Raw genomic sequence first — 115,343 nt, 5'->3', positions numbered from 1 at the left:
AACGACACCAATAACAATCCCAAATAATAGGTTAATAATAACAATAATTATACCAGCGATCGCATCCCCTTTTACGAATTTGGTAGCCCCATCCATAGCCCCGTAAAAGTCTGCTTCTCCACTAACTTTTTCACGTCTTTCTCTTGCCTCTTTTTCAGAAATCATCCCAGCATTTAAATCCGCATCGATACTCATTTGTTTACCAGGCATAGCGTCCAATGTAAAACGAGCGGCAACTTCCGATACACGTTCTGCCCCTTTAGTAATTACAATGAAATTGATAATAACTAAAATAGCAAATACTACTAAACCAACTAACAGATTCCCACCTGTTACAAACGTACCGAAAGTTTCTACTACTGTCCCCGCGTCCCCTTCTGCTAAAATTGCTCTAGTAGTCGAGACGTTCAAGGCAAGTCTAAACAAAGTGACAAGTAATACGACTGTGGGAAAAACGGAAAACTGTAAAGCCTCCTGCATATTCATAGCCGTCATTAATATCAATAAAGCTATGGTAATATTAACTATTATCAGAAAACTTAACAACCAATGAGGAAGAGGTATTACTAGCATAGCCACAATGGAAATGACAGCTGCTAAAACGGATATATCGCGGATTTGCATATACTTCCACCTCAATCTTTGCCTTTAAATTTTTTGTTTAATTCGATATACATAAGCTAGCACTTCAGCGATCGCCTTGAAAAATTCATCGGGAATTCGTTGACCAATTTCTACTTGGTCAAACATCGCTCTGGCAAGTGGCCTATTTTCTACCATTACTACATCGTTTTCTTTTGCAATCAGCTTGATCTTTTGAGCAACAAGATCTGCTCCTTTAGCTACAACTATAGGGGCATCCATCAATTCATCATCGTACTTTAGTGCAATGGCAAAATGCGTTGGGTTTGTTATAACCACATCCGCTGTAGGGACTTCTTGCATCATACGTCGCATTGCCATTTCCCTTTGCCTTTGTCTTATACGGGATTTAATGATCGGATCTCCCTCTGAGTTTTTATGTTCATCTTTAATGTCCTGCTTCGACATTTTTAAGTTTTTTTCATAGTCAAATCGTTGATAAAAGAAATCTAATATCGATATAAATAACAACACTACAGATGCCGATATCCCCATCATCCCCGTCAACCATCCAACGGTCGATAATGTATCCCAAGCTGTTTTAAAGGACAAGGACAAGACTTGTTCTAAATTCATCCATAAAATAAGTGTTGTTACCGAACCGATAAACGAAATTTTCAATATCGATTTCAATAGCTCGATAATTGCTTTAAGTGAAAAAATACGTTTTAACCCTTTAATCGGATCAATCTTTTTAAGATCAAACTTGAGTGGTTCCGTTGTAAAAAGCAATCCAAATTGAAAAAAGTTGGCAGCGATTGCAGCCACTACAGCTACTAGCATAATCGGCAGTAAGATGACTGCCATTTCCATCAATAAATCTTTATAAATTTCAATAGATGTCTCAATGGTCAATGTTTCCACTAACATATATTTGGTGAACGTCACATCAAAAAAAGAAAAAATTTCAGATCGTAAAAATCCAGAAAAGAAAAATAAAAATAAAAAAACGGAAAGTAACACGATGGCACTTGTAACATCTTGGCTTTTTAATACTTGTCCTTTTTTACGTGAATCTTGCCTCTTTTTAGGGGTCGCTTTTTCTGTTTTTTCTCCAGCAAAAAACTGTAAATCTAATTGGAGTCTGAACATATTAGCCACCTCCTAAAATAATCATTAAATCGCGCATACTGACGATCATAATTTCAAACATTTTCTGTACAACTGCCATTAAAACACCGATCATAATGAGCAACACTAAGAAACTAACACCTATTTTAATAGGAAACCCTATGACAAAAATATTTAACTGAGGAACGGTTCTTGCCGTAATACCTAAAGCAATATCTACTAAAAAAAGGGTTGCAACAATTGGTATTGACATTTGAAAGGCTACAGCAAAAATACCCGCAAACGTTCTCATGATAAACTCTACATAATTTTCTTGTCCAAATGCTGGCCACGTAAGCTCCATCGGGATAAATTGATAGCTATAAAAAACACCATCTAACAACAAATGATGACCATTTAGAGCAAGCAACAAAAGGAGTGCTAATGTATTCAAAAATTGACCGACTAAAGGGCTTTGCGCGCCAGTTTGTGGATCAATAACATTTGCAATAGCAAACCCCATTTGAAAGTCTATAAACCCTCCAGCGATTTGTACAGCGGACATAATGATATAAGCAAGTAATCCAATAAACAAGCCAACCATTACTTCTTTGATAATTAATAAAAGATAATCCCCATTCACTTCAAAAGGTTCTACATCCATCGTGTAATACATCATCCATGATAGGACGACCGCAAGAGCAATCCTGTGAGATGCAGGTATCGTACGATGCGAAAAAAGAGGCAAAATGACGAAAAAAGCAGAAACCCTTGCAATGATTAATAATAATACTGTTAAACTAGGTATAATTTCTTCCATGTTCTCAACCAATGTATCGTATTAAATTTTCAAATATATCTGCAGCATAAGATGTCACCTGCGATAACATCCAAGGCCCGAAAAAAACGATGGCAACTAAAACAGCTACAATTTTCGGAACAAATGCAAGTGTTTGTTCTTGAATTTGTGTAGTTGCCTGAAAAATACTTACCGCAAGACCAGTTATTAGAGCGACCAAAAGAAGAGGACCTGATGCCAGAAGAATGACCCAAATTGCTCTTTCTGCAATTGAAATTACCATTTCATTATTCATAACAATCAGCTCCTAAAAACTTTGTAATATGGATTTCATGACTAAATACCAACCATCCACTAATACAAACAATAATATTTTAAACGGCAATGAGATCATAACAGGTGGTAACATCATCATACCCATCGACATTAATACACTGGCAACGATCATATCGATTACTAAGAAAGGAATAAATATCATAAACCCTATTTGAAAGGCTGTTTTAATCTCACTTAGGGCAAATGCAGGAACCATAACCGTTAGCGGGATATCCTCAATTGTTTCTGGTCGTTCTGCCTCTGTATAACGTAAAAATAATTCTAAATCTTTTTGCCTCGTATGCTTGCTCATAAACGCTTTAAATGGACCACTTGCATTTTCATACGCCTGCTCTAACGTTATCTCTTCATTGAAAAGAGGAGTTAAAGCCTCTTCATTTACTTGCTGGAATGTAGGCGCCATGATGAAAAATGTTAAAAATAACGCCAGACCAACAATCACCTGGTTCGGAGGCATTTGCTGTGTGGCAAGTGCCGTCCGGACAAAGGATAGAATAATAACGATTCGAGCAAAGCTTGTCATTAATATTAAAATGCTTGGTGCCAAAGATAAAACCGTCAGCAATAGCATTAACTTGATTGAAGTAGAGACATTTGACGGATCACTGTCCGAAAAGAACTGGACAAAATCATTCATTTTTTTCGCTCTCCTTTGTCTTCCAATCCTTTAATACATCACTACGGTCTTTTTTTATTTCTCGCAACTTTTTTTGAAACGTTTCGTTAAATGATGGATTTTTTTGCTCATTATTTTTTGACTTAGTAGATACATTTTCTTTCATACGATGAACTAGCTCGGATATGTATGGAACTGTTTTCCCGATATCTTGTTTTTCTTCATATATTTTCGTTAGCTTCTCTATTTCTTCTGGATCCTCTATTTCTTTTAATAAAGTAATATCTTCTCCAATACCAACTAAAAATAGAGAATTGCCAACTTGTAATAACTGAACAGATTTACCTTGACTGACGACAACTCCACCTAGATTTTGTATTAGCTGATTATGTTGAAACGTTTTATTTCTACTGTTTACAAACTTTAATAGGCCAAACAGCAATAACACGACGAACAATAAAGCGAAAATCATTTTTACATAATCCCAAGCAGTTACTGAAACGGGATTATTAGAAATATCTTCCGTTTGTTCTTCTTCCCCGATGGGAGCAAGTTGTTCATCTGTTCTATCCGTCTTTGGTTTATAATGTTCTTCAATACTTTCATTAGGATCTGTAGCCGCAAATACGTTGTGATCAACTAGCAAAAATAAAGTAGTGATGATACAAAATACGAGGGTGAATTTCCTCATCATTGTATTACCCGATTGCTTTGGAAATTGCTTCAATTACTCTGTCTGCTTGGAAAGGTTTTACGATAAAATCTTTTGCACCAGCTTGAATAGCATCAATAACCATTGCTTGTTGTCCCATAGCAGAACACATAATAATAACTGCATTTGGATCTTTTGCTTTAATTTCTTTTAATGCAGCAATTCCATCCATTTCAGGCATTGTAATATCCATCGTTACTAAATCTGGTTTAAGTTCAGCGTATTTCTCAATAGCTTGTACCCCGTCTCCAGCTTCTCCAACTACTTCAAACCCGTTTTTAGATAAAATATCTTTGATCATCATGCGCATAAATGCAGCATCGTCTACTACTAAAATTCTTTTTGACATAGTATGTCTCCCCCATTACTTATTGTAAATTGTTAATACGATCTGCTTGGCTTAGAATATCGGTAATTCGAACACCGAAGTTTTCATCAATTACTACGACTTCCCCTTTAGCAATATGTCTATTATTTACTAAAATATCAACTGGTTCTCCAGCCAATTTGTCTAGTTCAATAATAGAGCCACTTGTCAGTTCCAGTATATCCTTCACTGTTCTTTTAGTACGACCTAATTCTACTGTTACTTGTAGCGGTATATCAAGTAGTAAATTTAAATTTCTCGATTCATTTTGTGTCAGACTTGGTGCTTCAAAACTAGTAAATTGTGCTTGCTGCACTTCCACTTGTGGCTGCGCTTGACGTGGTTGAGTAAATTGCATTGGCGCTTGCTCTTGTACTTGCTGGCGAGTTTGCCCTGTTTGCGCCACCGGATTTTGTGTTTGTACTGGAGTAGTTTCTACTCTTTCTTCCATGATCGTTGCAGCGGCTTCTTGCTCTTCTTCTTCTCCCATTAATGATTGTACTATGTTCAATCCGAATTCAAGCGGAAGTAATTGCATAATATTCGAATCGATTAAGTCGCCAATTTTTAAACGAAACGATACTTTTATCAACATCTCATCGTCTGGAATGGCATCCGTTCCTTCATCAGCTAATAAGTTCATCAGGTCAATAGAAGGTGGTGAAATATCCACTTTTTTATTAAACACAGTCGACATAGATGTCGCTGCGGAGCCCATCATTTGATTCATCGCTTCTTGCACTGCACTTAACTGAATTTCACTCAGTTCTGGTTTTGGGTCAATTCCGTCTCCACCAAGCATTAAATCTGCAATTATTGTAGCATCTGATTGTTTGATGACAAGAAGATTCATCCCAGTGAGCCCAGCTGTATAATGAACTTGAACTGCTACGTATGGTTGTGGAAATTCCTCTTTAAGTCTCGAACGATTAATCATGCTAATATTTGGTGTCGTTATCTCTACTTTTTGACCTAAAAGAGCAGACAATGCAGTAGCAGAACTACCAAAAGATATATTTCCGATTTCTCCTAAAGTGTCTTGAGCAAAATCATCCAAATAATCTCCTATTTGAATATCATTCGTTGCTTGTTTACTTTTTTTCTCTTCTTCCAATGTTGTTCCCCTTAGGAGGGCCTCAATTTCTTCTTGGGAGAGCATATCATCACTCATCATCTTCCTCTCCTCCTTTCAATGTTTCCATGACTTGTACAGCCATCCGATTTTTAAGTTTACCCGGTTGTGCTTTAAACTTCGGCATATCCCCAACTTTTACTGTTAAAGGATCATCTATTTTTGCATTTAACTGAATTACATCTCCTAATTGTAAGTACAACAAGTCTTCAATAGAAATATTAGTGGACCCTATTTCTGCTACTATTGGTATTTCTGCTGATTTAACACGTTTTTCGAGTACTTTTAACTGCTCAGGAGATACTTCTTTTTTATTTGTTTGCATCCAATAACGCACCGATAAATTAGGTACGATTGGTTCTAAAACAACATGTGGTATACAAATATTGATCATTCCACTTGTTTCTCCAATAATCGTATTAAAGGATATAACGACTACTGTTTCGTTCGGTGAAATCATCTGTAAAAATTGTGGGTTGACTTCTAGCTCTGTAAGAATTGGATCAATATCTGCAATATTAGCCCAAGCTTCTCTTAAATTATCAAACGAACGCTCAAATAGATTCGTCATTATTTTCGTTTCAATCTCTGTTAAATTATATGTCTTTGTATGAGTTTCCCCTCGACCACCCATTAAAAGATCCAGCATCGTGTAAGCGATATTTGGATTAATCTCCATTAGAATATTTCCTTCTAATGGGGGAACTTCAAACACATTGATCAACGTCATATGTGGTACCGAACGAATAAATTCTTCAAACGGAATTTGATCCACGGATACGACAGAAATTTGTACGTACGATCTTAATTGGGCAGAAAAAAATGTTGTTAATAAACGAGCAAAATTTTCATGAATTCGTGTTAAACTACGAATTTGATCTTTTGAGAAACGAAGTGCTCGCTTAAAGTCATATACTCTAACTTTTTTAGCTTCCTGCTCACTTTTCATCTCATCTGCTGTCATTTCGCCTGTTGAAAGAGCACTTAACAACGCATCTATTTCTGATTGAGATAATATATCTCCTGCCAATCTGCCCACCTCCATTCAAAAAAATAGTACATTACTGAATTATATAAGAAGTTATATAAACTTGCTGCACTTCCCCTTCATCCATTAACTCATTAATTTTCGTTTTCAAGGATGATTGAAAATTTGCTTTTCCTGTCTTTCCTTCTAAATCTTCTGGCGTCATTTCAGAAAGCTCTGTAATAACAATATTTTTCACTTGGAAATCCCTTTTCGTTAACTCTTCAGCAGCTTTTGGATTATCCGTTTGCACTTTTAACGAAATACGAATGAATTTATTCGCTGCAAGATTCGTCGTGATTTCCGGTATATCGACCGAGGATTCAACTATTTCATCGATAGTCGGTCCTGTTTCTTCTTCACCTTTATTAAGTTGAAAAATAATGAGCACTGCAATGACACCCACTAAAGTGATGGAAACTAAAATGATCAGCATAATCGTTAGCAGTTTATTTTTATTCTTCATGATCTTCACCTCTTATATGGGGGTTCGCTAATATATGTATATCCTTGTAAAACTGAGAAATTTGAGCGTGTACTTCTTCTCTGGATTCCAACGCAACATATTTATGACCATTTGTAAGTGTAATCGTTGTATCCGGAAAAGCTTCCACTGTCTCTATGTATAGAGCATTCAACGAAAACTCTTTGCCATTTAATCGTGTTAAGTTAATCATATATAAAGGGCCGGGCCATTCAAGGAACGGCCCACCCCTCCCTTACAAATATACTAGTTTAATAGATTAACGTTTTAAGTTGATAAGCTCTTCTAAAATGGAATCAGAAGTTGTAATAATACGAGTGTTCGCTTGGAACCCACGTTGTGCTACGATCATGTCTGTGAATTCTTCGGATAAGTCAACGTTGGACATTTCTAGGAAACCTGAGTTGATAGATCCACGACCTTCCTCTAAAGGATTACCTGCTAATGGAGCACCAGAAGCTGGAGATTCTTTAAAATAGTTTGAACCTGCTTTTGTTAATCCGCCGCTATTTGGGAATTTTGCCATTTGAATTACACCCGCAGTTTGTAGAGCTCCCGCATTATCAACATAAGTAACTGTACCATCTTGTCCAATTGACATACTTTGTGAGTCTACTGGAATATTTAAAGGTGTAGTATCACCTACTAAATACATACCATCTCCATTTACTAAATCACCGTTGCTGTCTAGATAGAAGTTCCCGGCTCTAGTATAAGAGATATCAGTAGAACCATTTTCGCTCACCTGAAAATATCCTTCTCCCGAAATACCTAAATCCAATGTATTACCAGTAGTCTGTAAAGAACCCCCAGAGTGAATAGTATCAATGCTTGCCAATTGAGATCCTAATCCAACTTGTTTAGCATTAACTCCTCCGCGTGTAGCTGTCGCAGCTGTTGCTCCTGCAGTAGTTTGTGAAATCAAATCTTTAAAAACTGTACGTCCCTTTTTAAATCCATAAGTATTAACATTTGCAATATTGTTACCAATCACGTCTAGTTTTGTTTGAAAGTTTTTTAAACCTGAAATTCCTGAGTACATTGAGCGAATCATTTAATTTTTCTCCCTTCGATTTGTGTGCTAGCTTCAATCAGTCCGCTGCACATAGCATCCTTTTCAAGGTCCTGCTATTTATTAGTTGAGCACGATCGTGCCATCGATATTTGTAAATAATTGATTGTTTGCTTCCGTGCGATCCATAGCAGTAATCACTGTTGCATTTTTTGCACTGACGATTAAAGCTGCTTGATCCGTCAAGACTAGAGAGTCTTTTACACCTTTTGAACGTGCTTCTGCTACTTTGTCATTTATCATTTGCCATTGTGCTTCTGAGATGTGAATATTTCTATCAATCAATCGTTGATTTGCATGTTTGCTAACTTTCAGCTCTGTTTTTACGGTAGCCTCATGTAAATGCTGTAAGAACGATTGTTTTGGCGTTGTGACTTGTTTGGATGTATAAGCTTGACGGATTGTTGGTTGCAGCGGAACTCGATTCATCTTCATGTTGTCCATTGCAAGTCCCCGTTCTATTAACTAATCGAATTTATTTGATCAGCTGTAATTGTCGTGTTATCACTTAAGTTATAAACGATTGATCCGTCTTTTTTTGTTACAGAAACAACCTGTCCGGTTCCTGTTGTTTCACCGTTCATATAGCCTACTGTTTTACCTATCATCATACTTGCTTCTACTAAGCTATTTGCACCTGCTCCGTTTGCTACAATTTCAGAAATATTTCCTGGTGAAATCACTTTACCGTCCGCGAGTGTAAATTCTACATTACCATTAACAAATTTAATCGCTTTTATTTGACCGGTACCTTCATTTGCAATAGGCTTGCCCGCTTCATCTAGCTTGTCTGTTAACTCATGCCATTTCACTTCTTTTCCTACGAAGCTACTATACTCGATCATTTGGCTTTGCTCTTGTACTTGTGCAAAGTTCTCAAATGCTTTCGTTAAGTTAGACATTTGTTCTAAAGAAGAGAATTGCGCCATTTGAGCGATGAACTCGGTGTCTTTCATTGGGTTTGTTGGATCTTGGTTTTGTAGTTGCGCCATTAATATTTTTAAAAACGCATCTTTTCCAAGTGCACTGTTCCCCGTTTGCTTTTCTACCTTTTTTTGATTTGCCAAGTACATATTACTTGTAATTGGGTTCATGTCAGCCACTTGCTATACCTCCATTTCCTTTAAAAACTCTTCAAATGAAGATTGGTCTTCTGGTTTCTCATTGGATTCCTCTTGCTGCTGTTGTTGCTGTTGTTTAAATGACTCTTGGAAAGATTGGTTTCTTTCTTGTCTATTTGTATCTTGTAGAGCTTGCGTTATTTCTAGCTTGTCGATTTGAATATTTTGATTAACTAAGCTTTGCTTTAAATGATTGGAGTTTGAATCTAATAACTCTTTTCCAAGAGCGGTAGATGCCAACATTTTTGCAGTTAATATTCCATCCTTTTGGACTAATTCAATACGAATTGTGCCAAGCTGCTCTGGATACACTTTAATAACTAGTCTATTTGCTCCGCCGGTTTGTCCAAACTGTACACGATTCATGACCTTTTGAAGCTCTTTCAAAAATTCTTCTGATTGTGCAGGTTTTTCAGTCGGTAATGTGATCGATACTGTTTCTACTTTTGTTTGTACCATTGTAGAAGATTGCGATTGTATATTAGTCGTTTCTTCTTTCATTTCAACAATCGTTTCATTTGGAACCTGGTTTGTAACTTGTCGAACGATTACTTGTTGGGTAACTTGCTTTAATCCTTGCATCATATCCGGCTTTTGATTTCCAGTTACAGTAATTTCCGTCGTACTTTCTTTGACATTTTCAAGCAATTGTTTTAGATCAAATAATGTGGATTCTTGTTTTAAATTAAGATCCGATTTATTGCCAATTAGCTGTGCTATTTTTAGTAATTGTACAGCTTGCTTTGCTTCTGCTGGTGATGCTGATCCTTGACCATTAAGCGATAAGGTAATCGCATCAGTTAGCTTACTTGCCTGTTGTTGTATGCCTGCTAGAATGTCCCATACATTGGATTCTGTCATTTCTTCTACCGGATCAATATCTTCTCCTAGTAGCTTGGAAAGCAACTCTTTTAACTGTTTCGGATTTACCTCTAATTCCTTCGATCCGAGTAACGTTTGTAATTCTTCTAGCGATGCTGTATTAAGAATGGATAATATGTCTTGAGTTACATCCTGTTCAGGTATTTTAAGCATTGTATCAACTGTTGGTTGAAGTTGTTGATTGGATAATATTTGTCCAAAAACATTGCCAAAAATTTGATTGCTTTGAGGAGATAACTGTTGCCCCTTAGCTGGTAGTGCTATATTATTTCCCATATTGACAATTGTTGCGAGATTCACGAACTATCTCACCTCCCTTCAATTAGAGCTGTTATTACTCTGCCATTAGCTCTGTATATTTTGCCGCGTCTTCAGGCGTCATTTTTTCATAAATTTTTGCTACTGTATCTGGTTTTAAACTAGTTAGTATGCGCAGCGCTTCTGCATCACTCATTTTCGTTATGACGGGAGCAGCCGCTTTAGCAGACATTTTTTCAAACGTCGAAACTATTTCGCTATATGCTTGTTTCGTGCTTGTTTGTTCTCTTTTAAGTGTTTCTATTTCATCGAGTAGTCGTTCCTGTTCTACTAGCAGCGCTTCATTTGATTTTGCAGAGTCTTCTATCTGCTGTTGCAGTTGACCTATTTCTGCCTCTTTTTGTTGAATTTCTGCTTGTAAAGAAACAACTCGTTGTTCAAGATTATCCGTCTTTAAGTCTTCTGTTACTACTTCAGTTTGTCCAACACCGGTTAACTCTTTTGCTTTCTCAAAAACATTTACATTCAATATTTGAGCAATGATTAGTAGGAGAGCTAAAGCAAATAACAAAGGAATGATAAACCAATAAAAAAACATTTTCATTTTGCTTATACCTTTTGCATTATTTTCTTCTTGTAGAATGCTTTTCTTCGATTTGTTCCGGTTAGCCATGCTTTTACTCACCTAATCTCTTTGTTTTGAAACTTTAAAGAAGAAATCTCATCTAACTGTATCGTTTCTAGTCGTTGTTGTTCTTGCCTGAATTGTTCAAAGTCTTTTTCTTTCATCTTTTCGAACTTTCGTACTTCTAACGATTTTTCCACTAGCTTCTCTTCGAACCAGTTCATCTTCGTACGTGCTTGTATGACTTCTTTTTGAACTACATCAATTCTTTTTTGAAGTCCATCTATATATTTGGAATAATGATGGACTTGATCGACAGACAACCCTGATGATAAACGGTCATTCTGCGCATCCACTGTATCTTCTTGCTTTTTCAATAGCTCATATAATTCCGTCGCTACTTTTTCAAAGGAATGGACAGATTCTTTATACGCGATTTCCGTTTCTGACTTTTCCTGTTCTCGAATGTTTAATACTTTTGCAAATTTATATTGATAGGCAACCATTTTACGAACCACCACCTGCTAGTTTCACTAATTCATCTACACTCGACTGTAAGGATACTTTATCTAAATAGCCTTGTTTTAAAAATGCTGTGATTAAAGGCTCATACTGTATTGCTTCATCAATTTCTCTGGATGTTCCTCGTTTATAAGCACCTATATTGATCAAATCCTCTGATTTGTTATACGTAAAATATAAATCTCGTAAACGTTCCGCTGCTTTTTTATGTTTTTCATCCGATATATGATTCATCAGCCGGCTAATACTTTTCAGTACATTGATCGCTGGATACTGCCCTTTGTTAGCAAGTGAACGATCGAGTACGATATGCCCATCTAAAATACCTCGGACAGTGTCTGCAATCGGTTCGTTCATGTCGTCACCGTCTACAAGCACGGTATAAAACGCAGTAATTGTTCCATTTTCATTGGTACCCGTCCGCTCTAATAGCTTCGGTAAGATAGAGAACACAGAAGGAGTATACCCTCTTGTAGCAGGAGGCTCCCCAACTGCAAGTCCAATTTCACGTTGAGCCATCGCAACACGGGTCACAGAGTCCATCATCAGCATAACGTTGAGCCCTTTATCTCGAAAATATTCGGCGATTGCTGTAGCGGTAAACGCACCTTTAATACGCATTAATGCTGGAGAATCTGATGTAGCGGCCACAACAATTGATCTTGCTAAGCCTTCTTGCCCTAAATCTCGCTCGATAAACTCACGTACTTCTCTTCCACGTTCTCCAATAAGGGCAATAACGTTTAAGTCAGCATTTGTATTTCTTGCTATCATTCCAAGCAATGTACTTTTACCAACACCAGACCCTGCGAAGATCCCAACCCTTTGACCTTTTCCGATCGTTAACATTCCATCAATCGCTTTTACGCCAACTTCAATACGTTCGTCAATCGGTGGACGGGTAAGAGGATTTGGTGGATCTTGTTCTGTGCCAACAGTCATCAAGCCTTTTGGCAACATAGTTCCATCTATCGGATTCCCCATCGAATCGAGCACTTTCCCTATTAAATCAGGACCAACCTTTATCTCTAAGGGGCTACCCGTACCTTCGACTAAACATCCCGTTGATATTTCTCGAATATTGGTATACGGCATTAAAATAACGATTTCTTCTTTAAACCCGACTACTTCAGCAAAAATGACAGAATGACCGTTTTTAGAAGAGTTGATATGAATTTTACAGACATCGCCGATTGAGCTTTCAGGACCTTGAGATTCAATCATTAATCCAACAACTCTATTTACACGGCCATATTTTTTAAATGTAGGCACATTGGAAATTTGTTGAACTAAATCGACTGCTTTCATCACATTCACTCCATGCTTTCTAGTATGCCAACTAGTTTTTGTCTTAACTCTTGTAGCTGCTCATCAATGCTGACTACGATTCTTCCATGATTTGTTTCGATAAAACAATCCGTGGCATCCATTTCTTCATCTACAAAAATCATAAAAGGCACATCTATCGGAAACAATGAGGCAAGTTCATCTCGATTGCTTGAAACTAAGGAAAAATAAGTTGGAGAGACATACAGCTTAATCTCTTTCATTTCTCTCGCTTCTTTTAATCCTCTTTTCACGATGGACAAAAAAACTTCGTCGTTTTCTTCTAATTTGGTTCCTATTATTCGTTCAGCTGTTCGAAGGCCAAGTTCTAATATAACTTGTTCTTGCTGCTGTAAATATTTCGCCGCGTTTTCTTGCGCTATTTGTATAGCTTCATTCGCCATTTGTATGGCGTTTTGCATATCAGAAAATGCCTTTTCACGACCTTCCTCCACTCCTTGAGTAAAGGCTTCATCATATGCTTGTTGTTGAAAAGCCAGTTTCTGTTCATCCCAAGCTTGTCGCTCGTATTCAATCGACTGGTTGAATGCTTCTCTTTCTTCTGCTAAAGCAGCTTTCTTTTGCGATATTTCCTGCTCTACTTCCTGCATCAATTTTTCTCTTTCTTTTAATAAAATATCCAAAGAAAGTGGTCGCTCGCTATCCAATTCTTCTTTTACATGAAGGTTTCTTATTCCAATAGGCTTTAATTTTTCACTATTTTCATTTACCTGTACGCCACGGAAAATCCTAGACAATAATGTCATCTCCTCCACCACGTGCAATGATGATTTCGCCTGCATCTTCTAATCTTCGAATAACTGTAACGATACGAGATTGTGCTTCTTCGACATCACGTAAACGAACCGGCCCCATAAATTCCATTTCTTCTTTAAAAGTTTCTGCCATACGCGTAGACATATTTCGGAAAATCACATCTTTTACTTCTTCGCTCGATACTTTCATCGATAGAAGTAAGTCTTCGTTTTCACAATCACGAATAACGCGCTGAATCGAACGATTGTCCAATGTAACAATATCTTCGAATACAAACATCCGTTTTTTGATCTCTTCTGCAAGTTCTGGATCTTGAATTTCTAAAGCATCCAGAATCGTTTTTTCTGTTGTTCGATCTACGCCGTTCAACACCTCGACTACTGCATCTACTCCACCAGTTTCGGTATAGTCTTGCGTAACTGTAGAAGAAAGTTTCCGTTCTAACACGGATTCAATTTCACTTATTACTTCTGGTGACGTAGAATCCATTGTCGCAATACGTTTTGCAATATCTGCCTGCATTTCTTGTGGCAATGAAGAAAGAATAATACCCGCTTGCTGTGCCTCTAAGTAAGATAAAATCAGTGCAATTGTTTGCGGATGCTCATTTTGGATAAAATTAAATAATTGCGTTGGCTCCGCTCTTCTTGCAAAGTCAAAAGGTCGCACCTGAAGGGAAGAAGTTAATCGATTAATGATCGCTTGCGCATGTTCTGCACCCAGTGCTTTTTCAAGCACCGTCTTCGCATAGCCGATACCGCCTTGTGAGATATAATCTTGCGCGAGAGCAATATTATGAAATTCTTCAATAATATCTTCTTTTATTTCAGGTTCTACTTTTTTCACACCTGAAATTTCTAATGTCAAGCGCTCAATTTCCTCTTCATTCAAATGTTTATAAATAGAAGCCGAAACTTCTGGCCCTAGAGAGATTAATAAGAGCGCTGCTTTTTGCTTACCACTAAGTTCTTTTTCTTTTTTATTCATAGCGGTCCTCCTAATCAATTACCCCACAGCGTAATTGCGTCCAGGTTTTGAATTGCGCGAGCAATTAACTCCTTACAAAATCTGTGACATCCGCCGGAGGCTTTAACTTTATTCAGCAGAATAAAGTTAATCTTCGGCTATCCAAGTACGTAACAATTTCGCGAAATCTTCTGGCTTGTCTTTCGCCATTTTTTCTAGTTGTTTTCGTCTTAAGCTAGCTTCCGTTTCTTTTTCATCATTAATATCATCAATTCTCAATTCTTCTCTTTGCTCTTCAAGTATCACTTGTTCTTCCTCTTCTTTTCTTCTAGAACGAACGAGCAAGATTAAAAGGAGGATAATTGCTGCAAGTGAAATTCCACCTATAACGTACACCCACCAAGGAATTTTAGAGGTAGTTTCTGTAGTCGCTACAGATTTACCGTTAAATGGTTGAACAGATACTACAATTTTTTCTTCTAGCTGGGCTTCCGTTAATTCTCCTGCTTCTTCTTTATCAATCGAAGTTCGAATAATCGTTGCAAGAATTTGTTCAATATCTCCTTCGACACCAGTAGGCATAGAGGCAGCATCCTCAGGATTAGGCGGTTCCACCATTACTTGAATACCGATATCTCTAATTTTATAAGGACTTTCAACAATTTCTTTTCGAATTCTGTTTACTTCACTATTGATCATGTCTTCGGTTCTTTCGTAGTCACCATTAGCATTAGAGCCTTCTACATAGTTGGTGAAATTATCTGTAGCATCTTCTGCTTGTGGCGTCCCCCCTGCAACCGGGTTGTTTCCTGTGAATGTTTCCGAAATACGTTGCGCACTGATTTCAATACCCGCCATATTTTCTTCATCTACAGGCAGTACTAAATTTTCTTCTCTATTTTCCTGTTGGAAATCGATATCTGTTGTGACAGAAACGACTACTTTGTCTTGGCCCATTAAAGTGCCTAGCATCGTCTGTACTTGTCTTTGTAAGTCGCGCTCAACGGTCTTTTTAATCGTCATTTGATCCGTTACAGTTGTCCCACCTGCGCCACTACCAGCTTGTTTCATATCAAAATACTCTAAATACTGATTTCTGATCGTAATATCTTCTGTAGATAAATTCGGAACGGATTTGGAAACTAAGTTATATAAAGACGTGATTTGTGATTCTGTAAATTGATATCCAGGTTCCGTATTTAATATGATTGCAGCACTTGCAGCTTCATTGCTTTGTGTTAAAAACACACTTTCTTCTGGTAATGTAATCATTACTTGGGCATCTTTGATTCCTTTTACACCTTTTATCAGATTAGCTAGTTCCGTTTGCATAGACGCTAATTTTAGTACATTAAATTCATTGTCTGTCATACCAAAACCAGCATTTTGAGAAAAGAAACTATAGTCAATCATTCCTGATTGAGGAAAACCTTCTGCTGCTAGTTGAACTAATAATCCATCTACTTGTTCAGCAGGAACGGAAATCGAAGTTCCACCCGCTGCAATCTGATTTGGCACTCCTTGTGCATCCAATGTTTCTTTTATGCGCCCTATCTCAGCAGGTGAAACATCGGAATAAAGTGGAACGAATTCTGTTCTTGTTAAAAAATAGGTAAGTATAGCAGCCATTAAAATAACCCCAATTACACTACCTATCATGATCCCCTTTTGTGTCTTCGTTCGACTTTTCCAAAAGAGGGTTATATCACTTGTCATTTTTTTTATACGCTCATTCATTTGTATCCTCCGGTTATGGTGAATATTTTGCTCGATATTTAGCGATAACCGAGAGTTTATACTGGCATTCGCATGATTTCTTGATACGCTTCAATCACTTTGTTTCGAATTTCTAAAGTTGCGTTCAATGTAATACTTGCTTTTTGTGAAGCAATCATTACATCATGCAATTCTATATTCTCTCCACGGATTAATTTTTCTGTTGCAACATCAGAAGCTTTTTGATTTGCATTTACAGAGTCAATTGCGCTTTTCAAAAAATCGCCAAATTTTTCTTGTGCTTCTGCGGAGCTTATCTTTGAAGTTGTAGAAACAGGATTTATTTGGGAAGGATTAAATAATGAAATAGATTCAATCGCCATATTCGTTTAGACCTTCTTTCTTTTTATTTTCCGATTTCTAATGCTTTCGACAACATTGCTTTATTCGCATTAAAAACAGTGACATTCGCTTCATATGAGCGGGTGGCTGATATTAAGTCAACCATTTCTTTTAAAGGGTCTACATTAGGCATTTCTACATACCCTTCCTCATTCGCGTCGATATGCGTCGGATCAAATACTAATTTGAATGGTGTTTCTGTATCTTCGTTGATTTTTGATACTTTTACCCCATGTCCAACACTATCTTTATTTGCCGTCCCCATCGCTACGTTTAAGAAATTCGAAAATTTCCCTTCTTGCGGTTGTAGTGTGACTGTCTTTCTTCTATATGCTTGCCACTCACCATCGACAAATTTCGCCCTTGTGGTGTCAACGTTTGCAATATTAGAAGAAATCACATCCATACGTAGGCGTTGAGCCGTTAGAGCGGAAGCAGTTGTATTCATCCCATGAAAAATCGACATTATCTGCTTCCTCCTTTAATAACTGTTTGGAGCGTGTTCATTTTCCCGCTCACACGATCTACAAGTGCATTATAGTAAAGCTGATTGGTCGCAAGGTTCGCTTGTTCTTTGTCCATGTCTACTCCATTTCCATTGTTGCTGTATCTAAAATTTTTATAGTCAAACACTCCAGAAGTACTAGCTTCCATGCTAAAATTCATATGCTTCTGTTCTGTTCGAGTGGCAGAAATAGTACTTTTTTTGGCTTCTGATAAAAATTCATTAAAGCTCACACTTTTCGCTTTGTAATTCGGTGTGTCAACATTTGCTATATTTTGCGCAATTGTTTTTTGTTTCGCAGCAGAGAAAGCTAATCCTCTTTCCAAATTTGATATTGTTCCGCCAAATATCCCCAACTATTTCACCTCATTTTGCTCTTGTATCTTTTTTATAATAAGAATCTATGAAAATCATAATAATCTAATTGTAATGAAAACGTTACATTGTGTCTATTCAATTTACGCCGTTTTAATAGGTCGTTTGTCCTTTTTTTCGCTAACTTTCGACTTTTTATTGTCGGTTCTTCACAATTGTTAATTTTTGCATAGATTACCTCCAAAAATCAATCAAAAAGTATCATTTTTCACAAAAACTTAACGTTTGATTTAATAGAATAGTCGAAATAATGTATCTTATTGTCTACCCTATTAGAGGATAAAAAAACTACCTATTAAAAAGATAGTTCTTAATACGGAGATGCCGATCGTAGGGAAGTCTCACTATAATGAGAAGAATCTCGCTAAACTTGTATCCAAATAATGGCTAAGAGCAATCAATCAATCATTGCGAGCAACCAATTTATTAGTGAGAGCAACCAATTTATTCCTGAAAGCAACTATTTCTAAAAATAGCAAGTTTACTTGGTTTGAGACACCGATAACTATCCTACAGAATGCTAAACTGTATAAGCTCATTTGTATTTTACGAAACTTATAAACCTCCACAAAAAAAGCCTCTCCTACCTATTAAGTAGAAGAGGCTGATTTGTCTTATTTATTATTTCATTTTTAATTGAGCTAATTCAGCAAGGAATTTGTCATTAAGAACTTTGATATAAGTTCCTTTCATTCCTAATGATCTAGATTCGATTACACCAGCACTTTCAAGTTTACGTAGTGCATTTACGATTACAGAACGAGTGATACCTACGCGGTCTGCAATTTTAGAAGCAACTAGTAATCCTTCGTTGCCATCTAGTTCTTCAAAAATATGCTCAATAGCTTCTAATTCGCTATAAGACAATGAATTAATCGCCATTTGAACGACTGCTTTACTACGTGCTTCTTCTTCGATTTCTTCCGATTTTTCACGTAGGATTTCCATACCAACAACAGTAGCGCCATATTCTCCAAGGATTAAATCATCATCATGGAATTCTTGTTTTAAACGACCTAAGATTAATGTCCCTAGACGCTCTCCTCCACCGATGATTGGAACGATTGTTGTTAACCCGTCTTTAAATAGGTCACGATTTTCCTCTGGGAATACAGAATGTTGACTGTATACATCTAAATTAGATGATGTTTCGTTAACAGAAAATAAGTTCTTTGTATAATCTTCAGGGAATTGACGTTCTTCCATCATTTTAATCATGCGCTCATTCTCAATTTGTTGATGTACTTCAAATCCAAGTAATTTACCTTTTCTGCTTACGATGAATGCGTTACATTCAATTACATCACTTAATGTTGCTGCCATTTCTTTAAAGTTAACTGGTTTCCCAGCAGATGCTTGTAGCATCGAGTTAATCTTTCTTGTTTTGTCTAATAAATTCATTTTTGTATCCTCCATTGTAGTTCCATTATTTATTTTAATATTCTAAAGTTTTTCAATTGTTCCGTTGAAAACACCCAGTATTCCATTCTACAGTATAAACTGCGATAAATCTTTATTTTTCACAATATTGTCAAGTTTTTGGTCGATATAAGCTGGTGTTATTTGAATATGGGCTGGTGAAATGTCAGAAGCTTCATAAGAAAGCTCCTCTAAAATTTTCTCCAAAATGGTATGAAGTCTTCTAGCTCCTATATTATCAGTTTCCTGATTTACTTCATAAGCGATTTCACCAATACGTTCGATCGATTCGTCTGAAAACGTAATTGTTACTCCTTCTGTTTGAAGTAATGCCTCGTACTGCTTCACTAAAGAATGTTGAGGCTCTTTTAAGATTCGTACGAAATCATCTTTTGTTAGCTTCTCTAGCTCTACACGAATCGGAAAACGACCTTGCAATTCCGGAATAAGATCCGATGGCTTCGACATATGGAAAGCACCTGCAGCGATGAACAAAATATAATCTGTTTTCACAGCTCCGTATTTAGTCGTCACAGTGGAACCTTCAACAATAGGTAAAATATCTCGTTGAACACCCTCTCTAGAAACATCCACGGAAGAGTTACTTCCATTTTTACTCGCAATCTTATCCATCTCGTCGATAAAGATTATCCCGGATTGTTCCGTTTTTTCAATTGCAATTTGAGAAATCTCGTCGTTATCAATTAGCTTACCCGCTTCTTCCTGAACTAAAACTTTCCTTGCATCTTTGACTTTCATTTTTCTTTTCTTCTTTTTCTTAGGCATTAAGCTCGAAAACGCATCTTGCATATTCATACCCATGCTTTCCATTCCGCCGCCCTGTAATGCGTCAAAAATAGAAGGAGCTGTTTCTGTTACCTCGACTGTTACAATTTCCTCTTCAAGTTTACCGTCTCTTAAATCTTCGGCAATTTGAGAGCGTTTTAAACGTATATCTGTATCTTCTACATCAGAATTTTCATCTTCTGCTTTTCCACCAAAAAGAGCTTCAAATGGATTTTGGTTCCCATTCTTTTTCTTTAAGGAAGGAACTAATAGTTTAACAATTGCATCATTTGCCAAGCGGACTGCTTGATCTTTTACTTCTTCCATCTTTTCTTCTTTTACAATTCGTATAGCTGCTTCAACTAAATCCCTGACCATCGATTCTACGTCTCTTCCGACATATCCGACTTCTGTAAATTTAGTTGCTTCCACTTTTACGAAAGGAGCTTTTGTCAGTTTGGCGATCCTTCTAGCAATTTCTGTTTTCCCTACACCTGTAGGTCCAATCATTAAGATGTTTTTAGGAATTACTTCATTTCTCATCTCTTCGCCAAGCAATTGTCTTCTATAACGATTTCTAAGTGCAACTGCCACCGCTTTTTTGGCAGTTTCTTGACCAACAATGTATCTATTTAAATGCTCTGTGATTTGTTTTGGGGTTAAGTTTGTTTCTTTCATTCACCTAATACCTCCACAATAATTTGATGATTCGTAAATACGCAAATGTCAGCTGCAGTGGTTAAAGAAGCAACTGCAATTTCTTTTGCAGTCATTTTATCCCCAGCGTACTGTTTTAATGCTCTACCGGCAGCAAGTGCATAATTTCCACCAGATCCAATTGCAAGAATACCATCATCTGGTTCTATAACTTCCCCAGTACCAGACACTAGCAATAGATTTTTACTATCCATCACTAATAGCATTGCCTCTAGTTGTCTTAGCATTTTGTCTCCTCGCCACTGCTTGGCAAGCTCAACAGCTGCTCGTTGAAGGTTCCCATTATACTCCATTAACTTTCCTTCAAACATTTCAAATAGTGTAAATGCATCCGCTACAGATCCAGCAAATCCAGCTACAACCTGACCGTTAAATAATCTTCTTACTTTTTTCGCTGTATGTTTCATTACTACTTGATTGCCTAATGTAACTTGCCCGTCTCCTGCCATTGCATGAGTACCGTTATGACTAACCGCAAAAATCGTTGTTGCATGAATACTAGACATTTATCATTACCTCCAATATATCAAATTCACCTTAATATTGTTGCATTTACGCTCGCGGGTGAGCATTCATATACGTTTTTCGTAAATGTTCTTTCGTTACGTGGGTGTATACTTGAGTAGAAGAAAGATGTGCGTGGCCTAATAACTCTTGAACACTTCTTAAATCGGCCCCATTGTTCAATAAATGAGTGGCAAATGTATGGCGCAGCATATGTGGATAAATCGTTGAATGCATGGATGCTTTCTCCATCATTCCATTTAAAATATACCTAACTCCCTCTGCTGTTAAGTGCTCTCCCCTGCTATTAACAAATAAAAAGGAATGAGACGTATGCTTCATCAGTTTGGGCCTACTATTTAACACATAGTCTTCTACAGCAGAAAGCGCAAAGTCTCCTACAGGCACATACCGTTCTTTTCTACCCTTTCCCATTATGCGGACGACCCCGTAACTACTATCTACATGACGTAATTCGATCGATATAAGTTCACTTACCCTTATTCCAGTCGCATATAACAGTTCAAGTATGGCAATATTGCGAACAGATAATGGATCATAAGCCTTGTTTGCTTCGAATAATTTCTCCATTTCTTCTTCGTAAAAGAAATGTGGCAGCTTTGTTTCTTTCTTCGGATGGTATAACGATTGGAAAGCATCATCTCGAATATTGTACTCTCTATGCAAAAATTTATAGAACGATCTTATTGCGGATATTTTCCGTGAAATGGTGGTTCTTGCCAGCTGCTCTTCATATAATTTCGTCACATACAATCTTGTATGAACATACTCCACAGCATTTAAATTTTTTACTCCTTCTATTTCAAGAAATTGGATGAATTGTTTTATATCATTTTCATATTCGCGGATGGTTAGATTGGAATAATTTTTCTCTAATTGGATGTACGCTATAAAAGTATGTAATTTATCAGGTTCAATCATACAAAACAACTCCATTACTTTTCCATAATAAAAGCCTCTAAAAGTATACAACTTTTAAGAGGCTTAAAGCAATTATATTGCAGTATTTTTCATAAAATTTTGAATTGTCGTAAGCGCTCTGTTCGCTAATTGTTCCGTTCTAGCTTTTTTATCTCTTACTTTTGGCTGTAATTCTGGGAACAAGCCAAAGTTTATATTCATAGGTTGGAAGTTTTTCGAGTCCGCCTCTGTAATATATCTAGCCATACTACCGAGCGCTGTTTCGCTTGGGAACACTACTAGTTCTTCCCCTTTTGCAAGTTTCGCAGCATTGATACCAGCGAGTAACCCGCTACCAGCTGACTCTACATATCCTTCTACACCTGTCATTTGACCGGCAAAGAAAATATTTTGATTTGCTTTTAACTGATATGTTGGTTGCAAAACAAATGGCGAATTGATGAACGTATTCCGGTGCATGACACCGTATCGAACGATTTCTACATTTTCAAGACCAGGTATTAACTTAAGTACTTCTTTTTGAGGTCCCCATTTTAAATGCGTTTGGAAGCCGACGATATTATAAAGCGTACCAGCAGCATCATCTTGTCTAAGCTGAACAACCGCATATGGTCGTTTGCCTGTTTTCGGATCTTCTAGACCTACTGGTTTCATCGGCCCGAATAATAATGTTTTACGACCACGCCCTGCCATTACCTCTACTGGCATACAGCCTTCAAAATAAATTTCTTTTTCGAATTCTTTTAAAGGAACTACTTCTGCTGCTACTAATGCATCATAAAAGCGATTGAACTCCTCTTCTGTCATCGGGCAGTTTAAATAGGCTGCCTCCCCTTTATCATAACGAGATTTCAAGTATACTTTGTCCATATCAATGCTGTCTTTTTCCACGATCGGAGCAGCAGCATCGTAGAAGTATAAATATTCTTGCCCTGTCATTTCTTTCACTTTTTCTGCAAGAGCAGGAGAAGTTAAAGGACCGGTTGCTATAACAGTAATACCTTCAGGAATTTCTGTTACTTCCTCATTGACTACCTCGATCAATGGATGATTGCGAATTGCGTCTGTTACTCTTCCAGCAAAATCATGGCGATCAACTGCAAGTGCACCACCAGCTGGTACGCTGCTATTATCAGCAGAATCAATAATAAGTGAATCTAACATACGCATTTCTTCTTTAATAACGCCTACAGCATTCGTTAAATTATTTGCTCTTAGAGAATTAGAGCATACTAGCTCCGCGAATTTATCCGTATGATGGGCTGGTGTTTGTTTAACAGGGCGCATTTCATAAAGACGTACTTTTACGCCTCTTTTTGCAATTTGCCAAGCTGCTTCACTTCCAGCAAGCCCTCCACCAATAACGTTTACAATTTCAGTCATGTCGTATCCTTCTTTCTTTTAACTCTGTGGATCTTCTTTATAATCACAAGAAACACATTGTATTTGTATACCTTTTTTCAATTTCTTCTCTACTAGCATAGCATTACATTTAGGACATGGTCGATTGATTGGCTTGTCCCAAGAAACAAACTCACATGTTGGATACTGGTTGCAGCCGTAGAATAATCGTTTTGTCTTACTTTTACGTTCAACGATTTGTCCTGTTTCACATGACGGACATGGCACTCCAATTTCCTTAATAATCGCTTTTGTATTTCTACAATCCGGGAAATTGCTACAAGCCATAAATTTTCCGTAACGTCCTAATTTGTATACCATTGGAGATCCACATTCTTCACAGTCTTCTCCAGTAGGTTCATCTTTAATGACGATCTTTTCCATTTCAGCATCTGCATGCTCTACATGCTTTGCAAAGTCCTTGTAAAAACCATCGATTACTTCTACCCATTTCACTTGCCCATCTTCTATACTATCTAAATCTTGTTCCATTTGAACGGTAAATTCGATATTTAAAATGTTTGGGAAGAATTCTAGTACAAGCTGATGCACAATTGTTCCAAGCTCGGTAGGCACGAAACGTTTTGTTTCTAATGCAACATATCCTCTTTTTTGAATCGTATCAAGTGTCGGTGCATAAGTGGATGGTCTACCTATACCTAGCTCTTCTAAAGTTTTTACGAGACGTGCTTCCGAATATCGTGGAGGTGGTTGAGTGAAATGCTGTATTGGTTCGATGGATAAGGCACTTACTTTATCCCCAACAGCTAGAACAGGTAAGAGTTTATCTTTGTCGTCTGTTTGATCATCTGAACCTTCTACATACACTTTCATAAAACCAGGGAACTTTATTTGAGAACCATTTGCACGGAATACGGCCTCTCCATTTTTCAAGTCTACTGCAACTGTATCTAAAATAGCAGGTGCCATTTGACTAGCGATGAATCGTTCCCAAATTAGTTTATACAAACGAAATAAGTCTCGAGATAAAATCGCTTTCAACTCATTTGGTGTTCTTAAAACACTTGTGGGACGCACTGCTTCATGGGCATCTTGTGCTTTTTTCGATTGTTTTTCTACTTTTTTCGGTGCTATGAACTCTGAACCATATTCTTTTGTAATGAATTCCTGTGCATCTGCTTTAGCAGTATCCGAAATTCGCGTAGAGTCTGTTCTCATGTAAGTAATTAAACCAACAGTACCCTCTTTTTTACCAAGGTCAATACCTTCGTATAATTGCTGCGCAAGCATCATCGTTTTTCTAGCTCTAAAGTTTAACTTACGAGCCGCTTCTTGTTGAAGTGATGAAGTTGTAAACGAAGGTGCAGGATTTCTTTTTCGTTCTTTTTTCACAACGTTTGTTACTGTGAATTTTTTGCCTTTCATGACACTTAGAACTTCTTTTACTTCTTGTTCATTTGCCAGCTTTACTTTTTCTTTTTCCGTACCATAGTAAAGGGCATCAAATGCTTTTTTATCCTTTTCAAATTGCCCTTCGATCGTCCAGTACTCTTCTGGGATAAAGTTATTTATTTCGTTTTCACGGTCAATGATCAATCGAAGTGCAACAGATTGAACTCGGCCTGCTGAAAGACCTTTTTTCACTTTCTTCCATAGTATAGGACTTATATTGTAACCTACCAGGCGATCTAAAATTCTTCTCGCTTGTTGCGCATCTACTAAATCCATATTAATCGGTCTAGGATGCTTAAAGGATTCTAGAATCGCATCTTTAGTAATTTCGTTAAAAACAACGCGACAGTCTGACTCTATATCAACATTTAAGGAGTTAGCTAAATGCCATGCAATCGCTTCTCCTTCTCTGTCGGGGTCAGCCGCGAGATATACTTTCTTCGCTTTTTTTGCCGCTTTTTTTAAATCTTGTAATACAGGACCTTTGCCTCGTATCGTAATATATTTTGGCTCATAGTCATTTTCCACGTCGACTCCCATTTGACTTCTAGGTAAATCGCGGACATGACCGACCGATGCTTTTACTTTATATTTTTTTCCAAGGTATCGCTCAATCGTTTTTGCTTTGGCTGGCGATTCTACTATAACTAAATAATCCGACATAAATTTGCCTCCTTATAGAAGGTAACTCGCTTTATTCTTCAAAACAAATACCTGTTGCAAAATGTATAACAGTTTCATAAATAATGCAAGACTTTTCATTTTTAAATTATTTTATTCGTTTGTTATTTGAGCAATTCTTCGAGTATTTGATGGCCATCCCAAACAGGCTTCGCCCCTTCTAGTATAAGGTGATGAGGGCCAGCGGAAAGGGGAGAAAAGATAGACCCTGGGATCGCAAATATTTCTTTTCCGTTTTCAAGTGCATGCTCCATTGTCGAAACTGTACCACTTTTTTCTTTTGCTTCTGTAATAACGACACCTTGTGACAATCCACTAATAATTCGATTTCTCATAGGGAAATTCCACTTTTTTGGCGTTATATACGGAGGATATTCCGTTACTAACAGCTGGTTTTTCGACATTTTATGCGCTAGATTTTCATTTTGTTTCGGATACACATGAAAAAAACCAGTGCCTAATACAGCAATTGTATTCCCACCATATTGCATTGTAATTTCATGTGCTAATGTATCTGCGCCTTTTGCTAGTCCACTAACGACGACAAAATTATTTTGTATTAATGGAGGTAGAATTTTTTCAATACTACTTTTAGAGTATTCGGATGCCTCTCTTGAACCGATAATTGCAAGTTTCTTATCATTTAAAAGTAAATTTATATCACCTTTTATATATAAAACAGCCGGTGGATCATACAAGTTTAATAGATTTGATGGATAATTGGGATTAGTGTAAATAATAGGGGATATAGAATGTTTTTTGTATATTTGCAGAAGTGGGATATCTACATATTTCAGGTACATTTCTCGCAATTTTATTGCTCGATTCTGCGAAATTTTACCTATACTTGCCAGTAAAGAAGGCTTCATAGTTTCTAATTGAGTGAGTTCAGGGTCATACTCAAGCAGAGGTTTTATCTTGTTTAAAGGAACTGGAAATACATAATGCAAAGCTAAAAATCGTTGTATGAATTGTTCATCTTTCATTGCTTCCCTCCTATAAAAAATAGTACGGCAACACCAAAAGATGTGCCGTACTACTATCTTAATGTGTTTTACAAGCGTCGTAAAGACCTGCTTCTTTAATAGCTTCTATTAAAGTATCACCAATAACTGATGGAGTTGCAGCAACTTTCATTCCTGCATCTTTCATCGCTTGGATTTTTCCTTCAGCCGTACCTTGACCACCAGAGATAATTGCTCCAGCATGTCCCATACGTTTTCCTTCAGGAGCAGTTTGACCACCAATAAATCCTACTACTGGTTTTTTCATGTTAGCTTTAATCCATGCTGCTGCTTCTTCCTCAGCAGTACCACCGATTTCACCAATCATTACAACTGCATATGTTTCTTCATCTTCATTGAACGCAGTTAATACGTCGATAAAGTTTGTTCCGTTAACAGGGTCTCCACCAATACCAACAGCTGTCGTTTGACCGATTCCAGCTTGAGTTAATTGATGAACCGCTTCATAAGTAAGGGTACCTGAACGTGATACAACGCCTACATGTCCTTTAGTATGAATATATCCTGGCATAATACCAATTTTACATTCATCAGCAGTAATAACACCTGGGCAGTTTGGTCCTACTAAACGAGTTTTCTTTCCTTCCATGTAACGTTTTACGTTAACCATGTCAAGTACCGGAATATGTTCAGTAATACAAATTGTCATGTCTAGTTCCGCATCAACCGCTTCCATAATAGCGTCAGCAGCAAATGGAGCTGGTACATAGATTACTGAAACGTTCGCACCAGTAGCTTTTACAGCATCTTCTACTGTATTGAAAACTGGAACGCCTTCTACTTCTGTACCACCTTTACCAGGTGTAACCCCAGCAACGATTTTCGTACCGTATTCAAGCATTTGTTTTGTATGGAAAAGAGCAGTTGAGCCCGTAATTCCTTGAACGATTACTTTCGTATCTTTATTAATATATACGCCCACAATATGTCCCTGCCTTTCTTATCCTACAAGATTAACGATTTTTTGAGCACCGTCTGCCATTGAGTCAGCAGCGATAATATTTAAGCCAGATTCATTTAATAATTTTTTACCTAAATCAACATTCGTACCTTCTAAACGTACTACTAACGGTACTGAAAGACCTACTTCTTTCGCAGCAATAATAACACCTTCTGCGATAACGTCACATTTCATAATACCACCGAAGATATTAACGAAAATACCTTTTACGTTTGCATCAGAAAGGATGATTTTAAATGCTTCCGTTACTTTTTCAGCTGTAGCACCGCCCCCAACGTCCAGGAAGTTTGCGGGTGAACCGCCGTAATAGCTAATTGTATCCATTGTAGCCATTGCAAGTCCTGCTCCGTTAACCATACAACCGATGTTTCCATCTAATGAAATATAGCTTAAGTCGTATTTAGAAGCTTCGATTTCTTTTGGATCTTCTTCATCAAAGTCGCGCATTTCTAAAATATCGCTGTGGCGATATAAAGCATTTGCGTCGAAGTTAAATTTTGCATCTAGCGCTAAAACGTTATCATCCGCAGTTACTACTAACGGATTGATCTCAACGATAGAAGCATCTTTTTCTTTATATACTTGGTATAGGCCAAGCATAAATTTAGCTGCTTTATTAACAAGTTTTGCTGGAATGTTCATATTAAAAGCCATGCGACGAGCTTGGAAGCCTGTCAAACCTACAACAGGGTCAATCTCTTCATAGAAAAGCTTTTCTGGTGTATTTGCAGCTACTTCCTCGATGTCCATACCGCCCTCTTCAGAGCCCATTAATGTTACACGAGAAGTTGCACGGTCTAGTACTAAACCTACATAATACTCCTTCTTAATATCGCTACCTTCTTCGATTAGTAAACGTTTAATTTCTTTACCTTCTGGACCTGTTTGGTGTGTTACTAACACTTTCCCTAAAAGTTCCTTCGCGTATTCACGTACTTCATCTAAACTTTTTGCGATTTTTACTCCGCCTGCTTTACCTCGTCCACCTGCGTGGATTTGAGCTTTAACAACAATAACGCTTGAGCCTAACTCTTTTGCCGCTTTTACTGCCTCTTCAGGTGAAAAAGCAACAATTCCGTTTGAAACTGCTACGCCATATTGTCTGAGGAGTTGTTTCCCTTGATATTCATGGATATTCATCTTGCATCCTCCAATCAAACTTGTGTCAAGTAATTTACTACCTTATTCATTGTATTAAAACCGACACAACTTGTCCACAAAAGTCTAGCATTTATAAAATTATCAAAAATTCAGATTTTTAGTCGAAAAATTAGAGTAGTAGATTATTGCTCCCTTTTTCCTGATCCACCTTATATATAAAAGCGAATACCTCTGCAACCGCTTGATATAACTCTTCCGGAATGGATTGATTGATATCCAGTTGACCAAGAAGTTCTACTAAACTAGCATCTTGCTGGATAGGGACATTATGCTCTTTTGCTTTCGCTAATATATTTTCCGCAATTTTACCTTTTCCTTTTGCCACTACTGTCGGAGCATCTACTACACTAGGTTTATAATTTAATGCAATTGCTTCTTTTCGGATTTGTTTATCTTCTGTCATATTCGTATATCAACTCCTTGCGATTGTTTCGAAGCCACTTTTGACTGGAGTTTTGATGCAAGTTGTTGTTCTTCGAAAGTTTTCATAAATACACCAGATAATGTGTATCCAACCGATGAGAGGCCATCTTTTAAAGCACTTTTAAATGCATTGGCAATCTGTTGCAGCTGGGCATCCTTGTTAAAAACATTAATCGTTACTATCCTATTTTGCACTTGCATATCTACTACCGTCTCATCCAATGTTTCCAATTTTAAATAAAACATAATCCTCGCAAAATCAGAATCTATTTTCCCGTCTTCTTTCATTCGACCATTCCACTCGAGTGTCGCATCCATTTTCTTCCCTAAAAATTCTAATGGCACTTGCATGAGCAGTTGATGCTGAGGGCCATTTTCTCCCGACAAAATTTGCAAACCGTTCATTCGTCCTAGTAACATCTCCGCGCTCTCTTTTAAGGACGCAGTGATTGTATGATTTTGCAGCAATTCGACTAATTGAGGTTTTAACTGATGCGCTATATTTCTTATTTCTTCGCTGTTAGTTCCTAGTTTTGCTTCATAGCTAAACCCAAGTGATTTTAACACTTGTTTCATCGCATGCTCAAAAGCTTTTCCATCCAATTGGTTTAATACGGCTTGTTCGAACTCCATCATCCATTGCGAACTAAAACTATTAGCGTTACTTTTAATCAGCGTATTTACTTGTTGTAAAATTTGACTAACAGTTTCCGTCGATTGTCCTTTTCCGAGCAGCGTAACTAAATGGTCTTTAGCAGTTAAACCATTTGTATCTTCTCGAAAAATCGCCTGCCCGCTTTGTTCCGCAAATACTTTGACAAGCGCATTTTGGATTGGTTGAGCCTCGCTATTTTCTTTCATCAGAGATAATACTTGTTCTTTTTGCCCCACTGTCAATAATGGCTGTGCAGTTATCCAATTACGGAGTTGCTCCATAACTACCCCTTTTTCAGTTGGAGTCGCCTCTACTAATTGCGTCATCCATTGACCCGCTGAATTTGGTAAAGAAGGCTGGCTAAGTAAAGGTGTTGGATTCGATAAAGAAGCAACTGCTGGTAAAACTCCCGCTTCTTTTAACGCTTGTAAAATCGGTAATCTCATCGAATTACTTGTTTGCTGATTTTGAAGTATCTCTAGTTGCTTTCCGATAATCGCACCTGCTACTGGCATGCGAAAAGGCTCTGCGATTTTCTGTAAGCTTTGCTGCATATCCGTTTTTACAACCTGTGAAATAGTCGTATCTTGTTGTAAAGCGAGTTTGAAGCTTTCGATGGAGGACTGCAACCCACTCGTGGATTTCCCACTTAAAACAGTCTCTAACATGCTTGGGGTGATAGGCAGCTTTAATTCTGTCATTTTTTGAATACCTTCTAGTGCTGCCTTAATCGACGTCCCTGGGGGCAGTTGCTTTAACAGCTGCTCCGCTTGTATTAATAATTCTTTGGAGATAGGTAACTGCTCTTTCAAGAAAAATTGAGTTACCGCTTGCATCTCATTCGTTTTCGTTAAATTCATTGCCTGCATTAACTGGGTTGCTTGTTGGGCTAAAGTATTGCCTCCAGTTAATGGACCCGTCACTACTTTTAGCTGTACTTCTGGAGATGCTTTCGACACTTGAAAAAAATGGGCATCTCCTGCTTTTAAAGGTGTTTCTAGCTTTGCAATGATTTTTTGATTGCCTATTTGTACCTCTGCCGTTTGATTGGGATATAGTTTTTTTATCACTCCGTGTACAACTTGCCCTTCTTTCATCGGCATTTGTTTACCTGCTGTAACGGCTTGAGTTGACTGTGCTCCAATAGTTGAAAAAGATGGAGATGTCATATATTCACCTCATTTTTAAAATGGACTTGATCGGTTCAAACGTTTTTCGATGATGCTCAGTGGGCCCGTATTGTTTAATCATCTCCACATGTTCTTTCGTTCCATATCCTGCATGTTTGTTAAATAAATAAAGCGGAAACTTTTCATGTAACTGATCCATATACTCGTCTCTGGCAGTCTTAGCAAGTATTGATGCCGCTGCAATCGCTAAACTTTGTGCATCTCCCTTAATAATGGAGTGTGTCTCTATATCAATTGGTAGCTTCATAGCGTCAACAAGCACTACAGAGGGACGTTTATGTAAATGGAGGACCGATTCCGTCATCGACTGTTTTGTTGCCTCGTAAATATTTAATTCATCAATTATTTCAACCGATTGAAAATGAATAAAATAACTAATCGCATTGTTTTTTATAATATTTGCTAGTTCATTGCGTTTTGCTCTGGAAAGTTGCTTGGAATCGTTTAAGCCGATCAATTCTTCAGCCTGTGTATTTAATATGACAGCCGCTGTTACTACAGGTCCCGCTAATGGTCCTCTTCCTGCTTCGTCTACTCCAGCTACTAAATCATGTTCGTTTGCGCAAAAATTACGATCAAATAATATCTTTTCTTCATGCGCTTGTTTTTCTAACAGTAACTTTTGTTGCTTTCTTTTCCAGCTACTAATTAATTTCTGTGCACCTACTCTAGTATCACTTTCTAGCTCCGTAAACCAAGTCTCTGAACCGGTTGCATGCTCTAATTTCTCTTTTATCTCTTTCAAACTTAACATTTTCACATCTACTTTCTCTTACTTACTATTATGTATCGGTTAATTTATCGTTTAATTAAAAAAGTGCTTACATATTTTCGTTTTTCTCACTAGTTGGTATATAACATTGCAAGCTACAGCGAAGACTGCTAGTTTCTCGCTTGACTCATGACTGATGCTCGACGCGCTAAGGCAAATGTACCCGCTTTATTTTTTGCCTAATAAAAATGCGCAACGTTATAATCGAAACGCGCAACATTGTATGGCATTCGCGCAACATTCTTAATCCAACGCGCAATGTTTATTAATATGCGTTGTTATTGTCTTTGTCTCATTCCAAGTAAACTTGTTATTTTAAGAAATTGGCTGCTTTCATCGTCAATTTGGTTGCTCTCGCGCTAATTTAGTTGCTTTCCGAATAGATTTGGTTGCTTTCATTAGCAATCTGTTGCCCTTTGCCATTTACTGGATTTAAACAGTAGAATCAAGAGGATGTTGGTCTCGAAGCCGTCACCACACCATGTGACGCTCTGCCCTAAAAACAAGAAAACCCTTTTTACCATATGGCAAGAAGGGTATTTTTCGCATTAATATTCTTCTACAAAATCGAAAGTCAATCGACCAAGATGGAGACTGCGAACGTCACGAACAATTAACTCTGCTACTTGATCGTAATCTATTTCTCCGCCACCTGCGTAACATCTCCGCAGCTTTCCTATATGGTCGAACGTTTCGACTAAATCTTCGCTAACCTCTGATAGTTGATATCGTTCTTCCATACGCTTCGGATAATGCTCCTGTAGGAAACGAAGTCCGTAAACAGCTAGGTCTTCCATGTTGATGACCGCATCTTTAATCGCACCTGTGAGCGCTAACTTATATCCAACTTGTTGATCCTCAAACTTGGGCCAAAGAATACCTGGTGTATCGAGTAATTCAATTTCTCTTTCCACTTTGATCCATTGTTGTTTTTTCGTTACGCCTGGCGTATTACCTGTTCTAGCAATATTTTTCTTAGCAAATCGGTTAATAAGTGTCGATTTCCCTACATTCGGAATTCCGACAATCATCGCTCTAATTGCACGAGGTTTAATGCCACGGTCTTTCATACGATCCCATTTCGGCTTTAAAAGCTCTTTAGCGGCTTTGAAAACTGTTTGGAGTCCTTTCCCCTCTAAAGAGTTTATCGCGACAGCAGGGTGCCCTTTTGACTCAAAATAAGCTATCCATTTTTTTGTTTGCGCTTCATCTGCCATGTCCATTTTGTTAAGGATAAGCAATCTCGTTTTTTGATGAACTACTTCATCAATCATCGGATTTCTTGAAGACAACGGTAAACGTGCATCTATTAATTCAAAAATGATATCCACTAGTTTTAAGTTTTCCGTTACTTCTCTTCTCGCTTTGGCCATATGACCAGGAAACCATTGAATCGTCATTTTTGTACCACCTTCTTTACTTCACAAAACCAATATCATCCATAGGCCAAAATACAAAATTTGTACTTCCGATTACCTCGTCTGTCTTAACGAGACCAATATGTCGGCTATCCTTACTATACAAACGATTATCTCCCATTACGAATATGTATCCTTCGGGGATTTTATTTTCTTGTGTAATATCTTCCAAAGTGAAGTCACCAGTTAACGTTCCTTCAGTAAGTTCGCTTTTATATTCCTCTAAATATGGTTCTGGTAATTCTTTTCCATTGATAAATAATTGATCATTTTTAAATTCTACATGATCACCTGGTAAACCAATAACTCGTTTAATATAATTCTTTTGTTCTGGTGCATGAAATACTACTATATCGTAACGATCTGGTCCGCCAACCATATATCCAATTTTGTTAACAACCATACGATCGCCATTTTTTAAAGTAGGCATCATCGATTCTCCATCTACCACAATTGGTGTAAATAAAAAGAAACGAATTATTGCTGCGAGTCCAAAAGCGATCAAAAGAGCTTTCGACCATTCCCATAATTCATTCTTTTCTTTTTTTACTTGTTCCATCAATTTGCCTCCTTTATTCACTCTCTATATTGTACAAGGAAAATTAGTTTCAAGCAAAAAGAATGACATCATTTCTTTTAAAAAGCAAAAATGTTGTAGCAAAAGTGGCATCACCTTCACTACAACATTTACTTTTACTATTAGCGACGTTCTTTAATACGAGCTGCTTTACCGCGTAGTTCACGTAAGTAGTACAATTTAGCACGACGAACTTTACCACGACGAACAACTTCTAAGTTTGCAATTTTTGGTGTGTGTACAGGGAATGTACGTTCAACACCAACGCCAGAAGAAATTTTACGAACTGTGAAAGTTTCGCTGATTCCGCCTCCACGACGTTTAATTACAACACCTTCGTACATTTGAATACGTTCACGAGTTCCCTCTACTACCTTAACGTGTACACGAACTGTGTCACCAGGACGGAAAGTTGGAAGATCTGTACGTAATTGTTCTTTAGTGATTTCTGCAATAATGTTTTGCATCATTTTCTCTCCTTCTCTAGAATGCTCTTACACACATTAACTGTTGCAGCGGAACACCCAAAATCAGTACTTCACATAAAAGTACATAATAGAATATATCATAACTAGTTGTTACATGCAATTATAATTTGCTTTTTAATTCATTAATTAATTGTTTTTCTTTATCACTTAATTCAACCTGGTCTAACAAATCAGGTCGTCTTTCTACCGTTCGTTTCAGCGACTGTTCTCTTCTCCATTTATCAATGGCCGCATGATTACCTGACAATAAAACATCCGGCACTTTATAGCCGCGATATTCTACCGGACGAGTATAATGCGGATGCTCTAATAGTCCAGTCGAAAAAGAATCTTGTTCATGTGAGGCAGCTTTTCCAAGTACATTCGGTAATAGTCTTACAACACTATCCACCACAGTCATTGCAGCTAGCTCTCCACCGGTAAGCACAAAGTCTCCAATGGAAATCTCATCTGTCACTAAATGCTCTCGTATGCGCTCATCATAGCCTTCGTAATGACCACAAATGAAGATAAGTTCCTCTTCTTTTGCAAGTTCTTCTGCTTTTTTCTGCGTAAATCGCTCGCCTTGAGGGCAAAGAAGAATAATACGACGTTTATGTTCCGAATGCTGAACAAGCGACTCTACTGCATTAAAAATGGGTTCTGGCTTCAACACCATCCCGGCTCCTCCACCGTATGGATAATCATCTACTTGGTGATGTTTATTCCCAGCAAACTCTCGAAAATTAACTACATTTATCGCAACTTCTTCTTTTTCCTGCGCTTTTTTCAAAATAGAGGAATTAAAAACCCCCGTAAACATTTCCGGAAAAAGCGAAAGAATATGAATGTTCATCATGATAATAAACCATCCAACACGTCAATCGTAATTTTCTTATTTGCAATATCGACCGATTTCACAACATCCTCGATATACGGAATATAATGGGTTTTCCCTTTTACGGGTTGAACTGCCCAAACGTCATTAGCACCGGTTTGAATGATTTCTGTAACTGTTCCGATTGCCTCACCTTCCAATGATTCAACCGAGCAGCCAATAATCTCATGGTAATAAAATTCATTCTCTTCTAAATCCGAAAGATACTTCTCCGATACTTTCAATACAGCATCTCTGAAAGCTTCTACATCTTTTAATAATGTATATCCTTCAAATGTCAATAAATCAAAGTTTTTGTGCTTACGATGACTAGCCACTTTGACGATAATCGGTTTAGATCCATCCGCTTTATAAAGTCCAAGCTCACTTCCTACTTCATAGCGTTCATCTGCAAAGTCAGTAGTTGAAATAACACGAACTTCTCCCCAAATACCATGCGTGTTGACAATTTTACCAACATTAAACCATTCCATTTATTATTACCTCCTATCAAAAAAGGAAGAACAAAGTGTTCTCCCTTAATCTTGAATGTCGACATATGTTTTTTTCTTTTGGTGACTGCCTGCTGCTGAGTAAACAATAGTGCGAATGGCTTTTGCTACTCGCCCTTGTTTGCCAATTACTTTCCCCATATCTTCAGGATGAACAGAAAGTTTATAAACTATACGGTTTACATTCTCCTCTTCTTCAACTTGAACTTTATCAGGATAATCAACTAATGGTTTAACGATTGCTTCGATCAGCTGCTTCACATTGTCCCCTCCGATTATTTGCCGATTTTTGCGTTATGGAATTTTTCCATAATTCCTTGTTCTGAGAACAAGTTACGTACTGTATCAGATGGTTTCGCACCGTCTTGAAGCCATTTTAACGCTAATTCTTCGTTAATTTTAACTTCAGCTGGTTTTGTAAGTGGGTTGTAAGTACCTACTGTTTCAATTTGACGACCATCACGTGGTGAGCGAGAGTCTGCTACTACAATACGATAGAAAGGAGATTTTTTTGCTCCCATACGTTTTAAACGAATTTTAACTGCCATTTTTATTGCACCTCCGAATAGTTTCACACAAGATAGTATATTATCAAGCTTTTATTTGTTTGTAAAGTGTTTTTTCTTAACACCTTATTTTTTTCTAGAAATTTTACTTAAAAAGTGAGTCTAAACCAGGCATTCTCATCTTTTTCTTTCCTTTTTGTTGCATGTTCGTCATTTGTTTCATCATTTTTTTCATGTCTTCAAATTGCTTCAATAATCTGTTTACGTCTTGAATCGTTGTTCCAGATCCTTTGGCAATTCGTTTTTTTCTTGGACCGTTGATAATTTCAGGGGTTGTTTTTTCTTTTGCCGTCATCGAGTAAATAATGGCTTCTACACGATCCATTTGCTTTTCATCGACTTTTGCATTTTCCAACCCTTTAATCTTACCTGCCCCTGGAAGCATCTTCAAAATTTCATCTAATGGTCCCATTTGTTTAACTTGGCTAAGCTGCTCCAAAAAGTCATCAAATGTAAAAGACTGCGTACGGAATTTTTCTTCTAATTCCTTCGCTTTTTCTTCGTCTACATTTGCTTGCGCTTTTTCGATTAGAGACATCATATCTCCCATACCTAAAATACGAGAAGCCATACGTTCTGGGTGGAAAGCTTCTAATGCATCCATCTTTTCGCCCATCCCGACAAATTTAATAGGCTTTTGCGTTACGGAACGAATAGATAAAGCCGCTCCACCACGAGTGTCCCCGTCTAGTTTCGTTAAGAGAACACCTGTGATACCTAGAGTTTCATTAAAATTATTCGCAACATTGACTGCATCTTGTCCCGTCATCGCATCGACAACCAAGAAGATTTCGTCTGGTTCTTTAATGGCACGAATGTCTTTTAGCTCCTGCATAAGTGTTTCGTCAATATGAAGTCGACCTGCTGTATCGATCATTACAACATCATGATGCTCTTCTTTTGCATGTTCAAGTGCCTGTTTGACAATTTCAACAGGTGAAACATCTGTCCCTAATGCAAAAACCGGTAAAGATAACTGCTTTCCGAGCGTTTCTAGCTGCTTTATTGCAGCCGGGCGATAAATATCCGCGGCAACAAGTAAAGGCTTTTTGTTGTATTTTTTTCGAAGTACGTTTGCTAACTTCCCGGTAGTAGTCGTTTTACCTGCACCTTGAAGCCCAACCATCATAATGACAGTCGGAGGTCTCGTTGCAAAAGAAATCTGACTTTGCTCCCCACCCATTAACTCCGTTAATTCATCTTTAACGATTTTAATGACATGCTGGCCAGGAGTTAAACTTTTCATCACTTCTTGACCAACTGCTCGTTCGGATACATTTTTGACGAATTCTTTCACGACTTTCAAGTTAACATCCGCTTCAATTAACGCACGTCTTACATCTTTCATCATTTCTTTTACATCTGCTTCAGAAATTTTTCCTTTACCTTTGATTTTCTGAAGCGTCCCTTGGAGTCGCTCAGCTAATCCTTCAAATGCCATGCACGCCGCCTCCTAATCCCATTCTTTTAATTGATTAATGAGTTGAATCAGTGTTTCTTCAGATGATTGATCTTTTACTACTAGCAATAGCTCATCAATCGTTTCTTGCCGTTTTTCAAATTTCGTAAACAGATTAAGCTTCTCTTCATATTCTTCTAGCATTGCCTCTGTTCGCCGAATATTATCATAAACTGCTTGTCTCGAAATATCATATTCTTCTGCTATTTCTCCAAGTGATAAATCATCTAAATAATAAAGCTGCATATAGCTTCTTTGTTTATCGGTTAATAGAGCTTGATAGAAATCGAATAAAAAATTCATACGAGTTGTTTTTTCAATCATTTCCATCTCTCCTATTCAATTGTCATTCTCTAGTTTAGTAACTGCCGATGCATCTGTCAAGTAAAATTACTTGTCTGATTCATTTTCACTTTCATGCTCTAGACCTTCTGCAAAAAGTCCATATACATATTTCTCCGCATCAAACGGTTGTAAGTCATCCATTTGTTCACCAAGCCCAACGAATTTAACCGGTATATGCAGCTTCGTACGAATAGCTAACACAATACCACCTTTTGCAGTACCATCTAACTTAGTTAATACGATACCTGTAACATTTGTAGCTTCTTTAAAAGTTTGCGCTTGCACCAATGCATTTTGACCTGTTGTAGCGTCTAAAGCAAGTAATACCTCATGCGGAGCGTTCGGTATTTCCCGAGAAATAACGCGATGAATTTTCTCTAATTCATTCATTAAGTTAACTTTATTTTGCAGACGACCTGCAGTATCACATATTAATACATCTGCATTTCTATTTTTTGCTGCTCTAATAGCGTCGTACATAACTGCAGCTGGGTCAGAGCCTTCTGCTTGTTTAATCACTTCTACACCTACTCGGTCGCCCCAAACTTGAAGTTGGTCAATAGCTCCTGCACGGAATGTATCTCCGGCAGCAAGCATTACTTTTTTTCCTTCTCCTTTTAGACGATGTGCAAGTTTTCCAATTGTAGTAGTTTTTCCCACACCATTTACTCCGACAAATAAAATAACCGATAATCCTTCGTTTTCCAATTGGAGTTCCGTTATATTCTCTTCGCCAGCTTCATAAATTTCTACTAGCTTTTCGGAAATAACTGACTGAATTCCTGCTGTGTCTTTTATATTTTTACGCTGTACTTCAAAGCGTAATGCTTCCATTAGCTCGTCTACAGTTTCAAAACCAACGTCCGCTTGCAGTAAAATTTCTTCTAATTCCTCGAAGAATTCTTCATCTACTTTACGATACTTTGCAACAAGATCATTTACTTTAGATGTAAATTGGTTTCTCGTTTTAGCCAATCCTTCTTTAAACTTGTTTGTTACCGTAACCGTTTCTTGGACTTCTTCTGTCGTACCAAGCATTTTATCTTTTAGCTTTTTAAAAAAACTCATCCGTATAAACTCCTTTACGTCACTAATTGTTCTTCTAGTTTAACAGAAACTAATTTAGAAATTCCGGATTCTTGCATCGTAATACCATACAAAACATCCGCGCCTTCCATCGTTCCTTTTCGATGGGTAATCACGATAAACTGTGTATCATGACTGAATTTTTTCAAGTATTCACTATAACGAGTGACATTTGCTTCATCTAGCGCCGCTTCTACCTCATCCAAAATACAGAATGGTACTGGTCTTGTATGGAGAATAGCAAACAACAAAGCAATCGCTGTAAGCGCCCGCTCCCCACCTGACAACAAGGAAAGGTTTTGCAATTTCTTACCTGGAGGCTGAGCGATAATATCAATACCAGTATCTAGTAATGAAGTTGGGTCCGTAAGGATAAGGTCAGCCTGCCCACCACCGAATAATTCACGGAATACTACTTTAAAATGTTTCTGTATTTCCTGGAAGGTAGTTTCAAAACGAATCGTCATTTCTTCGTCCATCTCTTTTATCACTTCATGCAATGTTTCTTGAGCAGAGAGCAAATCCTCTCTTTGTTCAGTCAAAAATGCATGACGTTCACTGACCTGTTCGAATTCTTGAATGGATCCTAAATTAATCGGTCCAAGCTCTTCAATAGAAAGTTTTAATAGCTTCACTTTTTTGCGAGCCAAATCTTCTTCTAGATCAAACGGGAAATCGCGTTCAGCCTCTTCTAAAGTCATTTCATACGTATCTTCTAGATGATTTTGTAAAGTATGCATCTCTACTTCTAGCTTACTTAGCTTAATCTCTAGTTCTCGTTCCACATTTGCATGAAGGTTTGCTTCAGTTTGTACAGATTTCAAGGTATGCTCGAATTTACTTATTTGATGCACAAGGTCCAGCCTATTTGTTTTGCCAGACTGAATTTGTTCGATCAATTGATCCTTTTTCTCTTTCAATTGACCGATCAGTAAAACAAGCTCTTCTGCAGAAGTACCACCTTGTTCATCATTTTCATACCATGCAATTTCTTTTTGTAATGACTCCACTTTTTGGGTACTCGTCAAAATGGAGCTTTCCAGCTGCGCTTTTTCTTTTTCTTGCTGGGAAACTTGTTCGTTTACGACAGCGATATGAGATAGTAGCTCCCCAAGTTCATTTTGAAACTTATCTTTTTCTTCAATCGATTGTTGTTTCAACAATTGTAGTTGGTCAATTGTTTGAGTAATAGTAGCTAATGATTCCTTAATCTCCGCATTTCTAATTGCAGTTTGTTCTTTTTTACGAACTAGGTTCTCTTGTAAATGATTTTTTTCCGTTTTTTCCTCATCATATTCTAGTAATTGATGTGTAAGTCTAGAAATGATAGCGGCACATTCTCTCGTTTCGGAAAGTAGTCGAAGTTCCTCTCCTCGCAATGTCTCACCTGCAAGGCGAGTTTCCTCTAACTCAATTTTTAGCTGCTGAACTTCTTGCTTCCTAGAAGAAACGGCTTTTTCTGCCTGATATACAGACTTTTCTAGTTCAATAAGCTTGTCATTTAGTTGATCCAACTCTGCTTTACGTGTAAATAGCGATGATTGCTGTTTAACCGAACCACCGGTCAGTGATCCCCCTGCATTGACGACATCTCCGTCTAACGTGACAAATCGGTATTTATACTGTAAACGAGACGCCATTTCATTTGCGCCTTTTAAATCTTTTGCAATAATAATACTGCCAAGTAAATTTTCCACAATAATTTGATAGCCATCGCTATAGTTTACAAGCTTATCCGCTGTATTGACAAATGATGGATGTCCGCTAATCGAAGCTAAAGTATGCTCGTTTAATTTACGAGACTTCATCACTTGGAGTGGTAAAAATGTTGCTCTACCAACCCTTTTCTTTTTCAGCCATTCAATCGCCATTCGTGCATCTTGGCTCGTATCTGTAATAATATGCTGAGATTGTTGGCCAATAGCCGTATCGATTGCATTCATGTATTCATGTGGTATTTGGATCAGCTCTGCTACAGCTCCATGAATTCCTTGTAATTCCTTTTTGTCTCTAGCCTTTAATACTTCTTTTACTCCTTGGAAAAATCCGGAGAACTCAGATTCTAGCTCTTCTAGCGAGTCTTTTCTTGCCTGCATTTGATGCTTCATTTGATACGCTTTCTGAAGCATGGTTTGCTGCTCTTCAAATGTCGTCTCTAGTTGTTCTGATGCTTTTCTCTTCTGCCCAAAGTCATTTAGTTTTTGTTCTAATTCTTTTTGACAGGTTGCTAGCAATTTGTCTAATTCCTGTTTACGGGCAGTGAGTTTCTCTAACTCTTCTTTTATGTCGCGATAGTCTTCAATCATTTTTTCAGAAGAAACATGTTCAAAATGCAATTGCTGCTCCATATGCTTCATTTCATTTTTCATCGTTGCTTCTTCGTTCAATAGATCAATATACGTACTTTTCAACTCTTCTATTTCATCTTCTACTTCCGAGGCAGATTTACTTAATACAAGATCAATTTGATGCTTTTTAGCACGAAGCTCTTTTAACAGAAGTTGTTTTTCTGATTTAGAAACATTATTTTCTTTTAATTGGCGCTCAAAAGAAACAAGCTTTTCTTGTTCCTCTTCTAATGCCTTTCTTAGCTGAGAAATTTGCTGACTTGCATTATGCTGCTTTTCTGCGAGTAAAAGCTTACGACCTTCTAACCGTTCTAGTTCAGAGCTTGTCTCAACTAGTTCACTTTGTTCAGCGTCTAGCTTTTCGTCTATTTGGGACATTGTTTTTCGATCTTTTTGGATGGAAGTTTCCATCTTATGAATTTGTTCTAAAAGTGATTGTTTTGTTTCTTCCATCGCTTGTAATTTACTATGTAATGTAGCATTTTCTTGAACATATAATCGTAAATCATGTGCAATTACAGCAATCTCAATACCTTTTAGCTCCTCGGACATTCGTAAATAGTCAGATGCAAGAGAAGACTGAATTTGTAAAGGCTCCATCCGACCATCTAGTTCATGTAATATATCTAGTACACGATTTAAATTATCATCTGTTTCGATCAGTTTAAATTCTGCTTTCTTTTTACGCTGCTTGTATTTTAGTACTCCAGCAGTTTCCTCAAAAATAGTTCTTCTATCTTCCGGACGGCTATTTAAAATCTCATCGACCCGGCCCTGTGAAATAATGGAGAAAGCTTCTTTTCCAAGACCAGAATCCATAAACAAATCGGTAATATCCTTCAACCTGCATGATTGTTTGTTCAATAAATATTCGCTATCGCCGGATCTAAAAACCCTTCTAGTTACGCTAATTTCTGCAAAATCAAGCGAAACTAAATTGTCCGAGTTATCTAGTATCAATGTAACTTCAGCAAAGTTTAGGGCTTTTCTAGAATCACTTCCTGCAAAAATAACATCTTCCATTTTCGCACCACGTAATGATTTAGCAGATTGTTCCCCTAGTACCCAACGTATTGCATCGGTCACATTACTTTTTCCACTACCATTTGGACCTACAACCGCTGTAACTCCCGGTACAAAATCTATACCAATTCGGTCTGCAAATGACTTAAAACCAATAATTTCTAATCTTTTAAGGAACAATGATTATTCCCCCTGTTCTTGATCCTTTATTGCAAGTATTGCTAGTCTTGCTGCTTGTTGCTCTGCTTCTTTTTTGGAACGACCTTTACCAATACCTAATTCTTTCGCGTTTAGTAAGACACGCGAAACGAACGTACGATTATGCGCCGGTCCTTTTTCCTCTACAATTTCATAGCTTAGTGTTCCATTATTATGCTGTTGAACAACCTCTTGTAACTGACTTTTATAATCCATCACATGCGAAAAAGCACCGAGTTCTATTTTCGGAAAGACAATTTTTTGTAAGAAGGAGACGACTTCATCTAACCCCTGATCCAAATATAATGCGCCAACAAACGCCTCAAACACGTCTGCAAGTAACGCCGGTCTTTCTCGTCCGCCTGTTAGTTCCTCTCCTTTTCCAAGCAATACATATTTACCAAAGTTTAACTCATTAGCAAATAACACAAGTGAAGGCTCACAAACGATTGCCGCACGGAGCTTTGTTAACTCCCCTTCACTCATCATTGTATATTGTTGAAACAAATATTGGGAAACAGATAATTCTAATACGGCGTCACCAAGAAATTCTAAGCGTTCATTATCGGCAAAAAATTTCCGTCGATGCTCATTCACATAGGATGAATGGGTAAAGGCTTGATACAATAGTGCTGGATTATTAAATTGAATTTGAAAATGCTGTTGAAACTGTTCAAACTTTTCTTTTACATTTTCAGAGAATACTGCTTTTCTGATTTGATTATTTTTGCGATTTACTTTCATGAATAATCTGCCTTCCTCACTTTTTTCACTTTTTCACGTATGCTTTTAAGTTTACCTGTTTATAAAGCATTGTGCAAAAAGAAATAGAGACGTCCTACTTATTCACCTGGAATAATAGAACGTCTCTTTTCGCTATTTGTCATTAGCTTTGTTTACTTTCAATATAGCTAACTGCACTACCTACAGTTGAAATGTTTTCAGCATCTTCATCTGAAATTTCCATATCGAACTCATCTTCCAGTTCCATTACTAATTCAACTACATCTAGGGAGTCAGCACCTAGATCATCACGGAAAGATGCTTCTAGTTTCACTTCGCTTTCGTCTACACCTAGACGATCCACGATTACTTTTGTTACGCGTTCTAATACTGTTGACACATTAGTCACCTCCCCTCAATGATTATACAAAATTCTCTCGTCTAATGAAAGAGGAGATTACATGAACATTCCGCCGTTTACATGTAATGTTTGTCCTGTAATATAGTTTGCATCATCGGAAGCTAAAAACGCAACTGCTTTTGCAATATCTTCTGTATTACCAAACTTAGCAAGCGGGATTTGGCTCAACATTTGTGCCTTCACTTCTTCCGGAAGTGCATCTGTCATATCTGTTGTGATAAATCCTGGTGCCACAGAGTTCACCGTTATATTACGACTTGCTAGCTCTAGTGCAGACGTTTTGGTTAATCCAATAACGCCAGCTTTAGCCGCTACATAATTCGCTTGCCCTGGATTACCTGATACACCAACAATGGACGTAATATTAATAATACGGCCAGCACGTTGCTTCATCATTTGTCTTGTGACAGCTTTCGTGCATAAAAATACGCCTTTTAAGTTCGTATTAAGCACATCGTCCCATTCTTGCTCTTTCATACGCATTAGTAGATTATCGCGTGTAATACCTGCATTATTTACTAGAATATCAATCGAACCGAATTGTTCAAGTGTAGCACTCACCAATTCTTTAATATCTTCTGATTGATCTACATTTGCTTGAATCGCAAATGCTTCGCCACCAAGTGCTTTGATTTCTTCTACTACCGCTTCTGCTTTTTCTTTGCTTCCGCTATAGTTAACCGCAACTTTTGCACCTTCTTTTGCTAGGTATAGCGCAATATCTTTTCCAATCCCGCGAGATGCTCCTGTAACGATTGCTGATTTTCCGTCTAATTTACCCATTTACATTCTCTCCTAACAAGTCCATTACTTGCTGCAATGATTCCTCATCATGTACACAATACGTCGTAACAGAACGATCGATTTTTTTCACTAATCCACTTAATACTTTTCCTGGACCACATTCGATAAATGTAGTGACACCAAGATCGATCATTTTCCCGATGGATTCTTCCCATCGTACAGGTGAATAAAGCTGCTCCACTAATAGGTTTTTAATAGTCGCGCTTTCAGTCACCGGAAGTGCGGTTACATTCGAAATAACTGGAATTTCCGCTTCTTTTAAGTCAAGCGAAGAGATGGCATCATCTAATTTAGCTGCTGCTGGTCGCATTAACTCAGAATGGAATGGCCCGCTTACTACTAATGGGATTGCTCTTTTCGCACCAGCTTCTTTTGCTTTAGCAGAAGCTTCTTCCACTCCAGTAGCAGTTCCAGAAATAACGATTTGCCCTGGGCAATTTAGGTTGGCTACTTGTACAGTTTCGCCATTTGCAGACACTTCTTTCGTTACGTCGATTAACGAGTCTTTGTCTAGCCCTAAAATAGCAGCCATTGCCCCTTCTCCAGCAGGTACTGCTTCATTCATAAAAAGTCCTCTTTTATGAACTAATAAAACAGCATCTTCAAAGCTCATTACACCTGAAGCTACAAGTGCAGAATACTCTCCTAGACTGTGCCCAGCCGTATAATCTGGAGTGATGCCCGCATCTAACAATTTTTTCGCAACCATTGTACTAGTTGTCAGTAGAGCAGGTTGCGCATTGTAAGTTTTTGTTAATTCCTCCGCTGGACCTTCTAGCATAATGTTCGATAAAGAAAATCCTAATACTTCATCCGCTTGCTCATAATATTTTTTACTATCTTCGTTACTTTCAATCAGTTGCTGACCCATCCCAACAGATTGGGAGCCTTGTCCTGGAAAAATAAATGCAATTTTAGTCATTGGATAATTCCTTTCTTAATGTACTATGAATAATTCCACACACGTCGTACTCCACCATCGTTCTTGCTTGGCGGATTGCATGGAAAATAGCGTTCGCATTGGAAGAACCATGCGCTTTAATAACAGGCGCTTTTAAACCAAATAATCCCGCACCACCATACTCCGTATAGTCTAGCTTGTTTTTCAATCCACGAAGCTGGTCTTTTACTAATAAAGCAGAGAGTTTTGTTTTGGTAGAAGTATTAAACGCTTCTTTCAGCAGAGTAAAAATGCTTGATGCCGTACCTTCAATTGTTTTTAAAACCATATTACCTGTAAAACCATCTGTTACGACTACATCTGCAACGCCATTTAACAAATCCCGAGACTCTACATTGCCGATAAAGTTAATCGGTGCATTTTTCAATAATTCGAATGCAGCTTTTGTTAAATCGTTTCCTTTTATATCTTCTGTACCGATATTTAATAGTCCTACACGAGGGTTTGCAATGCCACGAACTTTTTCCGCATAGACACTTCCCATAACCGCGAACTGCTCTAAATGCTCCGGCTTTGCATCTGAATTTGCTCCTAAATCCAGCATAACAAATCCTGTTCCATCGAGCGTCGGCAAAGTAGGGGCAAGCGCCGGACGATCTACTTGGTCAATACGTCCAACAACAAACAAACCAGCAGCCATTAATGCACCTGTGTTCCCAGCTGACACACAAGCATCTGATTCACCGTTTTTCACAGATTCAGCCATTTTGACTAAGGAAGAATTTTTCTTTCTTCGAATGGCACGTACAGGTTCATCCGTCCCTTCTATCACTTCCTCGGTATGGATTACTTTTAATCGGTCATGTACTTTAAGGAGGGGATTTAACTGTTGTTCGTTCCCATACAATTGGATTTCAATATCATCAAAAGCTTGTAGCGCTTCATATACACCTTTTACAATTTCATGCGGGGCATTATCTCCCCCCATTGCATCAATGGAAATTTTCATTTGTCATCACCTTTATTTAAGACTTTGTTACTCGGTACATACTAAATTGACCGATAAAAACGGTATCATTTTCTACTTTACTAGTCACTTCGATTAACGTACTATTTTTTTCTGTATCGCTAGATAGAACGACTGCTTTTGCAATTACTCTATCTCCTGCTTTAACAGGTTTCACAAACGTAATCGTAGATTTTCGAGTAAGTGCTAATTCATCATTTATAACAGCTACAGCTAAGGAATTTGCTTGTGCAAACAAGTGATGCCCCCTTGCAATGCCATTTCTTGCAAATACATGGTCTTGGGTAATATCCAATATAGAAATAGCTTGTTTATCTAAATCGATATCGATAATTTCTCCAATTACCTCATTTAGCGGAAGTGACTTAACTTCTTCTCCAAAATTATGTGCCGCTACTGATTTTATTCGTTCACGTAATTCAGGGATAGATAACTCCATTCGATCAAGACGAATCGTTTGAACGCTTACGTTAAAGGTCGAAGCCAATTGTTCATCTGTGATAAATGGATTTTTCTCTAATGTCTCTAGAAGTAGTTGCTGTCTGTCTTTTTTAGTGTATTTCATCCAATCACCACCATTTTAGCACTTGGTACTAATATCAGTATATAAATATTAAAAAAAGAATGCAAGAATAGATTCACATCCATCTCGCATTCTTTTTAATCGATACGTTCTCCATCTAGCGCTTTTGAATGGATAAGAATGGTTCGGAGAGCTTCCATTTCCTCGGACTCCCAAAATTCATCCGAGCTTAAAAGCTTCTCAGCATCCACCTTTGCCGTATTAAGCGCTCGATAATCATGCACAAGATCTGCCATTTTAAATTCGGGCAAACCGCTTTGCTTTCGACCGAAAAAGTCTCCAGGTCCTCTTAGTTCTAAATCTTTTTCTGCTAAAACAAACCCATCATTTGTTTCGGTCATGGACATCATGCGCTCTTTTCCTTCTTCTGATTTCGGATCAGCTAGTAATATACAATACGATTGATGCTCCCCACGGCCTACACGACCTCTGAGCTGATGAAGCTGTGCAAGGCCAAAACGCTCCGCATCAAAAATAATCATAAATGTCGCATTGGGCACATTCACACCAACTTCCACAACTGTGGTAGAAACGAGTACTTTCACTTCTCCATCTGAGAAGCTACGCATCACTTCGTCTTTCTCATCCGGGTGTAAGCGACCATGCATGAGGCCAACCGAATAATCAGCGCCCAGTTCAGCTGCCATCATATTGTACACATCTACTGCATTTTGAACATCTAACTTTTCCGATTCCTCGATAAGCGGACAAATAATATAGGCTTGTCTTCCTTTTGCCAATTCCGCTTTTAAGCGAACGATCAATTTATGGAGTTGCTCTTGCTTCATCCAATATGTATCTATTTTTTTACGGCCAGCGGGCATTTCATCGATAATAGAGACATCCATTTCTCCAAAAGCAGTAATGGCTAAAGTTCTTGGAATAGGAGTTGCCGTCATAAACAATACATCTGGATTTTCGCCTTTTTCTTTTAATACTCTTCTTTGCTCGACACCAAAACGATGCTGTTCATCCGTAATTACTAAGCCAAGCTGTTTAAATACCACATCTGGCTGTATTAAAGCATGTGTTCCGATCAATAAATCGATATTTCCTGCTTCTAAGTTTTCAAGTACTGTTCGACGAGCTTTCGTTTTGGTCGACCCTGTAAGCAAAGCAATTTTGATACCAATTGGTGCTAGCCACTCATCTAAAGAGCTGGCATGTTGTTCAGCCAAAATTTCTGTAGGCGCCATCAGCGCACCTTGATACCCGGCTGTAATTGCTGCATACAAACAAATCGCCGCCACAATCGTTTTACCAGAACCTACATCTCCCTGAAGTAATCGATTCATCCGATGTGGTTCTTTCAAATCACGGCAAATCTCATTTACGACTCTTTTTTGTGCGTTTGTTAGTTCATACGGCAATGTTTCTATTAACTTTTTCAGTTTTTCATTATCGAATGCTATACTATTTCCTACATTTTGTTCTTTGCGAGCTTTTTTTATTGCTTGCATTTTCAACTGAAAAATGAGCAATTCTTCATACACAAAGCGTCTTCGTGCATTTTTCGAATGCTCTACATTTTGAGGGAAATGTATCCCTTCCAATGCTTCCGATATATCCGGCAGTCGATAAGGACCCTTTATCGATTCTGGTAAAGGGTCTATTAAATGACCATTCACTTCATCTAACGCTTGACGCATAAATTTACGGAAGACCTTTTGGCTTATTAAACCTTTTAACGAATAAACCGGTTCAAAGTCTTGTTGATCTGTTTTAGGACCTGCTGAAAAAGCAGACACATTAATAACCTGTCTACCTCGATCCCATTTACCAGTTACGGTAACGATGGATCCTGGAATTATTTTATTTTTTAAATATGCTTGGTTGAAAAATACTGCTTTAATCAGATGCTGTCCCGCCAATAAACGAACTTGCATCCTAGATTTTTTCTGCCCTAAAAAAAGTAAGGAAGGCTCACTTTCGACCCTTCCTTCTACAGTAACACGCTCATTATGTGGTGTTTCTGCTATATTTTTTAATCGAAAATCCTCGTGTCGGTAAGGAAAAGTCATCACTAAATCTTCTAAAGTCTCAATACCGAGTTCTCGCAATGCGTTAGCAGATCCACTTCCCACTCCTTTTAAGGAAGTTACTAACTCATCTTTTTTAGTTACCACTAGTGACAACTGCTCCGCCGAAAATTTTCGCCTCTAACCATTTTCCAGTAGGAGTTGCCGCTAAACCGCCTTGAGCTGTTTCCTTTAAAGCAGTTGGCATTGTTTGTCCAATTTTATACATTGCGTCAATTACTTCATCACAAGGAATACGACTAGTGACACCAGCTAGCGCCATATCAGCTGCCACCAATGAATTCGAAGCACCCATTGCATTTCGCTTCACACAAGGAACTTCTACTAATCCCGCTACAGGATCGCAAACTAAACCAAGCATATTTTTTAACGTGATCGCAAATGCAGTAGAGCTTTGTTCCGGTGTTCCACCAGCCATTTCTACAATTGCTGCCGCTGCCATTCCCGCTGCTGACCCTACTTCTGCTTGACAGCCACCAGCCGCCCCAGAAATCGAAGCATTGTTCGCAACAACAAACCCGAATGCTCCCGCATTAAACAAATAACGAATCATTTGTTCTCTTGTCGGATTTAATTTATTTTTCACGGCGAATAAAGTACCTGGTACAACTCCCGCAGAACCTGCAGTTGGAGTAGCGCAAATAGTTCCCATTGCCGCATTTACTTCATTTGTAGCTACCGCTTTACTGACAGCATCTAGCATTAACTCCCCAGATAAAGTATTCCCTTTTTTCATATAAGCTTGAAGAAGTACTGCATCTCCTCCAGTTAAACCGGAAGTAGAGCGAACACCATTCAATCCTTTTTCAACCGCTTCTTCCATGACAGTCAAATTACGATCCATTTGAGCCATAATTTCTTCACGGGAACGACCTGTGATTAACATTTCTTGTTCTATCATAATTTCTGAAATGAGCTTTTGCTCACTATTCGCTCTATCTACTAACTCACGAACATTATGAAATAACACATCCATCTGACATCCCCCTTAATCTGCTATTCTCGTTACTTGTGTAATATTCGGTAGTTTACCAATTTCCTCAAGTATTTGCTCATCCACTGTTTGATCCACTTCTATAACCATTAACGCCATATTTCCTTTTTCTTTTCGAGAAACTTCCATATGACCAATATTTATATCGTACTTCGCTAAACAATTAGCTACATTTGCAATACAACCAGATCTGTCTTCGTGCACTACTAAAATGGCTGCTAAATTACCAGAAAGTCGTAATGGAAATCCATTTAACTCGGTAATTTCAGTTTTCCCACCACCAATAGAGATACCAACCATGGACATTTCCTGCTGGCCATCGCCAATAACGATGCGCGCGGTATTTGGATGCTCTGTATTTGCCGTCTCCGGTATAAACTCAAAAGTAAGCCCTAATTTTTCCGCATCTTCAAAAGCCGTTTTAATGCGCTCATCAAATGTATCATAATCGAGCAATCCGCCAATTATGGCCACATCTGTACCATGTCCTTTATACGTTTCTGCAAAAGATCCATATAAATGTATTTTTGCCCATGTAGGCTGTTTTCCAAATAAATCCCTTGCCACTCGACCAATTCGTGCTGCTCCTGCCGTATGGGAAGAGGATGGTCCAATCATAACGGGTCCAATTATGTCAAAAACGGATTTGAATTTCAATGCATAGACCTCCAGTTGACTATTATATTTATCTTCTATTTTACACCTAAAATACTAAATTAACAAAAGGATTAAACTAGAGTAACCTCTCTGTCTTCTTTCCTTGCTACTTACTTGAAAAAATATGAAACAACATACACTGTGATTTATCGCGCCGGTATTCGCTTTCAAGCGCAAACTGTGCCTCCAGCCGCTACATTACGTTCCAACATTTACTAATCTGATATAGCATATAGGAATAATTCATGGAATTCGTTAACTTATCAGTATGTTGAAAGCGACAACTCAACCAATGCACGCTACCAAAACAATCTAACGGGCTCTAACATTTTTAAATTCCTAGTGCATAAAAATACCACGGGAACTTCTTTTTCCCGTGGCATCGTATTATTCGACAGATAAAATATATGGATAAAGAGGTTGTTTACCGTTATAAACTTCCACTTCAACATCTTCATACTGTTCCTCGATGAATGTAGCAAAAGCATTTGCTTCTTCTTCTGAAACTTCTTCCCCGTAAATGATCGTAACGATTTCTGCATCTTCATCGATCAATGCTTTTGCTAAGCTTGTTGCAGATTCTTCTCGAGAAGGGTTTGATAAAATAATTTTCCCTTCTGCAAGTGCCATGAAGTCATCTTTTTTAATTTCCACACCATCAATTGACGTGTCACGTACCGCAAAAGTAACTTGTCCTGTTTTGACATGCGCAAACGCGTTTGTCATATTTTTTTGATTTTCTTCTACAGTTGCCTGCGGATTGAATGCTAAGATAGCTGCCATTCCTTGTGGGATTGTTTTTGTTGGTACAACAGCAGCTTCGATTCCTAACACTTCTGCCGCCTGCTCAGCAGCCATCACGATATTTTTGTTATTAGGTAATATTAATACGCGCTCTGCTCCAACAGCTTCAATTGCTTTGACGATATCTTCTGTGGAAGGATTCATTGTTTGACCACCTTCGATGACAGCAGATGCACCTAAGCTTTTAAGCAGGTCTGAAACGCCGCTTCCCATGGCAACTGTAACTACAGCGTATGGATGTACCTCTTGTTTTTTCGAAGGCGCTTCTTTAGCGAAATCATCGCCTACGATTTCCGAGTGTTGCTCGCGCATATTTTCAATTTTAATTTTGATCAAATCACCATATTGCTGACCATATGTTAATACGTCGCCTGGTGTTTCCGAGTGAATATGGATTTTCGCTACTTCTTCATCTGAAATGACTAATAAAGAATCTCCGAAGGCACTTAAATCATTACGAAACTGTGTCTCGTCAAATGCTTTTTTACCTTCTTCTAAACGGACCATAAATTCGGTACAGAAACCAAATTCAATGTCTGCCGTATCCATAAATCCTTGCACACTTTTATGATGCTCTGCACTTACTAAATCGTCCATCGAAGAAGCAACCGTTTTTTCAGGAAGCGCTTCCCCTCTCAAGCTAGCCAAAAAGCCCTCATAGACGAAAACAAGCCCTTGCCCACCACTATCTACTACACCTACTTCTTTTAACACTGGTAATAAATCAGGAGTTCTGTTTAACGATTGTTTCGCTTCTTCCACAACTTCTGCCATTAACGTACGAATGTCATCCTCTGTTTCACTTACTTCAACACCTTTTTTTGCAGCATCTTTTGCCACTGTTAGGATAGTACCTTCGACAGGCTTCATCACTGCTTTATATGCAGTTTCTACCCCATAGTTCAATGCTTGTGCAAATTGTTTGGCATTCAAAGTGTCATAACTCTCCACCGATTTTCCAAAACCTCTAAACAATTGCGATAAAATTACACCTGAATTACCACGTGCCCCCATAAGTAATCCTTTAGATAGGGCTTGTGCCGTTTTCCCGACATGCTCTCCTGTATGCGCAGCAGTTTCTTTTGCACCCGAAGTCATGGAAAGATTCATATTTGTTCCTGTATCCCCGTCCGGTACTGGAAACACATTTAGTGCGTCTACATAATCTGCGTTTTGAAAAAGATGATGCGCTCCCATCTTGACCATATCCGCAAATTGAATTCCATTAATTAATTTCATTATGTTCTCTCCTTATTCACACGTTTGCCACGCGGACTCCTTGTACATATACATTTACGGATTCCACTGACATTCCAAGAGATTTGTTAAGTGTGTATTTCACTTTCGATTGTATTTGATAAGCTATCTCAGAAATCTTCGTTCCGTAACTTACAATAATATACATATCAATATGTAGATTCTCTTTCTCTTGTCTCACAACTACACCTTTTGTGAAGTTTTCTTTTCTCAATATATCTGTTAGTCCGTCTCTTATTTGGTGCTTTGAGGCCATACCAACGATCCCATAGCACTCAATCGCAGCCCCGCCAGCAATTTGAGCAACTGCATCTTGCGATATATCAATTTGTCCGAATTCGTTTTTCAATTCAATTGACATGTTGAAACCTCCCAAGTCTTTTTGACTACCCATAATTGTACTACATCCATTGAAATTATAAAAGAAACGTTTCTTTTCGTCTATAGATTCAATGTTTGGGGAAACTGTATGGTAGTATGTTGAAGAAAGCGAGCGCTTAAATTTAGCACGTCGGCGCTTCGCTTTCCGGTAGCGAGACTCGCGCCCCCGCACTAAATACCTCCAATTAAGTAGTTGCATAATAAGTATCTCCAATAAATGGCTAAGGGCAACCAACAGCTGTCGAAAGCAACCAGTTCTAGTCTGAGAGCAACCAAACTACTGCCGAGAGCAATCAATGGCATTCTGAAAGCAACCAATTTACCCCTGAGAGCACTCATTTTTTCATAACACAAGTTTACTTGGAGTGAGACGCGGATATTAATGGACATTATTTAGGATTACTATACAAAGAGATTCCGCTATATTTACTTTATCTTGTTGGAGTATGGTTTTATCGCGTTCGCACGATGCTATGCTGAGTTATACCATTTACTGGAACTTAGTAGTTGCAAATACTTTCTAAGTCTTAATGTTAAACAGTGACGCTAAATAACTAGCATTATTAATTATGAGCGCTTAACCCGCATAATCCGTTGTATGAGACTCCTCTATGCAATGCAAAGTAAAGCAAGCGCGAAGGCTAGTGGAAACTCCCTAAAACGCTCTTTTCTTAAAGTGTACAGTTTTTGTCTGTAAAGGTTTTTTTCTTGATAAGGCTTGCGCATAGCAAAAGTCTGTGGTAAATTATTAAAGTATGTGAAATATCGAACTGAAAAATCTTTCAGCTTCTTTTAAGAGGAGGAAAATATAATGCCAAAAGTATGTGCAATCACTGGGCGTAAAGCTCGTACTGGTAATGCTCGTTCACACGCTATGAACGCTAACAAACGTACGTGGGGAGCAAACCTTCAAAAGGTACGTATCCTTGTTGATGGTAAACCTAAACGTGTATGGGTTTCTGCTAGAGCTTTAAAATCAGGAAAAGTTGAGCGCGTTTAATCGCACTCGTAATTAACACCAAGCTGACAATTGTCGGTTTGGTGTTATTTTATTTTCCCTCAAATTTATTTAAACTAAAACGATCCATTCACCTAATGAGCAGCCAGATCCTCTTTCAAAGCATCTAATTCCCGCATAGTTATTAAATACACAGACGAAAGTTCAAAAAAAGACCCCAAATATATTTGGAGTCCACTAAGTATTTCACTTCTTTACTTCTTCTTTTTTAAACAAACGAATACAAACTTTCATCAAACTACTGACGGATTTAGGCAATCTAAATGTGTAGACCTTCACACAATTCCTCCCCTTTTAGTCACTGCTTCTTATCATTAAACATATGCCAGCTATAAAAGAGATAGTACTTGTTCGTCCTTTTAGTTCATTACTAGTAAATTTTGCTGTACCCGCTGTAATATTTTCATCCGTGACATTGTAGAGAAAACCATTTAAAGAAATTTTCTCTACTTTTTCACCGAAAGAAAAAAAAGAAATGTATTTGTAATGGTCGTCTTGCTCGATTGCATGGCTTCCCGGCAACAAAAATCGGATGATGTTTTGATTGTTTTGAATGGAGAAATGAATATTCGAATGGTCTATTTGAAAGCGGCATATATCATGCAAGCTCGCTTCGTAGTGATCTAATCGACCACCAGTAACTCCCGTTAATATAATTTCGTCCGGTTCATATGTAAGTGCTTTTTGAATGGCTAGATGGGTATCCGTCTCATCTTTTTCTACTTGGAGCACTGTGACCTCACTTATTTGTTGCTTTACGAACTTTAATTCTTCTTCTGTAAGCGAATCGAAGTCCCCGATAATTTCAGTAGGTGTGATTCCTCTTTCCAATAAATGAAGGGCGCCTCGATCAGCTCCGATAAAAACAGTCTCTTCTTCTAAAAGAGGAAGCTGTTCAAAATCAACAACTTCCTCGACTGGCCCCCCAGAACAAACTATTACCCGTTTCATTTCGCTAATACGCTTATACCAGCTTCTTTAATCGCTTGTAAAGCTTTTCCTTTATCAGGTGCGTTATAAATAGCAGATCCCGCCACCAAAATAGTTGCTCCTGCCTCGACACAAGGTTTTATCGTTTCTTCATTAATCCCACCATCGATTTCAATCTCAATAGACAGGCTTCGTTCTCGAATAATATCTGCTAACTGTTTCACTTTCGGAACGACCGAATGAATAAATTTTTGGCCTCCAAAGCCTGGGTTAACAGTCATAAAGAGCACCATATCAATATCTTCCAGCACATGTTGAATGGTTTCAATTGGTGTATGTGGATTTAGTACTACACCTGGTTTAACACCAAATGACCGGATCAGCTGAATTGTTCGATGTAAATGAGGACAAGCTTCCACATGAACTGTAATATAGTCAGCACCTGCTTTTGCAAATGCTTCGATATATTGGTCTGCATTTTCAATCATTAAATGCACATCGAGCGGCAATTTTGTAAGCGGACGTAATGCTTCCACAACGATTGGTCCCATCGTAATGTTTGGTACGAAATGACCATCCATGACATCGATATGAATCAATTCTGCGCCTGCTTTTTCAACTTCTAATACTTCTTCTCCCAGTTTTGCGAAATTCGCTGCTAAGATAGATGGAGCTATTTTTACCATAATTAGTACCTCGGCTTTCTTTCTACTATTTCATCGAAAAACTGTAAATAATGCTTATATCGATATTCCTTAATCTCGCCTGATTCCACAGCTTCTTTTACTGCACATTTCGGTTCCTTTACATGCAGGCATTCTCTAAATTTACACGCATCTTGTTTTTCCACAAAGTCAGGAAAACATTTAGACAGCTCTTCCTTTTCCATCAGGTCAAACTCAAATGAGCTAAAACCTGGTGTATCAGCGAGTAAACCGCCACAAACTTCGATCAGCTCTACATGCCTTGTCGTATGTTTTCCACGGCCTAATGCATTGGAAATAACACCCGTTTTTAAATCTAGAGAAGGTAAAATCGTGTTTAAAAGTGTAGATTTACCGACACCTGATTGACCTGCAAGTACGGTCGTTTTATCTTTTAGTAGCGGTGCTATTTTTTCATCAAAAGCTGGATCATCCTTATATGTCATCAATACTTGATAACCGATTTGTTCATAGTCTTTTATATAAGCATCCATCGTTTTTTCCATTTGTTCGTCCATTAAATCACTTTTCGTTAAACAAATGATTGGTTCGATATAGAATGACTCAAGCACTACTAAAAAGCGATCCAATAAGATGGTATTGAAATCTGGTTCTTTTATCGAAAATACTAAAATCGCTTGATCTATGTTGGCAATTGGCGGGCGAACCAAATTATTTTTGCGTTCATGAATGACGGTAATCGTACCGTCATTTTCTCCCTCCACCGTATAATCTACGAAATCACCTACTAAAGGAGATTCCCCTCTGTTTCTGAAAACTCCTCTAGCACGGCATTGAATCATCTTTCCATCATCATATACATAATAAAATCCGCTTAATGCTTTTCTAATCTGACCTTGTGGCATCCGAAGCCTCCTTTAAATATCGTCATAAGCAATCGTTTCATCTACAATTACATTTGAATTCACCAGAATACGATAGACTGCTTTTTGTCCTTCACTAATTTCAAATTTAAGTTGTTTTTGTGTCGTTTCGGTTAAAACAAATTCCTCTGCCGGCTCTTCAAGGGTTCTTGTTTTATCTTGTATATAAATACGTACCACTTGTGGTTGCTCTTCTATTTCTTCTTCCTCTTGTCCATCCTCAGATTCTTCTTCATTTGGATTTGGTTGCGTATATGGAATTGTAACTGTTTTCGCATAAAATTTAGTCGGCTTAGCTTTTGGTCCGTCCGAAATGACGACTTTGATTGTACTGCCGGGTGCTACTTTGGCATTCGGTTTTGGATCTTGGCTAATAACATTTCCTTTTTGAATAGTATCAGAGTTTTCTTTCCCAGCTATTTGAATTTTAAAACCTGAAGACTTTTCCGTATCCTTTAATGCTTTTTCATTGTAATTCGTTAGATCATTTACCGTTCTTAAGTCAGGACCTTTGCTTACGACAAATTTTAATACTGTTTCATCTGGTACAATTTCGGTTCCACCGGCTGGAGTTTGTTCTAAAATCGTTCCAGCAGGTTTTGAGTCAAATCTTTCTTCTTCGTCATCAATATCAAGCAATTTTTGATTTTGAAGTAGTGTTTTCACTTGATCAATATCTTGACCAACATAATCTCCGATCGCAGAGGTTTCTTTACCTGATGAGACAAACAAATGTATTTCTGTATCTTTGTCCCGCATTTTACCTGCTTCAGGTGTTGTCCGAATGACGTGATCCTCTTCAATATCTTCCGAAAACTCTAGTGTTTGTTCACCGATTTTGAACCCTTCTGCTTCTAGCTGTTCAATAGCTAGGTCAACCTCTAGCTTAGATACATCCGGCACTTCAATTTTTTTCGGTTTAAACAATCCAGGGAATACGATAATAACTAGCAATGCAAGCACTACGATGCTTGCTATTATTGCGCCAATTATCTTTCTTTTTTTCCCCTTTTTTTTCGGCTTTACGTCTTCTACTACTCCTGTTTCAGTTGCAACAGGAATCTTTTTCGTTTCCGAAACTTCTTCAAAAGAAACAGGTTCTTTAATAACGGGTAAAACTTTTGTAGCATCATCATCCATCGCTACCACAAATTTTGGTTCTCCCGCTCTTTCGGGTGATAGAGCAGTTGCTAAATCCGCTTCCATATCTTCTGCTGTACGATATCGATACTTTGGATCTTTTGCAGTTGCTTTTAAAACCACATTTTCTAAGCTTTGTGGAATTGCAGGATTAATCGCACGAATAGAAGGCGTTTCCGACTGCAAGTGCTTTAGTGCAATAGATACGGCCGATTCTCCAGAAAAAGGTAGTTGACCGGTAAGTAGTTCAAACAATACTATCCCTAATGCATAGATATCGGATTGGTTCGTAGCCGTTCCCCCGCGTGCTTGTTCGGGAGATAAATAATGGACCGTTCCTAATACAGAATTTGTTTGTGTAAAAGAAGTTGCACTAAGGGCCATTGCAATTCCAAAGTCCGTAATTTTAATATTTTCCTCTTCATCCAACAATATATTTTGAGGTTTAACATCTCGGTGAATTATATGATTATTATGTGCATTAGCAATAGCGGAAGTAAGCTGTCTCATAATCGTTACGGATTTTATAGGTGAAACCGGAGCATTCCGTTGTATGTATTGTTTTAATGTTTCTCCTTTGACATACTCCATGACAATATAATGTATATCACCATCTTCCCCTACATCGTATATATTCACTATATTGGGGTGTGTAAGGCTTGTTGCAGATAATGCTTCGCGTTGAAAACGACGGTGTAATTCTTCTTCATTGGAAAAATCGTAGCGTAAAATTTTGATTGCCACATCGCGGTCCAAAATCATGTCATGCGCCAAATATACATTGGACATGCCGCCTCCACCTATCATTTCAAGCAACTTGTATCTGCCGCTAATTCGTTTGCCTATTAACATCCTTACACCTCCTCTTCATTGTTTGATAATAAGACTAATGAAATATTATCTTCCCCACCAGATTGTATAGCTTCCTTTACTAATTGACTCGCCTTTTCTTGGAGCGTTTTATCCGAGTAGAGGAGAGATTGTATAAAGTCTTCGGTTAATTTATTACTTAATCCATCCGAACAAAAAAGAAAATAAGAGTTAGGAACAAATTCTACTTCGTAAAAATCAGGTTGAATGGTTGGTTCTGTACCAACTGCTTTCATCAATACATTTTTCTTTGGATGTGTTTTTGCCTGTTCCTCACTAATTTCTCCTGAATCGATTAATACATTTACATAAGAATGGTCTCGCGTAATTTGATTCACTTTTTCCTTAGTAATTTGATAAACTCGACTATCTCCCACATGTGCAACGATTCCTTTTTGCTTTTCAAATAAGCCAGCAATTAATGTAGTTCCCATCCCTTCGCAACCTGCATTCATTGCCGAATGTCTAGCAATGGATTGGTTAATCGATTGGAATGTATAAGTGAGCCAATCTATTGCTTTTATTACAGCGGGATTATAGGTCGTAAAATACTTTTTGAACTCAGATATCGCTAACTCACTTGCCACATCTCCCGCATTATGACCACCCATACCGTCAGCAACAACGGCAAGTATTCGATGATCATCGCGGACGAACACATCCACCCGGTCCTCATTGACCGTCCTCTTCAAGCCAACATCAGTTTCAACAACGAACTTCATTTCTTCCATCACCTCTTTTAGAATGAAAAGAAAATACAATTTTTCCTTTAAGAATCTTACTTCTTCTTGAAAATTGCAACAAAAAATCCATCACTTCTTAAATCTTGCGGGAAAAGTTGGAGCATTCCTTCCTGTTCTTGTTCTTTAATACTTGAAATAACGTTAGGGAAAGGCTGAAGTTCCATATCAGGATGCGCCTCTAAAAATAACTTGGCTGTTCCTTCATTTTCTTCCCGGTCTACCGTACAAGTGCTATACACCAAAAGTCCGTCTCGTTTTAACAGCGTGTAAGCCTCATCTAGTAGTTTCAACTGAATTGGCTTAAGCGTTGCAAAATCTTTTTCATTTTTCGTGTATTTTATATCCGGCTTACGCTTCATGACCCCTAAACCACTACATGGAGCATCAACCAATATACGATCAAATGATTCTTTTGGGAATGACTCTGAAGATTTACGACCATCCATTTGCATTGTTTCGATAAAATCGAACCCAAGTCTAGCAGCATTTTCTTTCACAAGCTTTAACTTATGTTCATGAATATCCATCGCTACAAGTTTACCAGTATTTCGCATTTTCTCTGCGATATGCGTCGTTTTTCCACCAGGAGCTGAACACATATCGAGCACTGTCATACCAGGTTCTGCTTGAAGTGCATATGCAGGAATCATCGAACTTTCATCTTGGATCGTGACGAAACCTTTCTCAAAAGCAGTCGTTTTCGCCGCTTGCGCATTAAACAAATAAATACATTCAGGGATTACTTCACTACGAGCAACGACATATCCTTCTTGAGTATATAAATGTAGTACTTGATCTACTGTACGTTTAAATAAATTCACACGAAGCGTAGTGACAGGTTGCTCATTATTTTCTTTTAACATGTTCGCTGTTGTCTCAAACCCATATTCGGAGACGAATCGTTTGACCATCCAAAGTGGATGACTTGTTTCAATCGAAAGCCGCTCCAATTCATCTTTTATCTCTTCTGTTGAACGGACACCTTCTCTTAAAATAGAACGAAGAATACCATTTACGGCTCCTGAAATTCCTTTATGACCTCTTCTTTTCGCGATATTCACTGCCTCGTTTACCGCTGCATGATCTGGAATTCTAGATAAGTAATGAATCTGATATAAAGAAAGACGCAGTAATTGCTTGACCCAATCATCTAATTTCCCTTTAATGAATGGCTCCAAATAATAGTCTAATGTCATTTTATATTGGAGTGTTCCATAGGTTAACTCGGTTAATAATGCGCGGTCTTTATCATCGATTTTATATTTTTCAATCGTTTGATGTAGTAATAAGTTGCTATATGCTTGTTGTTTTTCAACCGCCATTAGTATGTTCAGTGCTGCATCTCGAACATTGCCTGTCCAAATTTTTTCTTGTTTTTTTGTCATTCAAAAGTATCCCCTATTCGCAATTTCGAACCAACGCCACGCAAGTAGTCTTCTGCGGACATTTTCTTCTTTCCAGCTGGCTGTAATTCATTTATTCGAATTGCTTCTTCCAAGCCTGTTTGTAAAACAAAATAATCCGATTCAATTTTCACAACCGTTCCTGGTAATTCTTTTGTCTTTACCTGTATCGTATCTGCTTTCCACACTTTTACTGTTTGTCCTTCAAGCGTTGTATACGCTACAGGCCATGGGTGTAAACCACGGATTTGGTTGTGTATAGCAAGAGCCGATTTGTTCCAATCGATTCTCTCTTGCTCGCGCGAGATATTTCTAGCAAATGTTACTTGGGACTCATCTTGCTTTACTCGATCATTCGTTTTCGAAATGATGGATGGTAAAGTTTCTTTCAATAAATCAGAGCCAACCTTGCTTAACTTTTCAAAAAGTAATCCAGTATCATCTGTATGAGCAATGGAGATTTCGCTTTGTGAAATAATATCCCCAGCGTCTAGTTTTTCTTCCATGTACATAATCGTTACGCCCGTTTTGTCTTGCCCATCAATAATTGCTTGATGGATCGGTGCCCCTCCGCGGTATGCTGGTAATAGTGAAGCATGTACATTAATACAACCAAGTTCTGGTGCATCGAGTAGCTCTTTCGGTAATAGTTGTCCAAAAGCAGCTGTGACGATTAAATCGGGGTTTAGTGCAATAATTTCTTCCAGTTCTGCTGAGCCTTTTAACTTAGTCGGCTGGATTACCGGTAATCCTAGTTTTAAAGCTTCTTCTTTAACAGGAGGAGCAGTTAACACTTTTTTTCTGCCGACTGGTCGATCCGGCTGTGTCACCACCGCTAGAACGTTATAGCCTTCTTCGACAAGCATTCTTAGTATTGGCGCTGAAAATGCAGGTGTCCCCATGAAAACAATATTTGTCATGCTTCTTCCTCCTCATTCTCCAATTCCTCTAAATCTACATATCGAATAACTTTAGATGTAAATAAAACACCATGTAGGTGATCGATTTCGTGTAAAATAGCTCTTGCTTCATAATCCTCTGCCTCTAACTCATACAAAGCACCATCTCGATCTTGTGCTTCTACTTTTACATAAAAAGGACGTTCAACTTCACCATAAAGATCAGGAAAACTTAAACAACCTTCCACTTCTATTTCAGAGCCGCCGACTTCTACGACTTCCGGGTTAATCATTTCGATTACTTCTTGCCCTTCTCCAAGGTCAACAATTGCTACTTGAATCGTCTCTCCGACTTGTGGTGCTGCGATTCCTATTCCGTCAGAAGCAATCATCGTGTCATACATATCATCTAATAATGTCGCTAACTTTTGGTCAAAAACCTCTACTTCGCGACATTTCGTCGTCAGTATTTCATTTGGGTGTGTAACTATTGGTAAAATTGCCATGTCATTTCCTCATTTCAAACTTAATCAATTTCGCCTCGGCGTAATTGCGTCCAAATTTTTAAATTGAGCTTCGGGCTCAATTCAAAAATTTGTGACATCCGCCGGAGGCATTATGCCTACAGGATGTAGGTCACTCAGGCATTGCCGCAGGACGCGGCGTTCTTAGCCAGAGTTCCTTTATTCAGCGTTTTGTTTGCGGAAGTAAAATTAAATAATAGTGGAAGGGTCTAAATCAATCGTCAATATAACGCCTTTTTTTATCCAATCCGTACGGTACATTTTTATTAATTGCTGTAGTTTTTCGATTAATAATGGTTCTTTTTTGTATTTTATCAAACATTGGTAACGATATCTATTTTGTATTTTACTTATCGCACTTGCAGTAGGCCCAACGACCATTGTCGTGGACGAAAAATTTGCTCTTAGCCAATCCGTCGCAAGCTTAGCATATTCAGAAGCAAGCAAGACATTTTCATGTGTTACTTGCACTAATGTTAAATAGTAGAAAGGTGGATATCCATACTGTTTTCGCGTGAGCATTTCCGTATGGTAAAAAGGTTCATAAAGTTGAGATTTAGATAATTCAATCGCATAATGCTCTGGCGTATACGTTTGAATATATACTTGTCCTTCTTTATCGTGTCTTCCAGCTCTCCCGCTTACTTGGGTCATCAATTGAAACGTTTTTTCCGCTGCTCGGAAATCTGCTAGATGGAGAGTCGTATCAGCATTTAACACACCTACTAGTGTGATATTCGGGAAATCGAGTCCCTTGGCAATCATTTGTGTGCCAAGTAATATATCGGCTTCACCGTCCCCGAACTGCTTCAAAATTCGCTCATGCGCTCCTTTAGCTCTGGTCGTGTCCACATCCATTCGCAGTACTCTTGCATACGGAAACAGTTTCGCAATTTCTTCTTCCACTTTTTGCGTACCAGTGCCAAAGAAGCGGATATGCTCACTATTACATTCTGGACACTTAGTTGGAACAGGCTCTTCATGTCCGCAATAGTGACATTTTAGTTGTTCTCCTGCACGGTGGTACGTTAAGGAAATATCACATTGTTTACACTCTACTACCGTTCCACAGTCTCGACATAAGACGAAGGAAGAAAACCCTCGTTTATTTAAAAACAGCACGATTTGTTCTTTTTTCTCTAGCTTGTCTCTTACAGCATCTGCAAGGTCCACGCTGAACATAGATCGATTGCCGTTTTTCAGCTCTGCACGCATATCGATTACATTGACAGTTGGTAGTGCCTGTTCTTTTGCACGCATTTTCAATGTTAGTAAAGAATAAACACCTTTAGATGCCCGTGCATATGATTCAAGAGAAGGCGTAGCACTTCCTAAAATAACCGGGCATTGATGATATTCCCCTCGCCAGATCGCTACATCTCTCGCATGATACCTTGGATTGTCGTCCTGTTTATAAGTCGACTCATGTTCCTCATCTAAAATAATGATACCAAGATTTTTGAACGGAGCAAAAATAGCAGATCTAGCACCGACCACCACTTTTACTTCTCCGCGCCATATTTTCCGCCATTCATCGTATTTTTCACCGATGGATAAGCCGCTATGCATCACCGCAACCTGGTCACCAAAACGCAGCTTGAAACGGCGTGTCATTTGAGGTGTTAAGGAAATTTCAGGTACAAGCATGATTGCTTGCTTTCCATTTAAAATAGAATGTTCGATGGCGTTTAGATAGATTTCTGTTTTTCCACTACCGGTAATCCCATGTAAAAGAAATGTGGTGTTTTCGGCATGCTCCTGTGCATGATTTATCTTCGTTAGCGCATCTGTTTGTTCCTCTGTAAGCTTAAATCGTTTGTCTACATCCTGATAGTCTAAGGAAGTTATTTCACGGTAAATTTCTTCCGTTTCTTTTTCTAAAATGCCTTTTTCGAGTATAGCTTTTACCGTACTATTTGTGGCATTTGCTAGTTCAGCCAATTGTTTCATTGTAAAAGAGGTTTGTTCTTGCTTTAAGAGCCATTCGATCAATTCTTTTTGCTTCACTGCTTGTTTCGTTAAACCGTTTAACTGCTCCACGATAAATTCTTTATCTGCAGTTACTTTGTACTTCGCAATAGTTTTTGCCTTGGCATGCTGTTTAATAACCGTTTCTAATTGAACTGCTCCATCGGCCAAATACTTTTTCATGGCACGTAGTAAACCAGCTTTTTCAATAGCTTCATAAGAAACGACATCTTTTTTACCAAAAAGCGCTAAAAAATCATCATCTAATGCAGAAGGGTCAACTAATCTAATATTTTTCTTATAAGTAGCACGCAATGCCGCTGGAAGCATAACCTGCAAAGCATCAATTTCATAGCAAAGTGTTTTATTTGTCAGCCATTTAGATAGCTGCAACAGCTCTTCCGTCATAACAGGCTCTACATCAATAATAGAGTGAATCGCCTTTAACTTAGATATATCCAAATCCGTTTGTTCTTTTATATTCGTGATAAATCCTTGCACTTTTCGAGGACCAAAAGGAACATGCACACGGCTTCCTCGTTCTACAAGGGTCTCTAATTCTTCAGGTACAATATAGTCAAAGGGACGATCAATTGGATAGGCAGAGACATCAACAATTACTTCAACGATCATTTTGACTCAGGCTTCTCTAATTTCATAATCGTCTGCAGTAATTGGATAGCAAGTTCTTTTTTAGGCAAATGAGCAAAATGTATTTCCACATCATTCTTCCCGACTAATGTAACGGAATTCGTATCCGTACCAAATCCTGAGCCAGCTTCTGTAACGTCATTTGCGACAATATAATCCGCATTTTTCTTTTTCAGCTTTCCTTTTGCATAATGGGTGACGTCATTCGTTTCTGCAGCAAACCCTATTAATAACTGAGTTGTTTTTCTTTCACCAAGCGCTGCTAGAATATCTGTTGTGCGCTCTAGAACAATCGTCGCTTCCCCCGGTTGCTTTTTCATCTTTCGGTCATGTACTTCTTTCGGTTTATAATCCGCAACTGCTGCTGTTTTAATAACAATCGAAGCGTTATCAAATTGCTCTACAACCGCTTCATACATCTCTTTCGCACTTTCTACCGAAACAAGTTTGACATTGGACGGCGGATTAATGCTTACAGGGCCAGAAATAAGAATCGTTTCTGCACCTAAATCAGCCGCTGCTTCTGCCATCGCATAGCCCATTTTCCCGCTTGAAAAGTTTGTCAAAAAGCGAACAGGGTCTATTCTTTCTCTAGTAGGACCAGCAGTTACCACGACTTTCTTCCCTTTAAGCGGTAAATCCTTTGGCGAGAAATAATCTTCCACAAGCTGTACAATTTTTTCTGGCTCCTCTAAACGGCCTTTTCCAACATAACCACATGCTAAAAAACCTTCAGAAGGCTCTACGAATGAATATCCGTCTTTTGAAAGTTGATCGATATTTCGTATAACCGCTGCATTTTCATACATATGTACATTCATCGCCGGTGCAATCCAAACCTTTGCAGTAGTCGCAAGTAACGTAGTCGTCACCATATCGTCTGCTATTCCATTCGCAAGCTTACCGATAACGTTCGCAGTTGCAGGTGCCACAATAATCAAATCTGCCCAATCGGCTAAATCTATATGAGCAATCACACTAGAATCTTTTTCATCAAATGTATCGAAGTACACATCATTTCTAGACATCGCTTGAAAAGCTAAAGGTTGTACAAATTCCATCGCGGATTTCGTCATGATTACTTTAACATTGGCACCAGCCTGCGAAAGCTTACTTACGAGTGCAACCGCTTTATATACCGCAATCCCTCCAGTGACACATACGACTATTTTTTTAGAAGTTAACATCTTAATTTCTCCCCTCTAAATAACAACCTCCCAAAGATTAGATTCTTTGGGAGGTGTTTCATACATCTCTTATTACACTTCGTCTTCGTAAATAACATTTTCGTTAGATGATTCAATTGCCAGTTCGCCTGCTGCAACTTCCTCTAACGCTTTCCCAACTTGTTTCGCAGATACGTATGAAGTTAAACGCTCGCCGCCTTCTTCTTGTAACTGTCGTGCTCTTTTAGAAGCTACACTCACTAATGAGTATTTAGAATCGATTTGATTTTTTAATTGGTCTACTGATGGATATAACATTTAAAATTCCCCTTCCAACATTGCTAAATATCTTTTTTCCACACGTTCACGTCTACAATGCTCTGCAGCAACGATGGAATTGATTTTTGCACAAGCTCTTGCAACTTCATCATTTTCCACGACATAATCGTATAGATGCATCATTTCAAGCTCTTGTCTCGCAGCTTGGATTCTTGAATTGATCACATCTTCGGTTTCTGTTCCTCTGCCTATTAGTCGTTGCTCTAACTCAGACAAGCTAGGCGGCGCAAGGAATATAAAAAGTGCATCAGGTGCTTTTTCTCGTACAAGTGCTGCTCCTTGTACTTCGATTTCTAAAAATACATCGCGCCCAGAATCGAGCGTTTCATTTACATAATCAATGGGAGTACCATAATAATTGCCGACATATGAGGCATACTCTAATAACTTCCCTTGTCCGATCAACTGTTCAAATTCTTCTTTCTGTTTAAAGAAATAATCCACTCCATCTACTTCTCCCTCTCTTGGAAGTCTCGTAGTCATAGAAATGGAATATTCGTAATTTGTTCCAGGCTCGGAAAACAGTTCTTTTCTCACTGTCCCTTTACCAACTCCGGACGGACCTGATAAAACGATTAATATACCTTTTTCTCTTCGCATAACGTCTCCTTCAAATATATGCTTACTCCGTTTCGTTGTTGCAATATATACTTAACTGATTATAACACAAGTTTCCATTAAAATGATATCATATTAGAAAAGCGTTATTGCCGAAGGTGTGGCAATTGGCTAGTTCGACGATAAAGATTTGAAAGAGGATACAATTATGGCTTTTGATGGTTTATTTACTATAGCAATGACAACAGAACTGCAGCAATTAGTTACAGGACGTATTTCTAAAATACATCAACCTAATGCGCAAGAAATTTTAATGCATATCCGAGCACAAGGACAAAACTTTAAATTATTGTTTTCTGTACACCCTTCTTATTCACGTGTACAAATTACAAATGAAACAATCGATAACCCAGCACAACCTCCACTGTTTTGCATGGTATTACGCAAGCACTTAGAAGGTGGCATCATTCAGTCTGTTAAACAACATGAAACAGATCGAATTATCATTTTCAACATTCAAAGTAAAAATGAGATCGGGGACGACATTACACGAGAAATCCATATGGAAGTAATGGGTCGTCACAGTAACCTACTATTAATAGATCCAACGCGCAATCTGATCTTGGAAAGTATTAAGCATCTATCTCCTTCCATGAATAGTTACCGAACGATTTTACCAGGGCAACCTTATATTGCACCACCTGCCCAAAATAAGCACCATCCTTTAGAATATTCAGAGGCACTGCTTCATGTTATTCAATCAGCCAATGAATCGAAAGAAATCGTGGAGCAAATTTCTGGCTTCTCTCCCCTGCACGCAAAAGAATTAATACATCGATTCCAAAGCGGTGCGAATCGTGTCGAAATATACAAGGAATATATGAAGGAATTTGAGCAAGGAGGAGCCGCAATACAAATTGTCGAATCTGGTGGAAAAACGTATTATTCACCAAACGAATTAACTCATCTAGATGGCGACAAATTTCGCGAAAAAACACTAGGTGATTTACTGGACCGTGTATATTTCGCAAAAGCGGAGCGAGACCGTGTAAAACAACAAGCTGGAGATTTAGAAAGATGGCTTCAAAACGAATTAAACAAATTGAAGCTGAAAATGAAAAAACTCCAAAAAGATTTTGAACAAGCAGAAAAACTAGATACATTCCAATTGTACGGAGAGCTACTAATGGCAAATGCGTATGCATTGGAAAAAGGGTTAACAGAAGTGGAGCTCGTCAACTATTACGATGAAGATCAAAAAACAGTCATCATCCCATTGGATACACGAAAAACACCAACCCAAAATGCACAAAGTTATTACAATCGCTACACAAAAGCAAAAACAGCCTTACAAAAAATCGAACAGCAATTTGAAATAACAAAAGACGATATCGCCTATTTCGAATTACTACTACAACAAGTCATGCAAGCATCACCAACCGACATCGAAGAAATTCGAGAAGAACTAATGGAACAAGGCTTACTGAAAGCAAGAGCATCAAAAAAGAAGAAAAAACCATTGAAGCCAACACCAGAAAAATTCATCGCCTCAGACGGCACAGAAATTTCTGTGGGCAAAAATAATAAACAAAATGATTTCGTCACATTCAAGCTAGCCAAGAAATCAGACACATGGCTTCATACAAAGGATATCCCAGGATCCCATGTTGTTATACATTCTGATAATCCTTCGGAAGTAGCATTGCTAGAAGCAGCGAATCTTGCCGCTTATTTTAGTAAAGCTCGGGATTCGGCTTCTGTGCCAGTCGATTATACAGTGATCAAACAAGTGAAGAAACCAAGTGGGGCTAAGCCGGGGTTTGTTATTTATTTTGAGCAGACTACGCTGTTTGTTACTCCGGATGAAGAGAAGATTCGGTTGATGAAGAAATAGGAAAAGAGTGCCAGATTCTAACACACTTCAGAATTCATTCAGAACCTAGTACTTTTCACTAAATTGGAATACAAACTCTATTTAGCTTTTAATAAAAAAGACTGAATATGTTGTTGTATCAAACAATCAATTATAATGAGGTTCCCTCAAAGGTATCGGCTAACAAATAGAAATAACTCATCTAAACTCAAGGATGGGTTATTTTTTTGCTTAAATGGCAGAATCTCTACGACTAATATTGCAAAAGCTACCTCTGACCTTATCCTTGAAATTCTGAATCTGACACCAATACTCCACGTATGTTCTGAAATTCATACAACGCCACACTAAGCAACAAGAAAAAGCCATACCGGAAGTGCTGAATGGCCCTAATTATATTATACAACTTTTACTATTAATTTTTTTATCCAGCTACCAGCTAGCCTTCCCCCATAGTCACTAAGGTGTTTCGCAGCTTACCAATCTCATTTATTTCACATTCTATAATGTCACCTACACTAATAAGTTCTGCTCCGACTGGGCTACCAGTAAGTATCACATCTCCAGGTTTTAGTGTCATGATAGCAGAAAGATAGGAAATCATTCTAGTAATTGAAATAATCATTAATTCTGTTCCACTATTCTGTTTTTCTTCTCCATTAAGTCTGGCTTTTACCTGAACTTGATATGGATCAAGCTTAGTTTCAATAACAGGACCAAGGGGAGTAAATGTATCAAACGATTTTCCAATAGTCCAATGTCCGTCTTTATGAAAATATTGTGGGGCTGTCACATCATTCGTAACTGTATATCCAAAAATATAATCCAATACTTTTGCTTCAGCAATGTTTCTTGCTTCTTTTCCGATAACAATGGCTAATTCCGATTCAAATTTAACTTCCGTGATTCCTTTAGGTATAACAATTGCGTCTTCCGGACCAATGACAGAAGAAGTTGGCTTAAAGAAAAATACAGGAATTTCGGGTAGACTCGCAGGAATCTCTTCCTTATTCGATACATAGTTTGCACCAATCCCGATAATTTGATTTGGCTTTATAGGAGCAAGATATGCTACTTCATTTACCGAAAAAGAATTCCCTGTATACGTCCAATCTCCAAAAATATCCCCTCTAATTTCATTGATAATCTCATCTTCAATGACACCAGTGTAGATGATAGAATCCGCCGTGAATCTAGCAAACTTCATTACCCTTCGCTCCTATCAACAAGTTATTTGTTATTTTTCATCAAACACTTTTTTCTAGTTAGAAAGGTATTTGATGGAAATGGAAATATACTAGTTATTGACTTAATATAAGTTTATTCTTAGCTTCAATTCTACGACGATGTAGTATCGGTTCCGTATAACCATTAGGTTGCTCATGACCCTTAAATATTAAGTCACAGGCAGTTTGAAATGCAATAGATTGATCTAAATTTTGCGACATAGGATGATAGTTAATATCGCCTAAGTTTTGCTTATCAACGACTTGCGCCATCCTCTTTAACGTAACAAGTACAAGTTCTTTCGAACAGATACCATGGTGCAGCCAATTGGCAATATGTTGACTAGAAATACGTAAAGTCGCACGATCTTCCATAAGTGCAACGTTATCAATATCCAGCACTTTGGAGCATCCAATTCCTTGATCTATCCAACGAACTACATATCCTAGAATTCCTTGTGCATTGTTATCCAATTCCTGTTGTATTTCTAATGGAGACCAACTAGGATTATTACTTACTGGAATTTCCAAAATTTCATTTCTTAAATCACTAGTGTCCTTTGCCAATTCTACTTGTACCATCGCTACATCTACTTGATGATAATGCAGAACATGCAAAGTAGCTGCAGTGGGTGAAGGTACCCAGGCCGTATTTGCTCCAGCATTAAGGTGCCCAATCTTTTGCTTCAACATTTCGGCCATTAAGTCTGGCATCGCCCACATTCCTTTACCTATTTGAGCCTTGCCTTGCAAACCGCTAGTAAGACCTACATCTACATTTGATTTTTCATAAGCTTTTATCCATGGTGAAGATTTCATATTATTTTTACGGATCATTGGTCCAACTTCCATAGAAGTATGAATTTCATCTCCAGTTCGATCTAAAAAACCTGTATTAATAAATACCACTCTATCTTTTACTTGACGAATACAAGCTTTCAAGTTTAATGATGTTCGGCGCTCCTCATCCATTACACCTATTTTTAGTGTGTGTCTTTGGAGTCCAAGCATATCTTCGACGTTGTTAAATAGTTCGTTTGCAAACGCAACTTCTTCTGAACCATGCATTTTCGGTTTAACGATATAGATTGAACCCTTAGATGAGTTTTGATAATTCATAGTACCTAAAAGGGAGTGCTTTCCTGCTAGACTAGTGCAAACCGTATCTAATATTCCTTCAGGAATTTCCCCACCTTCCTCGTTCAGTACAGCTGAAGTCGTCATTAAGTGTCCTACGTTACGTACAAACATTAGCGAGCGACCTTTTAATGAAAATTCCTCTCCCTTAGCAGAACAGTATATTCGATCACGACTTAGCTTTCTCGTCAAAGTTTTATCATCTCTGGTATAGGAAGCAGTCAAGTTTCCTTTCATTAAACCTAGCCAATTTCGATATACTAAAACTTTATCTTGAGCATCAACTGCTGCGACGGAATCCTCACAATCCATAATTGTTGTTAATGCGGATTCAAGAAGAATATCTTTAATACTTGCGTGATCTATTTTTCCAATAGGATGATTACCATCAAACTGGATTTCGAAATAAAGTCCATTATTTTTAAATAAAATTGCTGTTGGACTATCTGGATTACCTTGGTAACCTACTAATTTGTTTTCATCCTTTAGTCTAGTTTTTAGACCATTATTGAGTGAAACCTCCAATGTTCCATCCTGAATGATATATTTTATAACCTCGTTATGGGAACTTTTTTCTAGAGGAATAACTTGATTGAGAAAATCTCTTCCAAAAGCGATAACTTTGCTTCCTCGTACTGGATTGTAGATTCCTGTACGTGCTGCTCCGTCATCGTCACTAATAGCATCTGTTCCATACAATGCATCATAAAGACTCCCCCATCGAGCATTAGCAGCGTTAAGTGCAAAACGAGCATTATCTACAGGTACTACTAACTGTGGACCTGCTTTAATCGCCACCTCCTCATCTACATTTTCAATTTGTATTTGGAAATCCGCTACTTCCGGTTCCAAATAACCGATTTCTTCTAAAAAAGACTGGTACGACTTCATGTCAAAGTTTTTATTTTCTTTATGCCATTTATTTATTTTTTGCTGTATGGTTTCTCTATGTTTCAACAATTTTTTATTTTTAGGAACAAGATCTATTATGAGTCTTTCAAAATCGGACCAAAACTGATGTAAATCCACCCCACTTCCTGGTAGAGCTTCTAAATTAATAAATTCATAGAGCACTGTTGCTACATGAAGATTCCCTACTTTTACATAGTCTTCCATTGTTCATTACCTCCTTCAATAAAATTTGTATTTTAATAGCTCCTTAATTAATTTGTAAGTGTTCTGTAGTTATCAATATGAATCTATTTCAATAAAAACTTTTGATCATTTAAAAATGATTTCATATTAAGTCTTCTTGGTACTTTACGTTTATCTGTTATTGTTTCAGACCAATTTCTTTTGCTTTTATTTTGTTCTCTATTAGCATAATAATCTTTCATAGTTTGATCATATTCATCAATATATTCTATTGTTTCTTCAAAATGAATATATTCATTTTCAAAAAACAGACTTTCTATTGGCAATCTCGGTTTTTTACCCGGAATATCATTATTATCAGGATAACCTATGCACATACCAAATACCGGATACGTTCGAGTTGGCAAATGGAGGATTTCTGTAACTAATTCCGGACTATTCCTAATCCCACCAGTATAAACGATACCGTATCCTAAAGCTTCTGCCGCAATCGCTGTGTTTTGAGCGAATAAAGCAGCATCTACTGTCGCTATAATAAACATTTCCGTACTCTCTAAAGATTCTGTCATATCTACGTTGGATAATTTCGCTATATTTTCAATTCTATGAAGATCGGCACAGAAAACAAAAAAATGGGAGCAATCTAGTATGTGTCGTTGACCTCCTGCATACCCCATTAACTTCTCTCTTGTTTGCTGATTAGTTATATTTATAATGGAATATGCCTGCCCATTACTAGATGAAGAAGCTGTTTGAGCTGCCGAAATAATTTTCTTTATTTCTTCATCTGGAATTACTTTGTCTTGAAATTTTCTAATGGATCTATGATTCTCTAATAATTCTAGAATTCGCAGTCCATTGAAGTTTCCACTATTCACCTGGTACCCTCCTTTAATAGTCGACATCAATTTAACTAAGTGTTTTAACTTAGTTTTAATCGTTATAATTGTATGGAAAATGGATTTCGTTTCTCTTCAGATAAATTTATCATTACGTTTTTCATTTGAGTGTATTCATATAACGTATGCCAGCTTCTCTCTCTTCCGTACCCACTTTGTTTAGTACCTCCGAAAGGAGCTCCAATAGCGGAAGTACGATAAGTATTTATCCACACATTTCCTGCTTCTATATTTTGTGCCATTCGCAATGCTCTTTTGATATCCCTGGACCAAATTCCCGCAGATAATCCATACACTGTATTGTTTGCTAGATATATAGCTTCTTCTTCCGTATCAAAAGGTATTACAGTTAGTACAGGACCGAAAACTTCTTCACAGGCAATAGTTAGGTTAGGATTTTCAGTATAGAAAATTGTAGGTTTTATGAAATACCCATTTAAATCTTTATGTTCAAGTGCAGAACCTCCGCAAATAAGCTCTGCCCCCTCCTCATTTGCAGATTCAATCATCTGTAGAATTTTATTGAATTGAGCAAGATTGGCTACTGGACCCATTTGAGTGCTAGAGTTCAGAGGATTACCAAGCTTTATAGTTTCTGTAATCCTTCTTAATCCAGATATTATTTCATCTAGGATCGTACGTTGAACGAGTAAACGTGATCCAGCGATACAAGTTTGACCGGAAGCACCAAATATTCCAGCAATGGCACCTACAGTAGCCTCTTCTAGATCTGCATCTTCAAAAATGATATTTGGAGATTTCCCCCCAAGCTCTAGAGTAATGGGGATTAAGTTCTCGCTAACAGCTCTTGAAATGACGCGTGCCGTTTGAGCACCTCCTGTAAAACTGACTTTCGATATAAGAGGGTGTCGAATAAGAGTATCCCCAGTTTGACCGTCTCCAGTAATGATATTTACTACACCTGGTGGAAACCCTGCTTCTTGAATCAATTTTCCAAATTCAAGTGTTGAAACACTTGCATATTCTGAAGGTTTTATTACAACTGTATTTCCAGTCGCTAGTGCTGGTGCTAATTTGTTCGCAAGTAGTGACAGAGGCGAATTCCAAGCTGTGATTAGTGCAACAACACCGAGCGGTTCCATACTAGTGTAATCAAGTAAGTCTTTATTATCTAAAGGAATTAGATTTCCAACTAATTTATCAGCATAACCTGCAAAATATCGATAATTTCTAGCAGTAAACATAACCTGGTTTTTTGTTTCATTTATAATTTTTCCGTTGTCTTTGGATTCAATAATAGCTAAATGTTCTGCATTTTCTTCGATTAGATCGGCTAAACGGTGTAAAAGTGATGCTCTCTCTAGGCCACTTGTTTTTTTCCATTCTTTAAAAACCTTATAAGCAAATTGCACTGATGCAGAGATTTCACCTTCTGTCATTTGCGGTATCCGTGCCCATCCTTCTTGATTATAAGGATTGTAAGAAATAATAAATTGGTCACTCGAACTTGTTTTCCATTCTCCATTTACTAATGCTCTATACGTTTTCAATGCACTTACCTCCTAATATATTTTACAACTCACGAATAGCAGCAAATTGATTTTGATAAGAGGAGGCATCAATTTTAGCCTCGATAATATTTGGCATATGGTTAGTTGATTGCAAAGCTTCTTTTATAGCACATCTTAACTCTTCTTCTGTATTAACACTCCACCCATTTGCCCCGAAACTTTTTGCGAAGGCAACATAATTAGGGGCAATAAATCCATTTCCAGCAGTTTTTTCATATCCTTTGCTCATTTGCTTAACATCCATCAAGCTAAGTCGTTGGTCTGAAAAAATAATGTTAATAATTGGCCATTTATTCTGTACAGCAGTAGCGATATCAGGAAGTCTCATCATAAATCCACCATCACCTGTTAAAGAAGCAACTGTCTTATTTGGAAATAGGTGCTGAAGCGCCATGGCTGAAGGTAGTGCGAATCCCATTGTCGCTAGACCATTTGTCATGAAGAAGCTTCTTGGTACTACTGAATTCCATAGTTGTGTCACTAATAATTTACTTGCACCCACATCCGTTGTCATTAATGTGTTTGCAGGCAATTCTTCCTGTGCAATTTGGATGACTCTATTTGTAGATAATCCATCAACAAGATAATCAATCTTTTCAATAACCTGTTGCCTATATATACTTATCTCTTCTTTTTTCCACTGACTACTGCTCTCTTTCATTAGCGAATGAACAAATTCAAGAGAATTTTCAATACTCCCTACTACTTCTATCTCCGCATAATACATTTCTTCGTTGTTTGGTGCTTCACTAAACGATACAATAGTATTTGTATAGCTCCATTTTTTAGGTAGTAATTCAACTGGATCAAGACCAATTGCAATGATTAAATCACACTTATTCATAGCAGACTCTTCCAATTTACCGCCCATGAAAAGACCAAAAGAAAGATCGTGTTCATCTGAGACTGCACCCTTAGCTTTTCCAGTTTTAAAAATTGGAATGTTCCATTTCGTTATCAATCTTTCAAGAAGAGAAAATTGATTGCCAGTCCCGAAATTGATACCTAACCCTGCTATAATAATAGGATATTTAGCTTCTTCGATTGCCTTTACAGCCCTTTTTAAAAACCTCTCATCTGGATTTAATTGATATGAATTTATTATTCCAGGTTGGACATCTTCACCCACTTCTTTGCCAACAATATCATTTGGAACATCAAAATGCACCGGACCATAATTAGGAGTAGTTGTTAATTTAAATCCACGATTTAACATAGAGTTCCAATTTGTTGTTGAAAGAGTAGTTGCCAATTTAGTAATTGGTTTAAAAGAATCAATATGCGAAACTTTTTGGCGTAAAGCATAATCGACATTTTCATTATTATAACGATCGGATAGAGTAATCAATGGGGCTCTATCAAGAAAAGCATATGCTAATCCCGGGGCCATCGATAAAGCACCCGGTCCAAGGTCCGTAACACAAATTCCAGGTATTCCTTTTACTTCTCCTACGATACTAGCCATAATTGCGGCTGTTGTTTCATGTTGAGTCAGGATAAAATCTAATCCTTGCTCACTCATGTTACAAAGTAGATCACTGGAACTCCCACCTCCTGGAATTCCAAATACGCTTTCTACTCCGGAAGCTTTTAATTTGTGTACTATCGCTTCGCCTAATATCATCTAAATAAAACCTCCCAATCAACATTATTCAAACACAAATAATTTTCAGTGCTTCAACTCAAACGACTTTTACTGTCTATCTATTCAATATTTATTTTATATTACTCTTTTTTATTGAACTTCCATTTTATTACTCTACTAAATTACGAGGAGAAACAATGACTCCATCTTGATCTACATACACATAATGTCCCGGTGTCCAGTTTATTTCTCCAAAGTTTAAAACAACGTCTTTCTTTCCTATCGCTTCTTTATTTGCCCTGTGGCGACTTGGGCAAGGATGACTACCTAAAGCTAGAATACCCATATCTAGTTTAGCAAGACCTTCTATATCACGGACAAAACCATTAATGATTATACCTGTAATACCACGTTCTTTCGCAATACCCGCTTTCCTGTCACCCATCCATGCACATGGTTGACTCAAGACACCATCTAACACAATAATGGAACCAGGTTCAGCAGTCTCTATTGTTGCCATGAAAATATCATTGTTATTTTCAGTTATTTTAACAGTAGTGATTTGACCAAAAAATTTTTTTTTCATACCGTAGGATTTTAATGCAGCTTTTGACACATTTAATTCATTAATATACTTATCGCATAAATTAGCTGTACTACTCATGTACTTTCCTCTTTTCTTAAATATTTTTTAACTTTTATTGTCTTATTACTGATATAATTATAAATGACTGAATATTTATTAAATAATACCTAAGTGTTATTACGTCTAATAACTATTTTCTATATCTAAATTATTTAATTTGTTATTAGATAAATAACTAGTAGTTTCTACAAAAGGATGGGATAGTTTCTACAAAAGGATGGGATGAATTATGGATGAAAAAGATTGGCTTATCTTAAAAGAACTGTATAGTAAAGGTAGTATTACTAAAGCTTCAGAAAGTTTGTATATTTCCCAACCAGCATTAACTAAGCGCATTCAACAAATTGAAAATAGCTTCAATGTAAAAATAATTTCAAGAAGCTCAAAAGGGATTCAATTTACATTAGAAGGAGAATACTTGGTTAAGTATGCAGGTGAAATGCTCAGTACTCTGCAAAAAACAAAAGATATTATAGTCAATATGGCTAGCAACACAGTAGAAGGGAATCTGAAAATTGGAGTATCAATAAACTTTTCGTACAATAATCTTCCTTTACTCATCAAATTGTTCTCCGCGAGATTCCCCAATATTAAGACACACATAACCACAGGTTATAGTTCTGAAATAGTGACATTATTTCAGGAAAAAAAACTACAGGTGGCAATAGCAAGAGGAGAATTCAATTGGGCCGGACCAAAAAGACATATTGACACTGAAAATATTTGTATTATTTCAAAGGATAAAATCGACATTAACTCATTGAACAAATATCCCAGAATTGAATACAAAACAGATACATTATTTAAACGTCAGTTAGATAATTGGTGGAATGAAATTTATGATACTCCACCTGTAGTAGCAATGGAAGTTGACAATAGTCAAACTTGTATAGAAATGATTTCACAAGGCTTAGGTTATGGAATATTACCACGCTACTGCGTAGGAAAACGTAAAGATCTGCATTTAGAAAACATTCATAATTCCAATGGTCAAATGTTAGTTCGCGATACTTGGATAATTTATCGGGATAAAGAGCTAGAATTAACACCTGTCAAAAAATTCATTACATTCATGGAAGAAACCATTGATTCAGGGGAATTAGTTTAGTAATTTTTTCAGATTATAGGAGTTTTCAAGATTTTCTTGTAACGACTTTTATACGTCAAGAATATTGGGAATCCCATATACAGCTATCATCAATTGCAACCAAACATATTATTTAACTTCTGATACTACTTTTTCGAATGATTTTCTAATAATTGTGAGATCATGCCCAAAAGAAATAACCCTTGCACCTTTTTCTTTCCACTCTAGTACATCTTGACTGAAGTTGGGATTCGTTGGATCCAATTGAGGAGAAATGGCGATTCCTTTAGTCTTTGCTAAACGGAATATCTTCTCCTCAGCTTCTAATACCAATGGATGGTTCTTCTGCCCAGCTACCCCAAGTGCATTAGATAAGTCACCCCGTCCGCTTAATATTACATCGATTCCAGGTACGTTTAATATTTCTTCTATGTTTCTGATTCCTTCCAGACTTTCTATTTGAATTCCCACCATTACTTCTTTATTAGACCATTCTTTAAATTCCCTTCCTCCTACCAAACCATACCCAGATTTCCGAGGGGCGGAAAACATACCTCTTTTTCCAATTGGTGAAAATTTCACTGCATCAACAACTTTTTTTGCTGATTCTGCATTTTCAATATCTGGCACGATAACACCCATAATTCCCATTTCCAAAACGCTTGAAATCTTTTGCTCATTCAAATCCAGTCTAATAAAGGGTGTTAGCTCTTGACATTCTGCTGCACGTATTAAGTTCTCAATCAATATCAAATCTAAAGGAGCATGAGCCCAATCTAAACGTATCCAATCAAAACCAGCCAAACCGGCTAGTTCCACTATAGTCGTTGATGGAGTGGCTATATAAATACCGAATGAAGTTATATCTTTAATTAATGCTTCTTTCACAGAATTTCTTTTTAATTCAAAAGTCATTGTTTCACCTCAATAATTAGTTTTAGTCCTTAATTCAAGTTTTTGATACTGCTATTAATTCTTCATTCTTATCTTCTATCTTAATACCCTTGGCGAATATTGCTCCAATTCCTAAAATGATCCCTTGAATTACAAATATAGATCCCACTCCTATTGATATACTCATCACTGAAAATACCAATGGAATTACCACTTGCGATAACCGATTTGCAGCTAACCTAATCCCAAGAACTTCTGCTGTACGATTAGATGGTGCTAAATTATATGCAATCATTATTGTTAAAGGCTGAACAATGCCTAATCCAAATCCCACAATACCTGCCATAACAGCAACAAATATAAAAAAATCAAATAATGGGATTAAACTATATGCAATTGCTCCACTAAACATAAAGATAAATATTGTTTTTATTATTCCCAACCTCTCAACAACTTTGGATAAATATAGTCGAGTAATTACACTCGCAAAAGATTGGATTGATAATATCCATCCTATTTCTGAAGGTGTCAAACCTTTGGAACTTGCAAACAATGGATAATATACATAAAAAATATCTAAGGATGCTAAAATTAACATACTTATGATGATATTACGTTTTATACCTGGAATAGATAATAAATCATTAACTTTTTGTTTTGTTTGATTCTTTTTGTGTACATTTTCACGATTCACAGATTTAACAAACAAAACTAAAAATAATAGTAAAATTGAAAATATACAATAGAACAAAAATGAATTTTGAAATCCTAAATGTTCTGTTGAGTAACCACCTATTAATGGTCCAAGCATTAATCCAACCGATCCAAATAAGCTGACCATCGCTATCGCTTGATTTCTCTTTTCAATAAACGTTGTTTTTATCACTCCATTCTGTATTGAAATAAATGCCAAAAATTGCGATCCTCCCAATAACAATATCGATAAAAATAGGAATGGTAAATGTGGGAGAAAAAAGGGTATGATTAAGGCAAAAGTTATACCTAATGAACCAATAAGTAATGGTATTTTTTCTCCAAATTGATCAATGAATCTTCCAGCAGGTACTGCAAGAAATAAAGGCGTGAGTGAATAACAAGCAGTAAGGATTCCTATTTCTATCATTGAAGCACCCAATTCGATTGCAAATAAGGACATCATTGGACGTACTGCTGCTACAGGCAGTAAAATAAAAACGTTAGATAGATAGTAGAAAATCAATTGCTTCATAATAGACCTACCTTCATGAAAACCATTGAATTTTCACAAATTTATACCTTATTTCAGTTGACCTCTTGTAATATAGGAAATAAAACTTTCCTTTCCTTGCACAATAACTCGATCTGTTTAATAATTCTTTCTGGTATTTTTGTTGTGCCTTTTTTTTGACTGAGTTTATTTTCCCACTCTATTTCTCCGGGTAAAAATATACTTTTATTTTCATCGATTTTAGGAACAGATCTAATCATTTCAATCAACTCATCGGTTCTTTTATTAAACTCGTCCATACTCATAAACGCCTCAATATTTAGGGATATGAATAGATGGCCATTATTCCGCTTACCATTTTCTTCCACACCAGGATTTTGAATGCCAAATTGAGCACCTGTAAGAACTCCTGCTAAAAGATCAATCATTAAGGCAATACCGTAGCCTTTATGATCACCTATAGGTAATATAATCCCCTCTAACGCTTCTTTCGCGTTTGTTGTAGGTTCTCCCTCACGATTCAAAGCCCATCCAACAGGAATCGATTCTCCCGTTAGCGCTTTAAGACGAATTTTCCCTCTTGCTATACTATTTGCCATATCCAATGTAATTGGATATCCTAAATTGGAACAAACTGAAATGGACCATGGGTTATTTCCTAAAACAACCTTTTTCCCCCCGGTCGGTGCGATTGCTGGGGATGCGTTCGTCATGACAATTCCTATTTTTCCTTTGGCAGCTGCCATTTCTGCATAGTAAGCTGCTGTCCCGAAGTGATTACTTCCTTTTACACCAACAACTCCCACTCCTCTTTCACGACTAATTTCAATTGCTTCTTTCATTGCATAATAACTGACGACACTCCCTAATCCGCCATTCCCATCAACCAAACGTATATTCGTACCTTTTTGTTTAATTTCGATAACAGGTTTAGGATTAATATTCCCTCTTGCTATTTGCTTTAGGTAAGTTGATAACCGAAAAAAACCGTGAGTGTAAACTCCTTTTTGATCTGCATCCAATAAACTTAACATAGTAATTTCAGCGTGCTCTTCAGGTACTCCTACTTCCATAAGAAGCTTTGTTCCTATGGATATATAGTCGTTGTTTATTATCAAGTACTCTTTCTCCATTCAGAATCCTACTCTCTCAATAATAATTAATATTTATTATCCAATATGAAACCTTAGGAATTTCTTAAAATACAAAACAAATGCAGTTATGAGTTAAAATTATTCAACGAATATATATCCTGTTATAATCTGATTGATTCTTTATACTTTTATTCTCAAAAATAATCTATTGTACATCATTAGTTTTTAACTCCATTTGTTTCTGTTTTTTATTAGCAATTATCATAGTAATAATCAAAATAGCCATTATTCCTAATATAGCAAGACTATATCCTCTTGTGAAAAATATCGATAGGCTTCCATCGGATAATGATAAAGTTCGACGTAGACTTATCTCAATTATTGGTCCTAAAATAAATGCTAAAATAAACGATGGTAAAGAGAAATCCAATTTGTTTAGAAGGAAAGCAATGATGCCTGCAATTATTGCTACCCAAACATCAAATGTATGCATAGCTGAAGCGTAAACACCAACTAACGCAATAATCAGAATAATAGGTACAAGTTTTTTATTAGGCAGTATCAGCATTCTCGCCCATAGAGATGTAGTATATTTACCAAAAAAATACATCGCAAGTGTTGCAATTAGAAAACCCCAAAATATTCCGTAAACTAGTTCTGGATCAGTAGAAAACACTTTAGGTCCCGGTTGTATACCCTGAATAAAGAATGCTCCCAAAATAACCGCTGTCGCCGGAGAACCTGGAATACCTAAAGTTAAAAGTGGAACTAATGCCCCTCCCACCGCTGCATTATTGGAAGCTTCTGGAGCTGCAATACCATTCGGTTCCCCTTTGCCATAATCTTGTGGATTTTTTGAAGTTCTTTTTGCTTGAGTATAAGCAAACCATGAAGCCGGACCAGCACCTAAACCTGGAAGTACTCCTACAAATGAACCAATGAGTGAACCGGTTATTGTATTTTTACCAACATATTTAAACTCTTTCCAAGTTAGGGATGTTTTAAGATTTTTGGTTTCTGTCACATAGCGCTTATGCAACTCTCCGATCATTAATAATACTTCAGAAACCGCGAATATTCCTACAAGTAAAGCAACCATAGATATACCTTCCAGTAAGTTAAGATTGCCAAATGTAAATCTTGCCGAACCCGTAAACCCATCAAGTCCAATAGTTCCAAGTAATAGTCCAAGTAAAACAGAGATAATACTTTTCGGTATATCTTTACTGCTCAAACCAGCAACAAGAATAATTCCTAATGTCCCAAGTAAGAAAAACTCTGGATCACCAAATTTAATTGCGATACTAGCTAATGGAATTGTAAGCGTCATTAACATTATTGCTCCAACCAGTCCCCCGAATGTTGAAGCATATAATGAGTACCCCAATGCCTTTCCTGGTTTACCGGCTCTTGCCATAGGCAATCCGTCTAGAATCGTTGCAGTTGCTGCAGGATTTCCGGGAATACCTAATACAATAGATGTAATTGATCCCCCATATTCACAAGCTTGATAAACTGCCACCAGTAACAAAATAGCGGATAATGGTTCCATCGTGTATGTGAAGGGAAGTATCAATGCAATACCTACCGTTGCACCGAGTCCTGGCAATGCCCCAATAAAAAGACCATATATAGTTCCTAGAATAATAGCTAACAATGCCCCCCATGAGAAAAGAGCACTAATATCAAATCCGAATATATCCATATTGTCCTCTCCCTACCACCTAAAATATAACGCCTAATAGATCAGCAAATAATAAGTAAATAATTGTAGATACAATTCCTGCTAGTATAATTGAACTTAATAACTTTCTTTTAACTTGTTTACTATCATCATAAATATAAAATAGTATTGCAAAAAGAATAAGCATAAGTATATAAAAATAGCCTAGCAGTTCCCACAATATAACAAACAAAAAAAGTCCAATTATCGTATAAACTATATATCTGAAGTTGACTAACTCCACTTTTATATCTTTTTGTCTTAGAGTAGTGAAAAAGCTAATGATGCTCATTATTATTAATAAAACACTTATTATTTGAGGAAATGTTGCAGGATTAATCGGCTCATTCGGTTGAAGTGATGAAAATTCCATAGCAGTGAAAAAAAACACTACTGCTAAAATAACTATAAGAAACAATGTTATATAAGTCGCAATTTTATAACTCATTTTTTATCCTCCAATCTTGAAAAAGTAAAACATAGAGTGATTAGATTCCCCCCCTTTTATTTGGGGGGAATTTTATTTTTTCATTTAGAATCTCCCAATAATTTTTGACCATCTTCATAATAATCGTTTATGATTGTTTCAAGTTCCTCTCCAGATTTAAAATAGATATCTTGGTTGGTTTTAGTTGCATAATCTTTAAATTCAGGAGTTTCGCTTACTTTCTTTAATACTTCAATTATTTTCTCTTTTATTTGAGGAGGCGTACCTGGCTTCACAAAATAACCTCGCCAGATTAATTCATCATCAATACTCGTTAAGCCCATTTCCTTAAAAGTCGGAACATCGGGATGAAGAGGAACACGTTCCGAACTGCTAACACCCAAAAGACGAAGTTCACCCGATTCTACTTGTTGCTGAACAACTTCTCCTGAAGCCACAATTGCATCAGCGTTCCCTCCAAGAATCCTTACTAAAGCCTCACCTCCACCGTCATAACCAACATAGTTAAAATCTATTTCAGATTCACTCATTAATTTCAATGCTAGTAAATGGTTAGTCCCATTAGTTTGAGAAGACGCAATATTCAATTTCCTCGGATTTTCTTTCGCAAATGCTACGAAATCCTCATAAGTTTTAAAAGCGCTGTCTACTGGTACTGCAAGTATTTGATAGTTGGATACCATTGTTGCAAGTGGTTCAATATCTTCCGGTTTAAATGGAATTTGCCCTGACGCCATTGTTAAGGGTAAAGTAGAAGAATGATTAAGAATTGTATACCCATCTGCTTTCCTATTAATAGCGTCATTAAGTGCGATCGCTCCACTTCCGCCTTCTTTGTTCTCAATAACAACTTTCTGTCCAAAAAATTCTTCAGATATCCTTGCAACTTCTCGTGACATAATATCACCTGAACCACCAGCTGCGAATGGCACTATCATAGTAATCGTTTTGTTAGGATAATCACTACTTAACTTTGCCTCAACTTTTTGTTCTTCTTGACTACATGCTGTAAGTAAGCTGGTCAGGAACAATGACCCAATTAGTGAAAATAACACACGTTTTCTTTTCATCTCTAACACTCCTTTTTATTAATTTGAATATTCAGACTTAAAAAGGTGCATAGTTATCTATAAAATTCATCAACTACACTATTGTGGATGCTTTGTGAACGCTTACAAAATTACTTTTCTAATGGGCGAAAATAGAAGTCAATATCATTTAATTGTAAAATATTTATGCTAAATAACTTTGCATTTCTTTGAGATTGACAACTGAATTAATATTTGCAACCTTTCCGGTTGTTAATATGCTGTTAATATTTTCGAAAGCACTTTTCAAAACTGCTTCCATAGCCTCATTAGTTCCACCGCCGATATGAGGTGTCATGATTACATTTGGTAAATTTGCAAGCTTATTTCTTTTAGTTATTGGTTCTGTTTCAAACACATCTAAACCTGCTCCTGTAAGATGACCTGATTTTAATACTTCGTAAAGAGCAGTTTCATCTATTACACCACCACGGCAAGTGTTGACAATTACAGCAGTTTTCTTCATTCTTCTCAAGCGCTCTTCATTTATTAAATGATGTGTATCGTTCGTTAATGGGACATGAAGAGAAACTACATCGGATTCCTGAATCAGTTGTTCAAGTTCCATATAAGTTATATCCAGTTTATTTTCCATTTCTTCTGATAGGCGAATAGCGTCAAAATAAAACACCTTACATTCATAACCTTTTAATAATCTTCTAACTTCTTTTCCTATATTTCCAAAACCAATTAAACCTACTTTTTTATATGATAACTCATACGACTGATCTCTTAAGTCAGTTTTAAGCCACCTGTCGTCATTAACAATATTATTATGGGCGGTCACTAAATGTTTTAAAGATGAGACCATCAACATTACTGAATGCTCAGCAACCGATGTTGCATTTAATCCAGTTGTATTGGCAACCATGATTTTTTTTTGGCTTGCTTCCTCAATATCAATATTATTTACACCAGCGCCCAGCTTTTGGATAAAGACACATTTTTCAGCTTTCCTAATCCACGAGGCCGAAACCCCGTTTGTAAACGTCACCAATACTTCTGAAGAAGTGAGATGATTTTCTCGACTAATGTCGTTATTACAAAAGAATATTTCAGCATCCTTACTTAAGTATTTGCGACATAATACTTCCATCTTTTCTGAAACTTTATCCAACATGAGCACTCTCTTCTTAATCACTTCTCTACCCCCTTAACTAGAATCATTGAAACCAACTAATTTAAAAACTTCAAAACTAAGATTTAAGCTTAATAACAATTGTATTGTATTTTCATTATTTTAAACAATGCAATTGTTTTATTACATACTATAACCATTTGTTATGGCTTAAAGAGTCATAACACATGGAGGTTTAAATACTTTTACTAGTTACCAGTATCATTGCTTGAATTATTAACGAATTTAGCCCACTGATGCATCTGCAGGTTTTTAAAAACAACACCAGACATTAATCCAGAGCCACCTTGATAATTTTCATAGAATATTCCACCTATCATCTCATCAGCCGAAAAGAGCCATTCTACCTATTCATCTTCTTTAGATAGAACATGAGAAGTTGTATTTACCAGCCTGGCAAATGAAAATTTTATTCCACAAGTTACTGGAAAGGCATAAAAAGGACCTTATTCTATCCATAAAGTCTAATTTGTCTTAGGTAGAAAGATACCTTTTGTTCCCTGCCGTCTTTTTCTCCTTTCTAATTATAAGTATTCGTCATTGTTATAGGAATTCCTTTCCACCTTAGTAATGCTTTCGTGCATTAGGCAAAATTCAAAACTATTAGAATGGAGTCCGGGTTGTTTCTAGCACTGAGTTGAAATAGTTGTAAGCATTTGAAAAATCAATATTTCACTTGTATACTAAAAGTAAGATTTGAATAAATAAAAAAGACTGCTTGATGTTACAGCATCAAACGGTCAATTATAATAGCGGTTCCCTCAAGGGGATTGGCTGGTTGATAGGATTAACCCATCTGAGCGCTAACTCAAGGATGGGTTATTTTTTTTGGTTAAATGACAGAATCACCACGACTAATGTTGCAAAGCTATTGCGAACACCAATGCTTCGAATACTGACACCGGCACCACCCCCTTTCTTACAGGAGTGAGCCAACCACCCTTGAGTTACCTATCTATTATCCTCTCACTATACCACACATACGTTCTGACGCATACTATTCCCAACACATTGTAAGGACATATCCACACTGAAAAAAGTCACGATTGTGCAGGCATAAATTAATCAAAACACGAGGTCCTGCCTAAACCTATAGGCAGGACCTCATACATTTATTTCAAAACGGTAATCTTTAAAAACTCCTGTGTTCGCTCTTCTTTCGGATTGCTGAAAAATTGCTCGGGGTTGCCGCGTTCCACAATTTTTCCATCGTGCATATATACAATCCAATCTGCTACTTCTTTAGCAAAATCCATTTCATGGGTAACAACAACCATTGTCATTCCTTCTTCAGCCAATTCTTTCATGGTTGCTAAAACCTCTCCCACAAGCTCGGGATCGAGTGCCGATGTTGGCTCATCAAATAGCATAATTTCAGGCTCCATCGCAAGTGCTCTAGCAATCGCCACCCGTTGCTTTTGCCCACCGGATAGTTTATTAGGATAAACATCTAGCTTATCCTCCAAGCCTACTTTAGTCAGTAATTGTTTTGCTTTGGAGATAGCCTCCTCTTTATTGACACCCTTTACCATGATAGGAGCTTCAATAATATTTTCCAAAACAGTTTTGTGGGGGAATAAGTTGAAGTGCTGAAACACCATCCCAACCTTTTCCCTAATCTTGTTGAGGTTATCGGTACTTGGGTCGACTTCTTTTCCTTTAATGATAATGTCGCCGTTATCCTTTTTTTCTAAAAAGTTTAAACAGCGAAGGAGCGTACTTTTCCCCGAGCCACTCGCTCCAATTAAACAAACAACATCGCTCTCATAAACGGTCATATCGATCCCTTTTAATACATGCAAGTCTCCAAATGATTTATTCAATTGATTTATTTTAATCATTTCTTTTGTGTCCAATGATTTCATCTCCTATCTGTCACTTACTGCTAATTTCGATTCAAATCGGTTCACTACGAATGTCAACAACGCCACTAGTACTAAATAGTAGATTGCTACAATGAGTAAATAGGTCATTTCGTCAAAATTATTGGATCCTAGTGTTGTCGCAACATTGAAAAGCTCATTCATGGAGATAAATGCGGCTAACGAAGAATCTTTTAAACCGATGATAAATTGGTTGCCTAAAGGCGGCAGCGCTCGGCGGAATGCCTGCGGAAGAATAATTCTTCTTAATGTCAGTACTTTTGTCATCCCCAACGAGCGGCCTGCCTCCATCTGTCCTTTGTCGACGGCCTGAATCGATCCTCGAAGGATTTCCGAAATATATGCTCCATTATGTAACGCCAAGGCTAAGGATGCGGCCCAGAAATCAGGGAGAAGGAAAATCCCACTAATTCCGAAGTAAAGGATAAATATTTGAACAATCAGAGGTGTCCCACGGACTAAATAGACATATGCATCTGAAATGAATTCTAAGACTTTTATTTTAGAGATCTTTAATAAAGCAAAGAAAAGTCCGATAACGATCCCGATTAAGATAGAAACGACCGTCAGCTCTATTGTTAAAAGCATAGCTTTTAGGAATACACTTTTGGTTTCTATGAGTGTTTGTAAAAAATGTGAAAAACTTGGCAATGTAGCTACTTCCTTTCTTTCCATAGTGATGGATTATTCCGGTTTTTTGGTAATGTCCTCACCAAAATATTTAATGCTAATCTCAGTTAGTGTTCCATTTTCTCGGAGTTTCTCCAGCGTTTCGTTTATTCGCTTCAATAGTTGTGGGTTATCCTGGGGCAGCACGATCGCTTGTTCACTACGCTCAATTAACTGCTGTCCTTTAATCTCAAACCCTTCTTTTGCAGCATTTTTTCCGGTAACAAAATCTGTAATTACCGCATCGTGACGTCCGGTGTTTAACGCTTGTAAAGCTGTAATATCACTGTCATATGTCTTTATATCGTCTGTATACTTAGCCGCAGTATCGGCATAAGTCGAACCTTTTGCTACAGCTACTTCTTTTCCTGCTAAATCTTCTACAGTCTTAATATCACTATCCGGTCTGGTGAAAATTTGTGGTCCCGAATAATAGTAAGGAGTCGTGAAGGAAACATGTTTGCTCCGCTGCGGATTAATCGTGTGGCTAGCAACAGCCGCATCCGCACGTCCTGTTTTTACCCCTTCTACAATCCCTTTAAATTTAATTCGCTTCTGAACCGGCTTAAGACCCATTTCTTTTGCAATGGCTTCGCCAACTTCCACATCAAAGCCTGACATGGTGAGATCATCATTCATATAACTAAATGGCTTAAACTCCCCAGAAGCAGCAAAAACAAATTGATCATTATGTATTAGTTTGGATCCATCGGCAAGCTTCTCCTTCTCAGCACAAGCTGATAAAAAGCAGACCACGATCAAACCAAAAACCAATATTAACTTTTTATTTAACCACATGCTGGCTATCAATCCCTTTCACTCTTATTTATTTCTACAATACTATTGCTAACTAAGTAGCTAACTTATATATGGTAAATACCCAATTACTCCCGGATTAAACAAAAGAGTGTCAGGCACCTTTAATGGCGCCTGACACTCTTTGTATTACACCTATCATACACATTTGATTAATGTGAAAGTGAAAGGGACCCCATGATGGGATCCCTATACATCGATTTTATTTATTTTTAGTTGTCTACATATGCGTTAACAGTCGATCCTTTTCACCAAGAAAATATGCCATCAGTTTTTTACATTGAGGAATAGAGAATCCTAAAATTGGACCTAATCCAAATGCAATTATCACTGTTCCTATTCCAACAGGCCCGCCTAACATCCAACCAAGCAGAAAAACGAGTATTTCCATTCCATTTCTAACTAACGGAATACTCCAACCCGTTCTTTCAATGATTAAAAACATAAAGCTGTCTCTAGGACCTTCTCCAAAATCAGCAGAAACATATAATCCGATACCATATCCAATCAGAACAACACCTATGATAAAGGCAATTGTTGCTCCTGCTAAACTATCAATGCTAGGTAAAATAAAATTAAAAAGATCAATAAATAACCCTAGAAACAACATATTCAGAAAAGCCCCTATTTTTGGCCATGCCTTATTGAAAATCGAACTGATTATCAAAAGTAAAAATCCACTTATTATCGACCAAGTTCCAATAGTAAAGCCAAATTTACTGAATAGACCATAATGAAAAACATCCCATGGTCCAATCCCTAAATACTTTCCTTCAATTGTTAAAGAGATGCCAAATGCTAACACTATCAATCCAAAAATAAAAAAAGACCAGCGTAGAATCCATTTCTTTTTCATAACCGCTCCTCTATCATATAAAATATTTTTTTCTTAATATAACATTAAATTTGGACAGAATTTATAATCTATATTTTCCGAAATGTCTTCCACAATCATATCTTTTATTCTCTTATTAAGTGAATCGCGGAGTCTTATTCGTTTTAATAATGGAGAAGCTGACGAAGGCAAAAAGAGGAGCATTTTTACTACCTGACCCATTACTTCCAACTTCCCATGAATTTCTGTTAGAATTAATATCTACTGGTAATAATAAAATATAGAAAAAATAGGATGATGCATATGATAGGAATGGGATATCGGACAATTAAAACGGCAATAGGAGCAGGGTTAGCAATTTGGCTTACGAGTTTATTCGACTTGGAGTTTGGATCATTTGCCGCCATAATCGTTATCATGTGTATTGAGAAGACAAAGAGAAAGACATTACATTCTATCCAGAAAAAGTTTTTCGCATCTTTGTTATCGTTAATTCTTGGTTCCATATTTTTTGAAGTATTAGGATATCACCCCATTGTCTTAACTCTATTTATCCTATTGTTTGTCCCAATCCTTATGAAGGTACGTATTCAGGAAGGTTTAGTTACAAGCATAGTTATCATTTTACATATTTATACAGTAAGGGAAGCCAACCTAGAAAACTTATTGAATGAACTCTATATAATTTTCATTGGTATAGGAATCGCCGTACTTGTAAACAGTATTATGCCAAGCTTTAAGAAAGAAATTGAAAAATATAAAACGGAAATCGAAAATAAATTCAGCGTTATTCTGTACCAATTCTCTATTCTTTTAAAAGATAATGAGCAAAAGTGGGACAGAAAAGAGTTAGTCGAAGTAGAAAATATTCTTAATCAAGCTAAAAATATTACTATTCAAGATGTAGAAAACCATCTGTTAAGAAAAGAAAACAAAGATTATTACTATCTCGAAATGCGAGAGGATCAACTGGAAATCCTAAAACAGATGGTCGACACCTTAAGCATTGTTTCCTCATCAGAGTTAGATGTCAAACAAAAAGGAATGCTTGCGAATATCTTTCAGTACATCAGTGAACATGTGGATTCAGGAGATACCACCATCGCGTTAGAGCTATTAGAGGAATACGAAGAATCAATTCGTGAAACAGAATTACCGAAGACAAGGGAAGAGTTTGAAATCAGAGCAAATCTATTTTATTTAAATTTCGAGATAAAGAATTACTTAATTATTAAACAGGATATATATAATAGAAGTAAACTGTAGATCCTGAGGCTAGTCATCATCTTAACAATGTCGTTATTTTAGAAGTAGATACCGAAGAAGAAGCAGTTGAACTGATGAATAATAGAAGCGCAACCATTTCCATACCGAGTTCCTTAATATAAACAAATAAAAAAATCCTATTCAAGAAAAATTATTGAATAGGATTTTTATATTTAACTCTTTACAAGAGCTCTACCACCGGCGATACCAGGATGGGTCATTTCAAATGGATCTAATATTATATCTAATTGTTCTGCTGTTAAAACGCCGGATTGTAAACACAGTTCACGTACAGAAGCTCCGGTAGCGATAGCTTCTTTTGCAATTTGAGCTGCAAGTTCGTATCCGATATGAGGATTTACTGCAGTGATAATTCCTACACTTTTTTCAACGTATTCTCTTAATCGTTCTTTATTCGCCGTAATGCCTACTAAACATTTTTCAGTAAATGTTGTAAATACATTATTCATGATCGAAATGGATTGGATTAAATTATAAAATAAAACCGGTTCCATGACATTTAGTTCAAATTGGCCAGCTTCAGAAGCTGCCGAAATAGTTAAATCATTCCCCATAACTTGGAAAGCTACTTGGTTCACGACTTCCGCCATTACCGGATTTACTTTTCCAGGCATGATCGATGACCCTGGTTGACGAGCAGGTAATTGGATTTCAAATAAACCATCACGCGGTCCAGAAGCCATTAAGCGTAAGTCATTTGCGATTTTTGACATATTAATCATACAAACTTTTAAATTTGCAGATACTTCGGTATAACAATCTGTATTTTGAGTAGCGTCCACTAAATGTTCGGCACATTTTAATGGTAAGCCACTAATTTCACTAAGATTTCGTACGACTAATTCGATATATAAGGGATCCGCATTTAATCCTGTACCAACGGCAGTTGCACCCATATTGATGTCATATAAGTGTTGTCTGGAAAGTGAAATACGATCAATGTCACGTGAAATAACACGACTATATGATTCAAATTCTTGACTCAGTAAGATTGGCACCGCATCTTGAAGATGAGTACGCCCCATTTTAATAATACCTTCAAATTCTTTTGCTTTGGAAACAAATGCTTTTTGCATTGTCTTAGTAGCTTCGAGTAATTGATCCATTAAGCACAACACTGCAATATGTGTAGCCGTTGGAAAGGCATCATTTGTAGATTGAGACATATTAATATGACTATTTGGGCTAATGAGTATATAATTCCCTTTTTCTTCTCCCATTAACTCAAGCGCACGATTAGCTATGACTTCGTTTGCATTCATATTAATAGATGTTCCAGCGCCACCTTGAATAGGATCGACTATAAATTGGCCATTCCATTTTCCAGCAATGACTTCATCACACGCTTGAATAATCGATTGTCCAATTTCCTTCTCCAACATACCAACTTCCATATTTGCTAATGCTGCAGCTTTTTTCACAATACCTAAAGATTTTATAAGTTCTGGGTGAATTCGATATCCCGTAATCGGAAAGTTTTCGACTGCTCTCATAGTTTGAACACCATAATAAGCATCTTTCGGAATTTCTTTTTCCCCTAAAAAATCTTTTTCCATACGAAACTCTGTGGTAACCATTATCATAATCTCCATTTCTAAGAAAACGTTTATTTCGTAATATTATTCATCAGTTAATAGGTTAACACAATTAAAAAATAATACTATTATATTATTCATTAATCGACACAAAATCCTACTAAAAAGTTAACTTGTCGGCTTTTTAGTAGGATTCTCTTTTCACATTTAATTCTCTTTTCTCACAAATAAAATAAAAATCACCAAGGCAATACCACTACAACAAACAATAATCATACCCATCGGCCAAGCTGTTTGATCACCTGCTATTCCAACGAGCGGAGAAACAGTCGCTCCACCGATGAAAGGAAGTAAACCAAGGAACGCCGAAGCACTACCTGCCGATTTACCCTGTCTTTGCATCCCTAGTGAAAATGCAGAAGTCGAAACCATACCCACACTGGATACGACTAAGAATAAAGCAAGAGCCATAAAGAACAAAGGCAATTTATAAATTATCACTACCAATAGCAAAAGACTGCCTATAAATGATAAAAGGACGCCACTGAAAAGTAATCTTACTTCCCCGATGGTGTTTGATAGTCTTCCCGTTACTTGCGCTGCGATTATAATCCCAATTCCGTTCAATGCAAACAACATAGAAAATTGTTGCGGAGTTACATTGTAGATGTTTTGCAAGACAAACGGTGACCCTGCGATATACGCAAACATACTCGCCATAATAAGTGCTTGTGTACATGCAATCCCCATAAAGAGACGATCCTTCCATAAAATCCGAAATGTCTTAACAACCGCCAACATACTACCTTCCGATCTCTTTTCTCTAGGTAATGTCTCCGGTAGAAAAAGCAGTACACCTAAAAACATAACCAACCCTATAATTCCTAAAATAATAAACACAGCATTCCATGAGGTAAAGTTTAATACTATCCCACCGGCAATCGGTGCTAGAATTGGTGCAGCACCATTTACAAGTGCTAGCAATGCGATAAATTTCGTTAAATCTTTACCCGAATACAAATCTCGAGCTGAGGCACGGGCAATAACGATTCCTGCCGCGCCTGTCACCCCTTGCACAAAACGCAAAACAATAAAGACCCAAATATGCGTACTAAGGGCACATAGTACAGAGGCAATTACGTAAACAATAAGTGTATACACAAGCGGTCTACGTCTTCCCCGAATATCACTTAAGGGGCCAAATATGAGCTGACCAACTGCAAGTCCTAACAAACAAGCGGTAATACTTAATTGTGCCAGAGATGTAGTCGTTTCTAAGTCAACAGCAACAATCGGTAATGCCGGCAGATACATATCCATCGATAATGGCCCGAATGCAGTGAGTGAACCTAATAGAAGCACAAGCCAAACTTTGGATATGGATTTTGTAGCTTCCTTGTCATTTTCTAATCTATTCATAAAATAATATAATTCCTTTCAATAATAACTTATTATTTATCTGAGATAACTTTTGCAGTTTCATTCCTAAGTTGTATCATCGGTATTTCTAACAGAAAAAATCGTCCCTGTAATAGAAATAATTCTACACTATTCTAAGATTTAATAATACATATCAATTGAAGACGATTTAGAATCATTTTCTAATTTATTCTCACATAGGGGCTGAATTTGAATAATTGTCAACACTTGAAAAGCCAATATTTCACATGTATACTAGAAGTAAGATTCGAATAAAATAAAAAAGACCGTCTGATGTTACAGCATCAAACGGTCAATTATAATAGCGGTTCCCTCAAGGGGATTTTGGCTGGTTGATAGGATTAACCCATCTGAGCTCTAACTCAAGGATGGGTTATTTTTTTTGGTTAAATGACAGAATCACTATGACTAATGTTGCAAATGCTACTGCGAACATCAATGCTTCGAATACTGACACCGGCATCACCCCCTTTCTTATGGGAGTGAGCCAACCACCCTTGAGTTACCTATCTATTACCCTCTCATTATACCATACATACGTTCGTCTATATATAAATCACTGTGGCTAAACTCAACAAAAATTACCTTCATCCAAAAACAGAAAATTATTATATAAAATATTTAGATGTCTACTACCCTAATTTAAATGCAATATAATGCTTAAAAAATTGAGATATAACAATGTTGCCCTATTTGTAGTGAAAATAATAAAACCGGCAAGAAGTTAATTTGTCACTTCCTGCCGATTTTTCTAACATCCCTTATTTCTTTTTAGCTTTTCCATGATTATAAGAAAGACCAAATCCATACTTATACGCATCACCAGATTTATTTACATAAGAATAGGAAGCGTCTTCTTCCGGTGCGTAGCTTGGAACATCTCCGACTTCATTGTTTACTGCTTCCATACTTGCTGGTAGTGCAAATGGAAGTTTTCCGGTTGGATTAAATTTACCGCGGATCACATCCATAATCGCTTCTGCTTTCGTACCAAAAGTGCCGATTAATGCTGCCGCATTTGGTTCTATTTCATCCAGTACCCATGGATTCGTCATGTTTACTGCCGTAATAGTTGGAACTGTTTTTTGTATAGTAACAATTCGATCGACATTTGTAATTCCCGTTTCAGGACCTACTGTAATACGTGGATTATTATCCCAGTTCGATTGAACAGGTTTCACATAGATATAGGCATGTGTAGCCTCTTCTAGTTTATTTGTAATTGTAATAGAAGGATCATGCTTTTTAATTGTGTCTATTAATCCTTTTGTTCCTGCTCCATCTTTACCTCCAGGGAACATCTCCACATACAGTTTTACCTCTTTTAATGTTGTATCCTCTAAAGGCAATAGATTTTGATCATTACGTAAAAGAACTAGTGACTTAAGATGTGCTTCATATGCTAGTTCTTGTGCTTTTGGATTTGCCACGACATCTAGTGCATGCTGTGCATCTACATATGGGTCTTCAAATAGACCTAAGTTCATCATTTCTGTCAGCAATAATGTAATCGATTCGTTCACTGTTTTTTCCGATAGTATGCCTTTTTTAACCGCATCGATAATTAACTGTGGTTCAGATGATCCCGAAATAATATCGGTTCCGGCATTGATTGCTTTAGCAACTTTTTGTTCCGGTGTTAGATCCTCTGCCCCCCAAGCATTTTCTCCCACAGCACCCGTATCAGAGTTTACATATCCTTTGAAGCCAAGCTTCCCACGTAAAAGACCATTTAAAATCGAATCGTTTAAAGCAAAGCCAACTTCTTCAAATTGCTGGTCTTTGCTGTACCATGTTAATCCTTGATCAGCACTATCATTAGTCGGATACGCGTAATAAGGCATGATGGACGAAACATTGGCTTTTATAGCGGCAGCAAACGGAGGAATATGATACTTCAGTAAACTTCCTTCCGTTGGATATGGATTAAATTTTCCTTCAACAAAGTGAGGATCTAACCCGTTATCACGTGCCCCGCCTCCTGGAAAATGTTTTACCGTGATGGCAACACTTTCTGTACCAAGCTTTTCACCTTGAAATCCTTTGATCACGTTATAAATCATATTGGAAGCTACGATTGGATTTTCACCAAATGTATCTTCAATTCTCGCCCAAAGCGGATCGGTAGCGATATCCGCAGTATATCCGTAAACTTTACGAATTCCTGCAGCTCTCCATTCTTTTGCCGCTATTTCTGAAAACTCGTTCACTGCATTTGTGTCACCAGCTGCTGCAAACCCTAATGGCCCTGGCCAAAATGAATGTTGTCCTTCACTTGCAGCAATATTTGTATAGTCCGTGGAAGCATGATTTCTCGGGTTTGAAGTAACTACAACTGGGATTCCTAATCTGGAAGATTCCCCTAATTCTTGTAGCTGGTTTGTATATTTTGCGATTACATCTACAGTAGGAGTTTGACGGAAGATGACGTATCGCATATTCTTTCCAACAATTAGTGGGTCATCTGATTTAACATACTTTCCGTCCTTAGGATCTGCAATTGGAGTATGTGTGTTGATGAGCATTAACCCTGCTTTTTCAGCAAGTGTCATCTTGGATACTAGATCAGCTACCCGCTGATGCACAGGTTTTCTCCAATCCTCATACAAGTCTAATTTCTTGTTACCATTTAAGTCTTTAAACTGTTTCTTCTCAATTGTAAGAACGCCTTTTTTCGCTGCTTCGATTTCTGGTTGACCGTTTACACTGTTAGCTAACACACGATATGTCTCCACGTTGGTCCCTGACTGCCCAGGGTTTTTACTCGTGCTTGGATCTACATACCCTAAGTTTTCATTTGCCGCTACTTGTGGAATACCGATTGATGTAATAAGAGATAATGCAAGGACACCAGTTATTGCCTTTTTAGATTTTTTGCTTTTCTTTAGACTTCTGAAAATTGAGCCCATACTTTTCCTCCCTTTTCTTAACTAAATGTTTGCAAACAATATCTTTTATTCATCAAAAGTCAAAATACTCTTTTGCATTTTGATAGCAAACCCCTTGAACAATGCTTCCCAACATGTCTATATCATTTGGCACTTCTCCGTTTTCTACCCACCCACCGATCAATTCACATACTAATCTTCTAAAATACTCATGCCTTGTGTAGGAAAGAAAACTTCTTGAATCCGTCAGCATTCCGATAAAACGACTGAATAGACCTAGATTTGCTAGCGCTTTCATTTGTTCGAGCATGCCATCTTTTTGATCATTAAACCACCAGGCAGTTCCAAATTGGATTTTTCCCGGCTGTTCTCCTTGAAAATTACCAATTAAACTACCAATCACATAATTGTCTTTTGGATTTAATGAATATAATATCGTTTTTGGAAGCGCATCTTCTCTTGCCAAACCGTCTAGCAGTTTGCTTAAAGGTTCCGCTATCTGCCCATCATTGATACTGTCGAATCCAGTATCAGGTCCTAATTGTTTATACATTTTTGTATTCGTATTTCTCAATACTTGCATATGAAATTGCATTGCCCAACCGAATTTCGCATATTGTTTGCCTAAAAAAGATAAGGTGTAAGATTTATATTTTCTTACTTCCTCTGTTGATACTTTCTCTCCTGCTAATGCTTTTGAAAAAATACTTGCCGCTTCATTTTTCGTAGTTTCTTCATACATCAATGTATTTATCCCATGATCCGAAACACGACAGCCATTTGAATGAAAATACTCCACTCTAGTCTGTAATGCATTTAGGAAGTCATCATAGCTAGAAATTTGTACTTTCGACACCTCTCCTAGTTTCTGAACCCATTCCGAATAGCTAGCTAAATTAATTTCTAATCCTTTATCCGGTCGAAAGCTCGGGAGCACCTTTACCTCAAAATCGGATTCATCTTTTAATTTCTTATGGTATTCCAAAGTATCGATTGGATCATCTGTTGTACAAACTACTTCAACCTTTGACATCTTCATTAAATCTCTTGCTCCAAAGCCTCCGCTAGTAAGCTTATTATTAACTTTCTCCCAAATAATTGGCGAAGTTTCTTCATTTAATAGGTCATATACATCGAAAAAACGTTGAAGCTCTAAGTGAGTCCAATTATATAAGGGATTCCCAATAGTCATCGGAACAGTTTTGGACCATGCCAAAAACTTTTCATAATCCGTTGCATCCCCGGTGATGAACGCTTCATCCACTCCGTTAGCTCTCATCGCTCTCCATTTATAATGATCACCATATAGCCACGCTTCTGTAATGTTTTGAAATGTTTTATTTTCATAGATTTCCTTTGGGCTTAAATGGCAGTGATAATCGATAATCGGCAAATCCTTTGCAAAGGTATTGTACAAAGTTGTTGCCGTATCGGTTGATAATAAAAAGGTTTCATCCATAAATTTTTTCAAGTTCTTCACCTGCTCTTCTCGAAAATTTAACGTATGTTTACTCGTAAATTTTTTGGGGTTTTGTAGATTTACGAAATTCAGATGGAGAATATCCCGTCATTTTTTTGAAGTTATTGCTGAAGTATGCCACTTCCGAGTAACCCACTCTTTCGGCGATTTCGGCCATCTTTAACGAAGTGTTCAGCAATAAACGTTTCCCCTCTTGAATGCGAAGTTCGGTTAAATAATCCACAAATTTCATATTAAGCTGCTGTTTAAATAGTTGACTAAGGTAGCTTGGATTCAAGTGCACACTTTTTGCAGCGTCGGTTAGCGTTACTTGTTTTAATGGCGTTTTTTCAATATAAGCCAATACTTGATCTATTGTAGTAGTAGGAATTGTTTCATCATAACTGGTAGGTACTTTACTTTCTTCTGCCATTCCTTTTCGTTTATTAAGCCACTTTTCCAAGCAAGTTTTTAAGTCTTCTTCCTCAATTGGCTTAAGAAGGTAATCCATTACCCCGCTCCGGATAGCTTGTTGAACTATTTGAAACTCATCATGAACACTAATCACGATACAATCTAAGTCTCTCTCTAATTCGTTAAGCTCCTTCACTAAAGAAATACCGTCCATAACGGGCATACGTATATCCGTTAACACCAAATCGACCTCGTTCTGTTTAATCCAGTCAAGCGCCTCTAACCCATTTGCACATTCATGAACAATTTGTAAGGATAAGTTCAGCTGTCTGATCGACCACATTAGCGCTTTCCTTACCCATTTCTCATCGTCCACTAGTAAAACTTTTTTCATTTTTCCTTCACTTCCTTAACGTCTACAATCGGCAAATGAATACTAACCTCAGTCTCTACACCTCTCTTGCTAGTGATTGTTATTCCGTATGCTGCTCCAAACACATAACGAATTCTCTGATGAACATTCATAATCCCAATATGCTGTCCGCCTAAGTTAGTGGAATTCTTGCTTAATTTCTCCGTTAATCCTTTTAATACTTCTTCCTTTATCCCTACCCCTGTATCGGTAATTCGAATGACAAACAAAGAGTCAGATAAAAGTTGTGCAGTTATCGAAATTTTTATCTTCTTAGCGTTCTCTCCAATACTGTGCATAAAACAATTTTCCACAATTGGTTGGAGAGAAAATTTTACAACTTCCTTTTCCATTAAGTAATCTGGTATATCAAATAAATAGTCAAAACGATCCTCGAAGCGAAACATCTGAATCTGTAAATACATCTCACAAAACTTGATCTCTTCTCGTAAACTAACAGTTGGTTTACTATTTCTAAGGTTATAACGTAAAAGCTTCCCAAGAGAAGATGAAATGTGAGCGATACTCTCTCTCCCCTCTTCCAATGCCATTCCTCTAATTGTTTCCAGAGAATTGTATAAAAAATGAGGGTTAATTTGCGATTGCAGCATTTTCAACTCAGTTTCTGTTTTGTTAAGCGTCATTTCAGCTTCCTTCAACTTTGAAACATATACTTCTTCCAGTAAATTGGAGAGTCTCTCCACAGTTTTATTAAACCCAGCTGTCAATTGTCCGATTTCATCATTGGACTCCACCTTAACTTTTCCGTTCAAGTGACCAATTTCGACTTCTTTCATAAAAGAACGAAGTCGGTGAATAGGACGAACAATACTTTTAGAAATGCTATAAAAACCTACTAAGTAAGCAAACACTAAAGATATAAAGATGGTCCATATTATTGCAGTTCTTATTTGTTGGATACCGACCTGCAAATCCTCGTATGGTGCGGCTGTAAAAAAGCTCCAGCCGATATTACGAGAAAAAGAATAGGAAACAAACTCCTTACGATTGTTATCGATGAGCACGGATCCGCTTTGTTCACTTTCAAGATGATCTAACTGCTTAAACTCCACCTTATTTCCAAGTTTTTTATAATCAGGATGGTACACATAATGTCCATTTGCATCCAATATAAAAAAATAGCCATTCTTATCAAAGGTCACCATTTTAGATATCTCTTCAATTCTTTTAAAATTGATATCAATAATAAGCATACCAACGGGCTTCAGTGTATGCGGGTTATATAACCGCCTAACTAGAGAAATTACCGGAAGCTCCTTGTCTTTCAATTTCAAAGTCCTACTCACAAGTAAAACCATTCCGTTTTTTGGAACCGAAGAATACCAATATTCCTCTTTAATATTGGTAGCAGGATAGTAATTTCGCTCTCGCAACGAGTCAATAACAATGCCGTTATCTAATGAAACAGTAATATTAGAAATATCACTTCTGGAATATTCTGAATTCTTAAGAACTTTATATGCTTGCTCCGTAAGTTTAGGATCGTATTCACTTCCATTTGTTTCTAATCTCAATAAACTTCCCATCTCAGGGGAGTTAATAATTTTTAAGCTCGCTATTTCAAAATCTTGCAAATAGTATTCCACATGTAATTCTACCTGTTCTATTATTTTCTGACTGGATTGCTTGAACTCTTCTTCTAGTTCATAAGAGGAATAGGTGTAAGTGATAAAACCAACAGAAAGTACAGGTAATATAACTAGCACACTAGAAAAGACACAAAATTTTACCATAAGTGTCTGGTTTTCAAATAGAATATATCGTTTTAAAAATTCTGAAATATTAATCCATGTCTTCTTCATCATAGTTCCTTTCCAATAAGTATTGCCGGTGTATAATATCTCCCTTAATCTTAATGGAAAAGAACTGCCTAGTAAATATTCCTTCTACTAGGTAGGGAAAAATGCTCCTACCTAGCACAAATATGCTTCAAATTATTAAGGGTTTGCTGAATTGATCGCTTCAACTAGCTCTGGATATTCTTTAGAAAAGCCATCAACAATAGGTTTAACTGCCTCTTGCCAAGGAGTTATATCTTCCACTTCTGTAATAGTTACTCCTGCATCATTTAATGTCTTTAAAGATTTTTCTTCATAATCAGCCCAAGCTTGTCTTTGCGTATCCACTGATTCCAATGCAGCTTGTTTGATTAACTCTTTGTCTTCATCTGATAGCTTTTCCCATGCCGTCTTACTCATTAACAATACTTCTGGTACTCTAGTATGGTGATCCATTATTAAATATTTTGCTTCTTGATAATGGTTGGATGAGTCAAAGCTCGGAAGATTGTTTTCTGCTCCATCGATGATACCAGTCTGAAGACCAGAGAATACTTCTCCATACGGCATTGGCGTAGCACTCGCTCCTAATGCTTCCATTAATTTGATATTAATTTCGCTTTGCTGAACGCGAATCTTTTGCCCTTTTAAATCTTCCATACTTGTTAAAGGCTTAGTAGAGTAAAAACTACGAGAACCAGAATCGTAGTATGCAAGGCCTTGCATTTTCGCTGCTTGAAGACCATCTAACAAATCTGTACCTTTTTCCCCATTTAGGAAATTCCATAAATGTTCATCACTGCTAAATAAATAAGGTACGGAGAAAACGGTGAAATCATCATTAAATTCTGCAAGTGGGCTAGCATTGATCCTAGCAAAGTCAATAGCTCCAAGTTGTACCTGTTCTAGTACGGATTTTTCATCCCCCAGTTGTCCAGACGGAAAAACTTCGATCGTAATCCGGCCATCTGATTTTTCACTAACTAACTCGGCAAACTTTTGATCACCAATAACTGTTGGGTAATCGGCTGGTTGGTTATCTGCTAAACGCAAAGTAATTTTAGGTCCTTCTGATTTAGTACCTTCATCCTTTTCTACTGCAACCTCTTCCTTTTTCCCACATGCTGCTAGAATGATGGAGATCAAAAGCACAGCTGTTAATAATCCTATCCATTTTTTGTTCTTCACTACTGCAAACCCCCTTAAATAATTTTTTATAATTTCTCCCCACCCTAAGTTAGTCGGCCATCAAATTTGGCAGCCACATTACTACCTCAGGTATATAGGTGATAATTAACAATACTACTAGTAATGCATAGAAAAACGGCATCATCGCTTTCGTGCCTTGTGCAATGGAGATTTTTCCTATGGCACAACCGACGAATAAAACAGTCCCTACAGGAGGTGTCAATAAGCCTATTCCAGCATTTAATATTAGCACAATACCGAAGTGTACCGGATCCATCCCAAAGCTTGTGACAACCGGAAGAAGAATTGGTGTCATAATTAAGATCATTGGTGCCATATCCATTGGTGCCCCAAGTAGAAGTAATAAAATATTAATAATCAATAAGATAATAAGCGGATTATCAGAGATACTTAGCAATAAGCTAGTCATCATAGATGGAATTTGTAAGTATGCCAATACCCAACCAAATGCAGCAGAAGCAGCGATTAGGAAAAACACCATTGAAACCGTTTTCAAAGTACGTTTTAAAATAGACCACACACTAGATAGAGGTGCTTCTCTATAAATCACAAATGCTAGAATAAAAGAATACAGACAAGCTAATGCCCCTGATTCTGTTGCCGTAAAAATTCCACTCATAATCCCGCCTAATATAATTACTGCTGGACTTAGAGATAATACTCCATGTAAAAGAATACTGCCAATTTGTGATTTTGGCACGGGAGCAGCCTTTTCATACCCTCTTTTTCGTGCAATGATATACCCTGTAATACAAAGTGCGATTAGCATAATAACACCAGGAACAACGCCAGCCATAAACAAACTAGCAATCGAAACGCCACCTGCTGCTAAAGAATATAATACAAGATTATGACTTGGCGGTACTACTACCCCTTGTATAGCGGATGCAATCGTAACACCAACCGCATAATCTGCTTCATAGCCATTCTTTTTCATCATTGGAATCATCACAGATCCAACAGATGAAACATCTGCTACAGCAGAGCCAGATATATTCCCAAAAAACAAGGATGCCACACTGTTTACCATGGCTAATCCTCCACGAATTCGTCCGACCAGAAGAATGGCCAGATTGACAATCCGGTTAGCCAGACCACCTGTACTCATTATTTGACCTGTTAAGATAAAGAATGGTATTGCGAGTAAGGAAAATGAATTTATACCTTGAATCATCTGCTGACCAATAATCGGTAACGGTATATCTAAAAAAATGATCGTTAACAAAGATGATATAACAAGCGTTAACGCGATCGGAAAGCGTAGCATGATTAAAACAACAAAACTTACAAGTAAAATGGTGACTGCTATGCTAGTACTTGCCATGCTAATGTCCCTCCTCTATGTCTTTGTACTTAGCGGTATTAATATTGAATAGTTGTAGAAGTGCATATAAACAAATCATGATTCCCGTTATCGGCATGACGATATACGTAATACTGCTTGGTAGTTTTGTTGCTGGTAAAGTAGATTCCAACATTAACACTGTAAATTGCCAGCCCTGGACTATTAGATAGATTCCAAAAGCAAAAACAATGACAAGTATCACTTTATCTAGAATCTTATTAAATATTTTCGGAAATAGATTAGTAAATGAATCAATTCCTAAATGGATATATTCACGAAATCCAATTGCTATCCCCATAAATCCAAACCATACTAATAAAAGTAAAGTAATTTCTTCTGACCAAAAGAATACAAAGTTGAAAAAATATCTAGTGATAACTTGCGTAGTGACGATACATACTAATAAGATAAGTGATACAAGGGTAAATTTTTCAAATATATTATCAATGAGTGAATACAGTCTTTTAATCAGATTCATAACTCCCCTCCTCAAGAAAGCGTTTACTTCTTACTCTTTCATATTACTTCTTGTTCAGAATTGTTAGAATGTTTATTTTTTATGAAAAACTTGTGTTTTTTTTAGGTTTTAAATTAGATTGGTTTCCTTTCTATGTATCAAACCTTTCACAGGTCTTCGATGGACCAATCCCTACACCATTACCGATTGATTTTTAAAAGAAGCAGGTTAAGCCCTTTCTGGATAAGGAGAGAAAAGGCAGCTTTCCAATACATATAAGAAGCTCCCGAAAATGGAATTTCGGGAGCTCTCGTACTTCTCTATATAGTAGATGCTAACCTAAACCGGTGAAAATCCACTGCGTTTTCTATGGTTTCCTCTATAACTTAACAGGACTTCCACTTCTAGCAGATTCATAAATCGCTAAAATTAATTCGAGTGATTTTAATGCTTCTTCCCCGGTTACTAGCGGTTCTCTTTTCTCCCAAATTGCTTGAACAATATCCTCATATTGTCTTTTGTGAGATTCATAAGAAGACATTTTACTTGAGGAAGCACTTGTCTTCAGTACTTCTTTGGAAGCCTTTGTATATTGATTTCCATTTTTAAAATTCCATTCTTTTACTTGGTCATTTTCAATAACTACACTTCCGTTATTACCGAATATATCAAGCGTGGCACTATATCCTGGATATGCTGCCGTATTCCCTTCAATCAGTCCAAGAGCACCTGACTTGAATTTTATGGATGCGACCGCAATATCTTCTACTTCTATTCGCTCATGCGCTCGAGTTACACAATACGCATGAACTTCTTCGACCGGCCCCATTAAGTAAAGAAGAAGATCGATATAGTGGATCGATTGATTCATTAATGCACCACCACCATCAAGTTCCCAAGTTCCCCTCCATGCGCCACTATCATAATATTCCTGCGACCGGTACCAAGTAGTACGTGCAGCTCCAAAATTTAGTTGACCAAATTCTCCTAGATCTAACGCTTTTTTAATATCCACTATCCCATCATCAAATCTATGTTGAAAAATACAGCTCAACGTAACATTCGCTTCTCTACAAGCACGAATAAGTTCATTCGTTTTAGCAAGCGTTGTATCAATCGGCTTTTCCACAATAACATGTTTGCCTTTTTTCGCCGCTAATATCCCAAAATCTGCGTGTGTTCCACTAGGTGTTAAGATTGTCACGATATCCAATTCATCATTGCTTAGAAACTCCTCATAATCACAGTAAACTTGAATATGGGATTCATTAGCCCATTTTTTAGCGGTTTCTTTGTTCCTCGAAAAAATAGCAGCTACTTCTGCATTCGGTATACTTCGAATGCTATTTATATGAGTTTCTGCAATACTTCCACTACCAACTATTCCAAAACATAGTGTTTTGTTCATTGTTTTACACCTCTTTGAATTTATTTTATTGAAAAAAACTTTTTCATAGGCTCTCCTTCGTCCATTACATATCTCTATTCCATAAATTATTGAATAAAACCTTTTTCCAACCAAAATATCACCTAAGAAAAAACAGTTAGGCTAAGCCAATACATAGTTGAAATTAAATCTTTCTGTATCCAAAAGACCTTTATCTAACACTAAATAACTTTATAAAATTTAAAAGTTTACATAAATCAAAATATTACTAATTTAATAAAGAACTATAGACCTGAAATATACCTTTTTCCGACAAAAATATTGTAAATATAATAAAAAAGTTTGACCTACATGAGATAAATGTATAGAATCTTTATATGTTTCTAAAAAGAATGGGTGTTAAGTATGAAAAGTGGATTATTTAGGAAAAAAGATGTCAAAGAATTATTAATAAAAAATGGTGATGTTCAACTCAAGCAATCATTAGGAGCATTTGATTTAGTGCTTCTTGGCGTAGGTGCCATTGTTGGAACAGGTATATTCATTCTCCCTGGCACAGTAGCAGCAGAACATTCTGGACCTGCTATTGTTTTTTCATTTATTATTGCTGCTATTGTCTGTGCGCTTGCAGGTCTCTGTTATTCAGAATTTTCTTCCTCTGTCCCTGTAACCGGTAGTGCATATACGTATGGATACATCGTGTTTGGAGAATTAGTTGCTTGGTTAGTAGGATGGGCTTTACTGTTAGAATACGGTTTAGCTGTTGCAGCAGTTGCAACTGGATGGTCTTCTTATTTTAGTTCTTTGCTAGAGGGATTTAATATTACCATACCAAAAGCGATCTCCGGTTCTTTTAATCCGACAGAGGGAACATATGTAAATGTTCCAGCCATAGCCATTATATTTATCATTGCATTTTTATTATCACTTGGAATAAAAGAGTCTACGAAGTTTAATACAATTATGGTATTTATCAAAGTCAGTGTTATTCTTTTATTTATTGGAGTTGGTATTTTTTATGTAGAGCCTGCCAATTGGCAACCATTTATGCCGTTTGGAATGGAAGGCGTTTTGAGCGGAGCAGCACTTGTTTTCTTTGCTTATCTAGGGTTTGATGCAGTTTCTTCTGCAGCAGAAGAAGTAAAGAACCCACAACGTAACATGCCAATAGGAATTATTGGTTCGTTATTTCTTTGTACAATTCTTTATGTAGCTGTATCACTTGTTTTGACTGGCATTGTTTCCTATACAAATCTTAATGTAAGTGACCCTGTTAGCTTTGTTATGCAGATTGTTAACCAAGATTGGGTAGCTGGTGTTATTTCACTTGGTGCGGTTGTTGGGATGATGACAGTTATACTTGTTATGTTATATGGTGGAACAAGACTTCTTTACGCGCTTGGCCGTGATGGGTTGTTGCCAAAAAGTATGTACGAGCTTAACAAAAAGTATCAAACACCAATTAAGAATACATGGGTATTTGCAACACTGGTAGCCTTTTGTGCAGGAGTCATTCCTTTGTCTAAGCTAGCAGAGCTAGTGAATATGGGTACATTAATTGCATTTACTGTAGTTTCTATCGGAGTTATTTACTTAAGAAAAAATAAGAACATACCATCCGGTGGTTTTAAAGTACCTTTCTTTCCAATTATACCGATATTATCATTTCTACTTTGTTTATTTTTAATTACTCAGCTTTCTGCTTTTACATGGATTGCCTGCGGTATTTGGTTCATCTTTGGATTGATCATTTATTTTACTTACGGTAGAAAGCACAGCTTATTGAATAGAGAATAAATGAAACAAAAGTGAGCTTACGTCATTACTTAGACAATGTAAGTTCACTTTTCTTTTATGTTCTTCCTCTCCTCACCTGCTCGTAACAAATTCCTATGTCTTTAAATATTTGATAGATTACCATATGAACAATCTCTTAATGTTCTGATACAATTAGGTAAAAATACAACCTTACCCTGTACTTATTAGGAGGACCATAATGGAAAAATTACAGTTTTTATACCAACTAAAACTCATTCCTGCCCTGTTAGACCAAACAAGCTGGACAGATAAAGAAAATTCAATTGTCCAACATCATTTTGAGGTACTGCAAAAATTGCAAGAAGAAGGAAAACTTCTTTTAGCAGGTAGAACTTTAAACACAGATCCAATGGGAATCGTTATTTTAGAAGTAGATACAGAGGAAGAAGCAGTTGAACTGATGAATAATGATCCAGCAGTAAAAGAAGGCATCATGGAAGCGCAACTATTTCCTTACCGCGTTGCTTTATACAAAAAGTAAGGAGGAGCTAAGCAAATATAAGCAGCCGAAGATATGATTTCGGCTGCGATGTTATATTTTTCTAAGAATTGTTAATTTGATTGGCTAGACCCCATTCACACATCTCTTCTAAAATAGGAATTAGAGAAGATCCCTTTTACTTCAAAGCTATATAAGTATTCTAAAGTTAATAGCATGCCACGGAAGATTTACACTTCAAATTCTTTAATTTTAGCATTCGGGCTCAAGATTTCTTCTGGCTTAAACTCTGCTAATGGTTCTCCATTTTTTACTTTGTTAACCCAATCATGGTTAGCCAAGGCTCCTTTACCTAAAGTTACTAAATCTGCTTCCCCACTCTCGATGATCTCATACGCTATTACTGGATTCTCTAAATGACCGTTTGCAATGACAGGAATTTTTCCGTATTTTTTTGCGAGAGAAGCAAGTGATGGCCCGATTGTATCAAATGCAGGCTTCCACGCTTCGTATTCCGTCACATGAATATAGTCAAGACCTGCTTGTCCTAATTGACCAAAAATAATCTCAGCGTCCTGTTCTTTTCCTGCCCACTTATGAATTTGATCATTTACTTTCGCTTGTGAAATGCGAATGCCTACGATGAACTCCTCTCCAACTGCTTCCCTAACCGCCTTGGATACCTCCACCAATAAACGAACTCGGTTTTCCGTAGAACCACCGTATTCATCTGTACGCTGATTTGTATAATCAGTTAGAAACTCATCAAGCAAATAGCCATTAGCTCCATGAATTTCTATCCCATCAAATCCAGTTAATTTCACGCGTTTAGCCGCATCCACAAAACCGGTTATTACCTCTGTGATTTCTTCTCTGGTTGCTTCTTTTGGCATTGGGTAAAGGCCTTTGCCTTCATATGTTTCACTTTTTTCCCCTTTTGGTGGAACGGCAGAAGGACCAATCGATGGTTGACCAAAAGGATTTCCATGAACTAGGGCCCCCGTATGCATAATCTGCGCAAATATTTTTGCTCCCGCTTCATGTACAGATTCCACCAATTTCTTCCACGCTTCTATTTGTTCGTCATTTACAATACCGGGTTGAAATATATAACCTGGACTATATTTTTCATCAGTATAAATACCTTCCGTAATGATAAACCCAAATCCTCCAGGTGCAAAAGATGTGTAGTAGCTGATCATCTGATCAGTTGCTACTCCTGCAGATGTGCTACTTATTCGAGTCATTGGCGCAACCCCTACCCGATTATCTAATATAGTCTTCCCTAATGTAAAAGTCTTAAATAACGAACTTGTTTTTGTCATTTGTCAAAACTCCTTTTTTAGTATTTGTTTATCAATTTAAAAGACTTTTTTAACATCCCTCTATACCACACGTCAATCCACCAAGGAAATCTGGTTTCTGTGTGCTAATCTCTTTGTTGATTATTTGTTCCAGCGTTTCTTTAGAATGAATACCAGCAATTTTTGTATCTCCAATGATAAAAGTAGGTACCGAAGTGATATTTGCTTCTTCGTAAGCATGCTTCAGTGCTTTTTGATGCACTTCTTTATATTTTCTAGTATCAAGTACCTCTCGATACTCTTTTTGATCTAACTCAATTTCACCTGCTAATTTAGTCAAGACCTCTATGTCACCAATGTCTTGTTCTTCTTGGAAAAATGCACGTAACATTCGATCATTATATTCATTGCCTTTCCCTTTTTCCTTTGCGTATTGATAGCCTTCAAAAGCTAGATGCGTGTAAGGCTGAGGTGAAACTCTCGGAAGCACTATTTCAATACCCATCTGTTTAGCCATCGGGTAGACAGACTGTTTCCAAGTACTTTGCAAATAATGCCCCTCAGGCTTTAATGTTTCATTTGGATACGGACGCAACTCAAACGGCATCCATTCCACTTCCACGTCTTTTCCTAGTATCGCTTTTTCTAAAGGTTGTTCTGCAATAAAACAAAATGGACACATATAATCCGAATAGACTTTTATTTTTACCGTCATGGTCATGACCTCCTATCAAAATGTATATCTGTTATACATGATTATTGTATTTCTTATTACAAGTTTAGTAAAATAGATATATTTGAACGTTTAATTCATTAAAATCGAACTAAGGAGATGTAGAATAGATGGAGCTTCGTCATCTTATAACACTTAAGACAATTGTAGATAGAGGGGGATTTAAAAAGGCCGCTGAGCATCTTGGTTATGCACAATCTTCTGTCACAACTCATATTAAAGAATTGGAAGAGGAAGTAGGAAAACCTTTATTTGATCGACTAGGCAAAAAAGTGGTTTTGACTCATTATGGACAACACCTTCTTTCTTATGCTGTAAAGATTATTGAATTGCACGCGCAAGCTTTAAATACGGATGAAGAACCAGCAGGCGATTTAACCATTGGTATTTCGGAATCTCTGACTATCGGTCGTGTTCCACCTATTCTTTTGGAATATAAAAAATCTTATCCTAATGTGAACCTTTCAGTAAAATCGATTGAAAATTATAATGTTACGTCTCATCTTCAAAACGGTGATATGGATTTGGTACTGATTTTAGAAAAAGAAGATTGGTCCCTTCCTGAAATTTATTGTGAAAAACTGAGGAGAGAAAAAATGGTTCTGATTAGCCCACCAGAAAAAGAAGAAGACACTAGAACAGTCCTTTATACGGAACGATCATGCAGTTACAAATCTGTGTTCGATGAGTATCTAAAGTATAAGAAGATGGATGTGAAGGAAAGTCTAGATTTCCAAAGTATTGAAGCGATTAAGCAATGTGTTAAAAGTGGTCTAGGAATTTCGATGGTACCTTACTTTTCCGTAAAGGAAGAGTTAGAAAACAATAAACTAAATGGAGAAGAAATAGCACCAGAACATCCTGCGATTGCTACATTTCTTGCGTATCATAAAGATAAATGGCTTTCTCCATCTATGAACAGCATGATTTCTTTAATAAGAAGGCACGCTAATGATTGGATTTAAAGTAACTCTTCTGTTTTCAGCCAATAGCTAACATATCTTTACACTTCCAAATTCATTTAAAAATTACAAAGAACTAATCATCTTGAATAAGTTCATCTCTCCTGAGCACATTAAGGTTTGGGAGGTGACGATACTATGGCAAAGAAAAACAAACCAAATTTTAAAAAGAAAGAACCTAATTCAAGAAAAGATACACGTGAAGAATTTGCTGAAGAACATAATTTAAATCAAGCGAAACGAAACGACAAACAACCAAATGATCAGCAGAATCGATAATTCGAGTATGCAAAAAACACGAAGGCTAAATTTTTTGCCTCCGTGTTTTTACTAAACACTTTAATTACTACTATTAATAATTAAAACTGGGACATAATCTACAGATTCACCGCCATAGAATTCGATGAAATTATCGCTGAATCCTACCGTAGTATCCGCCTTTAAACGGAATTGTGTAAGCCCGTTCAAGTTAATCCTAGACAAACTGTTTACTGGTATATCAATATCCATATACTCACCTTCTACAGGTGAGAAACTATTGATAGTAGATTGGGTAGCTAGATTGGCGTAATCTGTTTGTTCGATAGTAGAATTACTTCCGAATACCCCTGTTTTAATATCTAGGTGGAGCAATGAAATCGTTCCTTGTCTTGCTTTAGGGTATAAACGAATTTTTGCAGATTCTATAGGTTCTGTTATTGAACTTGTATCGAAGGATAAGATGCCTCTATACGTATCTGTATTATACATTCCTTTATCTCCAACTTTAATGGTCGCATTACTCTTTCCATCTGCAGTATATTTTCCTACAAACCCATCTTCATTTCCAATGGACGGTATTATTGTTTCACCCGTAGGATCACCGTCTGTTTTGATAATATAGGTTTCTGTTTTGACCGATTCGACGTTGCCATCGTTATCTATACTAAAGAATTTTAACGTTGTATTTTCCGTTAGTGTAAGCGGTTGGGAATAGTTTGTTGAGTGAATGGTTGGTTCAGATCCATCGGTTGTATAATAGGTAGTTCCTGTTTTATTCGATTTAAGCTCCACACTTACAGAATCTTTGTAACTTCCACCATCCGGAGTTGCAGTGGTTACTGGTATATCTCCAGGAGGTTCTACTTCAGATTGAAAAAATTCCCACATCATTCGACTTGCATCAGGTCCTTGTGGATCTGTATAGCTTCCTTGTGAACTTCCTCCGGACCATGCATGTCCCATATTTAAGATGTTTACTTTTTTCATCCAAACCTGATTATCTTGTGCCTTATAATCATAGACCGTATAGTTTTTTCCTGATGGTACTTGTAAATTCTGCGTGCTATCCGCTTGATCATCTATCCATCCTTCTGTTCCAGTTGCTGCCAGGCTATTGGTGACAGCCCATTGGGAAATGACTTGATCCCCATTTACTTTGTTCACTGTGTAGTCAGAAGTTCCGTGAAAAACGATTACTTTCAATGGTTTAGCTCTACTAGCCATTGCATTATAAGCATCTCTGCCTCTTTGAATCGGATTTGCACCACCACTAGACATTGCAGTAAAAGCTTCCGTCATACTAGTTGCCGCTTTATATTCTAAGCCTGCGCCAACTCCTATACCTGAAAAAACATCTGGATAAGTCGCGCCCATTATAACGCTCATTGCCGCACCAGCTGAAAGACCTGCCACGTATACCTGATCATCCTGTATTGAATAATTCGTTTTGATAGATTGAACCATACCAGCAATTACGCTTGGTTCTCCACTTCCACGAGATTGATGACCTGTTTCAAACCAATTCCAGCATTTATTTGCATTAGAGCTAGTGTTTTGTTCCGGATATAGCACCAGAAAACCTTTTTCCTCTGAAAGCACATTCATTTTTGTCCCTATTGAAAACTGAGTAGCATCTTGTGTACAACCATGTAGCATAACGTATAGCGGAAAGCTTTTACTAGAGTCATATTGACTCGGCACATATAGCTTGTAGTTCTTCCCACCATAGGATCCAGAGATGAAACTTCCCGAGGCATTTGTAATAGAAGGCAAACTAACCATTGATCCAATTAACATTAGGCAGAAAACAATTAACCAAATACGTTTGTGTCGTAACAATAAAACAACTCCCTCCCATTTTGGTTAAACAATAGTAAACGATTGGAGTTACAAATTAGTTACAAAATATTTATAATATAAAAAGAAAAACACCTCCATGCTGAATTGTGCGTGACTACCTGCTTCAACGTAAAGGTATTTTTATTTCTAAACTTTCTTCTCTACAGCTCTTCTGCTATTTCTTTCACGATTTCATCAATCGCTGTGGATGCCCCCGATTTGTTTTGTACTAACACACTAAAAATGTATAATTGCCCGCTACTTGCTTCTAAGTAACCGCTTAGTGTGCTGACACCAGTTAATGAGCCAGTTTTTGCATATACTTTTCCTGCCGTGAGCGGATCTTTTAATCGAGTTCGTAAAGTACCTCCTACCATTCGGTCTGCATTTGCGGCTACTGGTAGGCTATTAAAATAGGTAGTAAACCAATCTTCGCCTTGTACTTTAAATAACAAGTCACTCAACAATAAACTCGAAACGCTATTTTCATGAGACATTCCAGAGCCATCTTCAAAACGCCAGTCTGCCATATTTATGTTAATGGATTTACCATATTCCTGTAAAACCTTCAATCCATCCATTGTGCTACCACGATGATTGATTATTCTTCCCATTGTTTTGACTAAAATATCCGCAATCCCATTATTGCTTAATTTCATATACGGGATTAATAGTTGCTCCAGTGGCATGGATTGCTTTGTTGCTATGAGTTGAGCAAACTTTGGTGTCGCAGCTTGAAATACTTTATCTTTTGTATATTCGATTCCTGCTTCTGTTAAAACTGATTGGAACATTGTCATTGTATGTGTCGTTGGATGTTGAACAGTCACCCATTCTTTTTTCGTTTTATCGATAGGGAGATTCCCACTGACGACAATATTGTTTGTTTTATATGACCTTTCAATCGTAAGTGTATTGGTTTTCCCAGCTTCCACTGTTTGCGCTTCATTTACTATTTGTAAATCACCGATCTTCGGTGTTACTTTAATCGACGGTAATTCTCCGATTGCTGAACCAAGAGCTTCTACGATAATCGTTCCAGAATCGTAGTCCGTATTTGGAGAAGTAGTTAATGCTGAAATAGGAGCAGCGTAATAATAAGATTCGTCTCCAGCCCAAATGCCAGGCGTTAATAAATCGTTATCAAACCATTTGTCATCCCCAACAATTCGTCCATCAATTTTTTGAATTCCCTTTGCTTTCAACTCTTGTGCAAATTGTTGCAAATCCTCGATAGATAAAGTTGGATCACCTTGTCCCTTTAAATAGACATCCCCTTTTAAAACTCCATTTGACAGCTTCCCATTAATATAGAGACTTGTATTAAAACGATAATCCTTGCCAAGTACCTCTAAAGCAGTTGCGGTAGTGAACAACTTCATATTAGATGCTGGTTTTATAGCTGTTTGACCGTTATAGTCATAAATCATTTCTCCTGAATGCCGGTCTCTAACTGTAATACTAACATCTGCTCCAGCTAATTTTTCTTCTACAATCCTTGTAATAGAATCGCTTAATGTTACTTCTACTGCTTCCTCTGCTTGAGCCACATGTTGAAAACTGAACATACTCACTACCAACATCCACGCCATTACCATCATTGGCCATTTTTTCTTCATAATATCTCCACTTATTAGAATATTCAATCTTTTAAAGGGATATATTCACCATAAACAACTTTTATCCTTTATAGTTATTAAAAACAGGCTTATCGATGGAGATTAAAAGCATTATTGTAAACCTATAGTTTTATTCTATTCCCTTCAAAATGCTCATATAACTAAAACACCTTGAGAGGCTTTAGCCACTCAAGGTACATTATGTCTTCTTGTAAAAAGCTTTTATGCTCAGCTTACTTTTGGAATGATAATCTTCATAATACGGCTTATAATCTTCAACTGCACCGTGACCAAATTTTGTGCAGTATGATATAAAATCTATTGCTTCTTTCTCATCTAAGTATGTTGAAGCAATAGAAGATAGCTTTATCAAAGTTTCAAGTCTAAAAGTTAAAATAAACCTTGAACGTTCTAATCGCTCAAGGTTTTAACGTATACTATTTATAGATAACATTCGTTCTAAAATTATTATTTTATCCAATTAGTGCATATATAATTGTGATGCTAGTATGGATGTGTGGACACAACTTAGTTAAGTCTCTATCCTAATAAATAGAGTGGACGTGTCCGAAATGAAACAAAAACGTTATAACCAAGAATTTAAAGAAACAATTGTTGAACTTCATAGATCTGGTACATCTGTAAGTGATCTTAGTAGCGAATATGGTATATCTGAAGTAACTATTTATAAATGGATTAAAGCACTATCCCCAATCGAAAACAGTGGTGGTTTAACACCGGCCCAAATCGCAGAAATTCAAAAGGAAAACCTGCGGCTTCAACAGGAGGTAGAGATTCTAAAAAAGGCTATGACCATATTCGCAAGAAAGTAACA

At 37.2% G+C, this 115,343-nt stretch carries 111 protein-coding genes (1 of these 111 running past the window's edge); 9 read left to right on the top strand and 102 right to left on the bottom strand.

Annotated elements, in window-relative coordinates:
- The 58 genes from flhA to ACIP9W_RS08825 form a co-directional block, all read right to left on the bottom strand.
- On the bottom strand, nucleotides 1-624 hold the start of the coding sequence (flhA, locus tag ACIP9W_RS09110) for a flagellar biosynthesis protein FlhA (protein ID WP_400788374.1). It extends 1,410 nt beyond the left edge of the window; 624 of the gene's 2,034 nt are visible here — the first part of the coding sequence; it begins with the start codon at nucleotides 622-624; its stop codon lies beyond the left edge, outside the window.
- Between the two features lie 24 nt (nucleotides 625-648).
- Nucleotides 649-1,734 (bottom strand): flagellar biosynthesis protein FlhB, encoded by a 1,086-nt coding sequence (gene flhB / locus ACIP9W_RS09105; RefSeq protein ID WP_400788371.1) that lies wholly within the window; start codon nucleotides 1,732-1,734, stop codon nucleotides 649-651.
- A gap of 1 nt (nucleotide 1,735) precedes the next feature.
- Complete coding sequence (fliR, locus tag ACIP9W_RS09100; RefSeq protein ID WP_282245366.1) at nucleotides 1,736-2,512, bottom strand: flagellar biosynthetic protein FliR; 777 nt, start codon at nucleotides 2,510-2,512, stop codon at nucleotides 1,736-1,738.
- A 4-nt stretch (nucleotides 2,513-2,516) separates the two neighbouring features.
- Nucleotides 2,517-2,786: a flagellar biosynthesis protein FliQ gene (gene fliQ, locus ACIP9W_RS09095; protein ID WP_093263173.1), complete on the bottom strand. Its 270-nt coding sequence runs from the start codon at nucleotides 2,784-2,786 to the stop codon at nucleotides 2,517-2,519.
- A gap of 12 nt (nucleotides 2,787-2,798) precedes the next feature.
- On the bottom strand, nucleotides 2,799-3,464 hold the full coding sequence (fliP, locus tag ACIP9W_RS09090) for a flagellar type III secretion system pore protein FliP (protein ID WP_142537773.1): 666 nt from the start codon (nucleotides 3,462-3,464) through the stop codon (nucleotides 2,799-2,801).
- Nucleotides 3,457-4,170 (bottom strand): flagellar biosynthetic protein FliO, encoded by a 714-nt coding sequence (locus ACIP9W_RS09085; RefSeq protein WP_400788368.1) that lies wholly within the window; start codon nucleotides 4,168-4,170, stop codon nucleotides 3,457-3,459. The genes fliP and ACIP9W_RS09085 overlap by 8 nt, the downstream gene beginning before the upstream one ends.
- Nucleotides 4,142-4,504: a response regulator gene (locus ACIP9W_RS09080; RefSeq protein ID WP_142537771.1), complete on the bottom strand. Its 363-nt coding sequence runs from the start codon at nucleotides 4,502-4,504 to the stop codon at nucleotides 4,142-4,144. Before ACIP9W_RS09080 ends, ACIP9W_RS09085 begins: the two co-directional genes overlap by 29 nt.
- A 19-nt stretch (nucleotides 4,505-4,523) precedes the next feature.
- On the bottom strand, nucleotides 4,524-5,693 hold the full coding sequence (fliY, locus tag ACIP9W_RS09075; protein ID WP_400788759.1) for a flagellar motor switch phosphatase FliY: 1,170 nt from the start codon (nucleotides 5,691-5,693) through the stop codon (nucleotides 4,524-4,526).
- Entirely contained in the window at nucleotides 5,686-6,684 is a 999-nt protein-coding gene (gene fliM, locus ACIP9W_RS09070) for a flagellar motor switch protein FliM (protein ID WP_400788365.1), read from the bottom strand. Before fliM ends, fliY begins: the two co-directional genes overlap by 8 nt.
- A gap of 31 nt (nucleotides 6,685-6,715) precedes the next feature.
- Nucleotides 6,716-7,147: a flagellar basal body-associated protein FliL gene (gene fliL, locus ACIP9W_RS09065; protein ID WP_282245380.1), complete on the bottom strand. Its 432-nt coding sequence runs from the start codon at nucleotides 7,145-7,147 to the stop codon at nucleotides 6,716-6,718.
- Nucleotides 7,137-7,358, bottom strand: a complete 222-nt coding sequence (locus tag ACIP9W_RS09060) for a flagellar FlbD family protein (protein WP_282245381.1) — start codon at nucleotides 7,356-7,358, stop codon at nucleotides 7,137-7,139. Before ACIP9W_RS09060 ends, fliL begins: the two co-directional genes overlap by 11 nt.
- Nucleotides 7,359-7,424: 66 nt before the next feature.
- On the bottom strand, nucleotides 7,425-8,219 hold the full coding sequence (flgG, locus tag ACIP9W_RS09055; RefSeq protein ID WP_142537767.1) for a flagellar basal body rod protein FlgG: 795 nt from the start codon (nucleotides 8,217-8,219) through the stop codon (nucleotides 7,425-7,427).
- Between the two features lie 81 nt (nucleotides 8,220-8,300).
- Nucleotides 8,301-8,681 carry a TIGR02530 family flagellar biosynthesis protein gene (locus ACIP9W_RS09050; RefSeq protein ID WP_142537766.1) on the bottom strand — a complete coding sequence of 127 codons (381 nt, stop codon included), beginning with the start codon at nucleotides 8,679-8,681 and terminating at the stop codon, nucleotides 8,301-8,303.
- Between the two features lie 17 nt (nucleotides 8,682-8,698).
- Nucleotides 8,699-9,331, bottom strand: a complete 633-nt coding sequence (gene flgD / locus ACIP9W_RS09045; protein ID WP_400788757.1) for a flagellar hook assembly protein FlgD — start codon at nucleotides 9,329-9,331, stop codon at nucleotides 8,699-8,701.
- Between the two features lie 12 nt (nucleotides 9,332-9,343).
- A complete protein-coding gene (locus ACIP9W_RS09040; protein ID WP_400788361.1) occupies nucleotides 9,344-10,540 on the bottom strand; it encodes a flagellar hook-length control protein FliK in 1,197 nt (398 codons plus the stop codon).
- Between the two features lie 34 nt (nucleotides 10,541-10,574).
- Entirely contained in the window at nucleotides 10,575-11,171 is a 597-nt protein-coding gene (locus ACIP9W_RS09035; RefSeq protein ID WP_142537764.1) for a MotE family protein, read from the bottom strand.
- Nucleotides 11,172-11,179: 8 nt separating this feature from the next.
- The gene (fliJ, locus tag ACIP9W_RS09030; RefSeq protein ID WP_282245387.1) at nucleotides 11,180-11,629 is read right to left on the bottom strand and encodes a flagellar export protein FliJ; all 450 of its coding nucleotides are present in this window, start codon (nucleotides 11,627-11,629) and stop codon (nucleotides 11,180-11,182) included.
- Nucleotide 11,630: 1 nt separating this feature from the next.
- Nucleotides 11,631-12,953: a flagellar protein export ATPase FliI gene (gene fliI / locus ACIP9W_RS09025; protein WP_400788358.1), complete on the bottom strand. Its 1,323-nt coding sequence runs from the start codon at nucleotides 12,951-12,953 to the stop codon at nucleotides 11,631-11,633.
- Between the two features lie 5 nt (nucleotides 12,954-12,958).
- Nucleotides 12,959-13,738, bottom strand: a complete 780-nt coding sequence (fliH, locus tag ACIP9W_RS09020) for a flagellar assembly protein FliH (RefSeq protein WP_400788356.1) — start codon at nucleotides 13,736-13,738, stop codon at nucleotides 12,959-12,961.
- Nucleotides 13,722-14,735 carry a flagellar motor switch protein FliG gene (gene fliG, locus ACIP9W_RS09015; protein ID WP_142537760.1) on the bottom strand — a complete coding sequence of 338 codons (1,014 nt, stop codon included), beginning with the start codon at nucleotides 14,733-14,735 and terminating at the stop codon, nucleotides 13,722-13,724. Before fliG ends, fliH begins: the two co-directional genes overlap by 17 nt.
- A gap of 126 nt (nucleotides 14,736-14,861) precedes the next feature.
- Nucleotides 14,862-16,451 (bottom strand): flagellar basal-body MS-ring/collar protein FliF, encoded by a 1,590-nt coding sequence (gene fliF, locus ACIP9W_RS09010; protein WP_400788353.1) that lies wholly within the window; start codon nucleotides 16,449-16,451, stop codon nucleotides 14,862-14,864.
- 56 nt (nucleotides 16,452-16,507) lie between these two features.
- The gene (fliE, locus tag ACIP9W_RS09005) at nucleotides 16,508-16,813 is read right to left on the bottom strand and encodes a flagellar hook-basal body complex protein FliE (protein WP_282245396.1); all 306 of its coding nucleotides are present in this window, start codon (nucleotides 16,811-16,813) and stop codon (nucleotides 16,508-16,510) included.
- Nucleotides 16,814-16,836: 23 nt separating this feature from the next.
- Nucleotides 16,837-17,298, bottom strand: coding sequence for a flagellar basal body rod protein FlgC (flgC, locus tag ACIP9W_RS09000; protein WP_400788350.1), 462 nt, complete (start codon nucleotides 17,296-17,298; stop codon nucleotides 16,837-16,839).
- Nucleotides 17,298-17,693 carry a flagellar basal body rod protein FlgB gene (gene flgB, locus ACIP9W_RS08995; RefSeq protein ID WP_400788348.1) on the bottom strand — a complete coding sequence of 132 codons (396 nt, stop codon included), beginning with the start codon at nucleotides 17,691-17,693 and terminating at the stop codon, nucleotides 17,298-17,300. Before flgB ends, flgC begins: the two co-directional genes overlap by 1 nt.
- Nucleotides 17,694-18,333: 640 nt before the next feature.
- Entirely contained in the window at nucleotides 18,334-19,113 is a 780-nt protein-coding gene (gene codY, locus ACIP9W_RS08990; RefSeq protein ID WP_282245402.1) for a GTP-sensing pleiotropic transcriptional regulator CodY, read from the bottom strand.
- A gap of 87 nt (nucleotides 19,114-19,200) precedes the next feature.
- Nucleotides 19,201-20,595, bottom strand: coding sequence for an ATP-dependent protease ATPase subunit HslU (gene hslU, locus ACIP9W_RS08985; RefSeq protein WP_400788346.1), 1,395 nt, complete (start codon nucleotides 20,593-20,595; stop codon nucleotides 19,201-19,203).
- Nucleotides 20,592-21,140, bottom strand: coding sequence for an ATP-dependent protease subunit HslV (hslV, locus tag ACIP9W_RS08980; RefSeq protein WP_142537753.1), 549 nt, complete (start codon nucleotides 21,138-21,140; stop codon nucleotides 20,592-20,594). Before hslV ends, hslU begins: the two co-directional genes overlap by 4 nt.
- A gap of 46 nt (nucleotides 21,141-21,186) precedes the next feature.
- On the bottom strand, nucleotides 21,187-22,080 hold the full coding sequence (xerC, locus tag ACIP9W_RS08975; protein ID WP_400788345.1) for a tyrosine recombinase XerC: 894 nt from the start codon (nucleotides 22,078-22,080) through the stop codon (nucleotides 21,187-21,189).
- 72 nt (nucleotides 22,081-22,152) lie between these two features.
- Nucleotides 22,153-23,463 (bottom strand): FADH(2)-oxidizing methylenetetrahydrofolate--tRNA-(uracil(54)-C(5))-methyltransferase TrmFO, encoded by a 1,311-nt coding sequence (gene trmFO / locus ACIP9W_RS08970; protein ID WP_282245412.1) that lies wholly within the window; start codon nucleotides 23,461-23,463, stop codon nucleotides 22,153-22,155.
- 18 nt (nucleotides 23,464-23,481) lie between these two features.
- A complete protein-coding gene (gene topA / locus ACIP9W_RS08965) occupies nucleotides 23,482-25,557 on the bottom strand; it encodes a type I DNA topoisomerase (protein ID WP_400788343.1) in 2,076 nt (691 codons plus the stop codon).
- Between the two features lie 122 nt (nucleotides 25,558-25,679).
- Complete coding sequence (gene dprA / locus ACIP9W_RS08960; RefSeq protein ID WP_400788341.1) at nucleotides 25,680-26,561, bottom strand: DNA-processing protein DprA; 882 nt, start codon at nucleotides 26,559-26,561, stop codon at nucleotides 25,680-25,682.
- A 58-nt stretch (nucleotides 26,562-26,619) separates the two neighbouring features.
- On the bottom strand, nucleotides 26,620-27,522 hold the full coding sequence (sucD, locus tag ACIP9W_RS08955; protein ID WP_400788338.1) for a succinate--CoA ligase subunit alpha: 903 nt from the start codon (nucleotides 27,520-27,522) through the stop codon (nucleotides 26,620-26,622).
- An 18-nt stretch (nucleotides 27,523-27,540) separates the two neighbouring features.
- Nucleotides 27,541-28,701, bottom strand: a complete 1,161-nt coding sequence (gene sucC, locus ACIP9W_RS08950; protein WP_282245419.1) for an ADP-forming succinate--CoA ligase subunit beta — start codon at nucleotides 28,699-28,701, stop codon at nucleotides 27,541-27,543.
- A 130-nt stretch (nucleotides 28,702-28,831) separates the two neighbouring features.
- Nucleotides 28,832-29,125, bottom strand: a complete 294-nt coding sequence (locus tag ACIP9W_RS08945; RefSeq protein WP_400788336.1) for an EscU/YscU/HrcU family type III secretion system export apparatus switch protein — start codon at nucleotides 29,123-29,125, stop codon at nucleotides 28,832-28,834.
- Nucleotides 29,122-30,969: a hypothetical protein gene (locus tag ACIP9W_RS08940; protein ID WP_400788333.1), complete on the bottom strand. Its 1,848-nt coding sequence runs from the start codon at nucleotides 30,967-30,969 to the stop codon at nucleotides 29,122-29,124. The genes ACIP9W_RS08945 and ACIP9W_RS08940 overlap by 4 nt, the downstream gene beginning before the upstream one ends.
- A gap of 4 nt (nucleotides 30,970-30,973) precedes the next feature.
- Nucleotides 30,974-31,744 carry a ribonuclease HII gene (locus tag ACIP9W_RS08935; RefSeq protein ID WP_400788755.1) on the bottom strand — a complete coding sequence of 257 codons (771 nt, stop codon included), beginning with the start codon at nucleotides 31,742-31,744 and terminating at the stop codon, nucleotides 30,974-30,976.
- Nucleotides 31,745-32,310: 566 nt separating this feature from the next.
- The gene (ylqF, locus tag ACIP9W_RS08930; RefSeq protein ID WP_400788330.1) at nucleotides 32,311-33,162 is read right to left on the bottom strand and encodes a ribosome biogenesis GTPase YlqF; all 852 of its coding nucleotides are present in this window, start codon (nucleotides 33,160-33,162) and stop codon (nucleotides 32,311-32,313) included.
- 16 nt (nucleotides 33,163-33,178) lie between these two features.
- The gene (gene lepB, locus ACIP9W_RS08925) at nucleotides 33,179-33,739 is read right to left on the bottom strand and encodes a signal peptidase I (RefSeq protein ID WP_282245427.1); all 561 of its coding nucleotides are present in this window, start codon (nucleotides 33,737-33,739) and stop codon (nucleotides 33,179-33,181) included.
- A gap of 140 nt (nucleotides 33,740-33,879) precedes the next feature.
- Nucleotides 33,880-34,224, bottom strand: coding sequence for a 50S ribosomal protein L19 (gene rplS / locus ACIP9W_RS08920; RefSeq protein ID WP_142537742.1), 345 nt, complete (start codon nucleotides 34,222-34,224; stop codon nucleotides 33,880-33,882).
- Between the two features lie 121 nt (nucleotides 34,225-34,345).
- Complete coding sequence (gene trmD / locus ACIP9W_RS08915; protein ID WP_282246309.1) at nucleotides 34,346-35,080, bottom strand: tRNA (guanosine(37)-N1)-methyltransferase TrmD; 735 nt, start codon at nucleotides 35,078-35,080, stop codon at nucleotides 34,346-34,348.
- On the bottom strand, nucleotides 35,080-35,595 hold the full coding sequence (gene rimM / locus ACIP9W_RS08910) for a ribosome maturation factor RimM (protein ID WP_400788328.1): 516 nt from the start codon (nucleotides 35,593-35,595) through the stop codon (nucleotides 35,080-35,082). Before rimM ends, trmD begins: the two co-directional genes overlap by 1 nt.
- 45 nt (nucleotides 35,596-35,640) lie before the next feature.
- On the bottom strand, nucleotides 35,641-35,874 hold the full coding sequence (locus ACIP9W_RS08905) for a KH domain-containing protein (RefSeq protein WP_093263322.1): 234 nt from the start codon (nucleotides 35,872-35,874) through the stop codon (nucleotides 35,641-35,643).
- Nucleotides 35,875-35,888: 14 nt separating this feature from the next.
- Complete coding sequence (gene rpsP, locus ACIP9W_RS08900) at nucleotides 35,889-36,161, bottom strand: 30S ribosomal protein S16 (RefSeq protein WP_142537740.1); 273 nt, start codon at nucleotides 36,159-36,161, stop codon at nucleotides 35,889-35,891.
- Between the two features lie 103 nt (nucleotides 36,162-36,264).
- On the bottom strand, nucleotides 36,265-37,620 hold the full coding sequence (gene ffh / locus ACIP9W_RS08895) for a signal recognition particle protein (RefSeq protein ID WP_400788325.1): 1,356 nt from the start codon (nucleotides 37,618-37,620) through the stop codon (nucleotides 36,265-36,267).
- 12 nt (nucleotides 37,621-37,632) lie between these two features.
- Nucleotides 37,633-37,962, bottom strand: coding sequence for a putative DNA-binding protein (locus ACIP9W_RS08890; RefSeq protein ID WP_229677260.1), 330 nt, complete (start codon nucleotides 37,960-37,962; stop codon nucleotides 37,633-37,635).
- A gap of 66 nt (nucleotides 37,963-38,028) precedes the next feature.
- On the bottom strand, nucleotides 38,029-39,051 hold the full coding sequence (ftsY, locus tag ACIP9W_RS08885; RefSeq protein ID WP_400788323.1) for a signal recognition particle-docking protein FtsY: 1,023 nt from the start codon (nucleotides 39,049-39,051) through the stop codon (nucleotides 38,029-38,031).
- 14 nt (nucleotides 39,052-39,065) lie between these two features.
- Complete coding sequence (gene smc / locus ACIP9W_RS08880; protein WP_400788321.1) at nucleotides 39,066-42,620, bottom strand: chromosome segregation protein SMC; 3,555 nt, start codon at nucleotides 42,618-42,620, stop codon at nucleotides 39,066-39,068.
- A gap of 3 nt (nucleotides 42,621-42,623) precedes the next feature.
- Complete coding sequence (gene rnc / locus ACIP9W_RS08875) at nucleotides 42,624-43,382, bottom strand: ribonuclease III (RefSeq protein ID WP_142537735.1); 759 nt, start codon at nucleotides 43,380-43,382, stop codon at nucleotides 42,624-42,626.
- Nucleotides 43,383-43,524: 142 nt separating this feature from the next.
- Nucleotides 43,525-43,761, bottom strand: coding sequence for an acyl carrier protein (gene acpP / locus ACIP9W_RS08870; protein WP_142537734.1), 237 nt, complete (start codon nucleotides 43,759-43,761; stop codon nucleotides 43,525-43,527).
- Between the two features lie 57 nt (nucleotides 43,762-43,818).
- Nucleotides 43,819-44,565 carry a 3-oxoacyl-[acyl-carrier-protein] reductase gene (gene fabG / locus ACIP9W_RS08865; protein ID WP_093263359.1) on the bottom strand — a complete coding sequence of 249 codons (747 nt, stop codon included), beginning with the start codon at nucleotides 44,563-44,565 and terminating at the stop codon, nucleotides 43,819-43,821.
- Complete coding sequence (fabD, locus tag ACIP9W_RS08860; RefSeq protein ID WP_400788318.1) at nucleotides 44,558-45,508, bottom strand: ACP S-malonyltransferase; 951 nt, start codon at nucleotides 45,506-45,508, stop codon at nucleotides 44,558-44,560. Before fabD ends, fabG begins: the two co-directional genes overlap by 8 nt.
- Nucleotides 45,501-46,496, bottom strand: coding sequence for a phosphate acyltransferase PlsX (plsX, locus tag ACIP9W_RS08855; protein ID WP_400788316.1), 996 nt, complete (start codon nucleotides 46,494-46,496; stop codon nucleotides 45,501-45,503). The genes fabD and plsX overlap by 8 nt, the downstream gene beginning before the upstream one ends.
- 16 nt (nucleotides 46,497-46,512) lie before the next feature.
- On the bottom strand, nucleotides 46,513-47,079 hold the full coding sequence (fapR, locus tag ACIP9W_RS08850) for a transcription factor FapR (RefSeq protein ID WP_142537730.1): 567 nt from the start codon (nucleotides 47,077-47,079) through the stop codon (nucleotides 46,513-46,515).
- A 95-nt stretch (nucleotides 47,080-47,174) separates the two neighbouring features.
- Nucleotides 47,175-49,223, bottom strand: a complete 2,049-nt coding sequence (gene recG, locus ACIP9W_RS08845) for an ATP-dependent DNA helicase RecG (RefSeq protein ID WP_400788313.1) — start codon at nucleotides 49,221-49,223, stop codon at nucleotides 47,175-47,177.
- Nucleotides 49,213-50,112, bottom strand: coding sequence for an L-serine ammonia-lyase, iron-sulfur-dependent, subunit alpha (gene sdaAA / locus ACIP9W_RS08840; protein ID WP_400788310.1), 900 nt, complete (start codon nucleotides 50,110-50,112; stop codon nucleotides 49,213-49,215). Before sdaAA ends, recG begins: the two co-directional genes overlap by 11 nt.
- A gap of 12 nt (nucleotides 50,113-50,124) precedes the next feature.
- Nucleotides 50,125-50,787: an L-serine ammonia-lyase, iron-sulfur-dependent subunit beta gene (gene sdaAB / locus ACIP9W_RS08835; protein ID WP_282245445.1), complete on the bottom strand. Its 663-nt coding sequence runs from the start codon at nucleotides 50,785-50,787 to the stop codon at nucleotides 50,125-50,127.
- A gap of 387 nt (nucleotides 50,788-51,174) precedes the next feature.
- Nucleotides 51,175-52,830, bottom strand: coding sequence for a DAK2 domain-containing protein (locus ACIP9W_RS08830; protein WP_400788308.1), 1,656 nt, complete (start codon nucleotides 52,828-52,830; stop codon nucleotides 51,175-51,177).
- A gap of 16 nt (nucleotides 52,831-52,846) precedes the next feature.
- Nucleotides 52,847-53,209, bottom strand: coding sequence for an Asp23/Gls24 family envelope stress response protein (locus ACIP9W_RS08825; RefSeq protein ID WP_142537725.1), 363 nt, complete (start codon nucleotides 53,207-53,209; stop codon nucleotides 52,847-52,849).
- An 831-nt stretch (nucleotides 53,210-54,040) separates the two neighbouring features.
- On the opposite strand from ACIP9W_RS08825, the gene rpmB reads away from it, so the two are divergent.
- Nucleotides 54,041-54,229: a 50S ribosomal protein L28 gene (gene rpmB, locus ACIP9W_RS08820; protein ID WP_142537723.1), complete on the top strand. Its 189-nt coding sequence runs from the start codon at nucleotides 54,041-54,043 to the stop codon at nucleotides 54,227-54,229.
- A 204-nt stretch (nucleotides 54,230-54,433) separates the two neighbouring features.
- Here the strand turns inward: rpmB and spoVM are convergent, their stop codons facing one another.
- From spoVM to gmk, 13 genes are all read right to left on the bottom strand, one after another.
- Nucleotides 54,434-54,526 (bottom strand): stage V sporulation protein SpoVM, encoded by a 93-nt coding sequence (gene spoVM, locus ACIP9W_RS08815; RefSeq protein ID WP_142537722.1) that lies wholly within the window; start codon nucleotides 54,524-54,526, stop codon nucleotides 54,434-54,436.
- A 15-nt stretch (nucleotides 54,527-54,541) separates the two neighbouring features.
- Nucleotides 54,542-55,198 (bottom strand): thiamine diphosphokinase, encoded by a 657-nt coding sequence (locus ACIP9W_RS08810; RefSeq protein WP_400788305.1) that lies wholly within the window; start codon nucleotides 55,196-55,198, stop codon nucleotides 54,542-54,544.
- Nucleotides 55,195-55,863 carry a ribulose-phosphate 3-epimerase gene (gene rpe, locus ACIP9W_RS08805; RefSeq protein ID WP_400788303.1) on the bottom strand — a complete coding sequence of 223 codons (669 nt, stop codon included), beginning with the start codon at nucleotides 55,861-55,863 and terminating at the stop codon, nucleotides 55,195-55,197. The genes ACIP9W_RS08810 and rpe overlap by 4 nt, the downstream gene beginning before the upstream one ends.
- 2 nt (nucleotides 55,864-55,865) lie before the next feature.
- Nucleotides 55,866-56,747, bottom strand: a complete 882-nt coding sequence (gene rsgA / locus ACIP9W_RS08800; protein ID WP_400788300.1) for a ribosome small subunit-dependent GTPase A — start codon at nucleotides 56,745-56,747, stop codon at nucleotides 55,866-55,868.
- 12 nt (nucleotides 56,748-56,759) lie between these two features.
- Nucleotides 56,760-58,757, bottom strand: coding sequence for a Stk1 family PASTA domain-containing Ser/Thr kinase (gene pknB / locus ACIP9W_RS08795; protein ID WP_400788298.1), 1,998 nt, complete (start codon nucleotides 58,755-58,757; stop codon nucleotides 56,760-56,762).
- Between the two features lie 2 nt (nucleotides 58,758-58,759).
- Nucleotides 58,760-59,497 (bottom strand): Stp1/IreP family PP2C-type Ser/Thr phosphatase, encoded by a 738-nt coding sequence (locus ACIP9W_RS08790; protein ID WP_400788296.1) that lies wholly within the window; start codon nucleotides 59,495-59,497, stop codon nucleotides 58,760-58,762.
- A 56-nt stretch (nucleotides 59,498-59,553) separates the two neighbouring features.
- Nucleotides 59,554-60,903 carry a 16S rRNA (cytosine(967)-C(5))-methyltransferase RsmB gene (gene rsmB / locus ACIP9W_RS08785; protein ID WP_400788294.1) on the bottom strand — a complete coding sequence of 450 codons (1,350 nt, stop codon included), beginning with the start codon at nucleotides 60,901-60,903 and terminating at the stop codon, nucleotides 59,554-59,556.
- Entirely contained in the window at nucleotides 60,900-61,841 is a 942-nt protein-coding gene (fmt, locus tag ACIP9W_RS08780; protein ID WP_400788292.1) for a methionyl-tRNA formyltransferase, read from the bottom strand. The genes rsmB and fmt overlap by 4 nt, the downstream gene beginning before the upstream one ends.
- The gene (gene def / locus ACIP9W_RS08775) at nucleotides 61,838-62,326 is read right to left on the bottom strand and encodes a peptide deformylase (protein ID WP_400788290.1); all 489 of its coding nucleotides are present in this window, start codon (nucleotides 62,324-62,326) and stop codon (nucleotides 61,838-61,840) included. The genes fmt and def overlap by 4 nt, the downstream gene beginning before the upstream one ends.
- Nucleotides 62,327-62,533: 207 nt before the next feature.
- The gene (gene priA, locus ACIP9W_RS08770) at nucleotides 62,534-64,945 is read right to left on the bottom strand and encodes a primosomal protein N' (RefSeq protein ID WP_400788288.1); all 2,412 of its coding nucleotides are present in this window, start codon (nucleotides 64,943-64,945) and stop codon (nucleotides 62,534-62,536) included.
- Nucleotides 64,942-66,150, bottom strand: a complete 1,209-nt coding sequence (gene coaBC, locus ACIP9W_RS08765) for a bifunctional phosphopantothenoylcysteine decarboxylase/phosphopantothenate--cysteine ligase CoaBC (protein WP_400788286.1) — start codon at nucleotides 66,148-66,150, stop codon at nucleotides 64,942-64,944. Before coaBC ends, priA begins: the two co-directional genes overlap by 4 nt.
- Before the next feature lie 72 nt (nucleotides 66,151-66,222).
- On the bottom strand, nucleotides 66,223-66,447 hold the full coding sequence (gene rpoZ, locus ACIP9W_RS08760) for a DNA-directed RNA polymerase subunit omega (RefSeq protein ID WP_142537712.1): 225 nt from the start codon (nucleotides 66,445-66,447) through the stop codon (nucleotides 66,223-66,225).
- Entirely contained in the window at nucleotides 66,448-67,068 is a 621-nt protein-coding gene (gene gmk / locus ACIP9W_RS08755) for a guanylate kinase (RefSeq protein ID WP_282245470.1), read from the bottom strand. It abuts the gene before it with no gap.
- Nucleotides 67,069-67,234: 166 nt separating this feature from the next.
- Here gmk and ACIP9W_RS08750 point away from each other — a divergent pair, with 166 nt between their 5' ends.
- The gene (locus ACIP9W_RS08750) at nucleotides 67,235-68,920 is read left to right on the top strand and encodes an Rqc2 family fibronectin-binding protein (RefSeq protein WP_400788284.1); all 1,686 of its coding nucleotides are present in this window, start codon (nucleotides 67,235-67,237) and stop codon (nucleotides 68,918-68,920) included.
- Between the two features lie 418 nt (nucleotides 68,921-69,338).
- Here the strand turns inward: ACIP9W_RS08750 and ACIP9W_RS08745 are convergent, their stop codons facing one another.
- From ACIP9W_RS08745 to rraA, 6 genes are all read right to left on the bottom strand, one after another.
- Complete coding sequence (locus ACIP9W_RS08745; protein WP_400788282.1) at nucleotides 69,339-70,106, bottom strand: fumarylacetoacetate hydrolase family protein; 768 nt, start codon at nucleotides 70,104-70,106, stop codon at nucleotides 69,339-69,341.
- 94 nt (nucleotides 70,107-70,200) lie between these two features.
- A complete protein-coding gene (locus ACIP9W_RS08740) occupies nucleotides 70,201-72,378 on the bottom strand; it encodes a malate synthase G (RefSeq protein WP_400788280.1) in 2,178 nt (725 codons plus the stop codon).
- Nucleotides 72,379-72,461: 83 nt separating this feature from the next.
- Nucleotides 72,462-73,235, bottom strand: coding sequence for an oxygen-insensitive NADPH nitroreductase (gene nfsA, locus ACIP9W_RS08735; RefSeq protein ID WP_400788278.1), 774 nt, complete (start codon nucleotides 73,233-73,235; stop codon nucleotides 72,462-72,464).
- A 62-nt stretch (nucleotides 73,236-73,297) separates the two neighbouring features.
- Nucleotides 73,298-74,767, bottom strand: coding sequence for an aldehyde dehydrogenase (locus tag ACIP9W_RS08730; protein ID WP_400788276.1), 1,470 nt, complete (start codon nucleotides 74,765-74,767; stop codon nucleotides 73,298-73,300).
- A gap of 22 nt (nucleotides 74,768-74,789) precedes the next feature.
- Nucleotides 74,790-76,412, bottom strand: a complete 1,623-nt coding sequence (locus ACIP9W_RS08725; protein WP_400788273.1) for a thiamine pyrophosphate-binding protein — start codon at nucleotides 76,410-76,412, stop codon at nucleotides 74,790-74,792.
- Between the two features lie 130 nt (nucleotides 76,413-76,542).
- Complete coding sequence (rraA, locus tag ACIP9W_RS08720; protein WP_400788271.1) at nucleotides 76,543-77,037, bottom strand: ribonuclease E activity regulator RraA; 495 nt, start codon at nucleotides 77,035-77,037, stop codon at nucleotides 76,543-76,545.
- 211 nt (nucleotides 77,038-77,248) lie between these two features.
- Between rraA and ACIP9W_RS08715 the strand changes: the two genes are divergently transcribed.
- A complete protein-coding gene (locus ACIP9W_RS08715; RefSeq protein ID WP_400788269.1) occupies nucleotides 77,249-78,127 on the top strand; it encodes a LysR family transcriptional regulator in 879 nt (292 codons plus the stop codon).
- A 108-nt stretch (nucleotides 78,128-78,235) separates the two neighbouring features.
- Here ACIP9W_RS08715 and ACIP9W_RS08710 read toward each other — a convergent pair whose 3' ends face one another.
- The 11 genes from ACIP9W_RS08710 to ACIP9W_RS08660 all read right to left on the bottom strand — a co-directional run bounded on the left by ACIP9W_RS08710 (nucleotide 78,236) and on the right by ACIP9W_RS08660 (nucleotide 89,922).
- Nucleotides 78,236-79,021 carry an HpcH/HpaI aldolase family protein gene (locus tag ACIP9W_RS08710; protein WP_400788267.1) on the bottom strand — a complete coding sequence of 262 codons (786 nt, stop codon included), beginning with the start codon at nucleotides 79,019-79,021 and terminating at the stop codon, nucleotides 78,236-78,238.
- Nucleotides 79,022-79,055: 34 nt separating this feature from the next.
- Nucleotides 79,056-80,228: an MFS transporter gene (locus ACIP9W_RS08705; protein ID WP_400788265.1), complete on the bottom strand. Its 1,173-nt coding sequence runs from the start codon at nucleotides 80,226-80,228 to the stop codon at nucleotides 79,056-79,058.
- A gap of 53 nt (nucleotides 80,229-80,281) precedes the next feature.
- Nucleotides 80,282-81,340 (bottom strand): Ldh family oxidoreductase, encoded by a 1,059-nt coding sequence (locus ACIP9W_RS08700; protein ID WP_400788263.1) that lies wholly within the window; start codon nucleotides 81,338-81,340, stop codon nucleotides 80,282-80,284.
- A gap of 166 nt (nucleotides 81,341-81,506) precedes the next feature.
- Nucleotides 81,507-83,006, bottom strand: a complete 1,500-nt coding sequence (locus ACIP9W_RS08695) for a tripartite tricarboxylate transporter permease (RefSeq protein WP_400788261.1) — start codon at nucleotides 83,004-83,006, stop codon at nucleotides 81,507-81,509.
- A gap of 19 nt (nucleotides 83,007-83,025) precedes the next feature.
- Nucleotides 83,026-83,472: a tripartite tricarboxylate transporter TctB family protein gene (locus ACIP9W_RS08690; RefSeq protein ID WP_400788259.1), complete on the bottom strand. Its 447-nt coding sequence runs from the start codon at nucleotides 83,470-83,472 to the stop codon at nucleotides 83,026-83,028.
- Nucleotides 83,473-83,552: 80 nt separating this feature from the next.
- Entirely contained in the window at nucleotides 83,553-84,542 is a 990-nt protein-coding gene (locus ACIP9W_RS08685) for a Bug family tripartite tricarboxylate transporter substrate binding protein (protein WP_400788257.1), read from the bottom strand.
- Nucleotides 84,543-84,705: 163 nt separating this feature from the next.
- Nucleotides 84,706-85,701: a 2-hydroxyacid dehydrogenase gene (locus ACIP9W_RS08680; RefSeq protein ID WP_400788255.1), complete on the bottom strand. Its 996-nt coding sequence runs from the start codon at nucleotides 85,699-85,701 to the stop codon at nucleotides 84,706-84,708.
- A gap of 1,109 nt (nucleotides 85,702-86,810) precedes the next feature.
- A complete protein-coding gene (locus ACIP9W_RS08675; RefSeq protein ID WP_400788253.1) occupies nucleotides 86,811-87,563 on the bottom strand; it encodes an amino acid ABC transporter ATP-binding protein in 753 nt (250 codons plus the stop codon).
- Between the two features lie 3 nt (nucleotides 87,564-87,566).
- Nucleotides 87,567-88,232 carry an amino acid ABC transporter permease gene (locus tag ACIP9W_RS08670; protein ID WP_400788251.1) on the bottom strand — a complete coding sequence of 222 codons (666 nt, stop codon included), beginning with the start codon at nucleotides 88,230-88,232 and terminating at the stop codon, nucleotides 87,567-87,569.
- A gap of 33 nt (nucleotides 88,233-88,265) precedes the next feature.
- Nucleotides 88,266-89,048, bottom strand: a complete 783-nt coding sequence (locus ACIP9W_RS08665; RefSeq protein WP_400788752.1) for a transporter substrate-binding domain-containing protein — start codon at nucleotides 89,046-89,048, stop codon at nucleotides 88,266-88,268.
- 238 nt (nucleotides 89,049-89,286) lie between these two features.
- Nucleotides 89,287-89,922 (bottom strand): YczE/YyaS/YitT family protein, encoded by a 636-nt coding sequence (locus tag ACIP9W_RS08660; protein ID WP_400788250.1) that lies wholly within the window; start codon nucleotides 89,920-89,922, stop codon nucleotides 89,287-89,289.
- A gap of 282 nt (nucleotides 89,923-90,204) precedes the next feature.
- Here ACIP9W_RS08660 and ACIP9W_RS08655 point away from each other — a divergent pair, with 282 nt between their 5' ends.
- Nucleotides 90,205-91,167 (top strand): aromatic acid exporter family protein, encoded by a 963-nt coding sequence (locus tag ACIP9W_RS08655; protein WP_400788248.1) that lies wholly within the window; start codon nucleotides 90,205-90,207, stop codon nucleotides 91,165-91,167.
- Nucleotides 91,168-91,340: 173 nt separating this feature from the next.
- Here the strand turns inward: ACIP9W_RS08655 and aspA are convergent, their stop codons facing one another.
- The 10 genes from aspA to ACIP9W_RS08605 form a co-directional block, all read right to left on the bottom strand.
- Nucleotides 91,341-92,765 (bottom strand): aspartate ammonia-lyase, encoded by a 1,425-nt coding sequence (aspA, locus tag ACIP9W_RS08650; RefSeq protein WP_400788246.1) that lies wholly within the window; start codon nucleotides 92,763-92,765, stop codon nucleotides 91,341-91,343.
- Nucleotides 92,766-92,930: 165 nt separating this feature from the next.
- Nucleotides 92,931-94,142, bottom strand: coding sequence for a multidrug effflux MFS transporter (locus ACIP9W_RS08645; RefSeq protein ID WP_400788244.1), 1,212 nt, complete (start codon nucleotides 94,140-94,142; stop codon nucleotides 92,931-92,933).
- Nucleotides 94,143-94,924: 782 nt separating this feature from the next.
- Nucleotides 94,925-97,072: a glycoside hydrolase family 3 protein gene (locus ACIP9W_RS08640; RefSeq protein WP_400788243.1), complete on the bottom strand. Its 2,148-nt coding sequence runs from the start codon at nucleotides 97,070-97,072 to the stop codon at nucleotides 94,925-94,927.
- A 52-nt stretch (nucleotides 97,073-97,124) separates the two neighbouring features.
- Complete coding sequence (gene uxaC, locus ACIP9W_RS08635; RefSeq protein WP_400788750.1) at nucleotides 97,125-98,510, bottom strand: glucuronate isomerase; 1,386 nt, start codon at nucleotides 98,508-98,510, stop codon at nucleotides 97,125-97,127.
- Nucleotides 98,511-98,559: 49 nt separating this feature from the next.
- Complete coding sequence (locus ACIP9W_RS08630; protein ID WP_400788241.1) at nucleotides 98,560-99,318, bottom strand: response regulator transcription factor; 759 nt, start codon at nucleotides 99,316-99,318, stop codon at nucleotides 98,560-98,562.
- A complete protein-coding gene (locus ACIP9W_RS08625) occupies nucleotides 99,315-101,162 on the bottom strand; it encodes a sensor histidine kinase (protein ID WP_400788239.1) in 1,848 nt (615 codons plus the stop codon). The genes ACIP9W_RS08630 and ACIP9W_RS08625 overlap by 4 nt, the downstream gene beginning before the upstream one ends.
- A gap of 132 nt (nucleotides 101,163-101,294) precedes the next feature.
- On the bottom strand, nucleotides 101,295-102,323 hold the full coding sequence (locus tag ACIP9W_RS08620; protein ID WP_400788237.1) for a TRAP transporter substrate-binding protein: 1,029 nt from the start codon (nucleotides 102,321-102,323) through the stop codon (nucleotides 101,295-101,297).
- Nucleotides 102,324-102,372: 49 nt separating this feature from the next.
- Entirely contained in the window at nucleotides 102,373-103,668 is a 1,296-nt protein-coding gene (locus ACIP9W_RS08615; protein ID WP_400788235.1) for a TRAP transporter large permease, read from the bottom strand.
- Nucleotide 103,669: 1 nt separating this feature from the next.
- A complete protein-coding gene (locus tag ACIP9W_RS08610) occupies nucleotides 103,670-104,167 on the bottom strand; it encodes a TRAP transporter small permease (RefSeq protein ID WP_400788233.1) in 498 nt (165 codons plus the stop codon).
- A gap of 358 nt (nucleotides 104,168-104,525) precedes the next feature.
- Nucleotides 104,526-105,554, bottom strand: a complete 1,029-nt coding sequence (locus tag ACIP9W_RS08605) for a Gfo/Idh/MocA family protein (RefSeq protein WP_400788231.1) — start codon at nucleotides 105,552-105,554, stop codon at nucleotides 104,526-104,528.
- 384 nt (nucleotides 105,555-105,938) lie between these two features.
- On the opposite strand from ACIP9W_RS08605, the gene bcaP reads away from it, so the two are divergent.
- Both bcaP and ACIP9W_RS08595 read left to right on the top strand, forming a co-directional pair.
- Nucleotides 105,939-107,330, top strand: a complete 1,392-nt coding sequence (gene bcaP / locus ACIP9W_RS08600; protein ID WP_400788229.1) for a branched-chain amino acid transporter BcaP — start codon at nucleotides 105,939-105,941, stop codon at nucleotides 107,328-107,330.
- 199 nt (nucleotides 107,331-107,529) lie between these two features.
- Nucleotides 107,530-107,832 carry a YciI family protein gene (locus tag ACIP9W_RS08595; protein WP_400788227.1) on the top strand — a complete coding sequence of 101 codons (303 nt, stop codon included), beginning with the start codon at nucleotides 107,530-107,532 and terminating at the stop codon, nucleotides 107,830-107,832.
- Nucleotides 107,833-108,020: 188 nt separating this feature from the next.
- Here the strand turns inward: ACIP9W_RS08595 and ACIP9W_RS08590 are convergent, their stop codons facing one another.
- Together ACIP9W_RS08590 and ACIP9W_RS08585 are read right to left on the bottom strand one after the other, a co-directional pair.
- Nucleotides 108,021-109,115 (bottom strand): oxidoreductase, encoded by a 1,095-nt coding sequence (locus ACIP9W_RS08590; RefSeq protein WP_400788225.1) that lies wholly within the window; start codon nucleotides 109,113-109,115, stop codon nucleotides 108,021-108,023.
- 49 nt (nucleotides 109,116-109,164) lie between these two features.
- Nucleotides 109,165-109,809 (bottom strand): DsbA family oxidoreductase, encoded by a 645-nt coding sequence (locus tag ACIP9W_RS08585; RefSeq protein WP_400788222.1) that lies wholly within the window; start codon nucleotides 109,807-109,809, stop codon nucleotides 109,165-109,167.
- A gap of 128 nt (nucleotides 109,810-109,937) precedes the next feature.
- Here ACIP9W_RS08585 and ACIP9W_RS08580 point away from each other — a divergent pair, with 128 nt between their 5' ends.
- Both ACIP9W_RS08580 and ACIP9W_RS08575 read left to right on the top strand, forming a co-directional pair.
- Nucleotides 109,938-110,792: a LysR family transcriptional regulator gene (locus ACIP9W_RS08580; RefSeq protein ID WP_400788220.1), complete on the top strand. Its 855-nt coding sequence runs from the start codon at nucleotides 109,938-109,940 to the stop codon at nucleotides 110,790-110,792.
- A 135-nt stretch (nucleotides 110,793-110,927) separates the two neighbouring features.
- On the top strand, nucleotides 110,928-111,068 hold the full coding sequence (locus tag ACIP9W_RS08575; protein ID WP_400788218.1) for a hypothetical protein: 141 nt from the start codon (nucleotides 110,928-110,930) through the stop codon (nucleotides 111,066-111,068).
- A 60-nt stretch (nucleotides 111,069-111,128) separates the two neighbouring features.
- Here ACIP9W_RS08575 and ACIP9W_RS08570 read toward each other — a convergent pair whose 3' ends face one another.
- Nucleotides 111,129-112,889, bottom strand: a complete 1,761-nt coding sequence (locus ACIP9W_RS08570) for an extracellular catalytic domain type 1 short-chain-length polyhydroxyalkanoate depolymerase (protein WP_400788216.1) — start codon at nucleotides 112,887-112,889, stop codon at nucleotides 111,129-111,131.
- Between the two features lie 161 nt (nucleotides 112,890-113,050).
- Complete coding sequence (gene dacB / locus ACIP9W_RS08565; RefSeq protein WP_400788214.1) at nucleotides 113,051-114,508, bottom strand: D-alanyl-D-alanine carboxypeptidase/D-alanyl-D-alanine endopeptidase; 1,458 nt, start codon at nucleotides 114,506-114,508, stop codon at nucleotides 113,051-113,053.
- Between the two features lie 572 nt (nucleotides 114,509-115,080).
- On the opposite strand from dacB, the gene ACIP9W_RS08560 reads away from it, so the two are divergent.
- Nucleotides 115,081-115,341 carry a transposase gene (locus ACIP9W_RS08560; RefSeq protein WP_400788212.1) on the top strand — a complete coding sequence of 87 codons (261 nt, stop codon included), beginning with the start codon at nucleotides 115,081-115,083 and terminating at the stop codon, nucleotides 115,339-115,341.
- Nucleotides 115,342-115,343: the final 2 nt, after the last annotated feature.

This window comes from Psychrobacillus sp. NPDC093180 (assembly GCF_044754065.1).
Lineage (GTDB): Bacteria > Bacillota > Bacilli > Bacillales_A > Planococcaceae > Psychrobacillus.
This window is presented reverse-complemented; position numbering and strand designations above follow the sequence as displayed.

Bases quoted from the DNA above. Each gene is read 5' to 3' on its own strand.
- fliJ (WP_282245387.1), bottom strand. From the start codon at position 11,629: ATGGTTGCCTATCAATATAAATTTGCAAAAGTATTAAACATTCGAGAA.
- ylqF (WP_400788330.1), bottom strand. From the start codon at position 33,162: ATGACGATTCAATGGTTTCCTGGTCATATGGCCAAAGCGAGAAGAGAA.
- ACIP9W_RS08810 (WP_400788305.1), bottom strand. From the start codon at position 55,198: ATGAAACGGGTAATAGTTTGTTCTGGGGGGCCAGTCGAGGAAGTTGTT.
- rplS (WP_142537742.1), bottom strand. From the start codon at position 34,224: ATGCAAAACATTATTGCAGAAATCACTAAAGAACAATTACGTACAGAT.
- dprA (WP_400788341.1), bottom strand. From the start codon at position 26,561: ATGAAAGATGAACAATTCATACAACGATTTTTAGCTTTGCATTATGTA.
- ACIP9W_RS09050 (WP_142537766.1), bottom strand. From the start codon at position 8,681: ATGGACAACATGAAGATGAATCGAGTTCCGCTGCAACCAACAATCCGT.
- fliL (WP_282245380.1), bottom strand. From the start codon at position 7,147: ATGAAGAATAAAAATAAACTGCTAACGATTATGCTGATCATTTTAGTT.
- ACIP9W_RS08655 (WP_400788248.1), top strand. From the start codon at position 90,205: ATGATAGGAATGGGATATCGGACAATTAAAACGGCAATAGGAGCAGGG.
- ACIP9W_RS08700 (WP_400788263.1), bottom strand. From the start codon at position 81,340: ATGGAGAAAGAGTACTTGATAATAAACAACGACTATATATCCATAGGA.
- dacB (WP_400788214.1), bottom strand. From the start codon at position 114,508: ATGAAGAAAAAATGGCCAATGATGGTAATGGCGTGGATGTTGGTAGTG.
- trmFO (WP_282245412.1), bottom strand. From the start codon at position 23,463: ATGACTGAAATTGTAAACGTTATTGGTGGAGGGCTTGCTGGAAGTGAA.
- ACIP9W_RS09080 (WP_142537771.1), bottom strand. From the start codon at position 4,504: ATGTCAAAAAGAATTTTAGTAGTAGACGATGCTGCATTTATGCGCATG.
- rpe (WP_400788303.1), bottom strand. From the start codon at position 55,863: ATGGTAAAAATAGCTCCATCTATCTTAGCAGCGAATTTCGCAAAACTG.
- fliP (WP_142537773.1), bottom strand. From the start codon at position 3,464: ATGAATGATTTTGTCCAGTTCTTTTCGGACAGTGATCCGTCAAATGTC.
- ACIP9W_RS08940 (WP_400788333.1), bottom strand. From the start codon at position 30,969: ATGACATCTCCATCTTTTTCAACTATTGGAGCACAGTCAACTCAAGCC.
- ACIP9W_RS08935 (WP_400788755.1), bottom strand. From the start codon at position 31,744: ATGTTAAGTTTGAAAGAGATAAAAGAGAAATTAGAGCATGCAACCGGT.
- ACIP9W_RS08640 (WP_400788243.1), bottom strand. From the start codon at position 97,072: ATGGGCTCAATTTTCAGAAGTCTAAAGAAAAGCAAAAAATCTAAAAAG.
- ACIP9W_RS08610 (WP_400788233.1), bottom strand. From the start codon at position 104,167: ATGAATCTGATTAAAAGACTGTATTCACTCATTGATAATATATTTGAA.
- plsX (WP_400788316.1), bottom strand. From the start codon at position 46,496: ATGAAAATTTCCATTGATGCAATGGGGGGAGATAATGCCCCGCATGAA.
- ACIP9W_RS08560 (WP_400788212.1), top strand. From the start codon at position 115,081: ATGAAACAAAAACGTTATAACCAAGAATTTAAAGAAACAATTGTTGAA.
- fliR (WP_282245366.1), bottom strand. From the start codon at position 2,512: ATGGAAGAAATTATACCTAGTTTAACAGTATTATTATTAATCATTGCA.
- coaBC (WP_400788286.1), bottom strand. From the start codon at position 66,150: ATGTTAACTTCTAAAAAAATAGTCGTATGTGTCACTGGAGGGATTGCG.
- hslU (WP_400788346.1), bottom strand. From the start codon at position 20,595: ATGAAAGAAACAAACTTAACCCCAAAACAAATCACAGAGCATTTAAAT.
- rpmB (WP_142537723.1), top strand. From the start codon at position 54,041: ATGCCAAAAGTATGTGCAATCACTGGGCGTAAAGCTCGTACTGGTAAT.
- ACIP9W_RS08750 (WP_400788284.1), top strand. From the start codon at position 67,235: ATGGCTTTTGATGGTTTATTTACTATAGCAATGACAACAGAACTGCAG.
- topA (WP_400788343.1), bottom strand. From the start codon at position 25,557: ATGTCGGATTATTTAGTTATAGTAGAATCGCCAGCCAAAGCAAAAACG.
- rpoZ (WP_142537712.1), bottom strand. From the start codon at position 66,447: ATGTTATATCCATCAGTAGACCAATTAAAAAATCAAATCGATTCTAAA.
- bcaP (WP_400788229.1), top strand. From the start codon at position 105,939: ATGAAAAGTGGATTATTTAGGAAAAAAGATGTCAAAGAATTATTAATA.
- ACIP9W_RS08705 (WP_400788265.1), bottom strand. From the start codon at position 80,228: ATGAAGCAATTGATTTTCTACTATCTATCTAACGTTTTTATTTTACTG.
- fliQ (WP_093263173.1), bottom strand. From the start codon at position 2,786: ATGAATAATGAAATGGTAATTTCAATTGCAGAAAGAGCAATTTGGGTC.
- ftsY (WP_400788323.1), bottom strand. From the start codon at position 39,051: ATGAGTTTTTTTAAAAAGCTAAAAGATAAAATGCTTGGTACGACAGAA.
- ACIP9W_RS08745 (WP_400788282.1), bottom strand. From the start codon at position 70,106: ATGAAGTTTGCTAGATTCACGGCGGATTCTATCATCTACACTGGTGTC.
- ACIP9W_RS08645 (WP_400788244.1), bottom strand. From the start codon at position 94,142: ATGAATAGATTAGAAAATGACAAGGAAGCTACAAAATCCATATCCAAA.
- ACIP9W_RS08830 (WP_400788308.1), bottom strand. From the start codon at position 52,830: ATGAAATTAATTAATGGAATTCAATTTGCGGATATGGTCAAGATGGGA.
- ACIP9W_RS08580 (WP_400788220.1), top strand. From the start codon at position 109,938: ATGGAGCTTCGTCATCTTATAACACTTAAGACAATTGTAGATAGAGGG.
- ACIP9W_RS08725 (WP_400788273.1), bottom strand. From the start codon at position 76,412: ATGATATTAGGCGAAGCGATAGTACACAAATTAAAAGCTTCCGGAGTA.
- trmD (WP_282246309.1), bottom strand. From the start codon at position 35,080: ATGAACATTCATATTCTTTCGCTTTTTCCGGAAATGTTTACGGGGGTT.
- rpsP (WP_142537740.1), bottom strand. From the start codon at position 36,161: ATGGCAGTTAAAATTCGTTTAAAACGTATGGGAGCAAAAAAATCTCCT.
- ACIP9W_RS08625 (WP_400788239.1), bottom strand. From the start codon at position 101,162: ATGATGAAGAAGACATGGATTAATATTTCAGAATTTTTAAAACGATAT.
- ACIP9W_RS09060 (WP_282245381.1), bottom strand. From the start codon at position 7,358: ATGATTAACTTAACACGATTAAATGGCAAAGAGTTTTCGTTGAATGCT.
- ACIP9W_RS08685 (WP_400788257.1), bottom strand. From the start codon at position 84,542: ATGAAAAGAAAACGTGTGTTATTTTCACTAATTGGGTCATTGTTCCTG.
- ACIP9W_RS08590 (WP_400788225.1), bottom strand. From the start codon at position 109,115: ATGACAAAAACAAGTTCGTTATTTAAGACTTTTACATTAGGGAAGACT.
- ACIP9W_RS08710 (WP_400788267.1), bottom strand. From the start codon at position 79,021: ATGACTTTTGAATTAAAAAGAAATTCTGTGAAAGAAGCATTAATTAAA.
- fliF (WP_400788353.1), bottom strand. From the start codon at position 16,451: ATGAATGAGCGTATAAAAAAAATGACAAGTGATATAACCCTCTTTTGG.
- fabG (WP_093263359.1), bottom strand. From the start codon at position 44,565: ATGGGTAAATTAGACGGAAAATCAGCAATCGTTACAGGAGCATCTCGC.
- sucC (WP_282245419.1), bottom strand. From the start codon at position 28,701: ATGAATATCCATGAATATCAAGGGAAACAACTCCTCAGACAATATGGC.
- rraA (WP_400788271.1), bottom strand. From the start codon at position 77,037: ATGAGTAGTACAGCTAATTTATGCGATAAGTATATTAATGAATTAAAT.
- rnc (WP_142537735.1), bottom strand. From the start codon at position 43,382: ATGAAAGTAAATCGCAAAAATAATCAAATCAGAAAAGCAGTATTCTCT.
- ACIP9W_RS08740 (WP_400788280.1), bottom strand. From the start codon at position 72,378: ATGGAAGACTATGTAAAAGTAGGGAATCTTCATGTAGCAACAGTGCTC.
- ACIP9W_RS08605 (WP_400788231.1), bottom strand. From the start codon at position 105,554: ATGAACAAAACACTATGTTTTGGAATAGTTGGTAGTGGAAGTATTGCA.
- codY (WP_282245402.1), bottom strand. From the start codon at position 19,113: ATGAATTTATTAGACAAAACAAGAAAGATTAACTCGATGCTACAAGCA.
- fapR (WP_142537730.1), bottom strand. From the start codon at position 47,079: ATGAAATACACTAAAAAAGACAGACAGCAACTACTTCTAGAGACATTA.
- ACIP9W_RS08790 (WP_400788296.1), bottom strand. From the start codon at position 59,497: ATGAAGTTCGTTGTTGAAACTGATGTTGGCTTGAAGAGGACGGTCAAT.
- rimM (WP_400788328.1), bottom strand. From the start codon at position 35,595: ATGGAATGGTTTAATGTTGGTAAAATTGTCAACACGCATGGTATTTGG.
- lepB (WP_282245427.1), bottom strand. From the start codon at position 33,739: ATGGAACAAGTAAAAAAAGAAAAGAATGAATTATGGGAATGGTCGAAA.
- rsmB (WP_400788294.1), bottom strand. From the start codon at position 60,903: ATGACAAAAAAACAAGAAAAAATTTGGACAGGCAATGTTCGAGATGCA.
- flgG (WP_142537767.1), bottom strand. From the start codon at position 8,219: ATGATTCGCTCAATGTACTCAGGAATTTCAGGTTTAAAAAACTTTCAA.
- ACIP9W_RS08945 (WP_400788336.1), bottom strand. From the start codon at position 29,125: ATGACAGAAGATAAACAAATCCGAAAAGAAGCAATTGCATTAAATTAT.
- gmk (WP_282245470.1), bottom strand. From the start codon at position 67,068: ATGCGAAGAGAAAAAGGTATATTAATCGTTTTATCAGGTCCGTCCGGA.
- uxaC (WP_400788750.1), bottom strand. From the start codon at position 98,510: ATGGATGAAACCTTTTTATTATCAACCGATACGGCAACAACTTTGTAC.
- fliY (WP_400788759.1), bottom strand. From the start codon at position 5,693: ATGAGTGATGATATGCTCTCCCAAGAAGAAATTGAGGCCCTCCTAAGG.
- flgC (WP_400788350.1), bottom strand. From the start codon at position 17,298: ATGTCGATTTTTCATGGGATGAATACAACTGCTTCCGCTCTAACGGCT.
- ACIP9W_RS08630 (WP_400788241.1), bottom strand. From the start codon at position 99,318: ATGAAAAAAGTTTTACTAGTGGACGATGAGAAATGGGTAAGGAAAGCG.
- aspA (WP_400788246.1), bottom strand. From the start codon at position 92,765: ATGGTTACCACAGAGTTTCGTATGGAAAAAGATTTTTTAGGGGAAAAA.
- priA (WP_400788288.1), bottom strand. From the start codon at position 64,945: ATGATCGTTGAAGTAATTGTTGATGTCTCTGCCTATCCAATTGATCGT.
- def (WP_400788290.1), bottom strand. From the start codon at position 62,326: ATGGCAATTTTACCAATAGTTACACACCCAAATGAAATACTGACGACG.
- flgD (WP_400788757.1), bottom strand. From the start codon at position 9,331: ATGAACCCAATTACAAGTAATATGTACTTGGCAAATCAAAAAAAGGTA.
- ACIP9W_RS08675 (WP_400788253.1), bottom strand. From the start codon at position 87,563: ATGAAATCATTGGACACAAAAGAAATGATTAAAATAAATCAATTGAAT.
- pknB (WP_400788298.1), bottom strand. From the start codon at position 58,757: ATGTTAATAGGCAAACGAATTAGCGGCAGATACAAGTTGCTTGAAATG.
- fmt (WP_400788292.1), bottom strand. From the start codon at position 61,841: ATGACAAATATTGTTTTCATGGGGACACCTGCATTTTCAGCGCCAATA.
- ACIP9W_RS08585 (WP_400788222.1), bottom strand. From the start codon at position 109,809: ATGACGGTAAAAATAAAAGTCTATTCGGATTATATGTGTCCATTTTGT.
- fabD (WP_400788318.1), bottom strand. From the start codon at position 45,508: ATGACTAAAATTGCATTTATTTTTCCAGGACAAGGCTCCCAATCTGTT.
- ACIP9W_RS09035 (WP_142537764.1), bottom strand. From the start codon at position 11,171: ATGGCTAACCGGAACAAATCGAAGAAAAGCATTCTACAAGAAGAAAAT.
- ACIP9W_RS08825 (WP_142537725.1), bottom strand. From the start codon at position 53,209: ATGTCAATTGAATTGAAAAACGAATTCGGACAAATTGATATATCGCAA.
- ACIP9W_RS08660 (WP_400788250.1), bottom strand. From the start codon at position 89,922: ATGAAAAAGAAATGGATTCTACGCTGGTCTTTTTTTATTTTTGGATTG.
- flhB (WP_400788371.1), bottom strand. From the start codon at position 1,734: ATGTTCAGACTCCAATTAGATTTACAGTTTTTTGCTGGAGAAAAAACA.
- rsgA (WP_400788300.1), bottom strand. From the start codon at position 56,747: ATGCCACAAGGTCAGATTAGAAAAGCATTAAGCGGATTTTATTATGTA.
- ACIP9W_RS08715 (WP_400788269.1), top strand. From the start codon at position 77,249: ATGGATGAAAAAGATTGGCTTATCTTAAAAGAACTGTATAGTAAAGGT.
- sdaAA (WP_400788310.1), bottom strand. From the start codon at position 50,112: ATGGATGTGTTATTTCATAATGTTCGTGAGTTAGTAGATAGAGCGAAT.
- ACIP9W_RS08695 (WP_400788261.1), bottom strand. From the start codon at position 83,006: ATGGATATATTCGGATTTGATATTAGTGCTCTTTTCTCATGGGGGGCA.
- ACIP9W_RS08595 (WP_400788227.1), top strand. From the start codon at position 107,530: ATGGAAAAATTACAGTTTTTATACCAACTAAAACTCATTCCTGCCCTG.
- ffh (WP_400788325.1), bottom strand. From the start codon at position 37,620: ATGGCATTTGAAGGATTAGCTGAGCGACTCCAAGGGACGCTTCAGAAA.
- fliE (WP_282245396.1), bottom strand. From the start codon at position 16,813: ATGGCGATTGAATCTATTTCATTATTTAATCCTTCCCAAATAAATCCT.
- ACIP9W_RS08575 (WP_400788218.1), top strand. From the start codon at position 110,928: ATGGCAAAGAAAAACAAACCAAATTTTAAAAAGAAAGAACCTAATTCA.
- ACIP9W_RS08665 (WP_400788752.1), bottom strand. From the start codon at position 89,048: ATGTGGTTAAATAAAAAGTTAATATTGGTTTTTGGTTTGATCGTGGTC.
- ACIP9W_RS08890 (WP_229677260.1), bottom strand. From the start codon at position 37,962: ATGATTGAAAAAACAACTCGTATGAATTTTTTATTCGATTTCTATCAA.
- fliH (WP_400788356.1), bottom strand. From the start codon at position 13,738: ATGACATTATTGTCTAGGATTTTCCGTGGCGTACAGGTAAATGAAAAT.
- ACIP9W_RS08615 (WP_400788235.1), bottom strand. From the start codon at position 103,668: ATGGCAAGTACTAGCATAGCAGTCACCATTTTACTTGTAAGTTTTGTT.
- fliI (WP_400788358.1), bottom strand. From the start codon at position 12,953: ATGAAAGCAGTCGATTTAGTTCAACAAATTTCCAATGTGCCTACATTT.
- fliG (WP_142537760.1), bottom strand. From the start codon at position 14,735: ATGAATAAAAAAGAAAAAGAACTTAGTGGTAAGCAAAAAGCAGCGCTC.
- ACIP9W_RS08690 (WP_400788259.1), bottom strand. From the start codon at position 83,472: ATGAGTTATAAAATTGCGACTTATATAACATTGTTTCTTATAGTTATT.
- xerC (WP_400788345.1), bottom strand. From the start codon at position 22,080: ATGATTGAACCTGATAAATTACATACTTTTATAGCGTACATCCAATTA.
- hslV (WP_142537753.1), bottom strand. From the start codon at position 21,140: ATGTCTAGTATTCATGCAACAACGATTTTTGCGGTTAGTCATAACGGT.